At 58.2% G+C, this 115,343-nt stretch carries 105 protein-coding genes, 1 other RNA gene and 1 pseudogene (2 of these 107 only partly in view); 74 read left to right on the top strand and 33 right to left on the bottom strand.

What is annotated here, in order from left to right; genetic code table 11:
* The 3 genes from ACODS3_RS00775 to zapE all read left to right on the top strand — a co-directional run.
* Positions 1-331, top strand: the 3' portion of a protein-coding gene (locus ACODS3_RS00775; protein ID WP_201005739.1) for an alpha/beta hydrolase. 299 nt of this gene lie to the left of the window's left edge; only the last 331 of its 630 coding nucleotides appear in the window; its start codon lies beyond the left edge, outside the window; its stop codon occupies positions 329-331.
* Positions 332-358: 27 nt separating this feature from the next.
* Positions 359-1,705, top strand: coding sequence for a tryptophan--tRNA ligase (locus tag ACODS3_RS00770; RefSeq protein WP_201005737.1), 1,347 nt, complete (start codon positions 359-361; stop codon positions 1,703-1,705).
* Between the two features lie 61 nt (positions 1,706-1,766).
* The gene (zapE, locus tag ACODS3_RS00765; RefSeq protein WP_201005736.1) at positions 1,767-2,861 is read left to right on the top strand and encodes a cell division protein ZapE; all 1,095 of its coding nucleotides are present in this window, start codon (positions 1,767-1,769) and stop codon (positions 2,859-2,861) included.
* A 120-nt stretch (positions 2,862-2,981) separates the two neighbouring features.
* On the opposite strand, the gene ACODS3_RS00760 is transcribed toward zapE, so the two are convergent.
* Entirely contained in the window at positions 2,982-3,878 is an 897-nt protein-coding gene (locus ACODS3_RS00760; RefSeq protein WP_201005881.1) for a GlxA family transcriptional regulator, read from the bottom strand.
* A gap of 461 nt (positions 3,879-4,339) precedes the next feature.
* Here ACODS3_RS00760 and rplM point away from each other — a divergent pair, with 461 nt between their 5' ends.
* The 7 genes from rplM (at position 4,340) to ACODS3_RS00725 (ending at position 9,291) form a co-directional block, all read left to right on the top strand.
* Complete coding sequence (gene rplM, locus ACODS3_RS00755; RefSeq protein ID WP_025261754.1) at positions 4,340-4,768, top strand: 50S ribosomal protein L13; 429 nt, start codon at positions 4,340-4,342, stop codon at positions 4,766-4,768.
* Positions 4,769-4,782: 14 nt separating this feature from the next.
* Positions 4,783-5,175, top strand: coding sequence for a 30S ribosomal protein S9 (rpsI, locus tag ACODS3_RS00750; RefSeq protein ID WP_025261753.1), 393 nt, complete (start codon positions 4,783-4,785; stop codon positions 5,173-5,175).
* Between the two features lie 252 nt (positions 5,176-5,427).
* On the top strand, positions 5,428-6,021 hold the full coding sequence (petA, locus tag ACODS3_RS00745) for a ubiquinol-cytochrome c reductase iron-sulfur subunit (RefSeq protein WP_201020589.1): 594 nt from the start codon (positions 5,428-5,430) through the stop codon (positions 6,019-6,021).
* Positions 6,021-7,232 (top strand): cytochrome b, encoded by a 1,212-nt coding sequence (locus ACODS3_RS00740; RefSeq protein WP_201005734.1) that lies wholly within the window; start codon positions 6,021-6,023, stop codon positions 7,230-7,232. Before petA ends, ACODS3_RS00740 begins: the two co-directional genes overlap by 1 nt.
* Positions 7,232-8,014: a cytochrome c1 gene (locus ACODS3_RS00735; protein WP_201020588.1), complete on the top strand. Its 783-nt coding sequence runs from the start codon at positions 7,232-7,234 to the stop codon at positions 8,012-8,014. The genes ACODS3_RS00740 and ACODS3_RS00735 overlap by 1 nt, the downstream gene beginning before the upstream one ends.
* A gap of 228 nt (positions 8,015-8,242) precedes the next feature.
* Complete coding sequence (locus ACODS3_RS00730; protein WP_201005732.1) at positions 8,243-8,860, top strand: glutathione S-transferase N-terminal domain-containing protein; 618 nt, start codon at positions 8,243-8,245, stop codon at positions 8,858-8,860.
* Positions 8,861-8,877: 17 nt separating this feature from the next.
* Entirely contained in the window at positions 8,878-9,291 is a 414-nt protein-coding gene (locus tag ACODS3_RS00725; RefSeq protein WP_201005731.1) for a ClpXP protease specificity-enhancing factor, read from the top strand.
* A 46-nt stretch (positions 9,292-9,337) separates the two neighbouring features.
* Here ACODS3_RS00725 and ACODS3_RS00720 read toward each other — a convergent pair whose 3' ends face one another.
* From ACODS3_RS00720 to ACODS3_RS00705, 4 genes are all read right to left on the bottom strand, one after another.
* Positions 9,338-9,916 (bottom strand): BON domain-containing protein, encoded by a 579-nt coding sequence (locus tag ACODS3_RS00720; RefSeq protein ID WP_201005730.1) that lies wholly within the window; start codon positions 9,914-9,916, stop codon positions 9,338-9,340.
* A complete protein-coding gene (locus ACODS3_RS00715; RefSeq protein WP_201005729.1) occupies positions 9,913-10,506 on the bottom strand; it encodes a phosphoheptose isomerase in 594 nt (197 codons plus the stop codon). Before ACODS3_RS00715 ends, ACODS3_RS00720 begins: the two co-directional genes overlap by 4 nt.
* Before the next feature lie 159 nt (positions 10,507-10,665).
* Positions 10,666-11,037 carry a YraN family protein gene (locus ACODS3_RS00710; protein ID WP_201005728.1) on the bottom strand — a complete coding sequence of 124 codons (372 nt, stop codon included), beginning with the start codon at positions 11,035-11,037 and terminating at the stop codon, positions 10,666-10,668.
* Positions 11,037-12,851: a penicillin-binding protein activator gene (locus ACODS3_RS00705; protein ID WP_489032830.1), complete on the bottom strand. Its 1,815-nt coding sequence runs from the start codon at positions 12,849-12,851 to the stop codon at positions 11,037-11,039. Before ACODS3_RS00705 ends, ACODS3_RS00710 begins: the two co-directional genes overlap by 1 nt.
* Positions 12,852-13,126: 275 nt before the next feature.
* Here ACODS3_RS00705 and rsmI point away from each other — a divergent pair, with 275 nt between their 5' ends.
* From rsmI to lpxC, 18 genes are all read left to right on the top strand, one after another.
* A complete protein-coding gene (rsmI, locus tag ACODS3_RS00700; RefSeq protein ID WP_201005725.1) occupies positions 13,127-13,999 on the top strand; it encodes a 16S rRNA (cytidine(1402)-2'-O)-methyltransferase in 873 nt (290 codons plus the stop codon).
* 83 nt (positions 14,000-14,082) lie between these two features.
* Positions 14,083-14,440, top strand: an RNA gene (gene rnpB / locus ACODS3_RS00695) — RNase P RNA component class A.
* A gap of 309 nt (positions 14,441-14,749) precedes the next feature.
* Positions 14,750-15,205, top strand: a complete 456-nt coding sequence (gene mraZ / locus ACODS3_RS00690) for a division/cell wall cluster transcriptional repressor MraZ (RefSeq protein ID WP_200995439.1) — start codon at positions 14,750-14,752, stop codon at positions 15,203-15,205.
* A gap of 2 nt (positions 15,206-15,207) precedes the next feature.
* Entirely contained in the window at positions 15,208-16,149 is a 942-nt protein-coding gene (gene rsmH / locus ACODS3_RS00685; protein ID WP_489032828.1) for a 16S rRNA (cytosine(1402)-N(4))-methyltransferase RsmH, read from the top strand.
* Positions 16,146-16,439, top strand: coding sequence for a cell division protein FtsL (gene ftsL / locus ACODS3_RS00680; protein ID WP_201005721.1), 294 nt, complete (start codon positions 16,146-16,148; stop codon positions 16,437-16,439). The genes rsmH and ftsL overlap by 4 nt, the downstream gene beginning before the upstream one ends.
* Positions 16,439-18,169: a peptidoglycan D,D-transpeptidase FtsI family protein gene (locus tag ACODS3_RS00675; RefSeq protein WP_489033135.1), complete on the top strand. Its 1,731-nt coding sequence runs from the start codon at positions 16,439-16,441 to the stop codon at positions 18,167-18,169. Before ftsL ends, ACODS3_RS00675 begins: the two co-directional genes overlap by 1 nt.
* Complete coding sequence (locus ACODS3_RS00670; protein WP_489032826.1) at positions 18,169-19,632, top strand: UDP-N-acetylmuramoyl-L-alanyl-D-glutamate--2,6-diaminopimelate ligase; 1,464 nt, start codon at positions 18,169-18,171, stop codon at positions 19,630-19,632. The genes ACODS3_RS00675 and ACODS3_RS00670 overlap by 1 nt, the downstream gene beginning before the upstream one ends.
* Positions 19,625-20,992, top strand: a complete 1,368-nt coding sequence (locus ACODS3_RS00665) for a UDP-N-acetylmuramoyl-tripeptide--D-alanyl-D-alanine ligase (protein ID WP_201020584.1) — start codon at positions 19,625-19,627, stop codon at positions 20,990-20,992. Before ACODS3_RS00670 ends, ACODS3_RS00665 begins: the two co-directional genes overlap by 8 nt.
* Positions 20,992-22,077 (top strand): phospho-N-acetylmuramoyl-pentapeptide-transferase, encoded by a 1,086-nt coding sequence (gene mraY, locus ACODS3_RS00660; RefSeq protein WP_201005715.1) that lies wholly within the window; start codon positions 20,992-20,994, stop codon positions 22,075-22,077. Before ACODS3_RS00665 ends, mraY begins: the two co-directional genes overlap by 1 nt.
* Positions 22,078-22,082: 5 nt before the next feature.
* On the top strand, positions 22,083-23,429 hold the full coding sequence (gene murD, locus ACODS3_RS00655) for a UDP-N-acetylmuramoyl-L-alanine--D-glutamate ligase (protein ID WP_489032823.1): 1,347 nt from the start codon (positions 22,083-22,085) through the stop codon (positions 23,427-23,429).
* Complete coding sequence (ftsW, locus tag ACODS3_RS00650) at positions 23,426-24,640, top strand: putative lipid II flippase FtsW (protein WP_025261734.1); 1,215 nt, start codon at positions 23,426-23,428, stop codon at positions 24,638-24,640. Before murD ends, ftsW begins: the two co-directional genes overlap by 4 nt.
* The gene (murG, locus tag ACODS3_RS00645; RefSeq protein WP_304575332.1) at positions 24,630-25,700 is read left to right on the top strand and encodes an undecaprenyldiphospho-muramoylpentapeptide beta-N-acetylglucosaminyltransferase; all 1,071 of its coding nucleotides are present in this window, start codon (positions 24,630-24,632) and stop codon (positions 25,698-25,700) included. The genes ftsW and murG overlap by 11 nt, the downstream gene beginning before the upstream one ends.
* The gene (murC, locus tag ACODS3_RS00640) at positions 25,693-27,153 is read left to right on the top strand and encodes a UDP-N-acetylmuramate--L-alanine ligase (RefSeq protein ID WP_304575333.1); all 1,461 of its coding nucleotides are present in this window, start codon (positions 25,693-25,695) and stop codon (positions 27,151-27,153) included. Before murG ends, murC begins: the two co-directional genes overlap by 8 nt.
* A complete protein-coding gene (locus tag ACODS3_RS00635; protein ID WP_489032820.1) occupies positions 27,150-28,109 on the top strand; it encodes a D-alanine--D-alanine ligase in 960 nt (319 codons plus the stop codon). Before murC ends, ACODS3_RS00635 begins: the two co-directional genes overlap by 4 nt.
* A gap of 2 nt (positions 28,110-28,111) precedes the next feature.
* Complete coding sequence (locus ACODS3_RS00630; RefSeq protein ID WP_201005705.1) at positions 28,112-28,978, top strand: cell division protein FtsQ/DivIB; 867 nt, start codon at positions 28,112-28,114, stop codon at positions 28,976-28,978.
* A 14-nt stretch (positions 28,979-28,992) separates the two neighbouring features.
* A complete protein-coding gene (ftsA, locus tag ACODS3_RS00625) occupies positions 28,993-30,249 on the top strand; it encodes a cell division protein FtsA (protein WP_025261729.1) in 1,257 nt (418 codons plus the stop codon).
* Between the two features lie 71 nt (positions 30,250-30,320).
* Complete coding sequence (gene ftsZ, locus ACODS3_RS00620) at positions 30,321-31,511, top strand: cell division protein FtsZ (RefSeq protein ID WP_025261728.1); 1,191 nt, start codon at positions 30,321-30,323, stop codon at positions 31,509-31,511.
* A gap of 111 nt (positions 31,512-31,622) precedes the next feature.
* Entirely contained in the window at positions 31,623-32,534 is a 912-nt protein-coding gene (lpxC, locus tag ACODS3_RS00615) for a UDP-3-O-acyl-N-acetylglucosamine deacetylase (protein ID WP_201005703.1), read from the top strand.
* A gap of 121 nt (positions 32,535-32,655) precedes the next feature.
* Here lpxC and ACODS3_RS00610 read toward each other — a convergent pair whose 3' ends face one another.
* Complete coding sequence (locus ACODS3_RS00610) at positions 32,656-34,755, bottom strand: multicopper oxidase family protein (RefSeq protein ID WP_236249975.1); 2,100 nt, start codon at positions 34,753-34,755, stop codon at positions 32,656-32,658.
* Positions 34,756-34,974: 219 nt separating this feature from the next.
* Positions 34,975-35,502 (bottom strand): BRO-N domain-containing protein, encoded by a 528-nt coding sequence (locus ACODS3_RS00605; RefSeq protein WP_201020581.1) that lies wholly within the window; start codon positions 35,500-35,502, stop codon positions 34,975-34,977.
* A gap of 536 nt (positions 35,503-36,038) precedes the next feature.
* On the opposite strand from ACODS3_RS00605, the gene gspK reads away from it, so the two are divergent.
* Positions 36,039-37,004 carry a type II secretion system minor pseudopilin GspK gene (gspK, locus tag ACODS3_RS00600; RefSeq protein ID WP_489032816.1) on the top strand — a complete coding sequence of 322 codons (966 nt, stop codon included), beginning with the start codon at positions 36,039-36,041 and terminating at the stop codon, positions 37,002-37,004.
* 105 nt (positions 37,005-37,109) lie between these two features.
* Here the strand turns inward: gspK and ACODS3_RS00595 are convergent, their stop codons facing one another.
* Positions 37,110-39,140: a PhoX family protein gene (locus tag ACODS3_RS00595; RefSeq protein WP_489032814.1), complete on the bottom strand. Its 2,031-nt coding sequence runs from the start codon at positions 39,138-39,140 to the stop codon at positions 37,110-37,112.
* Between the two features lie 231 nt (positions 39,141-39,371).
* Between ACODS3_RS00595 and ACODS3_RS00590 the strand changes: the two genes are divergently transcribed.
* From ACODS3_RS00590 to gspN, 12 genes are read left to right on the top strand one after another with little or no spacing between them, the layout of a single operon-like run.
* Positions 39,372-41,024, top strand: coding sequence for a bifunctional UDP-sugar hydrolase/5'-nucleotidase (locus tag ACODS3_RS00590; RefSeq protein ID WP_304575340.1), 1,653 nt, complete (start codon positions 39,372-39,374; stop codon positions 41,022-41,024).
* Positions 41,021-41,449 carry a pilus assembly protein PilZ gene (locus ACODS3_RS00585; protein ID WP_304575341.1) on the top strand — a complete coding sequence of 143 codons (429 nt, stop codon included), beginning with the start codon at positions 41,021-41,023 and terminating at the stop codon, positions 41,447-41,449. The genes ACODS3_RS00590 and ACODS3_RS00585 overlap by 4 nt, the downstream gene beginning before the upstream one ends.
* A 3-nt stretch (positions 41,450-41,452) precedes the next feature.
* On the top strand, positions 41,453-43,396 hold the full coding sequence (gene gspD / locus ACODS3_RS00580; protein ID WP_489032812.1) for a type II secretion system secretin GspD: 1,944 nt from the start codon (positions 41,453-41,455) through the stop codon (positions 43,394-43,396).
* A 5-nt stretch (positions 43,397-43,401) separates the two neighbouring features.
* On the top strand, positions 43,402-44,850 hold the full coding sequence (locus tag ACODS3_RS00575) for a GspE/PulE family protein (RefSeq protein WP_489033133.1): 1,449 nt from the start codon (positions 43,402-43,404) through the stop codon (positions 44,848-44,850).
* Positions 44,851-44,853: 3 nt separating this feature from the next.
* On the top strand, positions 44,854-46,056 hold the full coding sequence (gene gspF, locus ACODS3_RS00570; protein ID WP_489032810.1) for a type II secretion system inner membrane protein GspF: 1,203 nt from the start codon (positions 44,854-44,856) through the stop codon (positions 46,054-46,056).
* A gap of 18 nt (positions 46,057-46,074) precedes the next feature.
* Positions 46,075-46,512: a type II secretion system major pseudopilin GspG gene (gene gspG / locus ACODS3_RS00565; protein ID WP_201020575.1), complete on the top strand. Its 438-nt coding sequence runs from the start codon at positions 46,075-46,077 to the stop codon at positions 46,510-46,512.
* Positions 46,513-46,514: 2 nt separating this feature from the next.
* Positions 46,515-46,952, top strand: a complete 438-nt coding sequence (locus ACODS3_RS00560) for a prepilin-type N-terminal cleavage/methylation domain-containing protein (RefSeq protein ID WP_201005692.1) — start codon at positions 46,515-46,517, stop codon at positions 46,950-46,952.
* Positions 46,949-47,314: a type II secretion system protein gene (locus ACODS3_RS00555; protein ID WP_201020574.1), complete on the top strand. Its 366-nt coding sequence runs from the start codon at positions 46,949-46,951 to the stop codon at positions 47,312-47,314. The genes ACODS3_RS00560 and ACODS3_RS00555 overlap by 4 nt, the downstream gene beginning before the upstream one ends.
* Positions 47,311-47,901 (top strand): PulJ/GspJ family protein, encoded by a 591-nt coding sequence (locus tag ACODS3_RS00550; protein ID WP_201020573.1) that lies wholly within the window; start codon positions 47,311-47,313, stop codon positions 47,899-47,901. The genes ACODS3_RS00555 and ACODS3_RS00550 overlap by 4 nt, the downstream gene beginning before the upstream one ends.
* A complete protein-coding gene (locus ACODS3_RS00545; RefSeq protein ID WP_489032807.1) occupies positions 47,898-49,013 on the top strand; it encodes a type II secretion system protein GspL in 1,116 nt (371 codons plus the stop codon). The genes ACODS3_RS00550 and ACODS3_RS00545 overlap by 4 nt, the downstream gene beginning before the upstream one ends.
* A complete protein-coding gene (gene gspM, locus ACODS3_RS00540; protein ID WP_201020571.1) occupies positions 49,010-49,447 on the top strand; it encodes a type II secretion system protein GspM in 438 nt (145 codons plus the stop codon). The genes ACODS3_RS00545 and gspM overlap by 4 nt, the downstream gene beginning before the upstream one ends.
* On the top strand, positions 49,444-50,118 hold the full coding sequence (gene gspN, locus ACODS3_RS00535) for a type II secretion system protein N (protein ID WP_201020570.1): 675 nt from the start codon (positions 49,444-49,446) through the stop codon (positions 50,116-50,118). Before gspM ends, gspN begins: the two co-directional genes overlap by 4 nt.
* 3 nt (positions 50,119-50,121) lie before the next feature.
* Here gspN and ACODS3_RS00530 read toward each other — a convergent pair whose 3' ends face one another.
* Positions 50,122-50,577: a DUF721 domain-containing protein gene (locus ACODS3_RS00530; protein ID WP_201005683.1), complete on the bottom strand. Its 456-nt coding sequence runs from the start codon at positions 50,575-50,577 to the stop codon at positions 50,122-50,124.
* A gap of 306 nt (positions 50,578-50,883) precedes the next feature.
* Here ACODS3_RS00530 and secA point away from each other — a divergent pair, with 306 nt between their 5' ends.
* From secA to ACODS3_RS00510, 4 genes are all read left to right on the top strand, one after another.
* Complete coding sequence (gene secA, locus ACODS3_RS00525) at positions 50,884-53,619, top strand: preprotein translocase subunit SecA (protein WP_304575350.1); 2,736 nt, start codon at positions 50,884-50,886, stop codon at positions 53,617-53,619.
* Between the two features lie 111 nt (positions 53,620-53,730).
* Complete coding sequence (gene argJ / locus ACODS3_RS00520; protein ID WP_201005681.1) at positions 53,731-54,948, top strand: bifunctional glutamate N-acetyltransferase/amino-acid acetyltransferase ArgJ; 1,218 nt, start codon at positions 53,731-53,733, stop codon at positions 54,946-54,948.
* Positions 54,949-55,126: 178 nt separating this feature from the next.
* Positions 55,127-55,759 (top strand): glutathione S-transferase family protein, encoded by a 633-nt coding sequence (locus ACODS3_RS00515; protein WP_304575351.1) that lies wholly within the window; start codon positions 55,127-55,129, stop codon positions 55,757-55,759.
* Complete coding sequence (locus ACODS3_RS00510; protein WP_304575352.1) at positions 55,756-56,700, top strand: Nudix family hydrolase; 945 nt, start codon at positions 55,756-55,758, stop codon at positions 56,698-56,700. Before ACODS3_RS00515 ends, ACODS3_RS00510 begins: the two co-directional genes overlap by 4 nt.
* A 156-nt stretch (positions 56,701-56,856) precedes the next feature.
* Here the strand turns inward: ACODS3_RS00510 and ACODS3_RS00505 are convergent, their stop codons facing one another.
* The 3 genes from ACODS3_RS00505 to ACODS3_RS00495 are packed head-to-tail and all read right to left on the bottom strand — an operon-like array spanning position 56,857 to position 60,462.
* The gene (locus tag ACODS3_RS00505; RefSeq protein ID WP_201020566.1) at positions 56,857-57,441 is read right to left on the bottom strand and encodes a cob(I)yrinic acid a,c-diamide adenosyltransferase; all 585 of its coding nucleotides are present in this window, start codon (positions 57,439-57,441) and stop codon (positions 56,857-56,859) included.
* Between the two features lie 16 nt (positions 57,442-57,457).
* Positions 57,458-59,497, bottom strand: coding sequence for a sensor histidine kinase (locus ACODS3_RS00500; RefSeq protein WP_201020565.1), 2,040 nt, complete (start codon positions 59,495-59,497; stop codon positions 57,458-57,460).
* A 44-nt stretch (positions 59,498-59,541) separates the two neighbouring features.
* On the bottom strand, positions 59,542-60,462 hold the full coding sequence (locus ACODS3_RS00495; RefSeq protein ID WP_201020564.1) for a putative 2-dehydropantoate 2-reductase: 921 nt from the start codon (positions 60,460-60,462) through the stop codon (positions 59,542-59,544).
* Positions 60,463-60,633: 171 nt separating this feature from the next.
* On the opposite strand from ACODS3_RS00495, the gene ACODS3_RS00490 reads away from it, so the two are divergent.
* From ACODS3_RS00490 to ACODS3_RS00470, 5 genes are all read left to right on the top strand, one after another.
* Positions 60,634-61,113 (top strand): YajQ family cyclic di-GMP-binding protein, encoded by a 480-nt coding sequence (locus tag ACODS3_RS00490; RefSeq protein WP_201020563.1) that lies wholly within the window; start codon positions 60,634-60,636, stop codon positions 61,111-61,113.
* Positions 61,114-61,234: 121 nt separating this feature from the next.
* Positions 61,235-62,065, top strand: coding sequence for a mechanosensitive ion channel family protein (locus ACODS3_RS00485; RefSeq protein WP_201005671.1), 831 nt, complete (start codon positions 61,235-61,237; stop codon positions 62,063-62,065).
* Positions 62,066-62,500: 435 nt separating this feature from the next.
* Complete coding sequence (locus ACODS3_RS00480) at positions 62,501-65,875, top strand: T6SS effector BTH_I2691 family protein (RefSeq protein ID WP_489032801.1); 3,375 nt, start codon at positions 62,501-62,503, stop codon at positions 65,873-65,875.
* 6 nt (positions 65,876-65,881) lie between these two features.
* The gene (locus ACODS3_RS00475) at positions 65,882-66,580 is read left to right on the top strand and encodes a permease (protein WP_489032799.1); all 699 of its coding nucleotides are present in this window, start codon (positions 65,882-65,884) and stop codon (positions 66,578-66,580) included.
* A gap of 224 nt (positions 66,581-66,804) precedes the next feature.
* The gene (locus tag ACODS3_RS00470) at positions 66,805-67,503 is read left to right on the top strand and encodes a permease (protein ID WP_201020655.1); all 699 of its coding nucleotides are present in this window, start codon (positions 66,805-66,807) and stop codon (positions 67,501-67,503) included.
* A gap of 33 nt (positions 67,504-67,536) precedes the next feature.
* Here ACODS3_RS00470 and ACODS3_RS00465 read toward each other — a convergent pair whose 3' ends face one another.
* Positions 67,537-69,090: an AmpG family muropeptide MFS transporter gene (locus tag ACODS3_RS00465; protein ID WP_489032797.1), complete on the bottom strand. Its 1,554-nt coding sequence runs from the start codon at positions 69,088-69,090 to the stop codon at positions 67,537-67,539.
* Positions 69,091-69,144: 54 nt separating this feature from the next.
* Positions 69,145-69,525: an MGMT family protein gene (locus tag ACODS3_RS00460; RefSeq protein ID WP_051427746.1), complete on the bottom strand. Its 381-nt coding sequence runs from the start codon at positions 69,523-69,525 to the stop codon at positions 69,145-69,147.
* A 118-nt stretch (positions 69,526-69,643) separates the two neighbouring features.
* Between ACODS3_RS00460 and ACODS3_RS00455 the strand changes: the two genes are divergently transcribed.
* Positions 69,644-70,651 carry a DUF481 domain-containing protein gene (locus ACODS3_RS00455; RefSeq protein ID WP_025261692.1) on the top strand — a complete coding sequence of 336 codons (1,008 nt, stop codon included), beginning with the start codon at positions 69,644-69,646 and terminating at the stop codon, positions 70,649-70,651.
* A 54-nt stretch (positions 70,652-70,705) separates the two neighbouring features.
* Here the strand turns inward: ACODS3_RS00455 and ACODS3_RS00450 are convergent, their stop codons facing one another.
* Positions 70,706-71,464, bottom strand: a complete 759-nt coding sequence (locus ACODS3_RS00450) for an SDR family oxidoreductase (RefSeq protein ID WP_025261691.1) — start codon at positions 71,462-71,464, stop codon at positions 70,706-70,708.
* A gap of 125 nt (positions 71,465-71,589) precedes the next feature.
* Here ACODS3_RS00450 and ACODS3_RS00445 point away from each other — a divergent pair, with 125 nt between their 5' ends.
* The 6 genes from ACODS3_RS00445 (at position 71,590) to uvsE (ending at position 77,751) form a co-directional block, all read left to right on the top strand.
* The gene (locus ACODS3_RS00445) at positions 71,590-72,321 is read left to right on the top strand and encodes a HugZ family pyridoxamine 5'-phosphate oxidase (RefSeq protein WP_122321383.1); all 732 of its coding nucleotides are present in this window, start codon (positions 71,590-71,592) and stop codon (positions 72,319-72,321) included.
* Positions 72,322-72,388: 67 nt separating this feature from the next.
* On the top strand, positions 72,389-72,880 hold the full coding sequence (locus tag ACODS3_RS00440) for an FxsA family protein (RefSeq protein ID WP_025261689.1): 492 nt from the start codon (positions 72,389-72,391) through the stop codon (positions 72,878-72,880).
* 254 nt (positions 72,881-73,134) lie between these two features.
* Positions 73,135-73,428 carry a co-chaperone GroES gene (locus ACODS3_RS00435; protein WP_004881479.1) on the top strand — a complete coding sequence of 98 codons (294 nt, stop codon included), beginning with the start codon at positions 73,135-73,137 and terminating at the stop codon, positions 73,426-73,428.
* A gap of 48 nt (positions 73,429-73,476) precedes the next feature.
* Positions 73,477-75,120: a chaperonin GroEL gene (groL, locus tag ACODS3_RS00430; protein WP_201007155.1), complete on the top strand. Its 1,644-nt coding sequence runs from the start codon at positions 73,477-73,479 to the stop codon at positions 75,118-75,120.
* Between the two features lie 228 nt (positions 75,121-75,348).
* Positions 75,349-76,632, top strand: coding sequence for an arsenic transporter (locus ACODS3_RS00425; RefSeq protein WP_201020654.1), 1,284 nt, complete (start codon positions 75,349-75,351; stop codon positions 76,630-76,632).
* A 99-nt stretch (positions 76,633-76,731) separates the two neighbouring features.
* Positions 76,732-77,751 (top strand): UV DNA damage repair endonuclease UvsE, encoded by a 1,020-nt coding sequence (gene uvsE, locus ACODS3_RS00420; RefSeq protein WP_201020653.1) that lies wholly within the window; start codon positions 76,732-76,734, stop codon positions 77,749-77,751.
* On the opposite strand, the gene ACODS3_RS00415 is transcribed toward uvsE, so the two are convergent.
* Entirely contained in the window at positions 77,748-78,488 is a 741-nt protein-coding gene (locus tag ACODS3_RS00415) for a phosphatase PAP2 family protein (RefSeq protein ID WP_201020652.1), read from the bottom strand. The genes uvsE and ACODS3_RS00415 overlap by 4 nt on opposite strands.
* Positions 78,489-78,649: 161 nt before the next feature.
* Between ACODS3_RS00415 and colR the strand changes: the two genes are divergently transcribed.
* From colR to ACODS3_RS00390, 5 genes are all read left to right on the top strand, one after another.
* Entirely contained in the window at positions 78,650-79,333 is a 684-nt protein-coding gene (gene colR, locus ACODS3_RS00410) for a two-component system response regulator ColR (protein WP_304575359.1), read from the top strand.
* On the top strand, positions 79,323-80,609 hold the full coding sequence (locus tag ACODS3_RS00405) for a sensor histidine kinase (RefSeq protein WP_201020651.1): 1,287 nt from the start codon (positions 79,323-79,325) through the stop codon (positions 80,607-80,609). Before colR ends, ACODS3_RS00405 begins: the two co-directional genes overlap by 11 nt.
* 132 nt (positions 80,610-80,741) lie before the next feature.
* Entirely contained in the window at positions 80,742-81,422 is a 681-nt protein-coding gene (locus tag ACODS3_RS00400) for a class I SAM-dependent methyltransferase (protein WP_201007173.1), read from the top strand.
* Between the two features lie 33 nt (positions 81,423-81,455).
* Positions 81,456-82,151, top strand: a complete 696-nt coding sequence (locus ACODS3_RS00395; protein WP_374063558.1) for a lipopolysaccharide kinase InaA family protein — start codon at positions 81,456-81,458, stop codon at positions 82,149-82,151.
* Complete coding sequence (locus tag ACODS3_RS00390) at positions 82,151-82,378, top strand: hypothetical protein (protein WP_201020648.1); 228 nt, start codon at positions 82,151-82,153, stop codon at positions 82,376-82,378. Before ACODS3_RS00395 ends, ACODS3_RS00390 begins: the two co-directional genes overlap by 1 nt.
* Positions 82,379-82,417: 39 nt before the next feature.
* On the opposite strand, the gene ACODS3_RS00385 is transcribed toward ACODS3_RS00390, so the two are convergent.
* The 10 genes from ACODS3_RS00385 to ACODS3_RS00340 all read right to left on the bottom strand — a co-directional run bounded on the left by ACODS3_RS00385 (position 82,418) and on the right by ACODS3_RS00340 (position 97,444).
* Positions 82,418-85,489: a multidrug efflux RND transporter permease subunit gene (locus ACODS3_RS00385; protein WP_489032790.1), complete on the bottom strand. Its 3,072-nt coding sequence runs from the start codon at positions 85,487-85,489 to the stop codon at positions 82,418-82,420.
* A 14-nt stretch (positions 85,490-85,503) separates the two neighbouring features.
* Entirely contained in the window at positions 85,504-86,655 is a 1,152-nt protein-coding gene (locus ACODS3_RS00380; RefSeq protein ID WP_201020646.1) for an efflux RND transporter periplasmic adaptor subunit, read from the bottom strand.
* A 177-nt stretch (positions 86,656-86,832) separates the two neighbouring features.
* Positions 86,833-87,930 carry a DUF1513 domain-containing protein gene (locus ACODS3_RS00375; protein ID WP_489033131.1) on the bottom strand — a complete coding sequence of 366 codons (1,098 nt, stop codon included), beginning with the start codon at positions 87,928-87,930 and terminating at the stop codon, positions 86,833-86,835.
* A gap of 17 nt (positions 87,931-87,947) precedes the next feature.
* On the bottom strand, positions 87,948-89,012 hold the full coding sequence (locus tag ACODS3_RS00370) for an imelysin family protein (RefSeq protein ID WP_489032788.1): 1,065 nt from the start codon (positions 89,010-89,012) through the stop codon (positions 87,948-87,950).
* A 30-nt stretch (positions 89,013-89,042) separates the two neighbouring features.
* Complete coding sequence (locus ACODS3_RS00365) at positions 89,043-90,470, bottom strand: di-heme oxidoreductase family protein (RefSeq protein WP_201020644.1); 1,428 nt, start codon at positions 90,468-90,470, stop codon at positions 89,043-89,045.
* A gap of 246 nt (positions 90,471-90,716) precedes the next feature.
* Entirely contained in the window at positions 90,717-92,069 is a 1,353-nt protein-coding gene (locus tag ACODS3_RS00360; protein ID WP_201020643.1) for an imelysin family protein, read from the bottom strand.
* Positions 92,070-92,334: 265 nt separating this feature from the next.
* Positions 92,335-94,386, bottom strand: coding sequence for a putative bifunctional diguanylate cyclase/phosphodiesterase (locus ACODS3_RS00355; protein ID WP_201007187.1), 2,052 nt, complete (start codon positions 94,384-94,386; stop codon positions 92,335-92,337).
* Between the two features lie 331 nt (positions 94,387-94,717).
* Entirely contained in the window at positions 94,718-95,824 is a 1,107-nt protein-coding gene (gene ptaA, locus ACODS3_RS00350; protein ID WP_489032785.1) for a pyoverdine biosynthesis transaminase PtaA, read from the bottom strand.
* A gap of 242 nt (positions 95,825-96,066) precedes the next feature.
* Entirely contained in the window at positions 96,067-96,648 is a 582-nt protein-coding gene (locus tag ACODS3_RS00345; RefSeq protein ID WP_201020641.1) for a superoxide dismutase, read from the bottom strand.
* A 193-nt stretch (positions 96,649-96,841) separates the two neighbouring features.
* A complete protein-coding gene (locus tag ACODS3_RS00340) occupies positions 96,842-97,444 on the bottom strand; it encodes a LysE/ArgO family amino acid transporter (protein ID WP_489032783.1) in 603 nt (200 codons plus the stop codon).
* Positions 97,445-97,540: 96 nt separating this feature from the next.
* Here ACODS3_RS00340 and ACODS3_RS00335 point away from each other — a divergent pair, with 96 nt between their 5' ends.
* The 4 genes from ACODS3_RS00335 to ACODS3_RS00320 all read left to right on the top strand — a co-directional run bounded on the left by ACODS3_RS00335 (position 97,541) and on the right by ACODS3_RS00320 (position 101,410).
* On the top strand, positions 97,541-98,440 hold the full coding sequence (locus ACODS3_RS00335; RefSeq protein ID WP_489032781.1) for a LysR family transcriptional regulator ArgP: 900 nt from the start codon (positions 97,541-97,543) through the stop codon (positions 98,438-98,440).
* 36 nt (positions 98,441-98,476) lie between these two features.
* Positions 98,477-99,475 (top strand): NAD-dependent epimerase/dehydratase family protein, encoded by a 999-nt coding sequence (locus tag ACODS3_RS00330; RefSeq protein WP_201020638.1) that lies wholly within the window; start codon positions 98,477-98,479, stop codon positions 99,473-99,475.
* 67 nt (positions 99,476-99,542) lie between these two features.
* On the top strand, positions 99,543-100,397 hold the full coding sequence (locus ACODS3_RS00325) for an ATPase (protein WP_201020637.1): 855 nt from the start codon (positions 99,543-99,545) through the stop codon (positions 100,395-100,397).
* A 275-nt stretch (positions 100,398-100,672) separates the two neighbouring features.
* Positions 100,673-101,410, top strand: a complete 738-nt coding sequence (locus ACODS3_RS00320) for a hypothetical protein (protein WP_489032778.1) — start codon at positions 100,673-100,675, stop codon at positions 101,408-101,410.
* Between the two features lie 65 nt (positions 101,411-101,475).
* On the opposite strand, the gene ACODS3_RS00315 is transcribed toward ACODS3_RS00320, so the two are convergent.
* Genes ACODS3_RS00315 through ACODS3_RS00305 form a run of 3 tightly spaced genes read right to left on the bottom strand, consistent with a single transcriptional unit; the run spans position 101,476 to position 104,054 of the window.
* The gene (locus ACODS3_RS00315) at positions 101,476-102,525 is read right to left on the bottom strand and encodes an alkene reductase (RefSeq protein WP_201020635.1); all 1,050 of its coding nucleotides are present in this window, start codon (positions 102,523-102,525) and stop codon (positions 101,476-101,478) included.
* 21 nt (positions 102,526-102,546) lie between these two features.
* The gene (locus tag ACODS3_RS00310) at positions 102,547-103,713 is read right to left on the bottom strand and encodes an MFS transporter (RefSeq protein WP_201007200.1); all 1,167 of its coding nucleotides are present in this window, start codon (positions 103,711-103,713) and stop codon (positions 102,547-102,549) included.
* 26 nt (positions 103,714-103,739) lie between these two features.
* Positions 103,740-104,054: an ArsR/SmtB family transcription factor gene (locus ACODS3_RS00305; protein WP_201020634.1), complete on the bottom strand. Its 315-nt coding sequence runs from the start codon at positions 104,052-104,054 to the stop codon at positions 103,740-103,742.
* A gap of 156 nt (positions 104,055-104,210) precedes the next feature.
* Here ACODS3_RS00305 and ACODS3_RS00300 point away from each other — a divergent pair, with 156 nt between their 5' ends.
* On the top strand, positions 104,211-104,810 hold the full coding sequence (locus tag ACODS3_RS00300; protein WP_201020633.1) for an acyl carrier protein phosphodiesterase: 600 nt from the start codon (positions 104,211-104,213) through the stop codon (positions 104,808-104,810).
* Here ACODS3_RS00300 and ACODS3_RS00295 read toward each other — a convergent pair.
* Both ACODS3_RS00295 and olsB read right to left on the bottom strand, forming a co-directional pair.
* The gene (locus ACODS3_RS00295; RefSeq protein WP_201020632.1) at positions 104,768-105,559 is read right to left on the bottom strand and encodes a lysophospholipid acyltransferase family protein; all 792 of its coding nucleotides are present in this window, start codon (positions 105,557-105,559) and stop codon (positions 104,768-104,770) included. The genes ACODS3_RS00300 and ACODS3_RS00295 overlap by 43 nt on opposite strands.
* The gene (gene olsB, locus ACODS3_RS00290) at positions 105,559-106,314 is read right to left on the bottom strand and encodes an L-ornithine N(alpha)-acyltransferase (RefSeq protein WP_201020631.1); all 756 of its coding nucleotides are present in this window, start codon (positions 106,312-106,314) and stop codon (positions 105,559-105,561) included. The genes ACODS3_RS00295 and olsB overlap by 1 nt, the downstream gene beginning before the upstream one ends.
* 355 nt (positions 106,315-106,669) lie before the next feature.
* Between olsB and ACODS3_RS00285 the strand changes: the two genes are divergently transcribed.
* From ACODS3_RS00285 to ACODS3_RS00275, 3 genes are all read left to right on the top strand, one after another.
* Positions 106,670-107,776 carry a serine hydrolase domain-containing protein gene (locus tag ACODS3_RS00285; RefSeq protein ID WP_489032776.1) on the top strand — a complete coding sequence of 369 codons (1,107 nt, stop codon included), beginning with the start codon at positions 106,670-106,672 and terminating at the stop codon, positions 107,774-107,776.
* A complete protein-coding gene (locus ACODS3_RS00280) occupies positions 107,773-108,111 on the top strand; it encodes an amidase (protein WP_201007206.1) in 339 nt (112 codons plus the stop codon). The genes ACODS3_RS00285 and ACODS3_RS00280 overlap by 4 nt, the downstream gene beginning before the upstream one ends.
* Positions 108,112-108,249: 138 nt before the next feature.
* Positions 108,250-109,407 carry a phospholipase D-like domain-containing protein gene (locus ACODS3_RS00275; protein ID WP_304575367.1) on the top strand — a complete coding sequence of 386 codons (1,158 nt, stop codon included), beginning with the start codon at positions 108,250-108,252 and terminating at the stop codon, positions 109,405-109,407.
* A gap of 68 nt (positions 109,408-109,475) precedes the next feature.
* On the opposite strand, the gene ACODS3_RS00270 is transcribed toward ACODS3_RS00275, so the two are convergent.
* Positions 109,476-109,811 carry a hypothetical protein gene (locus tag ACODS3_RS00270; protein ID WP_489032773.1) on the bottom strand — a complete coding sequence of 112 codons (336 nt, stop codon included), beginning with the start codon at positions 109,809-109,811 and terminating at the stop codon, positions 109,476-109,478.
* 656 nt (positions 109,812-110,467) lie between these two features.
* Here ACODS3_RS00270 and ACODS3_RS00265 point away from each other — a divergent pair.
* The 3 genes and pseudogenes from ACODS3_RS00265 to ACODS3_RS00255 form a co-directional block, all read left to right on the top strand.
* A pseudogene (locus ACODS3_RS00265) lies at positions 110,468-110,614 on the top strand (DUF4113 domain-containing protein); the annotation flags it as partial.
* 675 nt (positions 110,615-111,289) lie between these two features.
* Complete coding sequence (locus tag ACODS3_RS00260) at positions 111,290-111,514, top strand: hypothetical protein (RefSeq protein WP_304575369.1); 225 nt, start codon at positions 111,290-111,292, stop codon at positions 111,512-111,514.
* Between the two features lie 1,279 nt (positions 111,515-112,793).
* Positions 112,794-113,024, top strand: a complete 231-nt coding sequence (locus ACODS3_RS00255; RefSeq protein WP_304575370.1) for a DUF6124 family protein — start codon at positions 112,794-112,796, stop codon at positions 113,022-113,024.
* A 127-nt stretch (positions 113,025-113,151) separates the two neighbouring features.
* Here the strand turns inward: ACODS3_RS00255 and ACODS3_RS00250 are convergent, their stop codons facing one another.
* On the bottom strand, positions 113,152-114,675 hold the full coding sequence (locus ACODS3_RS00250; RefSeq protein ID WP_201000249.1) for a fumarate hydratase: 1,524 nt from the start codon (positions 114,673-114,675) through the stop codon (positions 113,152-113,154).
* Between the two features lie 186 nt (positions 114,676-114,861).
* On the opposite strand from ACODS3_RS00250, the gene ACODS3_RS00245 reads away from it, so the two are divergent.
* Positions 114,862-115,343 carry the 5' portion of an iron-sulfur-binding ferredoxin reductase gene (locus ACODS3_RS00245; protein WP_489032771.1) on the top strand. The gene runs 469 nt beyond the window's last position, so only the first 482 of its 951 coding nucleotides appear in the window; it begins with the start codon at positions 114,862-114,864; its stop codon lies off the right edge, out of view.

The raw sequence follows: 115,343 nt of genomic DNA, 5'->3' as shown, positions 1-115,343 counted from the left end.
GCCCATCACGTTGCTGGGTTTTTCCTTTGGGGGTTATGTGGCTGCCACGCTTGGCGGACGCCTCGAAGCGCAAGGCGAGCAACTGAAACACCTGTTTCTGGTGGCCGCTGCCGCATCGCGTTTGAAGGATCAAAGCGTCCTGCCGCAGAACTGTCCGCTGACGGTCATTCAGCCCGAAACCGATGAAGTCGTGGACCCGGAAATGGTCTATGCATGGTCCGCGCTTCTGCAACGTCCCCATGAGCTGCTGAAAGTGGCAGAATGCGGACACTTTTTTCACGGCAAGCTGACCGATCTGAAAGATCTGGTCCTTCCGCGTCTCTCGAACTGATTGCAGCCATAGAATAAGCGACCTGCCATGACTACTCGTATCCTGACCGGTATCACCACCACCGGCACTCCCCATCTGGGCAACTATGCGGGCGCGATCCGCCCGGCCATCGTCGCCAGCCGCCAGAAGGATGTCGACTCGTTCTACTTCCTGGCGGACTACCATGCCTTGATCAAGTGCGATGACCCGCAGCGCATCCAGCGCTCGCGCCTGGAAATCGCGGCGACCTGGCTGGCTGCCGGTCTGGATGTCGATCGAGTGACCTTCTATCGTCAGTCCGATATCCCCGAGATCCCGGAACTGACCTGGCTGCTGACCTGCGTGGCCGGCAAGGGCCTGCTCAACCGCGCCCACGCTTACAAGGCATCTGTAGACAAGAATGTCGAGGCCGGCGAAGACCCGGATGCCGGTATCACCATGGGGCTGTTCAGCTATCCGGTGCTGATGGCGGCCGACATTCTGATGTTCAACGCCCATAAAGTGCCGGTCGGCCGTGACCAGATCCAGCACGTTGAAATGGCTCGCGATATCGGTCAGCGCTTCAACCACCTGTTCGGCAAGGGCAAGGAGTTCTTCGTCATGCCTGAAGCCCTGATCGAGGAAAGCGTTGCGACGCTGCCCGGTCTGGATGGTCGCAAAATGTCGAAGAGCTACGACAACACGATTCCGTTGTTCAGCAGCGCCAAGGACATGAAGGATGCGATCTCGCGCATCGTCACCGACTCGCGTGCTCCCGGCGAAGCCAAGGACCCGGATAACTCTCACCTGTTCACGCTCTATCAGGCATTCTCCAGTGCAGAGCAGTCGGCCGAGTTCCGCTCCGAGCTGTTGCAAGGTCTGGGTTGGGGCGAGGCCAAGAATCGTCTGTTCAAGCTGCTGGATGGCGAACTGAGCGAAGCCCGCGAGAAATACCTGGGCCTGATCGAGCGTCCTGCGGATCTAGAAGACATCCTGCTCGCCGGTGCCCAGAAAGCCCGTCGCGCCGCCACGCCGTTCCTTGAAGAACTGCGCGAGGCGGTTGGCCTGCGCTCGTTCCGCACGGTTGCGCAGAATGTCGAAACCGGCAAGAAAAAAGCCGCCAAGGGCGCACGGGTTGTGAGCTTCCGTGAAGCAGACGGCAGTTTCCGTTTCCGTCTGCTGGCTGCCGATGGTGAAGAGTTGTTGCTGTCGAGCCATTTCGCGGATGGCAAGACGGCAGGCGCTGCCAGCAAAAGTCTGCTTGGCCCCAACGAGCCAATCATCATTCCTGGTGACTTCCACTTTGAAGTGGCTTTTGGCAATGGCAACGCCCAAAGTCCGCAGTTTGAAAGTGCTGAAGCCGTGCAGGCCGGTATAGAGCGCTTGCTGGCTGAGCTCAAAGCCTTGCAGGATTGATTGCCATTCCCCCGGGCCGTCGCTACAGTGACGGCCCGCTTTTGTTGCCTTGTTACCGAATATGACGCCCCTAGAACGATATCAAGCAGATCTGAAACGCCCTGACTTCTTCCACGATGCTGCGCAGGAAAACGCTGTGCGTCACTTGCAGCGTCTTTACGAAGATCTGATCGCTGCGAACAACAGCAAGCCGGGCGTGTTCGGCAAGCTGTTCGGCAAGAAAGAGCCAGCCCTGGTCAAGGGGTTGTACTTCTGGGGTGGTGTAGGCCGGGGCAAGACGTATCTGGTCGATACCTTTTTCGATGCCCTGCCGTTCGAGCAGAAGGTGCGGACTCACTTCCACCGCTTCATGAAGCGCGTGCACGAAGAAATGAGAACCCTCAAGGGCGAGAAAAACCCGCTCACTCTTATCGCCAAGCGCTTTTCCGATGAGGCGCGGGTGATCTGTTTCGACGAGTTCTTCGTTTCCGACATTACCGATGCCATGATCCTTGGCACCCTGATGGAAGAGCTGTTCAAGAATGGCGTGACCCTGGTCGCCACTTCCAACATCGTGCCCGACGGTCTGTACAAGGACGGTTTGCAACGCGCCCGCTTCCTGCCTGCGATTGCCCTGATCAAGCAGAACACCGATATCGTCAACGTCGACAGCGGCGTCGACTATCGCCTGCGCCATCTGGAGCAGGCCGAGCTGTTCCACTTCCCGCTCAATGACGTCGCCGAGGAAAGCCTGCGCAAAAGCTTCAAGGCTTTGACGCCGGAGTGTGCGCAGACCATCGAAAACGATGTGCTGATCATCGAGAATCGCGAAATCCGTGCCCTGCGTACCTGCGACGACGTGGCGTGGTTCGATTTCCGCGAATTGTGCGACGGGCCTCGCAGCCAGAACGACTACATCGAGCTGGGCAAGATCTTTCATGCCGTGCTGCTAAGCGGTGTTGAGCAGATGAGCGTGACCACTGACGACATTGCTCGTCGGTTCATCAACATGGTCGATGAATTCTACGACCGTAACGTCAAGCTGATCATCTCGGCAGAAGTTGAGCTGAAGGACCTGTATACGGGCGGACGTTTGACGTTTGAATTCGCACGTACCTTGAGCCGCTTGCTGGAAATGCAATCCCACGAGTTTTTGGCTCGGGCGCATAAGCCTTAGGAGCAGTTGCAAGCTTCAAGCTGGAAGCTGGAAGCTGCAAGTAAAGGCAGGTTGCGCACTGCTTTTGCTTGCAGCTTGTAACTTACAGCTTGCAGCTTGCAGCTTTTCAGCATGCTGCCCTCAGGCGGCCTGCTGAAACTGCTGCCTATATTGATTGGGCGACAGTTCGGTGTGCTGGCGGAACAGGCGGGCGAAGAAGCTTGCATCGTCGTAGCCAATTTCATAGCTGATGGTCTTGATGCTCTTTCGCGTGCCGGAGAGCAGGCCCTTGGCTGTTTCGATGCGCAGGCGTTGCAGGTAATGCAGCGGCTTGTCGCCGGTTGCGGCCTGGAAGCGGCGCATGAAGTTGCGGATGCTCATGCCGTGGTTGCGGGCCACGTCTTCAAAGCGGAACTTGTCCGCGAAATGTTCTTCGAGCCAGTGCTGGATTTGCAGGATGATCACATCCTGATGAAGCTTCTGGCCGCCAAAACCTATCCTTCCCGGTGAATAACTGCGCCGCACCTCATAGAGGATGTCGCGGGCCACGGCCTGGGCGACGTTCGAGCCGCAGAAGCGTTCGATCAGATAAATGTAGAGATCACAGGCCGATGTGGTGCCGCCTGCGCAATACAGGTTGTCGGCGTCTGTCAGGTGTTTTTCCTGATTGAGCAGGACCTTGGGAAACCTTTCGTTGAACGCATTGAAGAAACGCCAGTAGGTGGTGGCTTCCTTGCCGTCCAGCAGGCCGGCTTCGGCCAGCCAGAAAACCCCGGTGGCTTCACCGCACAGGACGGCGCCGCTGGCGTGCTGTTCGCGCAGCCATGGCAGTATCTGCGGGTATTGCTGCAACTGGCTGTCGAAGTCGTCCCAGAATGCCGGGATGACAATGATGTCGCTTTCGCACAGCGGACCGTCTACCGGCAGGGTGACGTCACTGAAACTGCCGACGGGCTGTCCGTCCGGGCTTACCAGGCGAATTTCAAAGGCGGGTTTGAGGCCGTGACCCAATTGCTTGCTGTACCGCAGGCTGGCCAGATGGAAGAAGTCCTTGGCTTGCATGAGGGTCGAGGCGAATACTTTGTCAGTGGCAAGAATGCTTACGCGCCGCAGCGGGGCGGTGTGTTGAATCGGCATAATCTTTTGTTCTTATATGGAATAGTGGTCAAGCAACGGCTGAATCGTCTTATTTTTTTGCGGGTGTGTCCAGCCTCCGCGGTCGTCTCTTGCTGGCTGGCGGCCTGACGATTTGCTCGCGCAAGCAATAAACAGAACCTGAGCTGAAAATCAGGTTGAGGTTATTTTTTCAGCCTGTATAATCCGGCAGCTCTTTGCAGTGGAAGTGATGCGCCGTCTGCCGAAGAATCTTGCCGTATAACGGACGCGCTGACCCGAGCCCCCGATAGCGTCTGTTTCCGGCTGCCTTTGACTTGTCAAAGTACGCACTATTCAGTAAGATCCGCCGTCTCATTTTCAGGCGGCCCCTGAGGCTATAAAGAATGAAAACTTTTACTGCTAAACCGGAAACAGTTAAGCGCGACTGGTTCGTCGTCGACGCTGCTGGTCAGACCCTGGGTCGTCTGGCCACCGAAATCGCGAGCCGTCTGCGTGGCAAGCACAAACCGGAATACACTCCGCACGTCGATACCGGTGATTACATCGTCGTTATCAACGCTGAGCAAATCCGCGTTACCGGTGCTAAAGCTTCCGACAAGATTTACTACTCTCACTCCGGTTTTCCGGGCGGGATCAAATCGATCAACTTCGAAAAGCTGATCGATAAAGCTCCTGAGCGCGTGATCGAGACCGCGGTCAAAGGCATGCTGCCTAAGAACCCGCTGGGTCGCGACATGTATCGTAAGCTGAAAGTCTATGCGGGCGCTGTACACCCTCATACTGCTCAGCAGCCCCAAGAACTGAAGTTTTAACGGAATAGTTCATTATGTCGGCGACTCAAAATTACGGCACTGGCCGTCGCAAGACCGCAACCGCACGCGTTTTCCTGCGTCCGGGCACTGGTAACATCTCGATCAACAACCGTTCTCTGGACGTGTTCTTCGGCCGCGAAACTGCCCGCATGGTAGTTCGTCAGCCACTGGAACTGACCGAAACAGTTGAAAAGTTCGACATCTACGTCACCGTTATCGGTGGCGGTGTAAGTGGTCAAGCTGGCGCAATCCGCCACGGTATCACTCGCGCTCTGATGCAATACGACGAAACTCTGCGTAGCGCCCTGCGTAAAGCCGGTTACGTTACTCGTGACGCTCGTGAAGTTGAACGTAAGAAAGTCGGTCTGCGTAAAGCGCGTAAGCGTCCGCAGTACTCGAAGCGTTAATTCGCACTTCGTTCAAAAAGAACGCCCAGCCTCTTCGGAGCTGGGCGTTTTTTTATGTCTGTTATTTATGTGTGACAACGTGACACACGGCTGTAAGCCTTGATTTACAACATTTCCTACTTTTCGTACGGTCTTATTACCTTGTTAATTGAAGGGTTTTTATTTACCATCCGGCCAAATCTATAAACAGCTAGATTGATATTAAGTAGACGCCTGATCAAACAGGCCACATAGCTGATGGGAGAGGACGGAATGAGCAATGACGGCGTGAATGCAGGCCGGCGTCGCTTCCTCGTGGCAGCCACATCCGTGGTTGGTGCAGCAGGAGCGGTGGGGGCTGCGGTCCCGTTCGTGGGGTCATGGTTCCCCAGTGCCAAGGCGAAAGCCGCAGGGGCACCGGTCAAGGTGAATATCAGCAAGATTGAAGCAGGACAGCAGATGATTGCTGAATGGCGTGGTCAGCCGGTGTTCATTGTTCGTCGCACCAAAGAGATCCTGGATAACCTTGGCAAGATTACCGGCCAGCTATCCGATCCTGAGTCCAAGGCTTCTGTTCAGCCTGCTTATGTTGACCCTGTCGTTCGTTCGATCAAGCCGGAAATCCTGCTGCTGGTCGGTCTGTGTACGCACCTGGGGTGTTCACCAACCTTCCGTCCTGAAGTCGCACCTGTCGATCTTGGCAAGGATTGGGTGGGGGGCTATTTCTGTCCTTGTCACGGGTCTCATTACGATCTGGCCGGTCGGGTCTACAAGTCGCAACCCGCACCATTGAATCTGCCAGTACCCCCGCATTCCTATGAGTCGGACAGTGTCATTGTCATTGGCGTCGATAAGGAGGGTGCGTGATGAGCAAGTTCATGGATTGGGTCGATGCTCGTTTCCCGGCGACAAAGATGTGGGAAGACCATCTCAGCAAGTATTACGCTCCAAAGAACTTCAACTTCTTCTACTTTTTCGGTTCTCTGGCGCTGCTGGTTCTGGTCAACCAGATCCTGACCGGCGTCTGGCTGACCATGAGCTACACGCCGTCGGCTGAAGAGGCGTTTGCTTCTGTCGAATACATCATGCGCGATGTCGAGTACGGCGCAATCCTGCGTTTGCTGCACTCCACTGGCGCCTCGGCTTTCTTTATCGTGGTCTACCTGCACATGTTCCGTGGCTTGCTTTACGGCTCGTATCAAAAGCCGCGTGAGCTGGTCTGGGTTTTCGGGATGCTGATTTACCTGGCATTGATGGCTGAAGCCTTCATGGGATATCTGCTGCCTTGGGGGCAAATGTCTTACTGGGGTGCCCAGGTGATCATTTCGCTGTTCGGGGCCATTCCGGTCATTGGCGATGACCTGACCCAATGGATTCGCGGTGACTACCTGATTTCCGGCATCACCTTGAACCGTTTCTTCGCCTTGCACGTGGTCGCACTGCCAATCGTGGTGCTGGGGCTGGTGGTTCTGCATATCCTGGCGCTGCATGAAGTGGGCTCCAACAACCCGGATGGCGTGGACATCAAGAAACTCAAGGATGAAAACGGCATCCCTCTGGATGGCATTCCTTTCCATCCTTATTACACCGTGAAAGACATTGTCGGCGTGGTGGTGTTTCTCTTCGTCTTCTGCTCGATTGTGTTCTTCTTCCCTGAAATGGGTGGCTACTTCCTCGAAAAACCTAACTTTGAACCTGCCAACGCCTTCAAGACGCCTGAGCATATTGCGCCTGTCTGGTACTTCACGCCGTTCTACGCAATCTTGCGGGCGATTCCGGACAAGCTCACGGGTGTCATTGCCATGGGGGCCGCAATTGCAGTGTTGTTCGTGCTGCCATGGCTCGACCGCAGCCCGGTCAAGTCGATGCGCTACAAGGGATGGATGAGCAAGATCTGGCTGCTGCTGTTCTGCGTGGCTTTCGTGATCCTGGGCGTGCTGGGCGTTCTGGCGCCAACCCCGGGGCGGACTCTGTTGTCGCAGATCTGCACCTTTCTGTACTTCGCCTACTTCATTTTGATGCCGTTCTATACCCGGCTAGAGAAGACCAAACCGGTTCCAGAAAGGGTGACTGGCTGATGAAAAAGCTATTTGCTGTACTGATTCTCGCGATTCTGCCTGTTTTGTCGTTCGCCGCCGAACATGGCGGCCCAGAGCTGGAAAAGGTTGATATCGACGTTTCCGACAAGGCGGCGATGCAGGATGGCGCACGCACGTTCGCCAACTACTGCATGGGCTGCCATAGCGCCAAATACCAGCGTTATGAGCGCGTGGCTGATGATCTGGGTATTCCCCATGAGTTGATGCTGGAAAAGCTGGTGTTTACCGGTGCCAAGATCGGCGATCACATGAATATCGGCATGCAGCCAAACGATGCCAAGGCCTGGTTTGGTGCTGCGCCGCCTGATCTGACGCTGGTGGCGCGAGTGCGTGGCACGGATTGGCTGTATGGCTATCTGCGTTCGTTCTACGAAGATCCGGCTCGTCCGTGGGGCGTGAACAACAAGGTGTTCCCTAACGTCGGCATGCCCAACGTGTTGGTCGGGCTTCAGGGGCGTCAGGTTGTCGGCTGCAAGCAGGTCCAGGTGATTGAGGATGGCAAGAAGCAATATGATCCGCTGACCGGTGCGCCGCTCACCCATGAGGCTTGCGATCAACTGACCATCGTGCCGAAAACCGGTAGCCTGAACGAAGAGCAGTTCGACGAGAAGATCAAGAATCTGGTGACCTTTCTGGCCTATTCAGCCAATCCGGTTAAACTGCAGCATCAGCGCATAGGCGCTTATGTGTTGCTTTATCTGGCCTTCTTCTTTGTATTCGCCTATCTGCTCAAGCGTGAATACTGGAAGGATGTTCATTGATCGAGCTGTAGCTTCGCCCTGACACAAGCGCTCCAGTGGCGTCTCCATTCGGATAGTGATTGCGAGGCGGGTATAGTAGCGGCGCAAGATTGCAGAATTTACTTCGCGTAAATGAGCTATCTTGTCGCCCGCGACGACGACCTGTCTTTGCGCGGTCATAATCGGAGGCACCACTGGGGCGCGTTCGTTTGTCTGCCTTATAAATTTTAACAAGCGAGGAGGATCGCCATGGGCGTGACCAATCGGTTGGCCTGTTACTCCGACCCCGCCGACCACTATTCCCATCGCGTGCGCATCGTGCTCGCGGAGAAAGGTGTCAGCGCCGAGATCATCGATGTTGTTGCGGGCCGTCATCCGCCTCAGCTCATCGAAGTGAATCCGTATGGCAGCGTTCCAACCCTGGTTGATCGTGACCTGGCGTTGTACGAGTCTACGGTGGTGATGGAATATCTGGATGAGCGTTACCCGCACCCGCCCTTGCTGCCGGTTTACCCTGTGGCGCGTGCCAATAGCCGCCTGTTGATCCATCGGATTCAGCGCGACTGGTGTGGACTTGTGGATCTTATTCTGGATTCGCGTACCAAAGAGTCTGCCCGCGTACAGGCGCGCAAGGAATTGCGTGAAAGTCTGACCGGTGTTTCGCCGTTGTTTGCGGAAAAGCCTTTTTTCCTCAGTGACGAGCAAAGCCTTGTCGATTGCTGTCTACTGCCCATACTCTGGCGTTTGCCTGTATTGGGTATCGAATTGCCACGGCCTGCCAAGCCGTTGCTTGATTACATGGAGCGCCAATTTGCGCGCGAGGCATTTCAGGCGAGCCTGTCTGTAGCCGAACGTGAGATGCGCTAAGGCTTAAGGAGCCGTTGATGAACTCCAGTCGCCCTTATCTGATTCGTGCTCTCTATGAGTGGATCGTCGATAACGATTGCACACCGCATATATTGGTCAATGCGGAGTACCCATCGGTGCAGATCCCTCAGGGTTTTGCCAATGATGGGCAGATTGTCCTGAACGTTTCGCCCAGTGCTGTGCGCCATTTGCACATGGACAACGAAGCGGTCAGTTTTGAAGGCCGCTTCGGCGGTGTGCCGCATACCTTGTATGTTCCTATCGGTGCCATTCTGGGGATCTATGCCCGGGAAAATGGCCAGGGCATGGTCTTCGATCTGGAGCCTCCGGTGGAGGAAGAGGACGAGATCGAGCTGGAAGAGGATGCGCCACCACCGGACAGCGAGCCGCCGCGCCCCAGCGGCAGACCGAGTCTGAAGGTAGTGAAATAAAAAAAGGCGATCCGGATGGATCGCCTTTTTTAATGCCGGCAGCTTATCAATCGATGTACTCGAATAACCTGACGATCTTCTGTACGCCGGATACGCTCTGCACCAGGTTGGTGGCGCGGTTGGCTTCATCCTGAGTGACCAGGCCCAGCATGAAGACGATCCCGTTTTCGGTGACCACCTTGATGCGCGAGCCGGGGATAGAGTTGTCCGCCAGCATCTGGGTCTTGATCTTGGTCGTCAGCCAGGCATCGTTGTTACGCGCCAGCAGGGACGAGGGGGCGATGACCTGAAGTTCGTTATTGACCTTCTTGACCCGCTGCACGGAGCTGGCGGCCTGTTCTGCAATGGCCTTGAGGTCTGCGCGAGGTGTCTGGCCAGCCAGCAGGACGATGCCGTTGAAGCTGGTGACGACAATATGCGAGCCTTCGGCCAGGTCAGGGTGGGCCTTGGAAATGTTGACGGCGGCTTTGGTTTCGATGAGGGAGTCATCGATCTTGCTGCCGAAAGTCCTTGTTCCCCGGTCGTCCTCGATCGGCGTGTCACGTGTTGCTGTCAGAACCGAGCTGCATCCGCTGACGCCGAGGCACAGTGTCAGGACCAGTAGGCTGAGGCGATTAGGGGTCATTCTTCACTCCCGAACAGTTGGCTGTCGATCAGATCGCAAAGGCAATGGATCGCCAGCAGATGGACTTCTTGTATGCGTGCCGTGACGTTGGCCGGTACGCGGATTTCCACGTCCTCCGGCAATAATAGCGATGCCATGTCGCCACCGTCGCGTCCCGTCAATGCTACGACAATCATTTCGCGATCATGTGCGGCCTGGATGGCTTGAATAATGTTCGCCGAATTGCCGCTGGTGGAAATGGCCAGCAGTACATCGCCCGGCTGACCCAGGGCTCTGATCTGTTTGGAAAAGATTTCGTTGTAGCTGTAATCGTTGGCGATCGAGGTGATGGTCGACGTGTCTGTGGTCAGCGCTATGGCTGGCAGGCTCGGTCTTTCGCGCTCGAAACGATTGAGCAGTTCGGAAGAGAAATGCTGCGCATCGCCAGCGGAGCCGCCGTTACCGCAGGCAAGCATTTTGCCTTCGTTGAGCAGGGCGTTGACCATTACCTGGCTGGCCTGCTCGATAAAGGGTGCAAGGACGTCCATCGCCTGTTGCTTGGTGTCGATGCTGGCCTGGAAAAGCCGGCGAATTCGGGATTGCATGTCCATCAATGTGACCTTAATGAGAGCGTACGGCGGCTGGTCGGGTGTGCTGCGGGTATTCCCGGCGGCTCACCACACACTGAATGTGCAGCCCGCAAATCAAATAGCAAAATGGGTGGTAAAGGGTGTTGCTGCTCGTCAGGGTTCTGATTGCCCTTGATCGAATCAACTGTCGAATGCGCTCTTGAGCCAGTTCAGGGGAGCGGCCTTGCCTGGATCTCCATCGACAGCTATCACGTCGAAACGGCATGGATAATCGGCCCACCGGGACTCTTGTTGCAGAAACAGTTGTGCAGCGGTAATAAGTTTTTCCTGTTTGCGAAAGTCGACGCTTTCCATCGCTCCACCCCAGCCTGAATGGCGTCGGTAGCGAACTTCGACGAATACTACTGTATCGCCGTCGAGCATGACTAGATCAAGCTCGCCGCGTTTACATGACCAGTTTTGAGTGATCGGGCGCAGGCCTTGTTGCTGCAGATAGAGCAGGGCGTAGGCTTCTGCCTCGCGCCCTGCCTGTTGCCGGGTGTTGCCTGACATCAATTGATGGTGTCCGGGAGACGCTGGACCTTGCCGTCGATGAACTCTGCCCATGGCAACTGACGCTCGACGCGACGGCTCGGGCTCATGCTCAGGCTGCCCGACAGACCATCGATACGGCTTTCAGGCAGCGTTTTGAGCTGGCCGAGGCGTGGGGCCAGGCGATAGGCGTCGATGCCCATGGCGTAGAGGCGACCCAGGCTGCCGGATGCCTGCGGCCATTGAGCAATCACCTGCTGGCGCAGAGGGTCGTTGGCATTGAGCAGCCAGGGTGTTTCGCAGAAGCGTACGCCGTTCAGGTCCAGATACTGAGCCTGATCGTTGCTGTTGGTGAACAGATGGGACGTTGCATAGACCGGAACGTCGCCCGCGTACTGGAACACCATGGTTGGCTTGATTTGCTGGGCCTGTTGAGGTGTCGCGGCCAGGAACATGAAGTCGATGTCCTGACGGCGTGTCGGCTGGGCTGCAACCTGGGTGCCTACCGTGCTTTGCAGACGCTGGGCGCGGCCTTCGCTGTTACGCAACTGGAACAGGTCAGCGACTTGCTGGGCAAGCGCGACGGGTTGGTCGACATGTTCGGCAGCGATCAGTTTGCCGCCCTTGGCCAGCCAGCTTTTGCGGAAGGCATCCAGTACACGATCACCCCATTCGCCTTTCGGCACCATGGCGACGGCGCTGCGTTTGCCGTCTGCCCAGGCGCGACGGGCCACTTCGCGAGCTTCGTCTTCGGCGGCGAGGCCGAACTGGAACAGTTGCGCCGGGCCTTCGGTGTTGGAGTCGCTGTAGTTCAGGGCCAGCGTGGTGATAGGCAGTTGCTGACGGCTGTTCAGCTGTTTGACCAGATTCTTTTCCAGCGGGCCGACGACCAGTTGCGCACCGGCAGCCTTGGCCTGACGGTAGAACTCGTCCATCGAGGTGACGCGCGAGCTGTCGAAAACCTGGATGGCAGGTGGGTTCTGGCCAGCTTGCTGGGCCTGATAGTGAGCGGCCATGAAGCCTTCACGAAGCGCCTTGGCAACCGAGGCCAACTGGCCATCCTGTGGGAGCAGCAGAGCGATCTTGGTCAGCGGTTCGCTGGTCAGGGCGCGAAGTTGGGCCAGGGTGGTCGGCAGCTTCTGGGCGGCCGGGTGCTGCGGGTTCTGTGCTTTCCAGGCGTCGATGGCTGCCTGTTGTTGCTCCAGCGTGCCGGCGCCCTTGACCGAGCGGGCCAGGCTCAGCCAGCCCCCCATGTCGTCGGCGGTGGTGCTTTGCAACTGGTCGGCAGGCAATGAGGCAACAAGTGCCCAGATTGCATCGTTGTTGGCGCTGGCGTCGTTGCCTTGCAGCAGCGGACCGGCAAATACACGCTCGCGAGCGGCAGCCAGAGCCTGGCCATCGGCTTCAAGTGCGCGGGCCCGGACAGTGTGGGTGCGCACTTGCTGTTCAACCGACAGTTCGCCCAGGCGTTGCAGGCTCGGATGCTCCAGCGCGGTCAATGCCGCTTTTGGCTGGTTGCGACCCATGGCCAGTTCCGCAGACAGGGTGCTGGCGAATACCTGCAAACCGGGCTTCAACTGATCCAGAGGCACCTGGGCCAGAATCTGGGCTGCGCGACCAGGATTATTCTGGCGATTCGCCAGGTCTGCGGCGCTCAGGCGCAATGTGGCGGCCTGATCCGGCGCCTTGGCGGACGCCGCCTGTTCGAGCAGTTGCTCGATGCTGGCGTCGGGGGTGCGAGGCAACTCACCAAGACTGGATGAGGGCGAGCTGGCACAGGCTGCAAGAAGGGCAGCGAGGCAGAGGGCAGAGAACAGCCGCAGGCAGGCGATCATTGATGTGTTCCTGATACTCAAGCAAGTTAGCGGGGAATTGTACCCAAGCACTGGCCGGGGTGCGACTTCGATGGTGTGCAAAGCAGTGATATTGGTCGTGTCATGGCCCTCTATCGGCCAATACACCCGATTCGATAGTGTTTCAGCATCTTGCGGCGGGACAGAATCATGGGTTTCCTTCCTTTTTATACTCATCCCTGAATGTGTTGCACCATTGGTCATGGCCGTAGCCTGTACAATGCGTTTTTTCAAACATCAAAAATGAGGTCTGCGCTTTGACTGCTCCGGTTGTTTCAAATTCCACCCTGGGTTCGCTTTATGTAGTGGCGACCCCTATCGGCAATCTGGACGACATGAGCGTGCGGGCCTTGAAAGTGCTGCGTGAAGTGGCATTGATAGCAGCAGAGGATACTCGGCACTCGGCACGGCTGATGCAGCATTTTGGAATATCCACGCCTCTGGCTGCCTGCCATGAACATAACGAGCGTGACGAGGGTAGCCGTTTTATCACTCGTTTGCTGGCGGGCGACGATGTTGCGTTGATTTCCGATGCCGGTACGCCGCTGATCTCCGATCCCGGTTATCACCTTGTCCGTCAGGCGCGCGCGGCGGGTGTGCAGGTCATTCCGGTGCCCGGTGCCTGTGCATTGATCGCGGCTCTGTCGGCAGCCGGTCTGCCTTCGGACCGTTTTATCTTCGAAGGTTTTTTGCCAGCCAAGGCAGTCGGTCGCAAAAGCCGGCTTGAAGTGCTTCGCGAAGAACCGCGTACGTTGATCTTCTATGAGGCACCGCACAGGATTCTGGAGTGTCTTCAGGATATGGAGCAGGTGTTCGGCCCTGATCGTCCTGCGCTGCTGGCACGAGAGCTGACCAAGACCTTTGAAACGCTCAAGGGTTTGCCGCTGGCGCAGTTGCGCGCCTTTGTCGAAGGCGACAGCAATCAGCAGCGTGGCGAATGTGTGGTTCTGGTGGCGGGCTGGACGCAGCCCGAGGATGAAGATGTCGTGGGGGCCGAGGCGCGCAGGGTGCTTGATCTGTTGCTTGAGGAGATGCCGCTCAAGCGTGCTGCTGCACTGGCCGCTGAAATTACCGGTGTGCGCAAGAACCTGCTTTATCAGGTCGCGTTGGATAAGCAGAAGAACCAATAAGTTCCCGCCTGTGCGACGAATGCGCGTCATTCGGGCTTTTAATGCTTGTTCTTGACGCCTCGTATCGATACCCTTGGCAGCGGAGAGTCGATTGGACAGTCGCTGCCTCTTGTTGTTTCGCAACAAGGGGGGGAGGAAAGTCCGGGCTCCATAGGGCGGAGTGCCAGGTAACGCCTGGGAGGCGTGAGCCTACGGAAAGTGCCACAGAAAATAACCGCCTAAGCACTTCGGTGCCGGTAAGGGTGAAAAGGTGCGGTAAGAGCGCACCGCACGTCTGGCAACAGTTCGTGGCAAGGTAAACCCCACTCGGAGCAAGACCAAATAGGGTTCCTAGGCGTGGCCCGCGCTGGAACCGGGTAGGTTGCTAAAGACGTCCAGTGATGGCCGTCGTAGAGGAATGACTGTCCTCGACAGAACCCGGCTTACAGATCGACTCTCCACCTTTTTTCCTCTCTGCTGTTAAAGCAGCTGTTTTTCTTCTCCGTAATGCCAAAAAATTCTTACACTTAATAAATTACTTTAACTTTTGCTCACAAACATTTGAGAGGCATCGTGTTTGCCTGTCAAAACCCTCGTGAATTTATCTCTCCCCCTCCAATACCACTCCTAAATCTCCGAAATGTAAGGGGTTTCCTTAAGACCGTGCCTTGACGGTGTGGTGGGCGCATTCCTATAGTGTGCGTAAGTGGCAGAAAGTGGCACGAAGTGGGTTTTTTTAGCGCAAAAAGTTAAAATTCGGAGAGTGCGCCTGTGTTTCGTGGTGCCAACGCAATCAATCTCGATGCCAAGGGCCGTCTCGCTATGCCGAGCCGGTACCGTGACGAGCTGGATTCGCGTAGCTCCGGCCAACTTATCGTGACCATTGATGCTGTTGATCCCTGCTTGTGTCTTTATCCGCTGTCCGAGTGGGAACTGATTGAGGCGAAACTTCGTGAGCTGGCTACCTTTCGCGAGGAAAACCGCCGGTTGCAAAGGCTTCTGATTGGTAATGCAGTGGATCTGGAGCTGGACGGCAGTGGGCGTTTTCTGGTGCCACCGCGTCTTCGTGAATACGCCAAGTTGGATAAGCGTGTGATGTTGGTTGGACAGCTTAATAAGTTTCAACTGTGGGACGAGGATGCCTGGAACGCTCTTGCCGATGCCGACCTTGCAGCCATTCAAAAACCTGGCGCGATGCCTGATGAATTACGTGACCTGATCCTGTGACTATGAACAGCAGTTTTACCCACATCACCGTACTGCTCGAAGAAGCCGTCGAGGCTCTCGCTGTGCGCGCCGATGGCTGCTATCTGGACGGCACATTCGGTCGTGGCGGACATAGCCGCCTGATACTGCAGCATCTGGGGCCGGATGGCCGGCTGCTGGGGTTCGACAAGGATCCTCAAGCGATTGCCACAGGGCAAGCGCTGGCGGCCGAAGACGGCCGCTTTGTCATTGTGCAGAGAAGCTTTGCTGAATTGGGCTCGGAGGCTCAAGAACGCGGGTTGGCAGGCAAGGTCAACGGCATTCTGCTGGACCTTGGCGTGTCGTCGCCGCAACTGGATGATCCTGAGCGTGGCTTCAGCTTCATGAACGACGGCCCGCTGGACATGCGCATGGACCCGACTCGCGGTGTGAGTGCGGCCGAGTTCATCGCCACAGCCCCCGCTGAAGAAATTGCCCGGGTTTTCAAAGAATACGGCGAAGAACGTTTCGCCAAGCGCATGGCCAATGCCGTGGTCCAGCGTCGTGAAGTCCAGCCTTTCGAGCGCACTGCCGATCTGGCAGAAGTCCTCAAGGTCGCCAACCCCGCCTGGGAAAAAGGCAAGAATCCGGCCACGCGCGCCTTCCAGGGCCTGCGTATTCACGTCAACAACGAGCTGGGTGATCTGGAAGCCGGTCTTGACGCGGCGCTGGACGCCCTGGAAGTCGGCGGCCGTCTGGTGGTCATCAGCTTCCACTCTCTGGAAGACCGCATCGTCAAGTTGTTCATGCGCAAGCTCGTCAAGGGCGAAGCTGACAACATGCCTCGTAATCTTCCGATCCAGTTCAAGGCCTTCGAGCCGAAAATCAAACTCATCGGCAAGGCGCAGTTCGCCTCGGACGCAGAAACCAGAGCCAATCCACGCTCGCGCAGCGCTGTCATGCGTGTGGCGGAGAAGCTCAGGTGAGTCGTCTGTTCCTCAAGCCATTGCCCGGCGGCAGTTTCATTATGTTGCTGCTGTTCATTGCCGTCCTCATTTCGGCAATCGGCGTGTCCTATAGCGCCCACTGGAACCGGCAATTGCTCAACTCCCTGTACTCGGAGATGAGCGTGCGCGACAAGGCGCAGGCCGAGTGGGGGCGTCTGATTCTTGAGCAAAGTACCTGGACGGCCCACAGCCGCATCGAGAACCTGGCCACCGAACAGTTGAAAATGCGCATCCCCAACGCTGCCGAAGTACGGATGGTGGCGCCATGATGAAGCTTGAGGGTGCCCTGTATCCGTGGCGTTTCCGTGTTGTGGTGGGCTTGCTCGTCGTGCTGGTGCTCGCCATCTGCTGGCGCATTGTCGATCTGCAGGTCATCGATCACACCTTCCTCAAGGAGCAGGGTGATGCTCGTAGCGTCCGTCATATCCCGATTCCGGCTCACCGTGGTCTGATCACCGACCGTAACGGCGAGCCTCTGGCCGTCAGTACTCCTGTGACTACGCTGTGGGCCAACCCGCGTGAAATGCAGCAGGACAAATCCAAGTGGTCCTTGCTGGCGGCTGCGCTTGGCCAGGACCTCAAGGCCCTGACCGAGCGTCTCGATTCCCAGGCAACCAAGGAATTCATCTACCTGGTTCGCGGCCTGACGCCTGAACAAGGGCAGTCGGTGCTGGACCTGAAAGTCCCCGGTGTCTACGGCATCGAGGAGTTCCGGCGTTTCTATCCGGCCGGTGACGTGACCGCCCACATGGTTGGCTTCACCGACCTTGATGACCATGGTCGCGAGGGCGTCGAGCTTGCCTACGACGACTGGCTCGCCGGGGTTCCCGGCAAGCGGCAGGTCATCAAGGACCGCAGGGGACGACTGATCAAGGACGTCCAGGTAACCAAGAACGCCAAGGCCGGCAAGACCTTGGCTTTGTCTATTGATCTGCGCCTGCAATATCTGGCCACCCGCGAGCTGCGCAACGCCATTGTAGAGAACGAAGCCAAGGCCGGTAGCCTGGTAATCATGGACGTCAAGACCGGCGAAGTTCTGGCCATGGTCAACCAGCCGACCTACAACCCGAACAATCGCCGCACCATGGTGCCTGCTGCAATGCGTAACCGGGCAATCATCGACGTGTTCGAGCCGGGTTCGACCATGAAGCCGATTTCCATGACGACCGCGCTGGACAGCGGCCGCTGGAAACCGAGCGACAAGGTCGAGGTCTATCCGGGCACCTTGCAGATCGGCAAGTACACCATTCGTGACGTGACCAAGACCGAAGGGCCGATCCTCGATCTGACCGGGATTCTGATCAACTCCAGTAACGTGGGCATGAGCAAGATCGCCTTCGACGTGGGCGGTGAAGCCATATTCCGTACCATGCAGCGCGTCGGTTTCGGCCAGTACACCGGCCTTGGGTTCCCCGGCGAGCGCGTGGGCAACCTGCCGAACTACCGCGAGTGGCGCAAGGCTGAAACCGCGACCCTGTCCTACGGCTACGGGCTTTCGGTAACTGCTTTGCAACTGGTGCATGCCTACGGCGCGCTGGCCAACAACGGCCGGATCGTGCCGCTGACCATTCTGAAAAGCGACACGCCGCCGACGGCAGTGCAGGCCATTCCAGAAAACACCGCCAAGACCCTGCAAGGCATGTTGCAGCAAGTGATCGAAGACCCGCGTGGCGTCTATCGCGCCCGTGTGCCGTCCTATCACGTCGGCGGCAAGAGTGGTACTGCACGCAAGACTTCCATCGGCACCAAGGGATACGCGGAAAACTCCTACCGTTCCCTGTTCGCCGGTTTTGGCCCGATGAGTAACCCGCGCTATGCAATCGTCGTTGTGATCGATGAGCCGAGCAAGGGTGGTTATTTCGGTGGTCTGGTTTCTGCCCCGGTATTCAGCAAGGTCATGTCCGGTACGTTGCGTCTGATGAACGTGACGCCTGACAACCTCGCCGTACCGCAAGAGCAGGTCAATGTTGCCCCGGTAGTGAAAGGAGGGCGTGGCTGATGGCTTTCAATCTGAGCAAGATTTTCGCTCAAACCGACCGCGATCCTCTGATTCGCGAGTTGACGCTCGACAGTCGTAATGTCCGGCCGGGAGACCTGTTCCTGGCTGTGCCCGGCATCAAGCTTGATGGCCGCGCCCATATCGCCGACGCCTTGCAACGCGGCGCGGCGGCCGTGGCCTATGAAGCAGAAGGTTCGACAGTGTTGCCGATTACCGATGTGCCGTTGATCCCTGTGAAGGGGCTGGCGGCGCAGTTGTCGGCCATTGCTGGCCGCTTCTATGGCGAGCCGAGTCGCGGCCTGAATCTGGTGGGCGTGACCGGCACCAATGGCAAGACCAGTGTCACGCAACTGGTCGCCCAGGCTCTTGACCTTCTCGGTCAGCATTGCGGCATTGTTGGTACTCTGGGTACTGGCTTCTATGGCGCCCTTCAAAGCGGCCGCCACACCACGCCTGATCCTATTTCCGTACAGGCAACCATCGCCGACCTGAAAAAGGCCGGCGCACGCGCCGTTGCGATGGAAGTGTCGTCTCACGGCCTTGACCAAGGTCGTGCGACCGCTCTGGATTTCGATGTCGCCGTGTTGACCAATCTGTCCCGCGATCATCTGGATTACCACGGCACGATGCAGGCCTATGGCGCGGCCAAGGCCAAGCTGTTCGCATGGTCGGATCTGCGCTGCCGGGTCATCAACCTGGACGACGAGTTCGGTCGTGAGCTGGCCGAGATCAAGCATGAGTCGCGTCTCATCACCTACAGCCTCCAGGACAAGAGCGCATCGCTTTATTGCCGCGATGCGAAGTTCGATGACGATGGCGTACGCGCCACGCTGGTGACTGCGCAAGGTGAACACCTGCTGCGCAGTCGCCTGCTGGGTCGCTTCAACCTGAGCAATGTGCTTGCCGCTATCGGCGCCTTGCTGGGGCTGGAGTATGCGCTGGACGAAATTCTCAAGGTCCTGCCGAAGCTGGAAGGCCCGGTTGGGCGCATGCAGCGTCTTGGCGGTGGCGACAAACCTTTGGTGGTGGTTGATTACGCCCATACCCCCGATGCGCTGGAGCAGGTCCTCAACGCATTGCGTCCGCATGCCAAGGGCCGCTTGTTGTGCCTCTTCGGTTGCGGTGGCGATCGTGACAGTGGCAAGCGTCCGCTGATGGCCGAAGTGGTCGAGCGCCTTGCCGATGGCGTCTGGGTCACGGACGACAACCCCCGAACAGAGTCGCCGAGCCGGATCTTCGATGATATCCGCCCAGGCTTCGTGACCCCTGATGCCGTGCATTTCATTGAAGGCCGTGGCCAGGCGATTGCCGAACTGATTGCCAGTGCCGATGCGGCAGATGTCGTGGTCCTGGCTGGCAAGGGCCATGAGGACTATCAGGAAATCAACGGTCAGCGTCATGCGTTCTCCGATCTGGAAGAAGCCGCCAAGGCCTTGGCTGCACGGGAGTCTGCGAATGCTTAAAGCATTGACCTTCAGCGAACTGGTCGCGCCGCTTGATGCCCGTCGTGTGGGCGATTGCAGTTTTACCGGCGTGAGCACCGACAGCCGTGGCATCTTGCCGGGCCAGTTGTTCGTTGCCCTGACCGGCCCGCGTTTCGATGGCCACGAGTATCTGGATCAGGTTGCCGCCAAAGGCGCCGTAGGTGCTCTGGTCGAGCGTGAAGTGGAAGGTGCCGCCTTGCCGCAGCTGGTCGTGCTCGATACCCGCAAGGCCTTGGCGCAATTGGGCGCGATCAATCGCAATGCCTTTGTCGACAGGCCTGTTGCAGCCATTACCGGTTCCAGTGGCAAGACCACGGTCAAGGAAATGCTGGCCAGCATCATGCGTACCCGCGGCCCGGTTCTGGCCACACGTGGCAATCTGAACAACGAACTGGGCGTGCCGCTGACCCTGCTTGAGCTGTCCCCGGAATACTCCTCGGCAGTCATCGAGCTTGGGGCGTCGCGTGTCGGTGAAATCGCTTTCACTGTCAGCCTGACAAAACCTCATGTCGCACTGATTACCAATGCCGGGACCGCCCATGTCGGTGAGTTCGGTGGTCCGGACAGGATCGTGGAAGCCAAAGGCGAAATCCTTGAGGGGCTCGATGCCAGCGGCATTGCGGTCCTGAATCTGGATGACAAGGCATTCCCGACCTGGCGTATCCGTGTCGGTGAGCGAAAGATCGTCAGCTTTGCCCTGAGCAACACCCAGGCCGACCTGCACGCCAGTGACCTGGGGCGCGATGCCCGTGGCTGCCCGAACTTTTTGCTGCACAGCCCGTTGGGTACTGCGCAGGTGCAACTGAATCTGCTGGGTAAACATAACGTGGCCAATGCGCTGGCGGCTGCTGCTGCGGCCTTTGCGCTGGGCGTTACGCTGGAAGGCATTGTCACTGGCTTGAATAATGTTCAGCCGGTCAAGGGGCGTACGGTCGTGCACATTGCCAGCAATGGTGTGCGAGTGATCGATGACACCTACAACGCAAACCCGTCTTCCATAAATGCCGCTGTCGATCTGTTGGCCGATTTCCCCGGACGTACTGTCCTGGTGCTGGGCGATATCGGTGAACTGGGGGACTGGGCCGAACAAGGTCACCACGACGTGGGCGCCTATGCCGCCGGCAAGGTTTCCGCGCTCTATGCCGTTGGTCCGTTGATGGTTCACGCCGTCAACGCCTTCGGCGAGCATGCGCGCCATTTTGCCAGCCAGGCCGACCTGATTGCGGCGCTGGGCGCCGAGCAAGACACAAATACCACTTTATTGATCAAGGGCTCGCGTAGTGCCGCGATGGAAAACGTCGTGGCCGCCTTATGCGGTTCTAGCCTGGAGAAACATTGATGCTGCTGCTGTTGGCCGAGTTTTTACAACAGTTCTACAAAGGCTTTGCGGTCTTCCAATACCTGACCTTGCGCGGGATTCTCGGCGTGCTCACGGCCCTGACCCTTTCGCTGTGGCTGGGCCCGTGGATGATTCGTACCCTGCAGCTTCGCCAGATTGGTCAGGCCGTGCGTAACGATGGTCCGCAATCGCACCTCTCCAAGTCCGGCACCCCGACCATGGGCGGTGCATTGATCCTGTCGTCCATCGGCATCAGCACCTTGCTGTGGGCTGACTTGAGCAACCGTTATGTGTGGGTGGTACTGCTTGTCACGCTGCTGTTCGGCGGCATTGGCTGGGTTGATGACTATCGCAAGGTGATCGAGAAGAACTCCCGTGGTCTGCCAAGTCGCTGGAAATACTTCTGGCAGTCGGTGTTCGGCCTGTGTGCAGCCATCTTCCTTTATACGACTGCGCCGTCGGCGACCGAAACCACGCTGATCGTGCCGATGCTCAAGGATGTGCGCATCCAGTTGGGCATGGTCGGTTTTATCGTATTGACCTATTTCGTCATCGTCGGCTCCAGCAACGCCGTGAACCTGACTGACGGGCTGGACGGGCTGGCAATCATGCCGACCGTCATGGTCGGTGGCGCGCTGGGTATCTTCTGCTACCTGTCGGGTAACGTGAAATTTGCAGAATACCTGCTGATTCCCTATGTGCCGGGAGCGGGTGAGCTGATCGTATTCTCCGGTGCGCTGATTGGTGCCGGGCTCGGATTCCTGTGGTTCAACACTTATCCGGCCCAGGTGTTCATGGGCGACGTCGGTGCCCTGGCTCTGGGCGCGGCACTGGGCACCATGGCAGTGATCGTCCGCCAGGAAATCGTCTTGTTCATCATGGGCGGCGTGTTCGTGATGGAAACCCTTTCAGTGGTCATTCAGGTTGCGTCATTCAAACTGACCGGTCGCCGCGTGTTCCGCATGGCGCCTATCCACCACCACTTCGAACTCAAGGGCTGGCCTGAGCCGCGTGTGATTGTCCGTTTCTGGATCATCACCGTGATTCTGGTACTGATCGGCCTTGCAACGCTGAAACTGAGGTAGAACGAGTGTCTTTGATCGTTTCCGACCGCTTCCGTATCGTTGTCGGTCTTGGCAAAAGTGGCATGTCCCTGGTTCGCTTCCTGGCGAACCGGGGCGTTGCGTTTGCCGTGGCCGATACGCGGGAGAATCCCCCTGAGCTGGCGACCTTGCGTCGCGATTACCCGCAGGTGGAAGTGCGTTGTGGCGAGCTGGACGTAGAGTTTCTCTGCCGTGCCGACGAGCTGTATGTCAGCCCGGGGCTGGCCCTTGCGACACCAGCCTTGCAGCAGGCCCATGCCCGTGGCGTGAAGATGTCCGGCGACATCGACCTGTTCGCGCGTTACGCGAAGGCGCCGATCATTGCAATCACCGGTTCCAATGCGAAAAGCACCGTGACCACGCTGGTGGGCGAGATGGCACAGGCCGCAGGCAAGCGCGTTGCTGTCGGCGGCAATCTCGGCATGCCGGCTCTGGATCTGCTCAGCGATGACGTCGAGCTGTACGTGATGGAACTGTCCAGCTTCCAGCTCGAAACCACTGATGAACTCAACGCCGAAGTCGCGACCGTGCTGAACGTCAGCGAAGATCACATGGATCGCTACAGCGGCCTGCCGGCCTATCACTTGGCCAAGCACCGGATTTTCCGTGGTGCCCGGCAAGTCGTCGTCAATCGTCAGGATGCACTGTCCCGACCACTGATCGGTGAAGGTCTGCCTTGCTGGACCTTCGGCCTGAACAAACCGGATTTCCACGGTTTCGGTCTGCGTGAAGAAAATGGCGAAAAATACCTGGCCTTCCAGTTCGACAACCTGATGCCGGTTCGCGAACTGAAAGTCCGTGGCGCACACAATCAGGCCAATGCCCTGGCAGCGCTGGCACTGGGGCATGCCGTCGGCCTGCCGTTCGATGCCATGTTGAGCAGCCTGCGGACCTTCAGCGGTCTTGAGCATCGCTGCCAGTGGGTGCGCGAGCGGGCGAGTGTTCATTATTACAACGACTCCAAGGCTACCAACGTTGGCGCCGCACTGGCTGCTATCGAAGGCCTGGGTGCTGACATCACCGGCAAGCTGGTGCTGATCGCCGGTGGCGATGGCAAGGGTGCTGACTTCAGCGGCCTGCGTGCTGCCGTTGCCGCTCATTGCCGTGCAGTCGTCCTGCTGGGCCGCGATGCCGAGCTGATCGCTCAGGCGCTGGGCGATGCTGTACCGCTGGTGCGTGTCATCACGCTGGAAGAGTCCGTGCAGCGCAGTGCCGAACTGGCTCAAGAGGGCGATGCGGTATTGCTTTCGCCTGCCTGCGCGAGCCTCGACATGTTCAAGAATTACGAAGAGCGCGGACGCCTGTTCGCCCAGGCAGTGGAGGGCTTGTCATGATCTTTGGCGTGATCAAGCCTTATCCGTCGCCGCTGATCAGTGGCCGTGGCATAGACCTCGACTTCCCGATGCTGGCTGGTTGCCTGGCGCTGCTGGGGCTTGGGCTGGTGATGATCACTTCCGCGTCGTCGGAAGTGGCCGCCGTGCAGTCGGGCAACACGCTGTACATGATGACCCGCCATCTGATCTATCTGTTGATCGGTCTGGGTGCCTGCTGCGCGACCATGATGGTGCCGGTCGCCACGTGGCAGCGCATGGGCTGGCTGATGCTGATCGGTGCCTTCGGTTTGCTGTTGCTGGTGCTGGTGCCGGGTATCGGCCGCGAGGTAAACGGCTCGATGCGCTGGATCGGCTTCGGCGCGTTCAACGTGCAGCCCTCTGAAATCGCCAAGGTCTTTGTGGTGATCTTCCTGGCCGGTTACCTGATTCGTCGTCAGCAGGAGGTTCGTGAAAGCTGGATGGGCTTCTTCAAGCCGTTCATCGTGCTGCTGCCGATGGCGGGCCTGTTGCTGATGGAGCCTGACTTCGGAGCCACGGTCGTGATGATGGGCTCGGCTGCCGCCATGCTGTTTCTCGGTGGTGTCGGGCTGTTCCGTTTCTCCCTGATGGTGGTGCTGGCTGTGGTTTCCGTGGTGGTGCTGGTACAGGCCCAGCCTTACCGGATGGCGCGTCTGACCAACTTCACCGACCCGTGGGCGGACCAGTTCGGTTCCGGCTACCAGTTGACCCAGGCGCTGATCGCATTCGGTCGCGGCGAATGGTTCGGCGTCGGTCTGGGCAACAGTGTCCAGAAACAGTTCTATCTGCCGGAAGCTCATACCGACTTCGTGTTCTCGGTGCTTGCCGAAGAGCTGGGTGTCATAGGGTCTTTGCTCACAGTCGCCTTGTTCCTGTTCGTCAGTATTCGTGGCATGTACATAGGTATGTGGGCAGAAAGGGCCAAACAGTTCTTCGGTGCTTACGTTGCTTATGGTCTTTCTTTCCTGTGGATCGGCCAGTTCCTGATCAACATCGGCGTAAACGTAGGCCTGCTGCCAACCAAAGGCCTGACCTTGCCATTCCTCAGCTATGGCGGCAGTTCGCTTGTGATCTGCTGTGCGAGCCTCGGTCTGCTGCTGCGCATCGAGTGGGAATCGCGCAACAACATGGGCAGTGAAGAAACCGAATTCAAAGAGAGCGACTTCGCCGAGGAGCCGCCCCATGGACGCTAACGTGTTGATCATGGCCGGTGGCACCGGCGGGCATGTATTCCCGGCGCTGGCCTGTGCTCGCGAGTTCCAGTCGCGTGGCTACAAGGTGCATTGGCTGGGTACGCCACGGGGTATCGAAAACGAACTGGTCCCGCAGGCCGGGCTGACCTTGCACCTGATCGATGCCACCGGTTTGCGCGGCAAGGGCAAGCTGTCGCTGCTCAAGGCCCCTTTCATGCTGCTCAAGGCATTGCGTCAGGCCCGCAAGGTCGTGCGCGAGTTGAAACCGGTGTGCGTCGTGGGCTTCGGTGGTTATGTCACAGGCCCAGGTGGCCTGGCCGCGAAGCTGGCGGGCGTGCCGTTGATCATCCATGAGCAGAACGCTGTGGCCGGTACCGCCAACCGCAGCCTGTCGTCCTTCGCCAGCCGTATCTGCGAGGCGTTCCCGGACACCTTCAGCGCAACGGCCAAGCGCCGCACGACCGGCAACCCGGTGCGTGTCGAACTGTTTCTTGAAACACCACGTCAGGCACTGGCCGGTCGCAAGGCTCGCCTGCTGGTTCTGGGCGGCAGCCTTGGAGCGGAGCCCCTGAACAAATTATTGCCCGAAGCCCTGGCTCAGGTGCCTGAAGACATACGCCCCGAGATATTCCATCAGGCAGGCAAGAAACACGATGAAGTCACCGCCGAGCGCTATCGAAGCGCTGGCGTCGAGGCGCAGGTCGCGCCCTTTATCCAGAACATGGCACAGGCCTATGCCTGGGCCGATCTGGTCGTCTGTCGCGCAGGTGCGTTGACCATCAGTGAACTGGCAGCCGCAGGCTTGCCTTCGTTCCTGATACCGCTGCCTCACGCGATCGACGACCACCAGTCTCGTAACGCTGACTATCTGGCTCGCGAAGGCGCAGCCTTCGTCATGCCGCAAGCGACAACTGGCGCCGCCGAAATGGCCACGCGCCTGAAAGAGGTTTTGATGCAGCCCGAACAATTGAACAACATGGCCCGTACCGCCCGCAGGCTGGCCCGGCCCGATGCAACCAACACTGTTGTCGATGTCTGTGTGGAGGTGGCTCATGGTTGAGAGTCAACGCGCCATGCCTCAACCGGAAATGCGCCGTATCCGCCGCATCCACTTCGTCGGTATCGGCGGTGTCGGCATGTGCGGTATCGCCGAAGTATTGCTGAACCTTGGCTATGAAGTGTCCGGCTCGGACCTGAAGAACTCGCCGGTTACCGAACGCCTGAAATCCTTCGGCGCGCACATTTTCATCGGTCATCTGGCCGAGAACGCAGTCGGTGCCGACGTGCTGGTGGTTTCCAGCGCTGTGAACACCTCCAACCCGGAAGTCGCGACTGCCCTTGAGCGCCGCATTCCAGTGGTGCCGCGTGCCGAGATGTTGGCCGAGCTGATGCGCTATCGCCATGGCATCGCGGTTGCCGGTACTCATGGCAAGACCACCACCACCAGCCTGATCGCTTCGGTGTTTGCTGCCGGTGGCCTGGACCCGACGTTCGTGATCGGTGGTCGTCTCAACGCGGCTGGCACCAACGCGCAACTGGGCACCAGCCGTTACCTGATCGCCGAGGCCGACGAAAGCGACGCCAGCTTCCTGCACCTGCAGCCGCTGGTCGCTGTCGTGACCAATATCGACGCCGATCACATGGCCACTTACGAAGGCGACTTCAACAAGCTGAAGAAGACCTTTGTCGAGTTCCTGCACAACCTGCCGTTCTACGGTCTGGCGGTGATGTGCATCGATGATCCGGTAGTGCGTGAAATCCTGCCGCAGGTCAAGCGTCCGACCCTGACCTACGGTTTCAGCGAAACCGCCGATGTGCGTGCGATCAACGTACGCCAGGATGGCATGCTGACGTTCTTCACCGTGTTGCGTCGCGACCGCGAGCCGCTGGATGTATCGGTGAACATGCCGGGCAACCATAACGTGCTCAACTCGCTGGCAACCATCGCCATCGCCACTGACGAAGGCATCAGTGACGAAGCCATCGTTCAGGGCCTGTCGGGCTTCCAGGGCGTGGGTCGTCGCTTCCAGGTCTATGGCGAACTGCCGGTCGAAGGCGGCAACGTGATGCTGGTAGACGATTACGGCCACCACCCGCGTGAAGTGGCTGCGGTCATCAATGCCGTGCGTGGCGGCTGGCCGGACCGTCGTCTGGTCATGGTCTATCAGCCACACCGTTTCAGCCGTACCCGTGACCTGTACGACGATTTCGTACAGGTGCTGGCCGATGCCAACGTGCTGTTGCTGATGGAAGTCTACCCGGCGGGCGAAGAGCCGATTCCCGGTGCCGACAGCCGCAACCTTTGTCACAGCATCCGTCAGCGCGGGCAACTGGACCCTATCTATATCGAGCGTGGTGTCGAACTGGCGCCGCTGGTCAAGCCGTTGCTGCGTGCCGGGGACATCCTGCTGTGTCAGGGCGCTGGTGATATCGGTGGTCTGGCTCCGCAACTGCTCAAGAGCCCGCTGTTTGCCGGCGCCGTCATCGCTTCAACCGAAGGGAAGCTCAAATGACTGTGACTTCGCAATCTTCCCTGCGCTCGACACTTGAGCCGAAAAGCTTCGGCCGCGTTGCCGTGCTCTTCGGTGGCAAGAGCGCTGAGCGGGAGGTTTCGTTGAAGTCCGGGCGTGCGGTGCTCGATGCATTGCTCGGCGCTGGGGTCGAGGCGTTCGGCATCGACGTGGGCGATGACTTCCTGCAACGGCTGGTCAGCGAAAGGATCGACCGGGCCTTTATCGTCCTGCATGGTCGTGGCGGTGAGGACGGCACGATGCAGGGCCTGCTGGAGTGCCTGCAAATCCCTTATACCGGCAGTGGTGTACTGGCTTCTGCACTGGCCATGGACAAGTTGCGCACCAAGCAGGTCTGGCAAAGTCTCGGGCTTGCCACTCCGCTGCACGCGGTTCTGGGCAGCGAGGCCGATTGTATTTCTGCGGCGACGGAACTGGGCTTCCCTTTGATCGTCAAACCGGCCCATGAAGGTTCAAGTATCGGTATGGCGAAGGTGACCGGCGTCGACGAATTGATCGCCGCATGGAAAGCAGCCAGTACCTACGATTCGCAAGTTTTGGTCGAACAATGGATTCAAGGTCCGGAGTTCACGATCGCCTGCCTGCGTGGCGAAATATTGCCGCCTATCGGTCTGGGCACTCCTCACAGTTTCTACGATTACGACGCCAAGTACCTGGCTTCCGATACCCAGTACCGGATTCCGTGCGGGCTCAGTGACGCGAAGGAACAGGAACTCAAACAACTGACAGCACGTGCTTGCGAAGCCATCGGCATTGCAGGCTGGGCGCGCACGGATGTCATGCAGGATGCAGAAGGCAAGTTCTGGCTGCTGGAAGTCAACACCGTGCCAGGCATGACCGATCACAGTCTGGTCCCTATGGCAGCGCGTGCTGCCGGGCTGGACTTCCAGCATCTGGTGTTGGCGATTCTGGCCGACAGCGTTCAGGTGAGAGGTTAAGCATGTACGGCGCGTCGGCACGTCATCAGCCACCTGCTCCTGGTCGCAAGCCAGTGCCGCGTGGTGCCAGTCGGATGGTGGCCAAGGAGCCATTGTCGGCGCGACTGCCCAAGCCGGGTTTCGGTTTCCTGAGGGGGCTGTTCTGGCCGGTGCTGCTGGTGGTTCTGGGGTTCGGTACGTACGAAGGCGCGCAGCGTCTGCTGCCGTATGTCGATCGTCCGATCACCCGGATCAACGTGCAGGGCGACTTGAGTTACATCAGCCAGCAGGCCGTGCAGCAGCGAATCGCGCCTTATGTCGCGGCAAGCTTCTTCACCATCGATCTGGCCGGTATGCGTACCGAACTGGAACAGATGCCCTGGATCGCCCATGCCGAAGTACGGCGTGTATGGCCGGATCAGGTCGTGATTCGACTGGAAGAGCAACTGCCCGTCGCCCGTTGGGGAGATGAAGCGCTGTTGAACAACCAGGGACAGGCTTTCACGCCGCGTGAACTGTCCAACTATGAACATCTTCCCCAGTTGTTCGGCCCGCAGCGGGCTCAGCAACAGGTGATGCAGCAGTACCAGGTGTTGAGTCAGATGTTGCGCCCCATGGGGTTCTCCATCGCACGCCTGGAGTTACGTGAGCGTGGCAGTTGGTTCCTGACCACCGGTGCCGGCAATGCCGGTCCGGGTATCGAGTTGTTGCTGGGACGCGATCATCTTGTGGAAAAAATGCGCCGCTTCATCGCGATTTACGAAAAAACGCTTAAAGAACAAATCACGAATATTGCGCGCATCGACCTGCGTTACTCCAACGGCCTTGCGGTCGGATGGCGTGAACAGGTAGCGCCGACAGCGGACAAGCCCGCTGTCGCGAAGAATTGATAAGAGGCTGGACCATGGCAAATGTGCAAAGCGGCAAAATGATCGTCGGGCTGGATATCGGTACCTCCAAGGTGGTGGCACTGGTAGGCGAAGTCGCGGCCGATGGCTCGCTGGAAATCGTGGGTATCGGTACCCATCCATCCCGTGGCCTGAAAAAGGGCGTGGTGGTGAATATCGAGTCGACCGTGCAATCGATCCAGCGTGCAGTCGAAGAAGCGCAACTGATGGCGGGCTGCCGTATTCACTCGGCGTTCGTCGGGGTAGCGGGCAACCATATTCGCAGCCTGAACTCCCACGGCATCGTGGCGATTCGTGATCGTGAAGTCAGCTCTGCGGATCTGGAGCGCGTGCTCGATGCTGCGCAGGCTGTTGCTATTCCTGCCGACCAGCGTGTTTTGCACACCCTGCCTCAGGACTACGTGATCGATAACCAGGAAGGCGTGCGTGAGCCTCTGGGCATGTCCGGAGTGCGTCTTGAAGCCAAGGTGCATGTGGTGACCTGTGCAGTGAACGCTGCCCAGAACATCGAGAAATGCGTGCGTCGCTGCGGTCTTGAAGTCGACGACATCATTCTTGAGCAACTGGCGTCCGCCTATTCGGTATTGACCGATGACGAAAAAGAGCTGGGCGTGTGCCTGGTGGACATTGGTGGTGGCACCACGGATATCGCAATCTTCACCGAAGGCGCCATCCGTCACACCGCAGTGATCCCGATTGCCGGTGATCAGGTCACCAACGACATCGCCATGGCACTGCGTACACCGACCCAGTACGCCGAAGAAATCAAGATTCGTTACGCCTGTGCTCTGGCCAAGCTGGCCGGTGCCGGTGAAACCATCAAAGTACCGAGCGTGGGCGACCGTCCGCCTCGCGAGCTGTCGCGTCAGGCCCTGGCCGAAGTGGTCGAACCTCGTTATGACGAGCTGTTCACCCTGATCCAGGCCGAACTGCGCCGCAGCGGTTATGAAGATCTGATCCCGGCCGGCATCGTGCTGACCGGTGGTACCTCGAAAATGGAAGGTGCGGTCGAACTGGCCGAGGAAATCTTCCACATGCCGGTGCGCCTTGGCGTGCCGCATAGCGTCAAAGGGCTCGCTGATGTTGTACGCAACCCGATCTACTCCACAGGCGTAGGCCTGTTGTTGTACGGGCTGCAAAAACAGTCGGACGGCATTTCGCTGTCCGGCCTGGGCAACAGCAGCAGTTACGGCGACGAACCCAAGGCCCCAGTGCTTGAGCGCGTCAAGCGCTGGTTCCAGGGCAATTTCTGAGTTTCAAGGCTTCAAAAGTGGTAGCGGCAGGTAGTAGGCAGAAACAACTAGAGAACTGAAGGAGAGGGAAAATGTTCGAACTCGTAGACAACGTCCCGCAGAGCCCGGTAATCAAGGTTATCGGTGTGGGTGGTGGTGGTGGCAACGCTGTCAATCACATGGTCAAGAGCAACATCGAAGGCGTGGAATTCATCTGCGCCAACACTGATGCTCAGGCACTGAAAAACATCGGCGCACGCACCATCCTGCAATTGGGTACTGGCGTGACCAAAGGTCTTGGCGCTGGCGCCAACCCTGAAGTCGGCCGTCAGGCTGCACTGGAAGACCGTGAGCGCATTGCAGAAGTTCTGCAAGGCACCAACATGGTTTTCATCACCACTGGCATGGGCGGCGGTACCGGTACCGGTGCAGCTCCGATCATTGCCGAAGTGGCAAAGGAACTGGGCATTCTCACTGTTGCGGTCGTGACTCGTCCGTTCCCGTTCGAAGGCCGCAAGCGCATGCAGATCGCCGATGAAGGCATCCGTATGCTGTCTGAAAGCGTCGACTCGTTGATCACCATCCCCAACGAGAAGCTGCTGACCATCCTGGGTAAAGACGCCAGCCTGCTGTCGGCTTTCGCCAAGGCTGACGATGTTCTGGCCGGTGCCGTTCGCGGTATCTCCGACATCATCAAACGTCCGGGCATGATCAACGTCGACTTCGCCGACGTCCGTACCGTGATGAGCGAAATGGGTATGGCAATGATGGGCACTGGCTGCGCCAGCGGTCCGAATCGTGCGCGTGAAGCGACCGAAGCGGCCATTCGCAACCCGTTGCTCGAAGACGTGAACCTGCAAGGTGCGCGTGGCATCCTGGTCAACATCACCGCCGGTCCTGACCTGTCTCTGGGTGAGTACTCCGACGTGGGTAGCATCATCGAAGCGTTCGCTTCCGAGCACGCAATGGTCAAGGTCGGTACTGTCATCGATCCGGACATGCGTGACGAGTTGCACGTCACCGTGGTTGCCACTGGTCTGGGCGCGAAAATCGAGAAGCCTGTGAAGGTCATCGACAACACGCTGCAAACCGTCCAGCAGGCCGCTGCTCAACCGGCAGCAGCTCGTCAGGAAGCTCCATCGGTGAACTACCGTGATCTGGACCGTCCGACCGTAATGCGTAATCAGGCTCATGCAAGCGCCACGGCAGCGGCCAAGATGAACCCTAACGATGACCTTGACTATCTGGACATCCCGGCTTTCCTGCGTCGTCAGGCCGATTGATGAAATGTATCAGGGGTATTAGGGTGATTGGTGTTCAGCAAAGGCATGGTCTGCTATTATCGCCAGCCTTTGTTGATACCAGTTCGCAACTTGCGCTGAAGCGGCCATGCCATGATTAAACAACGCACCCTGAAAAATATTATCCGTGCCACAGGTGTTGGCTTGCATTCCGGGGAAAAGGTTTACCTGACCCTGAAGCCTGCGCCTGTGAATACCGGCATCGTGTTTTGCCGAGCCGACCTGGACCCTGTCGTGCATATTGCTGCACGGGCGGAAAATGTCGGAGACACCACACTGTCGACCACTCTGGTCAGCGGTGACGTCAAGGTCGACACGGTAGAACATTTGCTTTCGGCCATGGCTGGCCTTGGCATCGATAACGCCTACGTCGAGCTCTCTGCCTCCGAAGTTCCAATCATGGATGGCAGCGCAGGCCCTTTCGTATTCCTGATTCAATCGGCCGGCCTGGAGGAACAGGACGAGCCGAAGCAGTTCATCCGTATCCTGCGTGAGGTGACAGTGGAAGAGGGCGGTAAACGCGCTACTTTCGTGCCTTTCGAGGGGTTCAAGGTCAGCTTCGAGATCGATTTCGATCACCCTGTCTTCCGTGACCGCACCCAGAGTGCAAGCGTGGACTTTTCCAGTACTTCCTTCGTGAAGGAAGTCAGCCGTGCACGAACCTTCGGGTTCATGAGTGACATCGAGTACCTGCGCAAGCACAACCTCGCACTCGGCGGCAGCGTGGAAAACGCCATCGTGGTCGACAAGGAAGGCGTACTGAACGAAGACGGCCTGCGTTATGAGGACGAATTCGTCAAACATAAAATCCTGGATGCCATCGGCGACCTCTACCTGCTGGGCAATAGCCTGATCGGTGAGTTCCGCGGCTTCAAGTCGGGGCATGCACTGAACAATCGTCTGCTGCGCACGTTGATCGAGCAGCCGGACGCCTGGGAAGTCGTGACCTTCGAGGATGCCAGTACGGCACCTATTTCTTACATGCGTCCTGTCGCGGCCGTGTAAGCAAGCTTTACTCTCTTTCCTTTTGTTCTTTAAAGGCTGCCCTCGGGCGGCCTTTTTTTATGGCTTTTTCGCGGGTAAAAAAAGCGGCTCAGTGTGAGCCGCTTTTTTCAGTCAGAACCCATCAATGATGGCTGCTGCTGCCCAGATTGCCGCCATTGCCGTCGGGAATGCTGATGTTGACGTTCTGCATCATGCCCTGATCTTCATGATCGAGGATGTGGCAGTGCAACACGAATTCACCGATGTAGCGCTGGTAGCGGGTGCGGACGTAGATCTTGTAGAGGCCTTTGGTGTTCGTCACCGGGTCAAAACCCGGTGTCTTTCCGGTAGGGCCTTTGACAAACAGCGTGTCCTTCCAGACGCCTTTCAGGCCTGCATATTGAGCATCGTTGTTGTCGGTTTTATCCACAGCTCCCGGCTCACTGAGGTCAGTGCCATCCGGGCCGATGATCTTCTCGATCTGGAACGGGTTCACGTGGATATGGAACGGATGGCTGACGTAAGCCGATTGCAGAGTCCAGGTTTCCGCTGTCCCCAGTGTCAGCTGACGATTGATGACATCGGGCTTGTAGGGCTCTGCGTTCGCTGCGGTGGTGCCGACAGCAAACTTGACGTTGTTCGGATCGGTAGCGTTGAGCATGAACACCAGATTCTGCTCAAGATTGCCGCTCTTCTTCAGCTCCTCATCGGAGATGCTTGCGTGTGGAATGAACTTGGTCAGTTTCAGGTCCTTCTGAAGGTCGCTGACCACCAGCCTCTGAACCTCTGCTGGCATGTTGCGCTTGGCAGCAGCGACCAGTTCGGTGGTGACTGCGGCCTTGATGTCTTTGATTTTAGGGCCTGCGCCGACTTCAACGAAACCGAGCAGTTGCGTGCTGCCAGTGGTCTGGTTGACGCTTCCCGATGCGGTTTCAGGCTTGTCTACTACGCAATAGCGACCAGGTTCCGGAAACATCACCAGCAGGTCATTGCGATAACCTGGCTGCAAGGTGACCTGGCTGAGTTGCTGAGCCTTGTCCATGGTCAGGCCGTCTGAAGCGATGACCTGGAACGGCACCGGCTCCCCTACGCACTGGTTGGCGATGAAGCTTTCAGAGTCGGCGGTACTGATCCCTTCCTGGCTACGCTGGCGTCCTGTTTCGGCCATTTTGCGAAATTGCGGCACGATGGTGTCGCGAATGCCCGCATGTACCAGCCTCCAGCGCTCGATAGTGCCGCTGTTTGCGAAAAAGATCGGTTGGACCTGGCCGTTGATCGTGGTGTAACGCCCCGAGTTCTGCCAGTCGCTTGGGCCAAACTGCGCCTCATAGTTTTCCACGACCCCTATCTGGCCTTTAGCGCAATTCCAGTTATAGGTCTTGCCGCCATCGTCCGTGCAGGCATAGGGAATCTGTTGCAGGACCAGCAAGCGTTCGGTGAACGGCTTGCCATCAGCGCCTTTGAGCAAGGTATCGATATCGCCATTGCTTTCATGCGTCGGTTTGCGATCGCCATGGATCACCAGAGCGCCCGCCATGCCGCTACCCACTTGCAGGGCGGTAGAGCCGTGGCGATGTGGGTGATACCAGAACGTACCGGCCGGGTGGTCTTCGGGGATGTTGTATTCGTACTGGAAGCTGACACCGGGGTTGATCGACAACAATACGTTATCGCTGTTACCCGTCGGGCTGACCCACAGGCCGTGGGAGTGCAGGTTGGTGCCATTGAAGCAGTGTGGTTTGTCTGTCGCCGCATGAGGGTCGGTGCAGCTCGGATCCTTCGGCAGGTTGTTGTTCAGCGTGACCCGAATGGTATCGCCCGGCGTGGCATTGATCGTAGGGGCAACAAAAGGCCTGCGCGGGTCGACGTCTGTGCCTTTGTAGCTGCGCAGTCTGACCACATCGTCGTTCTTGGTTGTCGGGTTATAGATGCTACTGACGGTATAGCCGATATTCAGCACCAATTGCCGTTCCTTGCCTGCGCGAGGTGTCGGCGCGGGAAGCGGCTTGGTCGCAGCTTTTTCGACGCCCGAACGCATCAGCAAAGTAGTCTGGCCACTAACCGCCTGGCTCGGAGCCTGCTGTTGCAGATCGGGCGGATTGATGAACTGCCGTGATGACTCTTCGGCCATTGCGGGCAATGCCGTGCATCCCACTATCAATGCGGCAATCGCGGCGTGCAGATGGCAACGTTTCATTGCCGGTGCCGTGCCTTTGCTACAAGACTCTTCCAGTCTGGCCATATAAATCTCCCTGATTACAAATGATCCCAAAGGGACAACAAGAGTCGGTGTGCCGTGAAGGCCGCGTAACGATAGCCAATTAGTGGCCACTAGCAAGTCTTGTCGATATTAATTCTTGTTTGCGGCTCTCGGGCGCTGCTAGCTAATAGTGCAGGCCTTAATACTGATCAATTAAGGCGTACACATCACCTTGTGGGAGGGCAGCTTGCTGGCGAAGACTTATGTGAAGTGCGCCCCGATCCTTTGCCAGAAACCACGCTCAGGTGGCGGTGCAATTTCTGGCGCTATATGCGGCATATCCCGCAAGCGAATCCATGACTCATCACGCCATTGCATCACGCTCAATGAGGTGCCCGGCCACTGCAAATGACAGAGCCTCGGGTTATCCAGCGTTTCATTTTGCGGCGCGTGCAGCACCGTCAGCACTTCGTGGGTCAGCCACTGTCGCAGCGCCCGGTTTTCAGGGACGTAGTGATGAACCAGCAATGCAAATGCGCCTGACTCGCTGACCATCAATTGCTTTTGCCACTTGCCATTAGCCTGCAACCAGACAACCCGTCGCTGATCGCCATCGAGCTTGAGTGCTGAGCGTTCACCCAGCGTCTGGCCCATCAAGCGGGCAAGGTCGGCCAGACAAAACCATGCCTGGGCTTCGCTGAAAATGGCGCGCAGCATGCGGTGGTGGCGGGAGAAAAGGGTGGCTTCAAAATGGTCTGTGCAGGGGGGCGTTGGAGCGATATTCCGCATTGGTGGCACTCTACTTGGATCACGGATTGAAGCTGCCATGAATTGTCGCCAAACAATGGGTGGCAGCTATGTGAGGGTTGGCGAACCGGCAAGTAGAAAACCCGGCAGACCCGAAGGTCTCCCGCACACAGCCGCCATAACGCGGTGGCCGACAGAATAAAACGACTGCGCCGCGATGGGGAGTATTTACTTGATCGGATCGCCAAACCCGGTCGCTGATTTGGCAGCGAGTGGAGTGGAGGTTAGCCGTGGTGCTGCTGGTATGTAATCGGGGAATTCACAGGCGGTTGTAGGAAACCGCTATCAGGTGGCGGTGCAATCGCTGGCACGTGTATGGCGAGTCAGTGAGCGGGGATCACATGAGGTGCGCTGAAAATGTGTTGCCTGTAAGCAGGTCGTCGCGGCCAAGGCCCCTCCCACAAGTGATATGTACGCCCTGACTGATCGGCGTATAAGACATTTTCATAAATCTGCCACCAGCCTGAAACATCCCCGCTGTTGACTAGAGGGCTGCCCTCGAAACCCAAGGCTGGACGATGACGAAAAACCGACAACAAGGTGCGGCACTGCTGATGGTGCTGGTTGCCCTCGCCATGCTGGCTGCCGGGCTGGCCTGGATGGTCGAGCAGGGAAGGCAGGAGGTGGACAGCGTCCGTTTGCTTCAGCAGCGGGTTCAGGCTCGATCCATTGAAAAGGCGGCTCTGGCGTTTGCCGAGCAGGCGCTCAAGGACCCGGTGTGGCGCGCCAGCCCTTTATTCTGGCAGGCCTTGCGCGGGCAGCCTTTGAGCTACGACTTCAAGAATGGCAAGGCGAGTATCCGTATTGTCGATTTGCACCGCTGTTTCAACGTCAACAGCCTGATAGGTCCTGAAGCCGAGCGTGCGCAAAAGCAGCTGGTTTATCTGTTGGGCGCGGATATGGCGGCTGAGCGCCTGACCCAAAGCCTGACCGACTGGATAGACGCCGATCATCAGAGCAGCCTGCACGGTGCCGAAAACAACGAATACCTGCGCTCGTCGCCCCCGCGTCTGGCGGCCAATCAGTTGATGGTCGACATCAGCGAGCTGAACCTGCTGTTACCCGCCGACAGCCAGCGCGAACAACGTTATCCACAGTTGTGCGCATTACCGGAAACCACGGGCTGGCGACTGAATGCCAATGCCTTGAACCTCAGTGAATTGCCACTGCTGGAGGCCTTGTTCGAGGGGAAAGTCGAGCGCTCGCAATTGACTCGCCTGATCAGCGGCAGACCGGCCGGTGGCTATCTCGATGCCAGTGCCTTGCGCCAGGCCATGGGTGCCATGGACGATGAAGCCTTCGCCCAACTGAGCGAAGGCTTGCAACTCAACGGCGATCACTTCCTGGTGCAGATTGAAGTGGAGCTGGATGGCCAAACATTTCACAGCCAATACCGTACCGAAGCCCTGGGCATCGTGAAATGGCACAGTCGGGTGCCGGCACAGGAGATGGTGGTGCGGGAGCGGGAAGTGGGACGGCGGTAGTCGTAAGCTGCAAGCCGCAAGCCGCAAGCTACAAGCTACAAGCTACAAGCTACAAGCTACAAGCACTTGCAGCTCCCAACTTGCCGCTTGCAGCTCGCCCCTCAACTACACCGCCAGATCCCCGCCATCAGCCCGCTGGATTACCACGGTTGAAGCGCGTGGCCGAACCGTGCCCACGGTGACGTCGGTGGCGACATCGGTGGATGGCCAGTTCTCGGGGTGCTGGATATTGAGGAACATGGTCTTGTTGTCCGGCGTAAAGGCCAGGCCGGTGACTTCGCTGCCATTGGGGCCAACGAAGAAACGACGCAGGTCGCCCTGGTTCTGGGCATTGACCGGGATCTGCCTGCCTTGTGCATCGAGCATATTGGTCGGGATCACCGCCAGCATCTGGTCGTTGGTGTAGCTGGTAATGGTGGATTCGCCGTTGTCGGTCTGGACCCACAACACGCCACGGCTATCGAAGCTCATGCCGTCCGGGCTGGCGAACTGGTTCAGTTCGGTCAGGCCGGAGCGGTTGATATCCGCCGTGCCGGAAGCATTGGCGCCGAAAACGAAGATGTCCCAGGTGAACGACACCAGATCGTCGGCGTCATGCCAGCGAATGATATGCCCGTGCCTGTTGTTGACCCGTGGGTTGGCAGCGTTCGCCGTCGTGCGGCTGGTGTTGTTGGTCAGGGTCAGATAGACGTCGCCATTGAGCGGGTTGACGGCTGTCCATTCCGGGCGGTCCATCGGGGTTGCGCCCACGGCATCCGCAGCACCACGGGTGTTGAGGATGATGCCTGGCAGGTCGGTGAACTTGGCACCCAGGGTGCTGCTGTCGGTCGTTGCGGTGGCTACGTCGAGCAACAGCCAGTTGCCACTGCCGTCAGCGTTGAAGCGGGCGACATAGAGTTTGCCGCTGTCCATGTACTTGGCACCGGTTGCCAGGCGATCGCTCGGGTTGGCATCGGCCGCGTCCCACAGTGCGGTGGACACGAACTTGTAGAGGTATTCATTCTGCGAGTCGTCGCCCATGTAGAACACCACCGGCTTGCCGGGAGTGGTCAGGCCCGGCCAGCAGCCTTCGTGACGGAAGCGACCAAGTGCGGTGCGTTTCACTGGCAGGGTGCTTGCGCTGTAAGGATCGATTTCAACGATATAGCCATAGGTGCTGGCTTCGTTGCGGTAATCGTCCGTGGCGGTGGCACCGGACGGGGTGATGTTGAAACGGGTGAACTCGCCGTTGACCTCGGAAGCATCGCCTGCTGCGGTTTCCCAGCGATAGTTGCCGTTTGAGGTGGCGATGCCGATACGCACCTGATCTGCCGGGCGGGTACCTCTGTTGACGAAAATCCCTGGCCAGTTTTCTTCACAGGTCAGGTAAGTGCCCCATGGCGTGTAGCCGTTACCGCAGTTGTTGTTGGTGCCACGAGTCTGGCTGCCGTCGGTGGAGAACACGGTCTTGACGTGATCGGTGCCTTTCAGCGGGCCGGACAGGTTCATCACCGAGGCCGTGGTGAAGCGGCGGTTCAGCGGGTCGTTTTCCACCACTTGCCAGCGGTTGCCGACTTTGCTGATACGCACTACGCCAGCGCCATGGGCGTTGATTTCCTTGCGTACTTCTTCGACAGGCCGGACGCCACCCACCAGGGTCGCGCCAGACGGGTGCAAGGCGTCCTGATCGATGTATTCGAAGTTGATCGCCAGCAGGCCGTCGGTGGAACTGCCGTTGATGGGGAAGTAATGCATGCCGTCGTGGTGCATGCCCATCGAGTTGGCCTGGTCGGTGGACGTGTTGCTGCCGTCGCTTTTCCATGGGTTGGCGAGGTTGCTCAGCGGTGTGCCCCACGGTGCGAGTACGTAAGCGGTATAACCGGCGGCAATGGTCACGGCGTCGGTGAGGGAGCCGGGGATCGAGGTGAACCCCAGTTTCAGACCGGCTTCCGGTGTTGGCGTCGGTGCCGGGTCGTCATTTGAGTCGCCGCCGCTGTCAAAGCAACCGGTCAGCCCGGCACCCGCAATCATGGCAATCGCAGCACCCAGTCCGCCACGTACCACACTGCGACGGCTCAGATAGGTGTCCAGCACGGATGACAGCGGTTCGTTGGTACTCAGGTTGCGGTTCAGGTTATCGCCGGTATTACGACTCATTCATCAGGTCCTTTTTATGAAATAGGTTTGGAAAAGGAACCGGGACTGTAGAAGTCGAGTGTGATGATTCATTGGCAGTTTTATTAAGAAAACCTCTAAAAGTCGTCGTAGTTATTTCATTTTGTTACAGAGGGGCAATAAGGGCCCAGGTTAAAAATCTGCCATCAAACTGTCATTTTCCATCGCCAATATGCCGCCCCTGTGAAGGATTCGCCTCAGGACACAAGAACGATGGCTTCAATGGCGCGGCGCGATGTGTTGGGATGGATGACGGCTGGTGCCATGGCGCCGTTGCTGTCGGCCTGCTCAAGCCTTCAGTACACAGGCTCTGTTGCCAGCGGCAGCTACGTCGATCTGCTGTATGTGGCCGACACTCTCGATGCACGTCAGCCGGGCAAGCCCGTGGTTCCCGCCACGCGCCTGGGGCCTGCGACACGTATCGGGCAGGCACCCTGGATTACGGGTGCCAATGCCCGCGTTCACTCTCCCGATCAAAGCTCACTCAACAGCCTGCTCGACGCCAGCCTGAGCCAGCACATCGAAACCGGTGGCTATCCTGTGCTGGGCGCATTGTTGCAGCGTTTTCGCAGCGAAGCGGGCGAGGGCAACAGCCTCACACTGGAAAACGGCCAGTGCTGGAATGGCAGCGGCCTGGCTTATCTGACTCAGGGGAAGTCCGGCGTTCAAGGCAGCGCATTGCTGGGCAGTGAAGTGCGGGTCAGCAGTGATGAACGTCTGCTCTGGCCACAACAATGCACCGGTCTGTATCGCCAGTTCGGCCATCCGGTGCTTGGCGCAGACCTGGCTGCCGACGTCAGCCAGCGGCTGGGGACCGAAGCCGTGGCCTTCTTTCGTCGCGGTGGAATCCGGATCGCGGTGGTGGGCATTACCGACCCTTACGCTCGCGATCAGAAACTGTCTCTCAAACAATGGCACGACAGCCTGCAACCGGCACTTGAGCGCGCCCGTGCCGATGCCGATCTGGTGATCGCGCTGGCGGATGTCGGTACCGGGCCGGGGATCTGGCTGGCAGAGCGCCTGTCGCAGATTGATCTGGTGTTGTGCGCGCGGGGTCAGGATCTCTGGCCGCAACCGGTGGAAGTCATGCAAGCCTCCGGCAAGCGGGTGCCCGTGGTATTGGGTGGAACCCGTGCCAGCGGAGCCTTTCGCATTCGTTGCCAGCAGGTCGCTGGGCAATGGCAATTCACGGCGCGTTTTCATCCTGCCCTGGAAAGCACGTTGACTGCGGCTGATCAGGTTCAGGTCCAGCGTATTCGGCAACTTGCTCAACAACAACGCGCCGCCCATGCCGGTTGGCTCGACGAGCCACTGGCCCGTGCGCCGGAAAATCTCTGGCGTCGGGATGTGCGCGGCGGCAGTTGGGACCGCTTGCTGCATGAGGCATTGGCCGAGCGTGCGGACAGCCCCGTGTTGTTGCCGGGCCTGCGATACGACAGCCCGCTGGCGCAAGGGCAGATGATTACCCGCGAACACCTGATCAGCCTGACCGGCAGCTACCCGGCTCCGGTGGTGAATGTGCCAGCCAAACAAATCCCCAAGGTGCTGGAAAACGTCGCAGAGCAAATGTTTGGCGATATGTTGCTGCTGGACAACAGCCAGGACCTGCCGCGCTGGATGGGCCAGGCGTGGGAGGTCACCTACAGCGCTGGCGGCAAGCGGGTCAGTGGTGTGGGCGACCTCGCCGGACAGTGCCGGACGTTTGGTCTGGGCTTCGATGCGCAGGCCGGTCAGCCGCTCTGGCAGCACCTTGAAGCCTGGCTTCGCGAGCGTCCTGCGGACTGGCGCATCGCGCCTTTGCAATTGCCCCGGATGCGCTACGTGCAAGGTCATCCCGGCTGGCATCCTCGGGAGTCGACTGCATGATTCGTCTGGTCTGGGCGAGCCATGTGTTTCTGGTGATGCTGATCGGCTGGCTGGCGGCGCAGTGTGTGTTGCAGGCCTGGCATGGCTCGGCGCAACCCGCTACCGGCAGCGCGCCGACGGCTCCAGTGGCCGGTCTGTTGAGCAGCCATTGGCGAGCCGGCCCCATCCTCAGTAATGAGCTGCCCCTGACCACGCTGGGCATCGAATACCTGGGCAGCCTCAAGGCCATTCCCCTGAGCGCCACAGTGGTGGTGCTGCGTTTCGAGCAACGCCAGCGCACCCTGGGCCGCGGCCAGAAACTGGCCCCCGGCGTTTCTCTGCATGACATCGATGAGCTGGGCATGGTGTTCGACAACAACGGCAAGCTCGAACGTTTGCCATGGCCTGCGCAACGGCCGTCCTTCGGCTTCAAGCAACAGGGATAAGCAATGACCATCAATCGTTTCAAGCAGCCACTGCGTCTTGCCCTTCTGTTGTGTGCTTTGACCCTGAGCGGTGTCAGCGCAGAAGAGGAGCCGCTGTACGAGGTCAACTTTGTCGATACCGAACTCAGCGAGTTCATCGACAGCGTTTCGCGCATCACCCACACCACGTTCATCATTGATCCACGGGTCAAGGGCAAGGTCACTGTGCGCAGCAGCGAGATGCTGGGCAGTGAAGAAATCTACGATATCTTCCTGGCCCAATTGCGTGCCCAGGGTTTTGCAGCAGTGGACCTGCCGAACGGCAGCGTGAAGATCGTCCCGGATCAGGCCGCTCGCCTGGAGCCTGTGCCGGTGGAGTCGGGGCGCAATGCAGCGCAGGCCAACGACGGCATGGCGACCCGCGTCTTCAATGTGCGCAATGCCGCCAGCGAACAGATGCTCAATATCCTCAAGCCGCTGATCGATCCCCGAGTGGGGGTTATCACGCCGTACCCTTCGGCCAACCTGTTGGTGATTACCGACTGGCGCAGCAACCTGGATCGTATCGACAGCCTTCTGGTGCAACTCGATCAGGTCAGCCAGGAACCTCTGGAAGTGCTGCCGCTGAAAAACGCCAATGCCAATGACACCGCGCAACTGGTCACGCGCCTGCTGGCCCGCGAGCAAGGTGCTGACAGTGCGCAAGTGGTGGCCGACCCGCGCAGCAACGCTTTGCTGGTACGCGGCAGCACCGACAGCCGCGCACGTGTGCGGGCCTTGCTCAAGCAACTGGATAAACCCTACGACCCGCTGCATAACGCCAACACCGTGGTGATCTATCTGCGCCATGCCAATGCGGCGGAAGTGGTCAAGGTTCTGCGCGGGCTCAGTCAGGACGCCGCCGCGCCGACATCTTCAGCCCAAGGGAGCGAGAAGTCCCTGCCGGTGAGTACTTCGGGCATCCGCATGGAATATGAGGAAGGCACCAACGCCGTGGTGATGGTCGGGCCGGACAGCGAATTGACGGCCTATCGCAGCATCGTCGAGCAACTGGATATTCGGCGTGCCCAGGTGGTGGTCGAGGCCATCATCGCCGAAGTCTCGGACACCCGCGCTCAGGAACTGGGCGTGCAATGGTTGTTTCAGGGCGACAATTTTGGTGGCGGCGCGATCAACTTCAGTGGCAATGCCGCGAGCGTCACCAGCGTAGGCGCGCTGGTGCAGTCCGGGGATACGGCAGGCCTGGGACAGTTGTTGTCCGGGGTTCAGGGCGTGACAGCCGGGGTCGGCAACCTGAGCGGTGGCGGGCTGAATTTTCTGGCCTTGCTCAATGCCCTGAAAAGCCAGAGCGGTTTCAACCTCCTGTCGACGCCGACACTGCTGACGCTGGATAACGCCGAGGCGTCGATTCTGGTGGGGCAGGAAGTGCCATTCGTAACCGGCTCGGTGACCCAGGACAACACCAACCCCTATCAGACCATCGAGCGCAAGGAAGTCGGCGTGAAGCTGCGCATCAAGCCGCAGATCAACATCGACAACACCGTGCGCCTGGATATCGTGCAAGAAGTCTCATCAATTGCCGACAGCACCAGCGCCAGCGATGTCATCACCAACAAGCGCGAGATCAAGACCAAGGTCATGGTCGAGGACAACGGCCTTGTGGTGCTGGGCGGCCTGATCGGTGACGAGTCCACCACCAGCGATCAACGGGTGCCGTTGCTGGGTGACATTCCGGTGCTGGGCCGACTGTTTCGTTCCGATGCGACTCAGCGGGTCAAACAGAACCTGATGGTATTCATCCGCCCGCGCATCGTGCGCGACGGCGAGACGCTGGCTCAGCTCAGCAGCGAGAAATACCGAAATCTCAAGGCCAACACGTCGCTGGCGCTTCCCGGTGCAAACGATGGCGATCCGTTGCTGCAATTGTTTCCGGCCAGTCGCGAACGTCTGGACCAGGGCGCATGGTGAACGCGCTGCTGCCGTATCGCATCGCACGCCAGGCCGGCGTCGCCAGAGTGCCGGCCGACACGGGCTGGCAACTGTGGCTGCGCGCCGGGAGCGACACCGACACGCTGCAGGAAGTGATGCGCGTGCATGGTGTGCCGAGCGCGGTGGAGCATCTTTCCACCCAGGATTATGAAACCCGGCTTGGGGCGCTTTATCAGGCCGGCGAGTCGGCGACCGCTGCGTTGATCGATGGCATTGGCGAGCAGGTTGACCTCGACAGCCTGATGAGCGAACTGCCCAAGATCGAAGACCTGCTGGAGAACGATAACGACGCGCCGGTCATTCGCTTGATCAACGGCCTGTTCGGCGAAGCCTTGCGCTTGCGCGCCTCGGATATTCATGTGGAAACCTTCGAGGCCAGCCTGGTGATTCGCCTGCGCATCGATGGCCACATGCGTGAAGTGCTGCGTCCGCCGCGTGCGTTGTCGACGATGCTGGTGTCGCGGATCAAGGTCATGGCCCGGCTGGATATCGCCGAAAAACGCCAGCCTCAGGATGGCCGGATTACCCTGCGTTCTGCCGGGCGTGAAGTGGACATTCGTGTCTCGACCTTGCCGGGCATTCACGGCGAGCGCGTGGTGATGCGGGTGCTGGACAAGCAGGCGAGCCTGTTGGACCTGGGTAACCTCGGCATGCCGTTTGAGGTGGAGCAAGGGCTGCGAGCCTGTCTGCAACGCCCCAATGGAATCGTGCTCAGCACCGGCCCGACCGGCTCGGGCAAGACCACCACGCTCTACGCCAGCCTGAACAGCCTCAACGATGGTTCCTGCAACATTCTGACCGTGGAAGATCCGGTCGAGTACGCCATTACCGGCATCGGTCAGACCGCAATCAATCCCAAGGCCGGAATGACCTTTGCCAATGGCTTGCGGGCCATTCTGCGTCAGGACCCGGACGTCATCATGCTCGGTGAAATCCGCGACCGGGAAACCGCGCAGATCGCTGTGCAGGCCAGTCTCACCGGGCATCTGGTGCTTTCCACCCTGCACACCAACAGCGCGGTGGGCGCGGTGACCCGCTTGCGTGACATGGGCATCGAACCCTTCCTCATCGCCTCGACCCTCAAGGGCGTGCTGGCCCAGCGACTGGTGCGCCGCTTGTGCCATTGCGCGGTCCCGCAACCGTTGCAGGACGCCGAACGTATGTTATGGCCCGAGCTGGCCGGGCTCACCGAAAGCTTTCATCCTCAGGGTTGCGACGCCTGTCAGGGCAGTGGCTATGACGGTCGCATGGGGTTATACGAATTCATCGAGCTGGACGCCGGCCTGATTGCCTTGCTGTACGACGGGGCCAGCGAAGTCGCGATGCATGAATATCTGGCCGACAAGCGACAGAGCCTTGTCGCCATGGCCACCGAATGCCTGCGTCGAGGCGAAACCAGCCTGGCGCAGGTCTTGCGCGCCGTGCGGGGCTGACCGATGCCGACTTATCGCTATCAGGCCCTCGACCCGGCAGGACGCACGCGCAAGGCCAGCCTTCAAGCGGAAAGCGAGCGTCATGCCCGACAGCTCTTGCGCGAGCAAGGCCTGTTCGCCCGCGACTTGCAGATTCAGGATTCGGCTTCACGCAGCCCTCGCGGCCAGCGCCTCAATCACACCCAGCTATGTGAACTGACACGCCAGTTGGCGACGCTGTTGAGCGCCGGTATTCCGCTGGTGGATGCCCTGGGGACACTTGAACGGCAACTGGCCGAGCCTGCGATTCGCAACCTGTTGGTGGCCGTGCGCGGTGCGCTGGGGGAAGGGCATAGTCTGGCTCAGAGCCTGCGTCGGCAAGGTGGCCTGTTCACGGGACTGTATTGCGCGCTGGTGGAGGCGGGCGAACGTTCCGGCAAGCTGGCGCCGGTGCTGGAGCGTCTTGCCGAGCACCTTGAGCAAGTCCAGCGTCAGCACCACAAGGCCCGTACCGCCATGATCTATCCGGCAGTGCTGATGCTGGTTTCTCTGGCCGTGGTCATTGGCCTGATGACTTTCGTGGTGCCCAAGCTCACCGAGCAATTCAGCCACACCGGGCAGAGCCTGCCGTTGATTACCCAACTGCTGATCGGCATCAGCGAAGGGCTGGTGCATATCGGTCCTTGGCTGTTGGTGCTGACGCTGCTTGCCGCCGTGGGCGCGGGGGGTCTGCTGCGCAAGGCGCATTGGCGATTGCGCCTGGACCGCAGCCTGCTGCGCCTGCCCAAGGTTGGTCCCTTGCTGACGGTGCTGGAAAGCGCACGACTGGCCCGCAGTCTGGCAATTCTGGTGGGCAGTGGTGTGCCGTTGCTCGAAGCCTTGCAAGTGGCGACTGCAACAGTGGGCAACCGTGAAGTGCATCGGGCACTGGAAACCGTTCGTGAGCAAGTGGAAGGCGGCGTCAGCCTGCACCGCGCCTTGAACGCTGCCGGCCACTTTCCGCCGCTGCTGCTCAACATGGTCGCCAGTGGCGAGGCGAGTGGAACCTTGCCGGACATGCTCGAACGGGTTGCGGACAACCAGGAGCGCGGCTTCACCCGCCATGTGGACATGCTCATGGCCTTGTTCGAGCCCTTGATGATTCTGGTGATGGGCGGCGTCGTGCTGTTCATCGTCCTGGCTGTGCTGTTGCCGATCATGCAGCTCAACCAGGGGCTTACTTTCTGACTCATGGAGAACCGTCTTATGTCCAAGCCTGCTTCACGCCGCCAGCGCGGCTTCACGCTGATGGAAATCATGGTGGTGATCTTCATCATCGGCCTGTTGATTGCCGTGGTTGCGCCCAGTGTCCTGGGCAATCAGGACAAGGCCATGCGTCAGAAAGTCCTGGCCGACCTGTCCACTCTTGAGCAGGCGCTGGACATGTATCGCCTCGATAACCTGCGTTACCCCAGCACCGAACAAGGCCTTGCCGCGCTGACCAGTGCGCCAACGGTCGAGCCACTGGCGCGTTCATGGCGAGCCGATGGCTACATCCGTCGCCTGCCAGCGGACCCGTGGGGCAACCCGTATCACTATCGTGCTCCCGGTGAGCGCGGACGCATCGATATCTACTCGCTGGGTGCCGACGGAGCGCAGGGCGGTGAAGGTACCGATGGCGATATTGGTAACTGGAACCTCTAGGCGTGAAGGTTTCGCGGGGCTTTTCACTGCTGGAAATTCTGGTGGTCTTGCTGATCATCGGGCTGTTCAGTGCCCTGAGCGTGGCCTGGCTGGATTCGGGCCATGCACCGATGCAGCAGGCCCTGGAGAAACTGGCTGCCGAGGCCCGGACTCAGGCGGCACAAGCCCGGCACAGCGGCCAGGTAATGGGGATGCGCTGGAATGGTCGTCAGCCGGAATTTGTCCGCAAGGATCAAACCCGCTGGGTCGCGGATGCACCGCCCATGAAGTCCTGGCCCGAAGGGTTGCAGGCGGACTGGCCAGTGTCTGACGAGCCCCGCGTGATATTCACGCCATCGGGTGTAAGTGCAGCGGTAAACCTGAACTGGCGATGGCCCGAAGGGCAGCAACGCTGGGAGTGGCGCACCGATAACAGCCTGACTCAGGTAAAGCTGCCATGAAGCGTCAGCGCGGTTTCACCCTGCTGGAAGTGATGGTGGCGCTGGGCATCGCGGCGGTCATGACCATGATGGTCAGCCAGATGTTGCGTCAGCGCATCACCGTGCATCAGGCCGTTCAGCAGCATCGACTCGGTGCCCTGTGTGCCCGTGAGCTGGAGGCGCGATTCGGTGTCGAGCGCTACTGGCCGCAGATCAACAAGGTCAGCGGTGAATTGCAGCAAGGCGCAAGCACTTGTTACTGGCGCATGGACCTGGGCATGACTGGTGTCCAGCACTTGCGTCGTGGTGAACTGGCGCTGTTCGCTGCCCGTGACGAGCGTGAGCCGTTGGGGAATTACACCGTTTTTCTGGTGCGGCCGTGAGCCATGGGCAACGCGGTTTGACCTTGATCGAGTTGCTGGTGGCGATGGCGCTTACGGCTGTGATCGGTGTGGTGCTGGCAGCTCTGGTGAACGGTTGGATCAAGGTTCGCGAGCGTCTGGCCGAACCGGGCAACGAGCCGGTGGTGCTGGAGTTTTGTCTGGCTCTGGAGCGGCGTTTTGATGGGCTGGTGTTGCGTCGTTTGTATGAAAAGCGTTTGCCGTTGCCGGTGAGCTGGCTCGACTGGGACCCGGCAGCCAATCAACTGGGCTGGGTCGCCTTGACGGCCTGGCCCGAAGTGGAAGGCCAGTCGAGATTGCAGCGTCAGCGTTTGGCGTTCAACTCGCGGGAGCGGCGTTTGAGCCTGTGGACCTCGGCGGATCTGTATGCCGTCGGCGCTCCACGCTGGGAGAGTCGCGAGCGTCTGGATGACGTCGACAAAGTCAGTTTCAGTTTTTATCAGGGAACCCGCTGGCTGGCGTTTCCTTCCACCGTCGCACTTCAGCCCGACCGGGGCGTGCGACTTGAGTTCGAGCGTCATGGAGCGCCTTATGTCTGCACCTTCAGCTTGCCCGATAGCCGCCCATGATATTTGAGCGCTGGAGTGCCAGACGCCGGACGGAGCGTCATTGGTTGTTGCTGCGTCCTGCCGTCACGGGCACTTGGCAATGGCAACGCCTGCCGGGCACCGAGCACGGCGACTGGCCGCCGCCTGCGCACTTTCTGCAGGACACCCTCGCATTGATCATGCCCGCCGCGCAGTGCAGCCATTTTCAGGTGCCTGCACCACCGGGTCTCAAACCTCATGAGTGGCCGATGCTGCTGGAGGACCTGCTGCAACAGCCTGCCGAAGAGGTGCAGGTCAGTTGCCTGTCGCGGGTAGCCGGGCATCTGGAGTTGCTGGTTGTGGAGCGCGCACAGGTTCAGCGTTGGTTGAGCGAGTGCGAAGCACTGGGTGTATCGCCGGATTACCTGTGGGCCGAGATGCAGTTGCTGCCTCAGCAGGCGGCGGGTGAGATGCTGCGCTGGTCGCATCCGGGAGGCAGCTGCCTGATACGTGGCGCTGAGCATGGCGTGCAGCACTGGCTGGTATGGCCGGATGTTCTAGGAGAACTGCCCGAGGACTGGCGACAGCCGAACGAGGACGTCATCGGGCCATGGCCCTCCCGATGGGCTTCGTTGAGCCGTCTGCCCAATTTGTTGGTGCGTTCTGGCAATCGTCGTTCAAAGGCTCCGCGACGGGCGTTGCCATTTGGCAGAACCCAGCTTCGTCTGGCAGGTGTTTGTGCAGCGCTGGCTTTCTGTTGGGGCGTGCTGGCGTTGGGGCAATTCTGGCAGCAGGTGCCGGCCTGGAAAGCTCAGGTCGAAGCCTTGACCGGACCAGTCGGCAGCGCTCAACAGGCAGCGCGAGTGTTGTCCCGTCTTCAGGCTGAACAGACCGACTGGCGAAGCCGCCAGCAGCAGATCGTCGAGCTGGAACAGGCCATGACGCTGTGGCTCGACAGCCAAAAGGACTGGGGCGTGTCCGGGACCTATTTCGACGGGCGAACCCTGCGGCTGGTCCTGAGCGGCGATGCTCCACCTCCGTCCCCGACTCACTGGCAGGCCATGGCCAGGGCAGTGGGCGCGAAGGTCAGCATCGAAGCGAACGAAAAGACGTCCCTGCTGACGCTCAATTTCAATCTGGATGGGCAGCCATGAATGCATTGATTCAGCGGGCTTCAAACGCTTTCGTCGCACTGCCGCCTGCCCGGCGTTACATGTTGCTGGCGGGTTGGGTTGTGGTCCTGACGTTATTGCTGGTGCTGATCGGACGTCCTTTGCTGGCCTGGGGCAAGGACCTGCGCCAGTGGCCGGCTCTGGCGCAGCAGGCCCAGACACTGAGCCCCGGTCCAGCCTTTTCCAGCGAATACTGGCAAGCGCTTGCCAGTGCGCGAGGGCTGGTGCTGACGCGGGTCGAACAGCGCGGTGACATCTGGCAACTGCAAGGCGAACTGACTCGGGCTGAACCCCTGACGCAACTGATGCGCAGCATTCAGGAACAGGGCGGGCGACCGCTGCGCTGGAGTCTCGAACAAGGTCATCAGGGTCTGGTATTCAGCCTGGATGTGGGACGTGCCGGGAGACGACCATGAGCCGCAAGCTATGGATGCTCGGCACGCTGGTATTTGCCCTGACGCTTTTGCTCAACATGCCCGCCGCGTTCATGGCTCGCTTTATTGCGTGGGCACCCGGCTGGCAGCCTCAGGGCGTCGCTGGAACCCTGTGGAGCGGGCGAGCCGAACGGCTGGGGAGCGTCGGGCCTTTGAGTTGGCGTCTTCAGCCCTGGATCGGCCAAGGCTTTGTAAGCGCTGGTTTTCAACAGCGGGCCTGGGAACTCAAGATGCAGGGATGGCCCTGGGCATGGAGCGCAGAACTTGCGCCCGCCGCCAGCCTCATCACTCCTGCTGCGGCCTATGCAGTGGATGGCCGCTGGCAGGGGCGTTTGCTGATGCAGGGGCGAGGCGCGAAATGCACGTCCAGCGAAGGAAGCCTTCAGGGCCAGGACCTGGCCTTGTTGTCACCGTGGATGGTGGTGCTGGGCAATGCTCATCTCAAACTTGAGTGTCGAGACGCGATGAAGCTGTTGGCCGATGTGCAGCGCGAGGGGGAACACCGTTTCGAGATATTGCTGGAACCTGCCGCCAGTCGGATGAAGATAAGCGGTCGGGTCGAACCTGCTGCTCTGGTGACGCCGCTGCTGGTTCAGGCCGGTGTGATGAAGACGGGCGCATCGCAGTTCGAAACGGTGCTGGGCAGACGCTGACGCTTACTTCTTGTCCTTGGCATGGCTGGCCAGACGCTCCAGCGCGGCGCGCAGTTTCGGATCGCTGATGCCGTCTGCGGTGGCCTGGATACTTTCTGCTGCCGCGGGCGACAGGTCGATGGTGTGACCGACGGCTCCCCTGGCTACGGTAGGAGGCTGTACCTTGAAAACAATGCGTGTCAGGTTGGCGAATTCGTCGAAAGCGACCAATTGCCGCTGCAAGCGCTTTTGTTGGTAGCGCAGGCGCGTGGCCCAGTGACCGTCGGTCACGATCAACAGCAGGCTGCCCTCGCGCCATGAGGCAACATGACAATGCTCGCGGGCTGCCGGTTGCAACTGGCTTTCAAGCAGGCGCTGAAGGTGGCTCAGGCGCTCTGCATGGCGAAAAATGGCCTTGAGCGGCTTGGCGTCGCGCAGCAGAACTGCGGGTGCTCGAGCATTGAGAGGACGAAAGGCCATGAATGTGATGCCGGGGGTGACAAGGCGCTCATGTTAACAGAAAGCGCTCTTGCAGCTTCGTTCGGCGGGCTTTCCGTGCTTTTATATGCAAATCAACGAGTAACTTCGGCCCTGAGCGGGTTGAAGTGCTGAATAATGGCCCCATTGTAAGACTGCCCCGTAACAGCGCTGTGCCAGCATCGTGGAATAACGCCACTTTCCTCACCATCGTTTCCGGGTAGAATACTCGTTCGCATGCGGCCATAAGGCTGCACGGGCGACTCACGGGGCCGCCCTCCATTCCTATGTGTGGAAGATCCTGTCGATATGTTTGCGCCTTTGTTAAAAAAACTTTTTGGAAGCAAGAACGAGCGTGAAGTCAAACGCATGCTCAAGACGGTACAAGTCGTCAATGCCTTCGAAGAGCAAATGGTGGCCCTTTCGGACGAGCAACTGCGTGCCAAGACCGAAGAGTTCAAGGCCCGCATAGCCAAAGGCGAGACCCTCGATAAGCTCCTTCCTGAAGCTTTCGCGGTTGCGCGTGAAGCGGGCAAGCGCGTCATGGGCATGCGCCACTTCGACGTCCAGTTGATCGGCGGCATGACCCTGCACGAAGGTCAGATCGCTGAAATGCGTACCGGTGAAGGTAAAACCCTGGTAGGTACGCTGGCCGTTTATCTGAACGCACTGGCTGGCAAGGGCGTACACGTTGTAACCGTGAACGACTACCTGGCCCGTCGTGACGCCAACTGGATGCGTCCGCTGTACGAATTCCTCGGCCTGACCGTCGGGATCGTCACGCCATTCCAGCCACCGGAAGAGAAGCGCGCGGCCTACGCTGCCGACATCACTTACGGCACCAACAACGAATTCGGTTTCGATTACCTTCGCGATAACATGGCGTTCAGCATGGAAGACAAGTTCCAGCGCGAACTCAACTTCTGTGTAATCGACGAAGTCGACTCGATTCTCATCGACGAAGCTCGTACACCGCTGATCATTTCCGGTCAGGCTGAAGACAGCTCCCGCCTGTACACCGAAATCAACCGCCTGATTCCGCGTCTTGAGCGTCACATCGAGGAAGTGGAAGGTGAGGTCACCAAGCCGGGCCACTACACCATCGACGAGAAGAGCCGTCAGGTCGAGCTGAACGAAGCCGGTCACCAGTTCATCGAAGAACTGCTGACCGAAGTCGGTCTGCTGGCGGAAGGCGAGAGCCTCTACTCGGCGCATAACCTGGGCCTGCTGACCCACGTGTATGCCGGTCTGCGTGCTCACACGCTGTTCAACCGCAATGTCGAATACATCGTTCAGGACGGCCAGATTCTGCTGGTCGACGAGCACACCGGTCGTACCATGCCGGGCCGCCGCCTGTCCGAAGGCCTGCATCAGGCCATCGAAGCCAAGGAAAACCTGAACATTCAGGCCGAAAGCCAGACCCTGGCTTCGACCACGTTCCAGAACTACTTCCGTCTGTACAACAAACTGTCCGGCATGACCGGTACAGCCGACACCGAAGCGTTCGAGTTCCATCAGATCTACAGCCTGTCGGTCATGGTCATTCCGCCGAACAAGGCGTTGGCGCGCAAGGACTTCAACGACCTCGTCTACCTGACGGCGGAAGAGAAGTACGCGGCAATCGTTACCGACATCAAGGCCTGTCTGGCCGAGAATCGTCCGGTACTGGTGGGTACGGCGACCATCGAAACCTCCGAGCACATGTCCAATCTGCTCAAGAAGGAAGGTATCGATCACAAGGTCCTGAACGCCAAGTTCCACGAGAAGGAAGCGGAAATCATCGCCCAGGCCGGTCGTCCGGGTGCGCTGACCATCGCCACGAACATGGCCGGTCGCGGTACCGACATCCTGTTGGGCGGTAACTGGGAAGTCGAAGTTGCCAACCTCGAGAACCCGACCCCCGAGCAGATCGCTCAGATCAAGGCTGACTGGCAGAAACGCCATCAGCAGGTGATCGAGGCGGGTGGTCTGCACGTCATCGCTTCCGAGCGTCATGAATCGCGCCGTATCGACAACCAGTTGCGTGGTCGTGCCGGTCGTCAGGGCGATACCGGTTCCAGCCGTTTCTACCTGTCGCTTGAAGACAGCCTGATGCGCATCTTTGCCTCTGACCGGGTGAAGAACTTCATGAAAGCTCTGGGCATGCAGTCCGGCGAAGCGATCGAGCACCGCATGGTGACCAACGCTATCGAAAAGGCGCAGCGCAAGGTGGAAGGTCGCAACTTCGACATCCGCAAACAACTGCTCGAGTTCGACGACGTTGCCAACGAGCAGCGTAAAGTGATCTACCACATGCGTAACAGCCTGCTGGCAGCCACCAACATTGGTGACACCATCAGCGACTTCCGCGAAGAAGTGCTCAGTGGCCTGATCAGCCAGCACATTCCGCCACAATCACTGCCAGAGCAGTGGGATGTCGCAGGTCTGGAAGCTTCGCTGAACAGCGATTTCGCTGTAAAACTGCCGATTCAGCAGTGGCTCGACGAAGACGATCACCTGCACGAGGAAACCCTTCGCGAGAAGATTCTGGCAGAGCTGCTGGTCGCTTACACCGAGAAGGAAGATCAGGCCAGCGCCGAGGCTCTGCGTACTTTCGAGAAGCAGATCCTGCTGCGTGTTCTGGATGACCTGTGGAAAGACCACCTGTCGACCATGGACCACCTGCGCCATGGTATCCACCTGCGCGGCTACGCACAGAAGAACCCGAAACAGGAATACAAGCGCGAGTCCTTCACCCTGTTCCAGGAACTGCTGGATTCCATCAAGCGCGACACCATTCGCGTGCTGTCCCATGTTCAGGTTCGTCGTGAAGATCCAGAGGAAGAAGAGGCGCGTCTGCGTCGCGAATCCGAAGAACTCGCCAAGCGCATGCAGTTCCAGCATGCCGAAGCGCCAGGCCTCGATCAGCCAGCACTGGTTGAAGAGGGCGGTGATGTGGCCGTCGCCACCGCGCCGGTTCGCAACGACATGAAACTGGGTCGCAACGAAGTCTGCTGGTGTGGTTCGGGCAAGAAGTTCAAGCACTGTCACGGTCAGATCAGTTAAGGCTCTGACTCTGTAATACACACGCCGCGACCGGCTTACCCGTCGCGGCGTTTTTTCATTGATTGCCGTACCGATGCGGACGGCGCAGATACTGCTCAAGGAGCGCACCCCATGGCTGTTGGTCTTGGTCCTTTGCCTACATTGCACCCGGTTCCCGGTTTTGAACTCGGCATCGCTTCTGCCGGCATCAAGCGCCCGGGGCGCAAGGACGTCGTAGTCATGCGATGCGCCGAAGGTTCCAGTGTTGCCGGCGTGTTCACACTGAATGCGTTCTGCGCCGCACCGGTCATTCTGGCCAAGCAGCGTGTGCAAGGCCCTGTGCGTTACCTGCTGACCAACACCGGCAATGCCAACGCCGGTACCGGTGAGCCTGGTCTGGCGGCCGCGACCCGCACCTGCGCCAGGCTGGCCGAATTGACTGGCGTCGATGCCAGCGCCGTACTGCCTTACTCCACCGGCGTGATCGGCGAGCCGTTGCCTGTGGAAAAGATCGAAGGTGCCTTGCAGGCCGCTCTCGACGACCTGTCTGTGGATAACTGGGCCGCCGCTGCGACCGGCATCATGACCACTGACACCTTGCCAAAAGGCGCCAGCCGTCAGTTCCAGCACGAGGGCGTTACCGTCACCGTGACCGGCATCAGCAAGGGCGCGGGCATGATCCGTCCGAACATGGCGACCATGCTGGGTTACATCGCGACCGACGCCAAAGTGTCTCAGAGCGTGTTGCAGGACCTGATCCGCGACGGCGCCAACAAGTCGTTCAACCGCATCACCATCGATGGCGATACTTCGACCAACGACTGCTGCATGCTGATCGCCACCGGTCAGGCCGACGTACCGGCTGTAACCGAGGCCAAAGGCCCGTTGTTCGAGGCCTTGAAGAAAGCGGTCTTTGAAGTGTGCATGGAAGTGGCCCAGGCCATCGTGCGTGACGGCGAAGGCGCGACCAAGTTCGTGACCGTTGAAGTCAATGGCGGCGGCAATCACCAGGAATGCCTGGATGTCGGCTATGCAGTGGCTCACTCGCCACTGATCAAGACGGCGCTGTTCGCTTCCGACCCTAACTGGGGCCGTATCCTGGCTGCGGTCGGCCGTGCAGGTGTACCGGATCTGGACGTCAGCAAGATCGACGTGTTTCTCGGCTCCGTGTGCATCGCCAGCAAGGGTTGCCGCGCCACGACCTACACTGAGGAGCAGGGTTCGGCAGTCATGGCTCAGGAAGAAATCACCATCCGTATCGAGCTGGGCCGCGGTGATTGCAGCGAAACGATCTGGACTACCGACCTGTCCCACGAATACGTGAAGATCAACGCCGAATACCGCACCTGATCCCCCATCAGTTCAGGTCATCAATCACTTTGTGGGAGGCAGCTTGCTGGCGACTGTAGCGTACAGACGCAGAATATCTGCCGGTTTTCAGGCCTTTTCGCCAGCAAGCTGCCTCCCACACGTTTTGTTTGTGCCTTAACTGATCGGCATTACATTGTCTGACTCTGGAGCCAAGGACATGTCTCTGCACCTCATCATCGGCGACAAACGTTATTCCTCCTGGTCGCTGCGCCCCTGGCTGGTGCTGGCGATGACTGGCCAGCCATACACCGATCAGGTGATTCGCCTGAACAAGCCGGACACCCGCAAACAGATTCTTGAATACTCGCCAACCGGCAAGGTCCCGGCGCTGCAATGCGAACACGGGACCATCATCGATTCGCTGGCGATTTGTGAATACCTGGCCGAACGTTTCCCCGAGGCCAATCTCTGGCCGCGTGATACGGCCGCCCGTGCCCAGGCCCGTTCGGCATGCGCACAAATGCACAGTGCCTTCATGAGCCTGCGCTCCAACATGCCGATGGACCTGCGCCGCGATCAGGCGCTGGAAGTCATTCCGGTCGACACGCAACACGATATCGACCGCATTGTTGCGCTGTGGAGCGAGTGCCGTGCTGCGGCGGTTGAAAGCGGCCCGTTCCTGTTCGGTCAGGCGAGCATTGCCGATGCCTTCTTTGCGCCAGTGGCCATCCGTCTGCGTGGCTACCGCGTAGCCTTGCCTGCCGAAGCGCTGGCCTATATTGAAACCCTTTACCAGTGGCCTGCCTTCCAGAGCTGGCAACAGGCTGCCTTGCAGGAGACCGATGAGTGAAACGTGTTCATGTGGCCGCTGCTGTCATTCGTGGCGCTGACGGCAGGATTCTTATCGCCAAGCGTGCAGATAACCAGCATCAGGGCGGTTTGTGGGAGTTTCCCGGTGGCAAGGTTGAAGCCGGGGAGGCTGTCCAGGCCGCATTGAGCCGTGAACTGCAAGAAGAGTTGGGCATTGGTGTTACAGCGGCGCGTCCGCTGATCAAGATCCAGCACGATTACCCGGACAAACAGGTCTTGCTGGATGTCTGGGAGGTCTCGGCCTTTACCGGCGAGCCTCATGGTGCCGAAGGGCAACCGCTGGTGTGGGCTAGCCATCGGGAACTGGCCGGTTACGAGTTTCCAGCGGCCAACAAACCGATTGTTGCGGCGGCACGTTTGCCCAGCGATTACCTGATCACGCCCGATGGTCTGGAAACCCCCGAGCTTCTGCGCGGCATGCAGAAAGCCATCGCCGGTGGTATCAAACTGATCCAGTTGCGCGCTCCGGGTGGTTATGACCCGCAATATCGTGATCTGGCGGTGGATGCCGTGGGGTTGTGCGCTGGCAAGGCTCAACTGATGCTCAAAGGGCCTCTGGAATGGCTGGGTGATTTCCCGTCCGCCGGATGGCACCTGACGGCGGAGCAGCTACGCAAGTACGCCAGCCGTGGTCGTCCATTCCCTGAGGAACGCTGGTTGGCGGCCTCCTGCCATAACGCCGAAGAGCTGGCCCTGGCCGAACAGATGGGTGTGGACTTTGTCACCCTGTCACCGGTCCAGCCGACCCAGACTCACCCCGACGCGCAGCCGCTGGGTTGGGAGGAAGCCTCCCGCCTGATTGCCGGTTTCACCAGGCCGGTTTTCCTGCTGGGCGGTGTCGGCCCCGACGAGCGTCAGCGCGCCTGGGAAAGCGGCGCACAAGGCGTAGCCGGAATCCGCGCCTTCTGGCCAGGCGCGTAACGGACTTCCCTCTGGATTGATGGTGAGCACAACCTGTGGGAGGGGCCTTGGCCGCGACAGCCAGTTCAGGCGCTGAAAATATGTTGCCTGTAACTTGGGTCGTCGCGGCCAAGGCCCCACCCACAAGTGATAAATGATCGGCATTACACTTGCGGGTCAGGTCTTGTCTGGCTTGGGAGCAGGCTGCCAGAGTATTTCCGCAACTCCTTGCCGCCTGGCAATGATGCGGGCGGCAACGAACAGCAAGTCCGACAGCCGATTGATATACGCCAGCCCGACACCGGCCAGCGGTTCCAGTGCATTGAGGTGCTGACAGCGTCGCTCTGCACTGCGAGCCAGGCTGCGGCAGACATGGGCCTGGGCGATCAGCATCGAGCCTCCTGGCAAGATGAAGTTTTCCAGCGGCCCGACTTCCTCGTTCCATGCATCGATAGCGGCTTCCAGTCGCTCGACTTCAGCAGTATTCAGCGCCTGATAGGCTGGCATCGCCAGTTCTCCGCCGAGGTCGAACAAACGATGCTGACAAGGGCTCAACACCTCGATCACTTCATTGAGTGCAGGAATGCGCTGCGCATGTTCGCCCAGCCCGGCCAGCAGTAGCCCCAACTGGCTGTTGAGCGTATCGACTTCACCGATGGCCTCGACACGCGGATGATCCTTGGGTACTCGACGACCGTCGCCCAGCCCGGTTTCTCCGGCATCGCCGGTGCGTGTGTAAATCTTCGACAAACGAAAGCCCATCTGAATGGCTCCTGGCTTACAGCTTTGAAATGACTTGTTGCTGCACATTCACCTGATTGCCTGCCAGAGGCAGGCGCAGAGTGAAGCAGGTTCCCATGCCGATGGACGATTGCACTTCCATCTGGCCTTTGTGGTTGTTGGTGATGATGAAGTACGACACCGACAGACCCAGCCCGGTGCCCTGACCAATTTCCTTGGTCGTGAAAAAAGGCTCGAAGGTGCGCTTGCGAACGTTCTCCGCCATTCCGATGCCATTGTCCTCGACCTGAATCTCCGCCCATGGCGGGTTGAGGCGGGTGCGCAGGGTAATGCGTCCGGGTTCTGCTTCATTTTCCGCTCGCTGGTGAATGGCTTGCGCGGCGTTCTTCAGCAGGTTGAGCAGCACCTGTTCCAGTTCGTTGGGAATACAGGGGACCGGCCCCAGTTCAGGGTCGAACTGGCGAATGATGTGCTGGCCCTTGAAGTCGAAACCGATCGCCAGGTCAAAGTCGTTACCAGCGATTTCCAGCGCCTGATCGATCAGGGCGGGCAGTTCGCAAGGCGTCAGCTGACGGTTGCTCAGGCGGCTGAAGTTGAGCATGTGGCTGACGATCTTTGCTGCCCGTGCGCCTGCCTGCTGAATGCCATCGAGTAATTGCGGGACGCCGCGACTGGTCAGGTAATGATTGACGGTATTCAGGTCGATACCGTCCGACTCGGCTTGTTCGATGTTCTTCGGCAGTTCCGGCGAGAGGCGGCGACGGATGTTCTGCACGTTATGCAGAATTGCGCCCAGCGGGTTATTGATCTCGTGGGCCATGCCTGCGGCAAGCCCGCCAACGGAGAGCATCTTTTCCGACTGCACCATCATTTCTTCCAGGGAAATACGCTGGGTGATGTCGTCGATACGAATCACTACGCCACGGCCTGCATCGCCTGCAAGCGGGTAGAAGGTCAGGGCATAGCTGCGAGGTTCGTCGTTCTTGATCCACGTCACACGTTCTATCTTGGTGACGCTGTGTTGCTCAACGGTCTGTTTGATCTGTGGCAGAAACGCTCTCATGGGCTCAAAGGCAATGAAAATCGGCTGATTGAGCGCTTCGTCCAGCGTTGTGCCGGACAGGGCGGTCGCCTCCTGATTCCACTGGGTGACATAAAGCTGTTCGTCCAGAGCAATCATCGCTGAGGGCATCGAGTCGATAATGCTGTTGAGGTAGTTCTGAAAACCGGTGAGCTTTTTCTCGATCTTGCTGCGAACCTTGACCTCCAGTTCCAGCTTGCGGTTGGTATGGCGGGTCTCTTCGGCAAGGCCCTGAGCCTGTGCATAGGCTTCCTGCGAGTCGTCGCGGGCCCGCTTGAGTTGCTGCTCGCGAGCTTCGATACGTGACAGCATGGTGTTGAAGGCTTCGGCCAGGTTACCGATCTCGTCTTCGTTGCCGGGGCCGGCGCGCAGGGCATAGTTTTCTTCGCGGGTGACCTGACGCGACAGCTCTTCGAGCTGATAGATCGGTTCGGTAATCAGGCGCCTGATCTGGCGGGCCACGACCAGCCACAGCAGAACGCTGAATATCAGAATGCCCAGGCTTGCCGTCAGCGTACCGGTGTAAAACGCAGTCGGCAGTTCGCTGCTGGCGACCAGCAACAAATGCCCCGGAGCCTGGTCCCCTTTGGGCACGGTAATGATTTGTGTGTTGCGAAACTCGGTCAGGCGCCAGCCTTCGATATCGCCGTAATGGGTGGGCAGGTGAAGCCCTTCGCCCTGTTGCACTTGCGCCAGTCGATTGCCGTCGTTGTCGTAGAGCGCGGCTGCACGCAACGGCCCGTAGCTCTTTAGCTCCTTGAGCAGGGCATGGGCGTTGCGCGGTGAACTCAAGGCCTGCTCGTTTAGATTGGGGCTGCTGATCAGGCGTCCGATGGTCTGTAAGGCCTGTGGGGCCATGGCTTCCTGAGAGATGTAATAAGCGGCGCTGATGAAGGTCAGGTTGGCGACCAGCAGCACCGTGGTCAACAGGACCAGCAGGGCTGCCAGCAGTTTCTGGCCTACGGGCAGGTTTTCTAGGCGCTGGCGCAATGGCATGGGGCGAATCACACGCGAAGGATGAACCAGCAGGGTAGCGTGCGCTAGTCGGTACGCAAACCCTTGCTTGCGAGATGAGTGGTCAGTCGCGTCTGTAGTTGCTGCAGGTGAGGCACGGCACATTGATGACGAAGGGCCGCAGCGCAAGCGTAGCCGAGCAGGTAGCTGATTTCTGTACGTCGGCCATTGGCCACGTCCTGATACATCGACGAGTAATTGGCCGCCGTGGCCTTGATCACCCGTTGCACTTCAGTGTGCAGGTCCTGGGCCGCCACGGGCTGGCCACAACGTTCCAGCAGGTCCGTGAGTTCGACGCACAGCGTCGCCACTTCACAGTGATGGTCCTGCAGGCCGCCATTGCGACAATCATGGAGAACGGTCAGCGGATTGATGGCGCAGTTCAAGGCCAGCTTGCGCCACAGGCGCGTCAGGATATCGGGCGTCCACTCATGGGCAATGCCGCTGTCATGCAGGTCTTGCAGGAACGCAGGTGGCGTTGGCTCACGGGCATCGCCCAGCCATGTATAGCCGTGGCCCGCGAATACCACACGCCAGTCCGACTCGCGAAATGCCCCTTCGGTGCTTGATGCAAAAATGCAGCGGGCATGTGGAATACGTGCCGCCACAGCATCCTGACTGCCCAGGCCGTTCTGCAACAGGACGACTTCTGCATTGGCATGCAGGCGCGAAGCCACCTGAGCCACGGCTTGCTCGGCATCATAGGCCTTGCAGGCCACCAGCAAACGCTCGATGGGCTCATCGCTGTCGAGAGTCTGGGCCGAAATGAAGATCGGTTGGGCAACGCCGTTTTCCACAAGGGTCAGGCAGCTGCCGTTGGCTTGATAGGCTTGCAGCCGTGCAGCATTACGCAGGACCAGCCGCACCGGAACGCCCGCACGGGCCAGTCTTGCGGCCCACAGACTGCCCAGGCTGCCCGCGCCGAGTATGTGCCAGATAGCGCCCATCAGAGAGGGATGTCCAAAAGGTTGAACGGCCTTGCAGCGATAAAATCGAAAGTCGACATGAAAGGCTCGCAGTGAAGGCTGGGAAAGTCTCGTTATAATGAGCGTTCTTTCATACCGTCAAGTCACGCGCGTTCGCTTTTTTCGGGCGCGCCGTTTATCTGGAGAAATTACATGCCATCGTTCGACGTAGTGTCCGAATTGGATAAACACGAAGTCACTAATGCCGTCGATAACGCCATCAAAGAGCTGGACCGTCGCTATGACCTCAAAGGCAAAGGCACTTTCGAGTTCAAGGAGCTGACCGTCACGCTCACCGCCGAGGCGGAGTTTCAGCTTGAAGCGATGATCGAAATCCTCAAGCTTGCCCTGGTCAAGCGCAAGATCGACGTGAAGTGCCTTGAGGTCAAGGACGCCTACGCTTCGGGCAAAGTGATGAAGCAGGAAGCCGTGCTCAGGGAAGGTATCGACAAGGAGCTGGCCAAGAAAATCGTCGCCCATATCAAGGACGCTAAACTGAAGGTGCAGGCCGCCATTCAGGGCGAACAAGTGCGCGTCACGGGTAAAAAGCGCGATGACCTGCAAGATGCCATTGCTTTACTGCGTACATACGACTCGGGGATGCCGCTGCAATTCAACAACTTCCGTGACTAGGTGATTCTGGTTGTCCGGGAACCCTTTATTCCCGGACATGTCCGAACACCCCTGTAAACGCTGAAATGATTGTTTCCGGCAGTCCTTTCAAGATTGGCTCGTGACAGGCAGGAGAAACAAGATGGATTTGAGCGCAGAAGTCGATCAGTTGTGGAAGGTTTCACAAAGCTGGATTCCTATGATCATGCAATACAGCAGCCGTGTGCTGCTGGCGCTGGTAACACTGAGTATTGGCTGGTGGTTGATCAACCGATTGACCGGCAAGCTGGGTGCATTGCTGGCACTGCGTAATGCAGATCTGGCATTGCAGGGTTTTGTCGCCAGCCTGGCGAACATCATTCTCAAGATTCTGCTGGTGGTGAGCGTCGCGTCGATGATCGGTGTGGAAACCACCTCGTTCGTCGCGGCTATCGGTGCTGCGGGCCTGGCCATTGGCCTGGCATTGCAGGGCAGCCTGGCGAATTTTGCGGGTGGCGTGCTGATTCTGCTGTTCCGCCCGTTCCGTATCGGCGACTGGATCGAGGCCCAGGGTGTGGCGGGTACTGTCGACAGTATCCAGATTTTCCATACCGTGCTGCGTACCGGCGACAACCGAACAGTGATCATGCCCAACGGCAATCTGTCCAACGGCATCATCACCAACACCAACCGCCAGCCGACCCGCAAGATCGTGTTCGATATCGGTGTTAGCCCCGATGCCGACCTGAGGAAAGCACTTGAGGTGCTGCTGGAGATGGCTCAGGACCCGCGTGTCCTTCAGGATCCGGCACCGCAGGCTGTCGTCGCGGCGTTGGGCGAAAACGCGATTACCCTGTCGTTGAGGGTATGGACCAAGACCGGCGATATGGGCGATGTGAGTTCGCTCTTCAATATCGAGGCACGTGATCGTCTGAAAGCCGCAGGTATCGATATCCCTTCGCCACAGCGCATGGTGCGTGTGGTTCAGGAGTAAGCGGACAGCTCGCTCAAAAAGCTCGATGCTCCAGGCATCGAGCTTTTTGATGACCGCAGGCATTAAGCCTTGATGCGCAAATATCTGCGCACCCCATCCTTGATAAAACACCCCTGAAATCCCCTCCAACCCTTATGAACAGGGCTCTTCGACCAGCTGCGCAAGATATTGCGCAGGTGCGCATGGGCTTGCGCACTTTTTCGGGATTTTTGTATGAAAAATAACCAGTTTTTAGGAGGTTTAAATTTAAGCTATTGATTGTTATATAGAAAAATTAACAGGCATGACTCTTGATACAGACTGTTCCCACGTCCGAGCGAAGTCGCTCGGCAACCATCAGGGAACAAGGGATGTTCATGCTCGTTTACCAGGCTCCTCGCCTCATCACTCTTCACCTTCAGGTACTCGTTGAAGACGCACGCAACGGTGCGTCCCATGACTAAGAAACACGGCACCCTGCAAGAACGGCGTGGGGCGCGCTTCGACAAGTCTCCGTCTTCTGCCACCTGTGCCTGTTCGCTCAAGACGGCGGATATCGCCATTGTCCCGGTGCGCTATGCCCTTGACCGTTCGCACTACGATGTCGACCCCGCACAGCTCAAGCCCTTGCCCGCCCGTGGCCAGTGGAGCCCACTGCCACGACTCAAGACCCGCAGCTACACCCTGCGCCAGCTCTACGACGGGTATGTCTATGTGTTCGACGAAACGGCAGGGACGTTTCATGAGTACAGCGTTTCGGCGTCCGATGCCTGCCTGACGCGCATCGTCTGGACGGAGGCCCATCTGGGGCGTGACGTTCGCAGCGGCGATGGAGAGGGTAACCCTTACCTGCTTTACCCCCGCAGGAACCGCCTGCATCTGGCTTTTTCCCCGGTGCAATGGACCTGGCGAATCTGCGAACACATGCGCTCACACGCCGACAGCCGCGCCCTGTGGATGAAGCCCCTGGACCTGGCCAACTTCTGCGCCACCCTGAACGAGCCGGGTACGTTGCCACTGATGACGCTCGCCACGGCCGTCGCCGATATCGACAAGAATTACGTGGTCGAGGACAAACGCTTCGCTGACTCGTCCATTCCGACAGCCGAGCCCGATCAAGCGGCGAAATCGGTCTTTACCCCGCTTGGGGCCGATGTGTACTGGCTGGGCAATGTCCCGGACAGATGCCGCTCGCTGCTGGTCGCCCTCGACGATCCGCTGGGCGTGTTCAACGACCTGGGCATGCAACTGGCGGGTGATCAGGCCGCGTATCAGAACTGGCAACAGGAACACGAACATAAGCTGCAAATGGCTCAGACCGTAACCGCGCTTTGCGGGGCCGATGGCGAGCTCAAACACCTGCCCTCGTGGGTACGCGAGGACAGCGCCAGCACCCAGCGCTACCTGCATGAGATGGAGGAGTATTTCGACCAGATGGACCTGGAGAAGATGCTGACCATGCACGGCAATCCTCCGGGTGGCTCGCTGGGCACGATGGACATGTTCAAGAGCGCAGAAATGCGCCAGATGCTGCATACCCGTTATGGCCGATACCCGTCCGAAGACGACCGGCAGGCCTGGAAGGATCGCGAGAAATGGCGCCGTGAAGTCGACCTCAAGGGCGCACGTACCTATCTGCAAGACAACCTGCCCATCAGCGAAGCCCTGCTGCAACAGGTCCGCGACACCCAGGCGGATTTCCAGACATGGGCCGAGCACCTTGGCAGCGACCCGCTCAGGCTGTTCATCGACACAGCCAACCCGAAAACCCTGCTGTACCTGCAAACCGTCATGACCGACTTGCTGATGGTCTATGGCCAGGATCAACAGGCCAGCGTCTGGTTGGCTAAGCAGGAAGCCCGGGGCAGTACGCTGTTCGGGACCATGCGTTATGGATTCTCTCCCGCCCTCAAGGAAGCCCTGCATCAGGAAGCCAACGCCCTGCTCAACGGCATTGGCGACTTCACCAACCTGGCCACCCGCGCTGGCGAACTCAACGCCGCGCTCAACCATCAGGGTTTCGCCGACGCGGCCTGGATGAAAAAGCTGAAACAGCCGGTGCAGGACACCTTCAAGGCCCTGCGCGAACTGGCGAGTGGTGCAGGGAAAACGATTGCTGAAAACATGCTGTTGGCCTGGGTGCCGGTCGACAGCCGTCTGGCGCTGGGCAAGGGCCAGAACCTCGCGGCCTTGGTCCGTAACTTCATGATCGGCCAGATTCTGGCCAATACGCCGGAAATGATCCGCATCAACGAACAAATCGCCTCCCGACTCAAGCAGTGGAAACGCGAATGGTGGCTGCTCACCAAACAGATCGACGACACCCGCTTTAACTGGCTCTACCCGCACCATCCCCGCGAACGCCGAAACCTGGCGCGCCTGCTGCAATCACAACTGGAAGCCTTGCGCCTGCACGAACTGAAAATCCCGGGCCTGCTGGACTTTCAGAACAGCCAGTACGCCCAACTGCTGCAGGACGAAATCCGTGCCTTCTTCAAGTCCGGCCTGGACGTCGCCAGGGACTGGCACACCCGCGCCAAAGCCTGGAGCGAGCGTTTAGGTGGTTTCGGAGCCGGGATCACCTGGGGCGTCATCCTGCTCAACTTCATCAACACTGCATTCCTCTATGAAGACCTGACCCGCGATGGCGAATTCAGCGGCAAGGATATCGTCAAGGTCGGTTACAGCCTGGGTTACAGCTTCAATCTGTTGATGGCTGTTTTTGTCGAAGCGCCGTGGGCGGTGATCAAGAATGCGACGCCGGTGCTGATCGACGGCAAAAGCATAGGCATTCTGGATCGCTCTTCCGCCTACTGGAAAGCTCAGGGAAACAGCGCTTGGGGAGATGCGATTCGCGGGTTCAGGAGCACGATGGTGGCTTTGGGGGCGTTTGCGGTGGCGGCGGCGGTGTTGGAGCTTTGGGATATCTGGGAGGATCAAAAAAATGCCAAGACCGCAGAAGAAAAAGTTGCGCTCTATGTAAAAGGCTTTGCTGTAGCTGTGATGGGTATTGGCGGTTCTCTACAATTGATTGCGGGGTTGAGCCTGTCCAAGACACTCGTAGCTATTGTAATGAGCTCGTGGTTTGCTGTTGCTCTTCTCATCGTCGGATCTATTTATTTAATTGCTACCATGGTCCTGAACTATTTCAAACAGGACAGTGTTGGCTGGTGGTTGCGAAAGTGTTGCTGGTCGCGTTCACCTGAATATCGACATGCTGATACGCCAGAAGGAGAAGTTGAAGAAAAGCGTTCTTTGCTGGAAATCCAGCTGAGTCCGCAAATTCTTATTAAAAGTACGGTTGAGTATAGGCAAAAATACATAGGTTTAGCTGGGTATGTAAATATGCCAGTACAAAACGGTGCCTGGATACAAATGCGTTTGCCTGAGGCATTACGCGGGCAACTGGTTCAGCTTAATGTTATCAGCAGTACGCGACCTTTCGGTTTTCTGCCAACGGAGCAAACGGATACGCCCATTGCAGACAAGTTTGAAGAGCGTGGCAAGTTCACTCCTCTCAAGGAGTTTGGAAAGATCGGTAATGAACGGCCTCCCTATTCACCATCGGATCTGTATTTCCCGATTTTTCCTGCGGGCGAGGATGTCGTCTGGCAAACCTGGGTTCCGCTCAAGGAAGGTGCTACCTACATTGAGTTGCAAATCTGGTATCCGAACTCGGTGAGTGCTTCAGGGCAGAAAGCTCAAAGCTACCTTTATCAGATAGAGCTAAGCCAGGAGGGCGATATGGCAGTAGATGGCTCAAGCCTCACACTTCTAGAAATCAATAAGAAAAGCCGCGCCAACGCACTGATCCTTGTGCTTCCGGAATAAAATTCTATGACTCATATAGCAGCCAGCAGCACAAAGCAGAACGAAACTTTCAGCAGCGATACAGCTGTAATGATATGGAGCATAAAAACAATCGAGTGTTCTCCAAAGGAGCTAAAAAAAGCTTATCTTGCTGTAGTAACGGCCTGTCTTCTCCCTTTTCTTTATTGTCTATGGTTGTTGTGGGATGATTTGCCGGAAGCTCTGGACATGCTTATAGCGTTCGGCTGCGCACCTGTAGTATTCGGGACTTATTTGATTGTGTTCGCAGTCAGGCAGAAGGCTATGTTCAACTACCACATCACACTCCATGGAGGCTCTGTCGAGTACTACGACTACTATCCAAATTTTGCAGGCCCCTTCTTCAAAGGCATCGCCATTTTCACCATCCTGCTATTTCTCGGCGTCGCCCTCGTCACGGGTTCTCTGCTCTTTCTCATCGGCCCCGCCGCCATTTCAATCGGGGCCGCACGCTCTTTGCTGAATTGGGAGAATAAAATCCATCATCGGGAAACTCGTCCATGGGATACCCACAACTTCGTCACGATTGATCGAAAGCGCTCCATCATCGTTATTCATTGCACCGACATCACTACAGGGTTTGTCGCCCGCTTCCCCAACAAGGACCTGTTCGAGCAGTACCTGCAATTCCTGCACTCGGTCCTGCCACCCACGGCCGAGTTCATGGAGAAAGACTGGGAGTGGTGAAAAAACCGGTGCTTGATGCAACGAGCTACTTGCAGGAGGCAGCTTGCTGGCGAAAAAGGCCTGAAAACCGACAGATATTCTGTGTCTGTACGCTGAAGTCGCCAGGCTGCCTCCCACAAAGTGAGTTATGACCTTAACTGTTCGGCATCAGCCTTACAGGGCGCGCTTGTTCACTTCGCGCTGTTTGCAGGTCATGAAGCGCTCTTCTGGAATAAGAGATTATTATGAATAAAATAGCAGCCTGCAGTACAGCGCAGAACACACTTTTCAGCAGCGATACGACTGTAATGGCGTGGAGTATAAAAACAATTGATTGTCCTCCAAAGGAATTAATTAAATTTCAGCTTATCATTATAGGCTCAAGCCTTGCGCTTTTTCTTTATTGCCTATGGATGATGTGGGATACGCTCCCTGAGGATGTGGAGTTACTTATAGGGTTCGGTTGTGCGGCAGTGGTGTCCGCGACTTATATGATTATGCTTGTCGCCAGAAAAAAGACCATATTCAATTACCATATAGATCTCCAGGCAGGCTCTGTCGAATACTACGACTACTATCCAAATTTTGCAGGTCCCTTCTTCAAGGGCATCGCCATCTTCACCATCCTGCTATTTCTCGGCGTCGCCCTTGTCACAGGCTCTCTGCTATTTCTGCTTGGCCCCGCCGCCATTTCACTCGGGGCAGCACGCTCTTTACTGAACTGGGAGAATAAAATCAATAATGAACAAAGCTTGCCCTGGAACGAGTACAACTTTGTCACGGTGGATCGCAAACGCTCCATGATCATCACTCACCGAACTGATATCACGGTGGGGTTTGAATTTCGCTTTCCCAACAAAGAGTTATTCGAGCAATTCCTGCAACTCCTGAACTCGGTCCTGCCACCCACGGCCGAGTTCATGGAGAAAGACTGGGAGTGGTGAAAAGCCCGGTGCTTGATGCACCGGGCATTTTGATTAATGCGCTTTGTCAGCCACGGTCTTGTCGGGCTCATCCTGTTTGTCTGCGGTACGAATTTCCTTGCTCCACTGCAAAATGATCATCAGCAAGGTCGGCACGCCCAGCAGCGCGGTAATGAGGAAGAAGTTGTGGTAGCCGAATTTCTCCACCATGACCCCTGAATAACCGCCGATCAAGCGTGGCAACAGCAGCATGATCGAGCTGAGCAGGGCGTATTGGGTGGCAGAGAACTTGAGGTTGGTCAGGCTCGACAGATAGGCTACGAAGGCGGATGTGGCCAGCCCGGAACTCAGGTTATCCAGGGAAATGGTCAGCACCAGCATCTTCAGGTTCGGCCCCATGTCGGCCAGCAGCAGGAACAGGATATTGGTCGCTGCCGAGCTCATGCCGCCGATGAACAGGATCGGCATGATGCCGAAGCGTACGATCAACAGACCGCCAACGCCCGCGCCCAGCAGCGTCATGATCAGGCCAAAGATCTTGCTGACACTGGCAATCTGGTCCTTGGTAAAGCCCTGATCGATGTAGAACACATTGGCCATCACGCCCATCACCGTGTCTGACATGCGATAGGTCGCGATCAGGCCCAGCAGGATAAAGGCCTGCCAGCGGTAGCGCATGATGAAGTCGTTGACGGGCGTCAGCACGGGAGCGAGGCCACGTCGCCCCATGGAGGACAGGCAGGCTATGGTGAGCACGATATACAGAATGGAGCGCAGGAAGGCCCGGTCTTCCAGCAGCAGGCTCATCCAACTGCTGCCCTCGAACAGAACACTCGCGAAGTCTGTGTTGTAGAGCTGGGTGAACATCGCTGGCACTGAAACCAGCAGCACAATGAGTACGAATACGGAGGCCAGTTGGTGCACAAAAACATAGCGAGCCGCTGACAACTGGGTGCGTAACGGTACTGGCGGTTCACGCATGATGAACGTGGTAACCAGCGCTGGCAGCATCAACAGCCCGAACAGCACATACGTGCCGGTCCATGCCGAGTGCTTGTAAGAGAAGCCCGTCGAGCCAAAACCTTCGGCGAAATACAACGCCCCGGCTGTGGACAGCAGCGCCGCGACCCGATAACCGGACATGTAGCTGGCAGCAAGGGCCGCCTGCTGGGTGTCCTGGGCAATTTCCAGGCGGTAGGCATCGATGGCGATATCCTGCGTCGCAGAGGAAAAGGCCACCACTACCGCAATGGCGATCAACCACGATAGATGCTGCTGCGGGTCGCAAAAGCCCATGCCGATCAGGCCGAGCATCACCAGTGCCTGTGAGAGGACCAGCCAGGAGCGTCTACGCCCCAGTTTTCCGAGCAGTGGCAGACGCCATTGGTCGAGCAGGGGCGACCAGACCCATTTGAAGGCGTAGGCCAGGCCAATGAGGCTGGCATAACCAATGGTCTCGCGAGCGACACCGGCTTCACGCAACCAGACCGACAGCGTTGAGAAGACCAGCATGTAAGGCATGCCCGCGGCGAATCCAAGCAGCAACAGTACTAATGTCGAGGGGCTGGCATAAGCGGCGAGCGCGGCGCGCCAGGTTTTACGGGGCATGGGCTGGAAACTGCCTCAGGTTGCGAAAACAAAGGGCGCACTCTAACCGCTGTGCTACATGGGACGCCAGCCATGGCGCTGCATATCGACCCGATTGTTACGGATGGTAAGGCCTTCTGCACGCAAGCGGGCACGCTGTTCGTCACCTGAAATGCTTCCTGCCGGCAGACTGAGCCTGCCGCCGGCCCCCAATACCCGATGCCAGGGCAGCGAAGTGCCTTCGGGCAACTGGCTCAAGGTTCGCCCGACCCAGCGCGCGGCTCTTCCAAGCCCTGCCAGATCGGCCAATTGCCCATAGCTGACAACTTTGCCTTCCGGTATCTGCTCAAGTGTGAGGTAGAGCGCTGTGCGTCGGGCCTCTGCGGGGGAAAGCCCGCCAGGATCGTCATGTTCTGACGCGGGGTGGGTCACGGTTTTATTCCTGTTTAAAGGCATGTATGTGTTTTGTTACCGGAACTACGGAAAGATCCTACTGTCATTGATACCTGACGTTATCCAGCAGGCTGGCAGGATAATGCCCGATTTTCCGCTTAACAGAGCCTAGTAGTCGCTTATGTTGTCCAGAACCCTGTTGTGCCTTGCAATAACCACTGCCTCCACTCCACTGCTTGCCGATACCGTCTGGTTGAAGAACGGTGACCGGTTGAGCGGCACGATCAAGCTGTTCGATGGCGGTAAATTGCTCATTGAGACGCCATATGGTGGTTCTGTGCCTCTGGACTGGAAGCAGGTCAAGACCCTTGAAAGTGACCAGCCGTTGCTGGTCAAGCAGGATCAGTTCACCGGCGAGGTTGCCAAATCCTTGAAAGCTGCCGATGACGGCAAGGTCGTGCTGGTCAATGGCGAGACTCCGAAGACAGTGGAACTGGCCAGCATTCAGCAGCTTATCAAGCCCAAGCCGGTCATCACCGACATGGTCTGGAAGGGCAATATCGATGCAGCCCTGGATTTCCAGCAGGCCGAGAACGATACCAACGACTACAACGTGGCGTTCAAGACCTCGGCGCGTCATGGTCAGTGGCGTCATAACGCCAAGGGCGACTACAACCGCGAGACGACGGACGATGCAGTCGGCACCGATAACTGGAGCGCCGAATACTCCCTGGACCGCTTCCTGACCGACAAGCTGTTCTGGGATGCGCGCATCACCTACAAGCGCGACAAGATCGAAGACCTGTCCCGTCAGCGCACGGTCGGTACCGGTCCCGGTTATCAGTTCTGGGATGACGAACTGGGTGCATTCAAGGTCGGGGCTCTGCTCAACCGCACCGACTTCGAGTTCTCCAACGGTGACAAGGAGAACTTCTACGCGGTTGCCGGTACCTGGGACTACAACCGTTATCTGGTCGGCAAGAAATTCGAGTTCTTCACAAACGGTGAAGTGGGCAAGCCTCTGAGCGGCGTGGCCGACTACTCGATGGATGTCGAAGCAGGGCTGCGCTACAAGGTCACTGACTGGGCATCGTTGAACCTCAAGGCCGAGAAAAACATCATCAGCGGTTCAGATAATGGCGATGTCGACAAGACTCGCTACACCGCAGGCTTTGGTGTGAGCTGGTAAAAACCGAAAGGCTTCCCCACGGCAATCGTCCAGCGATGCCGTGGGGAGTCCAGACTAGATCCGCATTGCCCCGTCAAGCTCCAGAATCCTGCCGCTGTAGTAATCGTTCTCCAGAATGTAAGCCACCGAATGCGCAATTTCGGCGGGCGTGCCCATGCGTTTGAGCGGGATGGCCGAAGTCATTTTCTCCAGCGCTTCGGGTTTCATGCTGGCGGTCATTTCGGTCTCGATAAAGCCCGGTGCAATGCCTGCGACCCTGATGCCGTAACGCGCCAGTTCCTTGGCCCAGGTCACGGTTGCTGCAGCCACGCCAGCTTTTGCGGCTGAATAGTTGGTTTGCCCGATATTGCCAGCGCGGGATATCGAAGAAATATTGATGATTACGCCCTGGCTCTTCTGCTCGACCATCTTGGCGGCCACTTCGCGGGTGCAGAGAAAGACGCCGGTCAGGTTGACGTCAATGACGGCCTGCCATTGCGCGAGGCTCAGTTTGGTGATTTCACCATCCTTGACCTTGAGCAACAAACCATCGCGCAGGATGCCGGCATTATTGATCAGGCCGTGAATAGCGCCGAAGTCTTCGGCTATTTTTGCAATCGTGTCCGTGACCTGTTCTTCACTGGCAACGTTGGCCAGATAGGCATGTGCTTCTACGCCCAGTGCCTTGCAGGCTGCGACGGTCTGGTCGAGCTTTTCCTGGTTCAGGTCCACCAGCGCCAGATTGACGCCCTTGGTCGCCAGATACTCGGCCATTGCACGACCCAGCCCCTGGCCGCCACCCGTAATAATAATTAACTTGTTTTTCAATTCCATGTGCGTGCCCAATCTGTAAGCCAATGCCGTGGCACCGGTGATCGCTGATGCCATTCGCAACAAGTTATAAGCTGTTTCAGAGCGTTCGTCTTTAACTCGGCGAAAACGTTATAAGGAGCCACACGATGAGCGCGAAAGCCTCTAAAAATGCCCGGGAGTTATTGCTCAAAGAGTATCGCTCTGTGCTATCCACGCATTCCAGGTCCATGCCCGGCTTTCCGTTCGGTTCGGCGGTGCCTTACTGCCTCGATGAGCAGGGCAGGCCGTTGATTCTGATAAGCCGGATTGCCCAGCACACCCACAACCTGACCCTGGACCCCAAGTGTTCCTTGCTGGTGGGCGAGCGCGAAGCCGATGACGTGCAGGCCGTCGGGCGTATCACGGTGCTGGCTGAGGCCGTGAAGTTGAGCGACCCGCAAGCCATCGAAGCGGCCGCCCAGCGTTATTACCGCTATTTCCCAGAGTCGCAGAGTTATCACAGCGCCCATGATTTCGATTTCTGGGTGCTGACTCCGGTGCGCTATCGCTACATTGGCGGTTTTGGCGCCATTCACTGGCTCGATGACGTTGCTCTGGCCAACCCGTTCGCCGGGGAAGTCGAAACCCGCATGGTCGAGCACATGAATGACGACCACGCCAATGCCATTGCGCATTACGTGGCACTGTCCGGCCTGCCGCAGACCGAGCCTGCGCAGATGGTCGGTCTCGACAGTGAAGGCATGCACCTGAGGATCGGCCGTGGCATCCACTGGCTGGCATTCGGTGAGCCTTGCAATACGCCGACACAAGTGCGCGAAGCCTTGGTTCATTTGGCTCGCGTGCAAAAATGGCCTTCATCTGAAGAGCAAAAAGCTTGAATTAACGATCTTCTGACATCACATACGGTCTACTTGGAAGGCATTCTTCCTTAGAGGAACTGATTTGATGCGCGTTTTTCTGCTGCTCTTTTTGCTTTTTCCGGTGCTGGAGCTGTTCGTTCTGGTTCGGGTCGGTATGTCCATCGGCTTCCTGTGGACCTTCCTTCTTGTGCTGAGTACTTCGGTGCTCGGCCTGTTCGTGATGCGTGTGGCCGGTCTGGCCACCGCGTTGCGTGCCCGTGAAAGCCTGTCGCGTGGCGAGCTTCCCGCGCAGCAGATGCTGGAAGGGTTGACGATTGCGGTCGGTGGCGGGCTGCTTCTGCTGCCCGGTTTCATCAGCGACATCCTGGGTGTGATCTGCCTTCTGCCGTTCACTCGCCGCCTGCTGGCCGGCAAGCTTCGCCAGCGTGCCGAAGCTCAGGCCACGCGGCAGCGTGCGTTCTCCGAGGATCTTCACCAGGCCAGTCAGGGGCCGGCAAGCAGCCGTCCTGGCGCGATTCATCAGCCTACCCGCGAACCCGATGTCATCGAAGGTGAATTCGAGCATCGCGACAAGTAATCGGCATGACTCGTCTGCACGGCACCTTCGGGTGCCGTGTTCGTTTCAAGTGCCTGTCTGTGCGAAAAAAAATCCTGGCCAAGACTTGTAATCACCTTGCTCGCCCTTATGTATGGGTCACCGCAAGGTTTCTGGCCCATTTGCCAGACCGTATTCTGCGGTTCGCTCGCCGAACCGTAACCGGCAAGACCGGATTTTTAACCCCCGCCGGTGTGTTCACCGGGCGCTCTAAAACCATAATCAGGAGATCGACAATGAAGCTTCGTCCTCTGCATGACCGCGTCGTAATCCGTCGCAGCGAAGAAGAAACGAAAACTGCCGGCGGTATCGTGCTGCCAGGTTCGGCTGCTGAAAAGCCTAACCGTGGCGAGATCGTCGCTGTAGGTACCGGCCGTGTGCTGGATAACGGTGAAGTACGTGCGCTGGCCGTGAAAGTGGGTGACAAAGTAGTGTTTGGCCCTTACTCCGGTAGCAACACTGTGAAAGTAGACGGCGAAGACCTGCTGGTGATGAGCGAGAACGAAATCCTCGCTGTCATCGAAGGCTGAGAAACCCGCTGATTTCCGTCACTACAAAGTATCGAAGGAATAAAGATCATGGCTGCTAAAGAAGTTAAATTCGGCGACGCTGGCCGTAAGAAAATGCTCGCTGGTGTAAACGTCCTGGCTGACGCAGTAAAAGCGACCCTGGGCCCGAAAGGCCGTAACGTCATCATCGAGAAGAGCTTCGGTGCTCCTCTGATCACTAAAGACGGTGTTTCGGTTGCCAAGGAAATCGAACTGAAAGACCGTTTTGAAAACATGGGCGCGCAACTGGTCAAAGACGTTGCTTCCCGTGCCAACGACGACGCTGGTGACGGTACTACCACCGCTACCGTTCTGGCTCAGGCTATCGTCAACGAAGGCCTGAAAGCCGTCGCTGCCGGCATGAACCCTATGGACCTCAAGCGCGGTATCGACAAGGCGACCATCGCCATCGTTGCCGAGCTGAAGAAGCTGTCCAAGCCATGCACCGACACCAAGGCTATCGCTCAGGTTGGCACCATCTCCGCCAACTCCGATAACTCCATCGGCGACATCATTGCCGAAGCCATGGAAAAAGTGACCAAAGACGGCGTTATCACCGTTGAAGAAGGCACTGGCCTGGAAAACGAACTGTCGGTCGTAGAAGGCATGCAGTTCGATCGTGGCTACCTGTCCCCGTACTTCATCAACAAGCCGGACACCATGGTTGCCGAGCTGGACAGCCCGCTGATCCTGCTGGTCGACAAGAAGATCTCCAACATTCGCGAAATGCTGCCGGTTCTGGAAGCAGTCGCAAAAGCTGGCCGTCCTTTGCTGATCGTTGCCGAAGACGTTGAAGGCGAAGCCCTGGCGACTCTGGTTGTGAACAACATGCGCGGTATCGTGAAAGTTGCAGCCGTCAAGGCTCCAGGTTTCGGCGACCGTCGCAAGGCAATGCTGCAGGACATCGCTGTCCTGACTGGCGGTACCGTCATCTCCGAAGAGATCGGCCTGAGCCTGGAAAGCACTACCCTGGAACACCTGGGTAATGCCAAGCGCGTTGTTCTGAACAAAGAAAACACCACCATCATCGACGGCTCCGGCGTCAAGACCGATATCGACTCGCGCATCGCTCAGATCCGCCAGCAAATCGGTGACACCAGCTCCGACTACGACAAGGAAAAACTGCAAGAGCGTCTGGCCAAGCTGTCTGGCGGCGTTGCAGTGATCAAGGTCGGCGCCGGTTCCGAAGTTGAAATGAAAGAGAAGAAAGCCCGCGTTGAAGACGCCCTGCACGCTACCCGTGCAGCCGTTGAAGAAGGCGTGGTACCTGGCGGTGGCGTTGCTCTGGTTCGTTCCCTGCAGGCAATCGCTGACCTGAAAGGCGACAACGCCGATCAGAACGTCGGTATCGCTCTGCTGCGTCGCGCTGTAGAAGCTCCACTGCGCCAGATCGTTGCCAACTCCGGTGACGAGCCAAGCGTTGTTGTCGACAAGGTCAAGCAGGGCTCGGGTAACTTCGGTTACAACGCTGCTACCGGCGAATACGGCGACATGATCGACCTGGGCATCCTGGACCCGGCCAAAGTGACTCGCTCTGCTCTGCAGGCAGCGTCCTCCATCGCCAGCTTGATGATCACCACCGAAGCGATGATCGCTGACGTGGCTGAAGACAAGCCAGCGGCTGGCGGCATGCCAGACATGGGCGGCATGGGTGGCATGGGCGGCATGATGTAAGCCAGCCTTACCCCAGGCGACACCAGAGGAGCCCTGCCAAGCGTAATGCTGTTTACCTGAGCATTTGAGTCGAGGCAGGGTTTTTCTAGAAAATCCGATGTCAGATACTGGCATCGGATTTTTTTATGCCCATCGTCTTCATCCTGAGTTGCCAGTGTGGGTGATCGGCATGTTTCAAGGTGTCCGAATCATTTGCGATTGATCCAGCCCTGCCATTGAGTTGTCCCCATGCTGATTGCACTGTTGATTTTCGTCGTCACTATCGTTTTGGTCATCTGGCAGCCCAAGGGGTTGGGCGTAGGGTGGAGCGCGACTTTCGGTGCCGTTCTAGCCCTGCTGACCGGAGCGGTAAGCCTGAGTGATATTCCTGCGGTATGGCATATCGTATGGAACGCCACTGGCACCTTCATTGCGGTAATCATCATCAGTCTGTTGCTGGATGAGGCGGGCTTCTTCGAATGGTCTGCTCTACACGTTGCGCGTTGGGGCGGTGGCAGCAGCCGGAAGTTGTTTGCTTTCATCATCCTGCTGGGGGCTGTTGTATCGGCATTATTTGCCAATGACGGTGCAGCGCTGATTCTTACGCCCATCGTGATCGCAATGTTACTGGCGTTGCGATTCTCGCCGGCAGCAACCCTGGCGTTTGTCATGGCGGCCGGGTTTATTGCCGACACCGCAAGCTTGCCGCTGGTGGTCTCGAATCTGGTCAATATCGTTTCGGCCGACTACTTCGATATTGGTTTCAGCCGTTACGCTTCGGTCATGGTGCCAGTCAATTTCGTCAGTATTGCGGCCACGCTGGGCATGCTGTTGTGGTTTTTTCGCAAGGATCTGCCCGCGACCTACGACGTGAACCATCTCCAGCGTCCTAATGAAGCGGTTCGTGATCGTGCGACGTTTATCGCTGGCTGGTGGGTGCTGGTATTGCTGCTGGTGGGCTGCTTTGTGATCGAGCCCCTTGGCATCCCGGTCAGTGCAATCGCCGCTGTCTGTGCCCTTGTGCTCTACGCCATCGCTGCACGGGGGCATGTGATCGAAACCGGCAAGGTGCTCAGGGGCGCGCCATGGCAGGTGGTGGTATTTTCCCTTGGGATGTATCTGGTGGTGTATGGCCTGAAGAACGCAGGCCTGACCGATCATATAGCCAGGATTCTCAACCTGTTCGCCGGGTATGGAGTATGGGGGGCTTCGCTGGGTACCGGGCTGCTCACCGCGCTGTTGTCGTCGGTCATGAACAACATGCCAACCGTACTGGTGGGCGCTCTATCCATTCATGCTGCCGAGGTCGATGGCGTCATTCGTGACTCCATGATCTACGCCAATATCATCGGCTGCGACCTGGGACCCAAGATCACCCCGATCGGCAGTCTCGCGACGCTGCTGTGGTTGCATGTACTGGCCCGTAAAAACATCACCATCACGTGGGGCTACTACTTCAAGACCGGCATCGTGCTGACTCTTCCCATTCTTGTCGTCACCTTGAGCGCTCTGGCTGTTCGCCTGAGCATATGAGCCGGAGTCAAACGCTGGACCATTGATGCAATTACACAATAGCGAACGGTCTATCCGTTAAATAGTCTGATCACCATTCCTTCTGATTTCAGGATTGCCATGTCCACTGCCCGGATCGGTTTTGCATGCCAGTATCGACACCCTCAACGCAACCTGTCCCCTGGCGAGTTGAAAACCATTGAGGCGGCCTTGAATCCGCGCACCACCACTTTGCGCTGGATGGAGAGCGTTTCCACCGAAGTCGCTCATGCCAGACTGGTGGAGATCATCGAGCACAACCTCGAAGCCCAGTTGCGTTTGCTGGCTTATGTGGCGACCTTGCCTGATGCACTGAAAATGTTGCGTCTGAGCAGTGATCTGCTGCCGTTCTACAGCCACCCGAAAGTCAGCGCGTTCTACCGGCAGCCGGTCATTCAGTCGATGCTGATCAAGGGCTTTGCCGCCATTGGTGTGGCGGCGCGTGCTGCCGGAATACGGCTGTCCATGCATCCTGGCCAATATTGCGTGCTGGGTTCCGACAAGCCTGAAGTGGTGGAGAACAGCCTGGCCGAATTCGAGTATCACGCTGACATGATCCGGATGATGGGCTACGGGCGTGAGTTCCAGGATTTCAAATGCAATATCCACATTGCCGGTCGTCTGGGCGCCGAGGGTATTCGCTCTATCTGGTCGCGTCTGTCGAAAGAGGCGCAGAACTGCATCACTTTCGAGAACGACGAAAAAACCTACGGCGTGGACGATTGCCTCGGGTTAGCCGATCTGGCTCCGGTGGTTCTGGACGTACACCATTGCTGGATCCATGAAGATGACTACATGCCTGCGCAGTCGCCTCGCGTCGAGCGGGTTATTGAAAGCTGGCGTGGCGTGCGTCCGACCATGCATTACTCTCAGCCCCAGGAGCGTTTGCAGGAGCTGGGTTTTACCGCTGACCAGAAGCTGGAAATGGACGCGCTGCTGCACGTCCTCTCCAAGCGCGACCTCTATGGCCACAGCGACATGATGTGGAACCGCTGGACCAACGAATACGTGACCGGGTTTCTTGACCGGTTCGACGTCATGTTCGAATCCAAGCACAAGAACGTGGCCACGCTGGAGTATTACCACCAATACATGGTTTAAGGCTTCACGAGCAGACCTTGCTCTGCCTGGACGTTTTTATCCGGTCGGTACAGGATGAAGTAATACGCGCCCAGGCAGATCAACCAGCAGAACACCGCTGTCCAGACGTTGTGCGAGAAGAAGTGAGCGCCTTGCAGCATACGGCCCAGAGAAAATAGGGAGCCCAGGCTGAAAGCGAGTATCAGCCCAGCCTTTGCCAGCCGTGGCTTGCGGTCACGGAACATGAAAAACAGGGCGAGCAGGGAGAAGCCGGTCGCCGCATGACCGCCCGGCCAGCAGCGGCCCGGTTTGTCCGTTTCAGGACGCGAAGCGAGCAGTTCGCTGTAGGTTTCCTTGCCGCCGAACTCGGTAAGGCTCCATGGGCATTGCACTGAAGTGACGACTTTTAGCGGAGTCACGAAACCTGTCGAAAGCGCCATGGAAAGCACCAGGCAACCCAGTTCGCGGCGCCACGGCATCAGGCGCTTGACCTTGAACGAGGCGGCGAAAACAAGCATGGACACGACAGCCAGGCCAATGACGACCTGTTTGGCGCGGTCGTGCAGGATGTCTTCGAGAAAATAGCTGTGCTTGCCGATGAAGTCGCCCGCGATCGGGTCATAAGCCAGGTGGGCGAGGCTCATGTCCAGTGACGTCAGTTCCAGCAGGATAAGGATCAGAGCGGTTACAGCAGGAATACCCAGATATATCCACGGATTTAGCGGGCGTGAGCCGGGCAGGGTTGCGGGTGTCGGCATGTCGAATCCAGTTCTATTACAAAGGCCCCGACGGCTGTTACGGGGGACGCAGCAGTTTCTGCCACCTCTGGTGAAAAAAACGTAAAGCTATGTGGTACTGGCCCTTAGGCTGAGTTCGCCTTAAGCTGCGCCAGCCCAAATTGCATATGAGAGTGTCCCACATGCGAATTCTTCTGGTCGAAGATAACCGTGACATCCTGGCGAACCTGGCTGATTACCTGGGTATGAAAGGCTATACAGTCGATTGCGCACAGGATGGCCTCTCTGGACTGCATCTGGCTGCAACCGAGCATTACGACCTTATCGTGCTCGACATCATGCTGCCCGGCATCGACGGCTACACCCTCTGCAAGCGCCTGCGCGAAGATGCGCGGCGTGACACGCCGGTGATCATGCTCACCGCCCGTGATCAACTGGATGATCGCTTGCAGGGTTTCCGCTCTGGCGCCGACGACTACCTGCTCAAGCCTTTCGCGCTGTCCGAACTGGCGGCGCGTATCGAAGCGGTGTTGCGTCGTGCTCAGGGAGGAGGGCGTCGTACCCTGCAGGTCGCTGACCTGGTCTATGACCTCGATACCCTGGAAGTCACCCGCGACTCTCGCCTGCTCAAGCTCAACCCGGTCGGTTTGAAACTTCTGGCGGTTCTTATGCAGAAGAGCCCGCATGTGCTGCGTCGCGAGGTGCTTGAGGAAGCGTTGTGGGGCGATGATTGCCCTGACAGCGACAGCCTGCGCAGCCATGTGCATCAGTTACGTCAGGTGATCGACAAACCTTTCCCGAAACCTCTGCTGCAAACCGTACATGGTGTTGGCTACCGTCTGGCCGAGGGCAAGGATGGAGTTTAAACAGAGCCTTGCCCAGCGGATCATCATTGCCTTTGCCTTGATGAGTGCCTTGGTCGCTGGCTCTTTTGCCATGGGAATCATTTCCACGGTTCATCTGGTCGAGGAAAAACTGATTTCCGCGGGCTTGGGAGGCGACCTCAATCGTTTGATGCTGATGGACAGTGTCAGTGACTGGAGCCATCGCCCCAAGCCGGACCAACTGTTCTACTTCACCAATGGTCCGGGCGATTTCGACCTGCCCAAGGACTTGCGCCATCTTGAGCCGGGCTTTCATGAAGTGTTTCGCGGGCCCTTGTCCTACCACGCCATGATCGAGGTGGTGGATGGCAGGCATTACGCCTTGCTGCAGGATCAGAGCGACTTCGAAGAGCGCGAGCGTGTTCTGTTCGCCGTTGTACTGGTGGGGTTCGTGCTGGCCCTGGCGCTCGCCGTATTCCTGGGCTGGGTTCTGGCCCGGCGTGTCATGGCTCCCGTGGTACGTCTGGCTCGACAGGTTCGCCATCGTGACCAGCTACTGGGGCTGGCGCCGCCATTGGCCCCTGATTATGCCGCCGACGAAGTCGGTGAGCTGGCCGTCGCGTTCGATGCCACGCTTGGCCGTCTCAGGCAGGCGCTGATACGTGAGCGGATGTTTACCAGCGATGTCAGCCATGAACTGCGTACACCCTTGATGGTGCTCGCCAGCTCCTGCGAACTGCTGCTTGAAAACCCGGCCCTCGACCAGCGTGCCAGAAGGCAGGTAGAGCGTATTGCCCGGGCCTGTGAAGAAATGCGCGATCTGGTGCAGACCTTCCTCATGCTGGCCCGAACCCAGCGCGAAGATCCGGCCATGACGCCACGCGCCACTCTTGGTGCTGTTGCCGAGCAACTGGTTGCCTTGTGGCGTGGCCCGATCGAAGGCAAGGGCCTGCAACTGATCTACAACCCGCCAGAGGCCGACCTGTCGACCGATGTGCGCTACAACGCCACCTTTCTGCATGCGGTGATGGGCAACCTGCTGCGCAATGCGCTGCATTACACCGATCATGGCTTTATCGCCCTGACCCTGCTGGAAGACGGCTTTCTGGTTGAAGACAGCGGCGTGGGCATTCCCGAAGAAAAACGCGAAGCCATGTTCGAGCCTTTTGTGCGAGGCAATGAGCAGCGTGGAGAAGGGCTTGGTCTTGGGCTTTCGCTGGTGCAACGGATCTGTGCGAATCAGGGTTGGAGTGTAGGGCTCACACCGATGGAGCCAAATGGTTGCCGGTTCAAGGTGAGTCTTGTCAGCAAAACCTGAGTCTCCGGAAGTGCCTGTAATATCTTGAAATGTTCTCTGCTCCCAGAGAACATTTTTTTCACATCTGCATGACCGGACGATGACAGCGCCTTGAGTAGGCTGGCCTCAATCAGAATCATGAGATGCCCCCACATGAGCAAGCGCATCGAGCTTGAGTTCTCGCGCAAATACGATAAAGATCACGCCCGGCAGTATCTGGACAAGCATCAGGACGGCCTGTGGCGCAAACTTTCTCATTATCGTGACGAGCAACTTGCCCGAAAGGCCTTGCACCTTGCCGGTGATCCCGGGCTGGTACTGGACCTGCCCTGCGGTGCTGGCCGTTTCTGGTCTTTGTTGGCTGAAAAAGCCAATCGCTCTATCATCGGCGCCGACAATTCCGAGGACATGCTCAAGACCGCTCTGGAGTCCCAGCCTGAAGATGTTGTGAAAAGGGTACAACCTTTGCAGACATCTGCTTTCGCAATCAATCTGCCCGAAAACGCCGTGGACAGTATTTTCTGTATGCGTCTTTTGCACCATGTTGGGCAGGCTGAACATCGAATGTCTCTATTACGGGAGTTTCAGCGTGTCACCCGTGACAGCGTGATTGTTTCGCTCTGGGTCGATGGCAATTTCAAGGCCTGGAAACGCAAGCGCCTTGAGCAACACAGGCAGCAAAAAAGTGGGGCTGAAGGTTACCAGAATCGTTTTGTGTTACCCGTTGAAACTGTCGAGGCCGAGTTTGAACAGGCGGGTTTCCGGATTCAGGAACGCATGGATTTCTTACCGTTTTATGCCATGTGGCGCGTCTATTTACTGCGTAAAAGGTAATTTTGGATGAGTGTTCAGACTTTAGGAAAAGCGATGCGTACCTCCAAAAAAGAGAGCCGCTTCAGCCATTTCTGGAACTTGCGCGGTGAGTGGGTAGAAGAGCCGAATGTTCGTCGTGGTGGTGAAAGCGGTGTTCAGCGGATTTATGGCAACGAAGGTCCGATGCTTTACAGCAAGCGTCAGATTGGCCATACCTATCGTAGTTTTTTGTATCCATTGGGGCGTCCGACCGTTCTGCGTGAGCGCGATGCCATCGAAGGTCTGCGCCAGATCAACGTCGGCGTGCCTGAGATAATGTTCTGCGGTGCCGAGCGAGACGAAAACAATCAATGGCGCGCCTTGCTGGTCACGGAGGCACTTGAGGGTTTCGAGGATCTTGCCCAGTGGTATGCCAATGGTGGGCGTGAGCGTTGCGGTGAGTTGCTGCATGAGCGCATGCTCAAGGAAATAGGTTCCACTCTGGCCCGTATGCATCTTGCGCGCTGGCAGCATAGTTGCTTGTACAGCAAGCACATATTCGTGCGTGTGACTGGCGAAGGCTCGCAGGCTCGGGTGGAAGTTGCGCTGCTTGACCTGGAGAAAGCCCGCCGTCGCTGGACTGCTTATGGCGCTGCCCAGCATGACATGAAACAGTTTCGACGCCATTCGTCACTCGAAGCAGCAGACTGGCAAAAGCTTGTCTACTTTTACCATTCAGTGTTTGGCAGCACTATCAAAGGTTTGGAGTGATGAAACTTGAAATGGCTAGAGGTCTGTTTGTAGTCGGTGCCTTGGCAACTGCAACCGTTGCCGTGGCTGCCTGGGAGCAGCCCTCGACAAAGATACTCAGTGTCCAGAGTGGTGAAGGGCATTGTCCTTTGCCGCGAGTCGTAAAGAGCATGCAGGCAGTCAAGCCTGATCATGATCTGTTGCTATTGATGTACGGTCTTGTTCAGGGCTCCGGCCCCAAAGGTTGAAATGATCTTCAACTTTCCAGAGCCCCTTTTCGGGGCTTTCTAGTGTGTGGGTTTTGCTTCTGCTGTCTGTGAGAGTGCAGCATCAGCCGCTTTGTCCCGTGCAGCCAGAACCGTATACACGCAAGGCAGTACAAACAGGGTAAACAGGGTTCCCACCGACATCCCCGTAGCAATCACTATCCCTATATCGAAACGACTGACGGCTCCGGCCCCTGTCGCGAATATCAGTGGCACCATGCCAAAGACCATTGCAGCCGTTGTCATCAGCACCGGGCGCAGGCGAATCGCAGCGGCTTCCTCTACCGCCTCACGTGCCGACAACCCTTTATGGTGACGTAGCTGATTGGCGAACTCGACGATCAGGATTCCGTGCTTGCTGATCAGACCGATCAGTGTCACCAGCCCTACCTGCGTGTAGATATTCATGCTCGACAGCCCGAGGAACAGCGGGATCAATGCCCCGCAGATCGACAGCGGTACGGTGACCAGAATCACCAGCGGGTCGCGGAAACTCTCGAACTGTGCTGCCAGCACCAGAAAAATGATCGCCAGCGCCAACGCAAAGGTCACCCACAGAGCGCTGCCTTCCTGCACGTATTGGCGTGAAGCGCCCGCATAGTCATAGGCAAACCCGGCAGGCGCTTCTTCGCTGGCGATCTGGCGAACTGTCTCGATGGCCTCGCCCATGCTGACGATGGGGAAACCCTGGATGATTGCCGAGTTGAGCTGCTGAAACTGGTTGAGCTGACGGGGTCTGGCCCGGTCACTGATCGTTATCAGTGTGGACAGAGCCAACAGTTTGCCTTCGCTGTTCTTCACGTAATAGTTGTTCAGCCAGCCAGGATTGTCCCGATAGGCTCGCTCTACCTGGGCAATGACCTTGTAGCTGCGACCTTCGATGGTGAAGCGGTTGATTTCCGCCTCGGCCAGCAGAGTCGCCAGCGTGCTGCCCAGGTCCTGCATGGAAACACCCATCTGGGCTGCCTTGGCCCGGTCGATCTCAACCACCACTTCAGGCTTGTCGAAGGCCAGATCGATATCCATGAATGCGAATTTTCCGGACTCCACAGCACGTTTCTTTATCCGCTCTGCGACCTCCAGCAGCGCGGCATAATCGTTCGGGGTATTGATGACGAACTGGAACGGCAGACCTTCACCGGTACCCGGCAGCGAGGGCAGGTTGAAGCCGAAGATTTGCAGGCCCGGTATCTGCGCCAGCCGTGCCTGAACCTGCGGCAGGATTTCCATCTGGGTACGGCTGCGCTCGTCCCATGGCTTGAGCAGGAAACCACCGATGCCGGTCTGTACACCATTGAAACCGTTGATCTGGAACGAGGAGTAATACTCGGGAAACTCTCGGAATATCTGTACGAACTCATCGGTATAGGTGTTGATGTAATCCAGGTTGGTCGGCTGCGGCGAGGTCGCCATCATGAAAATGATGCCCTGATCTTCGTCCGGCGCCAGGTTCGACTGGGTGAACTTGAGCAGCACGGGAATCAGGAACAGGACGATCAAGGCAAACACCAGCACCACCGGGCGGGTGTCGAGGGTGCCGTGCAACAGGCGCTGATAGCGTACTTTCAGACGCTCGAAAAGCTTGTCGAGCTTGTGGGCCAGACCGCTGGCGTTTTCATCGTGGCGCAGTAACAGGGCGCACATCATTGGCGAGAGTGTCAGAGCCACGATGCCCGAAATGACCACCGCCCCGGCAAGCGTCAGGGCAAACTCCTTGAACAGCGCGCCGGTCAGGCCTTCCAGAAAACCGATAGGCGCATACACCGCGGCCAGTGTGATGGTCATCGAGACCACCGGCATGGCGATCTCCCGCGCCCCTTCAATGGCGGCGTCGAACGGAGTCTTGCCTTCCTCGATATGGCGATGGATGTTTTCCACCACCACAATTGCATCGTCGACCACCAGACCGATGGCCAGCACCATCGCCAGCAATGTCAGCAGGTTGATCGAGTAGCCCATCAACTGCATGAAGAACAACACGCCAATCATCGACAGCGGAATGGTGATGACCGGAATCAGCACCGAACGCAGTGCGCCGAGGAACAGGAACACGATCACTACCACGATCAGTACTGCCTCGATCAGGGTTTTCACGACCTCGTAAATCGAAGCCTGGATGAACAGCGTTGCGTCATAGGCGATGGACACCTTCAGGCTGGGCGGCAACTGGCTTTCCAGCTCCGGCATGATGCGCCGCACTTCCTTGATCACATCCAGCGGGTTGGAACTGGGAGTCCCCTTGATGCCGATATAGACCGAGGGTATGCCATCGAAGGAGCTGACCGCGTTGTAGCTCTCTGCGCCCATTTCCACCCGCGCTACATCCCCCAGCAGCACCCGGCTGTCGCCATCGGTCTTCAGTGGAATCGCGGCAAAGGCTTCGGCGGACTTGAGGTCGGTGGTGGCGTTGATGCTGGTGACCACGTATTCGCCTTTGACCTCACCGGCCGCCGACAGGAAGTTATAGCGGCGTACTGCATTGGTGACATCGGCGGCCGTCAGCCCGAAGCCGGCCAGCCGTACCGGGTCCAGCCAGAGGCGCATGGCGAAGACCTGATTGCCGAGGATTTCTGCTTCGGCCATGCCGGGCAACGTGGCCAGCTTGGGCTGGATGACCCGTGACAGGTAGTCGGTGATCTGTGGATTGCTCAGTTCGGAGCTGTAGAAGCTGATGTACATCAGCGCCGAAGCGTTGGCTGCTTCCTTGCTCAGTACCGGGTCCTCGGCGTCCTGCGGCAGTTTGTTCTTGACCTCGTTGGCCTTGGCCAGCAGCTCGGTGAACAGGCGGTCGCTGTCGGCACCGATGCGTGCATAGATCGTGATCACCGAAAAGTTCTGGCGGCTGACCGACGTCATGTAGTCGATGCCTTCGGCGCTGGCCAGGCTCTGTTGCAGCGGCTGAGTAATGTAGCCCTGAATGGTTTCGGCATTGGCGCCGGGATACGCCGTGGTCACGGTGATCATGGCGTTTTCCATCTGCGGATACTGGCGGATGGTCAGCTTGCTGAACGCCTGGAAACCTAGCAGCACGATCAGCAGGCTGACCACGGTCGCCAGTACCGGGCGGCGAATGAACGGATCTGTAAATGCCATGAGAAATTCCTTGATCAGTCAGCGCGTGGCTGGCTGTTCGGATCGGCCGGCAAGGTCTTGTCGGCGCTGATGGCCACATGGGTTCCGTTGTCGAGCTTGAGCTGCCCGCCGCTGACAACCTGCTCGCCAGCCTTGATCCCTCTGACGATGATGACCATCCCGGCGCGGCGTTCACCGGTTTCGACGAAGTGTCGTTCGACCGCCAGTTGTTGCTGGCCTGCGGCGTCTTTTTCCGGTTCGCCCTTGTCGTTTTTCTTCGGTACGACGACAAACACCGAGTTGCCATAGAGGGTGTAGGTAATTGCACTTTCCGGCACCACGATCTGGCTTGGAGCACTGGGCAATACGACCTGCAGGCTGGCGAACATGCCCGGCAGCAGCCTGCTTTCAGGGTTGGGCAGGGTGGCGCGAATCAGCACGTTGCGGGTGGTCTCATCGACCCTGGGGTTGATGGCGCTGACCCTGGCTTCAAATTGCTGCTCCGGATAGGCCGCGACACTGAGCCGGACTGTCTGGCCAATGGCGATCTTCGGCAGGGCCTGCTCCGGCACGTAGAAGTCGACATAGAGGCTGCTCAGGTCCTGCAGGGTAGCGATGACCGTTCCGCTGGCCAGGTAATCGCCCACATCCACCTGACGAATGCCGATGGTGCCGCTGAATGGCGCGAGTATCTGTTTCTTGGCCAAAGAGGCCTTGAGCTGGGCGACGGTTGCGCCGGCTTTTTTCAGTTGTGCGGCGAGCTTGTCGAAGTCCCCTCTGGAAATCGCCTGATCACCCACCAGCCTGCTGCCGCGACCGTGTTCAACCTGTGCCAGCCCCAGATCCGCCTCGGCAGTGCCCAGCAGGCCCTTTTCGACATCGCTGTCCAGTTGCAGCAAGGGCTGACCAACCCTGACCTTTTGTCCTGACTCGAATTGCACGGCCTTTACCGTGCCGGCGATTTCCAGGCTCAGGTCGACGCCCTGCAAGGCCTTGAGGGTGCCGATGGCGGGTAGAAGGTTTTGCCACGGTTGTTCGCTGGCAGTGGCCACAGCCACGCTGACCGGTGGTTTTGGGGCGCTGAATTGCTGAATCTGCCGATAAATGGAGAGGGCCTTGTAGCCCGCCAGTAAAAGCACTACAAGCAGAACAAAGCCCAGCATGATCAGCATGCGCCGACGCACCATACTGCACTTCCTTTGGAGATATTTAACCTGAGAAGCAGGCTAGCTCCAGCGCCGGATATTGCAAACCGGCAGGGCGTAGGACATTTCTTTATTTATGGTCGTAGGACCGGATTTATCCGAGAAGAGGCCAGTACATTCTCAAAACGCCTTCCCGGATGAATCCGGTCCCACAGACAATCACACCAGATGCAAATGGTTGTCCCAGAGCCCTGCCGGCAGATCCAGAGGTTTAGCCAGCAATTGGGGCTGGCGGCAGTCGTAGAAGCGGCAGCGGCCCTGACCGGAGGTCACGACAAAGCCATCGGCAACCGCACCCACGCCTGCACAGTCAGGCAGAGGCGCGTCGAGTTTCACTGCACCGCTGTCCAGATCCCAGATAAAGAACCGGTTGCCACGGGGCGCTGTCAGTGCAACCAGTCGCAGGTCGCTGTGTACCGCAACGCTGGCGGTGTAATGCCCCATCGCCCGCAATTGCTCTTCGGCTACGGGAAAGGCCTGGAAGGGTTGACCCGGACGCTTGATCGCCAGCAGTTCGGAGGACTCATGGGCATCGCCCATGAATTGCTGCCCGGCGACAATGGTGCCGTCGCTGGCAATTCCCATGTGGCGCACGCTGTTCATCTGTTGCCTGAGGGTTTCCTTGCTCAGCAGTGTGCCGTCGCGTTGCATCAGCACCAGGCTGGGCTCCATGGCATGCAGGTTCATCTCTACCCGGCTTTCGGCCTCGGTGCGAATACCGCCGTTGGCAACTACCAGCGTTTCGCCGTCCGGCATCCACGACACCTGATGCGGGCCGATGCCGTGAGTGGGGATCTCTGCCGAATGCACCAGTCGTTCATCGACAAAACGATAAACGCCCAGCAGGCCTCGACCGGGATCGGTAGTGTCGTTTTCCGTGGCGTACAGCCACTCGCCATCGCCATGGATCACGGCGTGGCCGTAGAAATGCCGGTTCGGCTGCGAAGTGATGGTTTGCAGCAGGCGACCGTCGCGCAGGTCGATCAGGTAGCTTTCAGTGCCGGGCCTGCGGGCGATGAATACTGCCAGCGGCAAGGACGGGTGATTGATGATGTCATGGCAACGCTGGGCGACCTGGGTTGCGAACACCTGCGTGCCGTCGAGCCGGTAGCCCACTGCGTAGTGCCTTGCGTCGCCATCGTCGCGAGCGGAAAGCAGCAGGGGGCTTTTGCCTTTTTGCCGAAACAGAGTCCAGCCGCCCAGCGTACAAGCGCTGAGTAACAGGCTGCCAAGAGCCAGGGCCTGACGTCGCAACATCATCTACAACCTCTCGATCAATCGCCGTCGTTGGCGTTGAAGCCCAACTGAATACCCAGAGCTTTTGCCAGCTCGCCTTCATGGAGGCGGTGAACCACGTTCAGGCTGTCGTAAAACGCATTGAGCTGCTGACGGCCGGCTTCGCTGGCCAGCAGGTCGGCCAGTGGCGGCTTGAGTTCCGACAGCAGTTTGCGGCTGGCAGCGTAGGCTGCGTCGATCTTGTCGGCCAGTGGTTTCTGCTCGGCGGGCAACAGACCCCGCAGCCCTTTGTTATCCACGCCGACCCAGACGGACTGGGCGCTGATCAGGCTGGCTTCCAGGCTGCTGAGCGAAGACTTGCTGCGCCAGGAGTCGGCCTGGAACGGTTGCGGCTGGCCCTTGGTCTGGCGACCCAGTGGTGTGCCCAGTTTTTTCTTCAGGCTGTCCAGCGCGGTGACCTGTACACGCAGCACTTCGGCGATGGCTTCGTGGGAGTCGGCATAGCGCGTGTTCGGGAACTTGCTCAGTTGCGCGAGCATGCCGTCGTTGCTGTTCCAGCGGCTGAGAATTTCCTCGGCCAGGATCTTCTGGCGCTCACCGATTGCCATCAGCAACGGGCAGTAACGGGCTTTCTGTTCGGCGTTGGCCATGTCGATTTCGGCATCGAACAGGATGTATTCATAAGCCGACAGCCCTTGAACCACGACGCTGGCCTTGGACAGTTCTTCGGCACTGATCTGCGGCTGGGCGTTGACCAGTTGTTCGACCTGACGTCCGACCAGATTTTTCTTGTCCGGCCAGAACTGCACCTGCCAGGCACGGTTGCCTTCGGCCAGCGGCCCGATCAGTAATGGTTGCAACTCGGCCCAGGTTTTCTGTGCTTTCAGGAAGTCGGCGCGTGCGCTTTCCAGATCGGTTTTGCCTTGGCAGAAGGCAATTGCGCTGCTGGCCAGCTGGCGATCGGCTTCGACCCAGCGGCTGTAAGTCGGCAGGATCACCTGCTTGGCGATGGCGGCAGAGGTGACGGCTTGTGGGTCCGATGGTGCGCAGGCGCCCAGAGCCAGGGCTGCCAGGCTGGTAAACAACAACTTGGGTCGGAACATGTCCGGCTCCTTATTTTTAAAAGGGAATGCTTATAACGAATTCAGGAACGCCAACAGCGCCGCACGCTGCTCGGCGTCGAAAGCCAATACCTGTCGCTGTGCTGCCTGGGCTTCGCCGCCGTGCCACAGTATCGCCTCCATCACGTTGCGAGCGCGACCATCATGTAGAAATTGTGTGTGCCCGCTGACGGTAGCGGTCAGGCCCAGGCCCCAGAGCGGCGGTGTACGCCATTCGCGGCCAGTGGCCTGGAACTCGGTCCGGTTGTCGGCCAGGCCTTCGCCCATATCGTGCAGCAACAGGTCGCTGTAGGGACGAATCACCTGATTGGCCAGCTCAGGCTCTGCCGCATCGGCGCGGGTGGTGAATTGCGGTGTGTGGCATTGCTGGCAGCCTGCCTTGAAGAACAGGTTCTTGCCCGCCAGTACTTGCGGATCATCCACATTGCGACGTGCCGGAACAGCCAGGTTGCGGGTATAGAACTCCACCAGCCGCAGAATATTGTCGCTGACCTCCGGTTCGCCGTTGGGGCCATTACCGTTTGGTGCATCGCGGCAAACCGTTTGCACCGGGGTACAGTCATCGGAAGTTTTCAGGCTGGTGGTCAAGCCCATATCACCCGAGAATGCGTGGACATTCTGTTGATTGAGCGTGGGTTGCCCGGCCTTCCAGCCGAAGCGCCCCAAGACGACCTTTTGCTGCACATCGTCCCAGACCCAGTTGGCGCGTCCGGAAATACCGTTGCCATTCTTGTCGTCAGGGTCGTCATTGGCCAGGATCGCCGCTTCGGGAATCGCCTCAAGCAGTCCCAGACCGATCATGGGCGGGGCAATGCGCGCCGAAGCGTGGGTGTCGGGGTGCATGGGGCCATAGCCCAGTTGCGTGATACGCAAGGTCGGCTGACGCAACTCGACAGTCATACCATCGCGAAAGCGAATGGTCAGAGGATCGTACTCGACCCGCACCTTGCCTTCCGGCGCGATACCAGGGATCGACATGTCCTGTAGCTGTCCGCCATAACTCGGCTCGGGCACCACACCGTTGCGCTTGATGACCTCGGCATACGCCGGGCTGTTCGGAATCGAAAGCCTTACCAGCATCGACACGGCATTGGTGTCGCCGGGCTCTGGCGGATGGCCGCGACCATCCTTGATATGGCAGTTCTGGCAGGCATTGGTATTGAATAACGGACCCAGCCCGTCACGGGCAGTGGTGGTCGAGGGCGCGATTACCCAGGGGTTGCGGAAGAAACTGTTGCCGACACTGAAGTCCAGCCTGCGCACCGGCGAGAGATTGGCCGACGGCATGGAGAAGGCGTTCTGATCGCTTTTCTTTACCGTAGCAGCACCGCCAGACAGAGCTTCCCCCGGTTCTGCCTGAGTGAAACGCGGCGCGTCATCGCACGCAATCAGGACCAGAGCCGAGAACAAAACAAGGGACAGGCGCAGCGGCATACTCATACGAATTCTGCAACGAGCTGAAAATCAGGGCGAGCAAGCTTATCAGCCTGATGGGTTTGGAATAAGAAAAGTTATCGTTTGCTCGGGCTGAGGCAACGTATTGTTACTAAATCGCGGGCTGGGCGGCTTTTGAAAGGCGACGCGGCTGCTTTGTTTTTTTGCAGGAGAAAGGCATGAAAAATGCCAGTCAGAAGGTCTGACTGGCATTCGGTATTGCAGGCTCTGAGCCTCCGGTTACATCACGGATCAGAACTCGTGATCGGCGTTGTCCGGGTTCAGGTCGGTGATGCCGAGCTTGCCAGCGGCTTGCTCGATGGCGCCGGTCTGTTTGACCAGTGCTGCAATGGCGTCACGTACCACTTGATTGCCTGTGGTGTTGCCCGCAGCGATCAGTTGGTCGAAGTGTTCGCCTTTGTTGGCATGATCGACGATCACTTGCAGCTTGGCCTGGGTGTCGTCCAGGTCGGCGCGCAGTGTGGCGTCGGTGGCCGGGTCAACCTTGGCGACCAGAGACGAGATGCTTGGGCCGGTGATCTTGCTGCCGTCGGTGCGGGTGTATTCGCCCAGGTAGACGTTGCGGATGCCTTTGCCGTTGTAGAAGTGCGAGTTGTGCGTGTTGTCGCTGAAGCAATCGTGTTCGTCTTCGCTGGAGTTGGCCTCCAGAGCCACTTTCATGCGCTCGCCGGCCAGTTCGCCCAGCGACAGGCTGCCCATGCCGAACAGCATTTTGCGCAGGCCGTTTTCGCCGGACTCCGCTTCCAGGGAAGCACGATAGTTATCGGCGACACCGGCTTTCCAGTTGCCCGACATTTCTTCCAGATCGGTTACCAGCAGGTCGGTCACCGCCTTGAGGTAGGCGCGACGACGATCGTTGTGGCCGCCGGTTGCGCCGGCACCTTCCAGATAGTCGCTGGCAGGACGTGCGCCGGCGCCAGGGCCGGTGCCGTTCAGGTCCTGGCCCCAGAGCAGGAATTCGATGGCGTGGTAGCCGGTGGCGACGTTGGCCTCGGAACCGCCCAGCTCATTTAGGCTGGCGAGTTTCTCGGGCGTGATGTCCTTGACGTCGACCTTGTCTTCGCCGACCTGGATTTCAGTGTTGGCAATGATGTTGGCAGTAGCGCCCGGGTTGCCCAGCGCGTGCTGGTAATCCTTGGCCACGTAGTCGATCAGGCCTTCGTCCAGGGGCCAGGCGTTAACCTGACCTTCCCAGTCGTCGATGATGGTATTGCCGAAGCGGAAGACTTCGCTCTGCATGTAAGGCACGCGGGCGGCAACCCAGGCATCACGGGCGGCCTTGAGGGTCTGGTCGCTCGGTGCGGCGAGGAATGCATTGACTGCGGTCTGCAGGTTCTTGGCAGCGGTTTCGGCATCGCTGAACACGGCAAAGACAATATTGGTGTAGTTGGCGACCACGGCCTTGGCGGCGGCGTCATCGGTCTGGGTTGCCGCTGCCGGAGCAGGTGCGGCAGGCGCTGCTGCCGGAGTCACAGGAGCTGCAGCAGGAGCGGGAGCGGCTGCCTTGTCCTTGCCTTCGCCGCAACCGGCGAGGGAGATAGCTATGGCCAGCAGACTAGCTGTTGCCAGAGGCATACGAATCATGACGAATTCCTGCGTCTAGGGGATTTATGGCGCCGAGCGCCCAGAAAAACTGCGACATAATGCGAAAGATTTGCATTCGGTGTAAAGGCATAACGCCCTTAAAGTCGTGAACGAGCATTCGACGACGTGTAACTGTCGGTTTCAAGACAACCGGATATTGATCGTAGGAGCGAATTCATTCGCGAGAGGCTGGCACATGCAATGGAAATGCATCGCCTGCTGCTTTCGCGCATGAATTGGCTCCTGCCTTGTGACGCGCAACTACCTACAGGGCTTCTGCCTGGCTGCGTTGGGCCTGTTTCAGGTAAGGCAGAATTTCACGGCCGGGCAGGGGCTTGCTGTAGAGGTAGCCCTGACCTTCGTGGCAGCCTTCGGAAATGATGTAGGCTTCCTGCTCGCTGGTTTCCACACCTTCGGCAATGACCTGCATGCCCAGGCTTTTACCCAGCTGGATAATGGCGCGCACGATGGTCGCGTCGTCATCGTCGTCGATCAGGTCCTGCACAAAGCTCTTGTCGATCTTGATCTTGTCCAGTGGCAGGCTCTTGAGATAACTCAGGGACGAATAGCCGGTACCGAAGTCGTCAATGGCGATCAGCGCCCCGGAGCGGCGAAGGCTGAGCAAGTGTTGAGCGGCAGTGTTGATATCTTCCATCAGGCCGGTTTCAGTGACTTCCAGCTCCAGGCTGCGTGGCGGCAGGCGGTAGATCTGTAGCAGGTTGTTCACCACTCGCGGCAGTTCCGAGTGGTGCAGTTGCACGGTGGACAGGTTGACCGCCATGCGCAATTCGGTGAAACCCTGATCGTGCCATTCGCGCAGCTGGCGGCAGGCCTGATCGAGCACCCATTCCCCGATGGCGATAATGGTGCCGTTCTGTTCCGCCAGAGGGATGAAGACATCGGGCGGTACCAGACCGTGCTCCGGGTGTTGCCAGCGGATCAGCGCTTCGACGCCCATCACGCGATGGTCGCGATAGCTGATCTGTGGCTGATAGACCAGATAGAACTGGCCACGGGGCAGGGCTTCGCGCAGGTCTTTTTCCAGTTCGCGGCGACGGCGCATTTCGCTGTCGACACTGGCTATATAGAACTGGTAGCGATTGCGCGAGCGCGTCTTGGCCAGGGTCATGGTCTGTTCGGCTTTTTGCAGCAGCTTCTCGGTGCTGTCGCCGTCTTCCGGGAACAGCGTGATGCCGATGGTCGCGCGCAGGCGGATCTCCTGAAGATCCAGCGCGAACGGCGCTTCGAGATCATCAAGAATGTTCTGCGCCAGTTCCGCGGCTTCGTAAGGCTGTTCGATATCGGCCTGAACCAGAGCGAACTGGTCGCCACCCAGTCGCGCCAGAGCGCCGAGCCTGCCGCTGTGGGCGCGCAGCCGGTCCGCCAGAGCCAGAAGCAACTGGTCGCCCGTCTGGTAACTGAATTGTTCGTTGATGCCCTTGAAGTCATCCAGGCCGACACACAGCACCGCAACGCGACGTTGCAAGCGCCCGGCATCCACCAGAATCTTGTCCAGTTGAGTCTGTAATTGCAGGCGGTTGGGCAACCCGGTCAGGAAGTCATATTGGGCCATGCGTTGCAGGCTGTTTTCGGCTTCGTGACGCAGGTGCGTGTTGCGTTCGATAGAGGCCAGCAACTGATTGGCGGTATTGACCCAGATACCCAGTTCGTTCTTTTCATGGCCCTTGAGCAATGGCAATTGATGCTCGCTGGGGCGATCCGGGTTGATGCTGGTCAGATGCTCGATGATTTTGGACAGCGGCTTGGTCAGCAGCCAGTGATAGACCAGATACAGCACCAGCCCCATGGCCAGTGCGCGCAACACCCCGGAGATGAAAATGATCACGGCATTGATGATGAAGCTCTCGCCGTAGTTGGCGGTATCCAGAGTGATGCGCAGATCGCCGTAGTACTCGCTGTAAGGGCTGCGGCCGACCAGTTGGGTCGTGAAACTGCGCTCCTGGCCGAGAATGAGGTCTGTCAGCCAGCGAGTGGAAGAGATTTTCAGAGGGCGCTCTTTTTCCGCGAGCAACGTTTCGTTCGGGTGCCCGATGGACGCCATGCGAACGGAGTTGTCCTGAAACAATCCTTCGATGACCTGCATGCCCATTTCCCGGTCCAGGCTGTACACCGCCTGGGTCGAAGGATCGCGGAACATGTCCAGAATACGTTCGGCATCGCTGGCCACGTTCTGGCGAGTCTTGTAAGCATCGAAGACGATTTGCGCGCAACTCAACACAACGCCTACGAACAGCGCTGACAGTAGTACCACGCGCAGCAACTTAACCGACAAGCTGTGTTTGAGTTCCAGCTTCAAATGGTCATTCCTTAATTCGTGCCGGGAGCGTGCAACCCTACAACCATCGAAAAACCAGCTGTGTCAGCCTCGTGACGAGCGCGCGCTCATCTGGCCGATTTCTGCTTCTCTTGTCCTGCTTACCCGCAAGATTGGATCCGGGGCGATTCTACTATGTCGGACAAGTATGCATGGAACTTGAGCATGACTCTGTAAATACAAGAAGTAATATTAGTCTGCTATTGCTTTCTGGCAACATACAAAACATTAGTGTCAGGTTAACGATTGAATGCCCCCGCTTGCACGAAGCGGGGGAAGATGCCCGTACTAGAGCGTTGCCTGCCAGAGTTAGTCAGGCCAGTTGTTGTACGACTTCGATGAAGGCTTGGCGAAATGCCTGCATTTCTGCCTCTGTGCCGATGCTAACCCGCACCCAGGTCGGCCAGACATCCCACTTCCTGCCAATCAGAATCTTGCGCCTGGCCAACCCCTCAATGACACGCTCGGCCGGGTGGCCCGTATCGATCATGAAGCAATTGGCCTGCGAAGGCGTGCAGGTGAATCCATGGCTGGCGAGAAAGGCCCGGGTCTGTTCGCGCACCCGGGTATTGAGCTGCTTGCGCTGCCTCACCAGATCGGGGTCTTCAAGGCTGGCCATACCCCCCATGGCGGCAGGCAACGAGACAAAATTATTGCCGCCCCATACTTCGATTTTCTCCAGCAGTTCAGGATGCCCCACTGCCAGACCCAGCCTGGCTCCAGCCATGCCGTAGAGCTTGGAGAAGGTTCTCAGAACCAGCACATCCTTGCGCTTGGCTGCCAGCGGAATAAGGCTGCGGGCATCCGAGAAATGAATGTACGCCTCATCGATCAACACCACCGAACCTTCGGGTTTTGCGAGGATGGCTTTCTCTATCTGATGCTGCGCTGTCACGGTTCCGGTGGGATTGTTGGGGTTGCAGATGTAAATCAGGCCTGGCGTCTTGTCGACCTTGAGCATGGCCTCGACATCATGCGAGCCATCGGGCAGCAGGGGCACTTCATGGAACGCGACCTGCTGACTGTTCGCGGCTTCGACAGGCGCATCGTAGGATGGCGTGGCGAGAGCAAGGCTTCGGTTCTCATCGGTGAACGCTGCAATCGCGTACTGCAAGGGTTCACGCGAGCCGCTGTAAGCATGTACGTAATCGCTGGGTATCTGATTCTGTCTGGCGAACAGTTCGATCAGCTTCAATTGCGCGCCATAGTGATAGCGTCCTGTCGAAGCCGCACCGTCCTGCATCTTTTCCAGGGCCAGAGCAGATGGGCCTAAATGGCTTTCATTGAAGTTGAGATGAATCTTGTCATTGCTGGCGGGGTTGTTTGTCCGTGGTGCGGCTGAACTGATTCCTGGCAGCGCCAGGCTCGCAGATGCCAGTGCGGAGAGGGTAACGAAAGAACGACGGCTGACCGATGACATGGAGTAAGTCCCTTGTTGGTTGCGAACGTCTGCACTCGTAATGGCGCATTGATGTGATGCAGGCCTTGAGTGGCGGGGTCTTCGTTGATGAAAACGATAGCAAGCGAAGGATATTTACCGGGAGGCATTCGGGAGGGCAGGAGGGGGTGTCGGCACGGTGCAGGATTTCTTTTTAAATCAAAGGTCTGAACGGCGAGCAATAAAAAACCCGGCATTGCCGGGTTTCTTGTATGAAGCAGGAATCAGGCAGCGTATTGCTTGGCCACGAAGTCCCAGTTCACCAGGTTCCAGAACGCTTCGACGTATTTTGGACGCATGTTGCGATAGTCGATGTAGTAAGCGTGTTCCCAGACGTCGCAGGTCAGCAGCGGAGTGTCGCCGCTGGTCAGCGGGTTGCCTGCACCGATGGTGCTGGCCAGTGCCAGGGAGCCGTCAGCCTTCTTCACCAGCCAGCCCCAGCCAGCGCCGAAAGTGCCGATGGTGGTTTTGCTGAACTCTTCCTTGAACTTCTCGAAAGAGCCGAATGCTGCGGTGATGGCCTCGGCCAGAGCGCCGGTTGGCTCGCCGCCGCCTTTTGGCGACAGGCATTCCCAGTAGAACGTGTGGTTCCAGACCTGAGCGGCGTTGTTGAAGATACCGCCCGAAGAAGTCTTGATGATTTCTTCCAGAGTCTTGCCTTCGAACTCGGTGCCTGGCACTAGGTTGTTCAGGTTCACGACATAGGTGTTGTGGTGCTTGTCGTGGTGATATTCCAGTGTCTCAGCGGAAATGTGCGGCACCAGAGCGTCTTTTTCGTAGGGCAGCGGTGGCAATTCAAAAGCCATGGTTTATCTCCTTATCAGGTCAGTTGCGGTAATCGCAAGGCCGATCACGGGCGGCCAGATACAGCATGCACCGGGAGTTTTACTCTTTTTCGGCGCAGACCCCGGATCATAGCACCGGCCCTGCGCCTTAACCACGCAACAAGTGTGTGGGATAAAGGTTCCAAAGCCTTTTCTCATTAAAAGGGACAAACTCTCAACTCGCCCTGATCAGTTGTGCCGCGACACTGAACATCATGACTGCCACCATCAGATCCAGCAGCCTCCAGGTGGCGGGACGTGCCAGCCATGGAGCGAGCCAGGCCGCGCCGATAGCCAGAGTCGAGAACCACAGCAGTGAAGCGCTGGCGGCACCGGCAACATAGGCGCCGGGTACGCTTTGTTGCGCCCCCAGCGAGCCGATCAGCAAGACCGTGTCGAGATAGACATGCGGGTTGAGCAGCGTGACCGCCAGGGCGCTGAGCAGCACCGCACGACGCGACCTCTGGCCCGCCGTTGCGCTTTGCTCAAGGCTTTGGCGCGAGCAGGCGCGGCGCAGTGCCTGCACGCCATACCAGGTCAGGAAGATCACGCCGCCCCAGCGTGCGACCGCCAGCAAGGCCGGATTCTGTATCAGGATATTGGCCAGGCCGAACACACCAACGGCCACGAGAATTGCATCGCAGACAATACACAGCATCGCCACCGGCACGTGATGTTCGCGCCTCAGGCCTTGGGCCAGGACAAAAGCGTTCTGCGCACCAATGGCCATGATCAGGCCGCCTGCGACCAACAGGCCGTTGAAATAACTGTGCCACATGAAATGAATTCCAGAATGCAGGGGAGAGGTGGCGATTGTCTGAGCTGTGGGTGTATAAGAAAAACAAATATTCCTGATTGCTCATTAGGAAAACTGATGTTCGATTACAAATTACTCTCAGCCCTGGCGGCTGTTGTTGAACAAGCCGGTTTTGAACGTGCGGCACAGGTGCTGGGGTTGTCCCAGTCCGCCGTCTCGCAACGGATCAAGCTGCTTGAAGCCCGGATCGGCCAGCCGGTGCTGATTCGGGCCACGCCCCCCACGCCGACCGATATCGGCAGACGCTTGCTCAACCATGTGCAGCAAGTGCGTCTGCTGGAGCGCGATCTGCAAAGTCAGGTGCCCGCGCTGGACGAAGAAGGCATGCCCGAGCGGCTGCGCATCGCGCTCAACGCCGATAGCCTGGCGACCTGGTGGGCTCCGGCGGTGGGGGCTTTCTGTGCCGAGCAGCGTCTGTTGCTGGATCTGGTGGTCGAGGATCAGGACGTGGGCCTCAAACGTATGCGTGCCGGTGAGGTGGCCGCCTGCCTGTGTGGCAGCGAGCGACCGGTGGCCGGTGCGCGCAGTCAGTTGCTCGGTGCCATGCGTTATCGTGCGTTGGCCAGCCCGGCCTTTATCGAGCGGCATTTTGCCGAGGGCATCAGCCCCGAAAAGCTGATGCACTCTGCTGCGCTGGTATTTGGTCCCGATGACTTTTTGCAGCATCGCTACCTTGCATTGCTTGGGGGCGAGGGCAGTTTCGAGCATCATCTGTGCCCCTCGTCCGACGGGTTTGTGCGGATGATTGAGGCTGGAGTCGGCTGGGGGCTGGTGCCTGAGTTGCAGGTGCAGGCGCAATTACAGCGAGGGTCGTTGCGCGAGCTGGTGCCTGATCGCTACATCGACGTGCCCTTGTATTGGCACCATTGGCGTAATGGCGGGCAATTGCTGACCCGCCTCACGGCGCATCTGGCGCAACAGGCGAGCCAGTGGTTGGTGCCGCTGGACGACAAGTGAGCGTCAGTGAAGACATATGAAATGTGGGAGCGGTAAATGAAGATTCTGGTCACCGGCGCAAGCGGCTTCATCGGCGGACGCTTTGCGCGTTTTGCTCTGGAGCAGGGCATGAGCGTGCGCATCAATGGTCGTCGGGCCACAGGTGTCGAGCATCTGGTACGACGCGGAGCCGAATTCATTCAGGGTGATCTGGCGGACCCGGAACTGGTCAAGGCCTTGTGTCATGACGTGGAAGCCGTGGTGCATTGCGCCGGCGCGGTCGGTGTATGGGGCACTCGGCAGGATTTTGTCCAGGGCAATGTGCAGCTCACCGAGAACATTGTCGAGGCCTGTCTGAAACAAAGAGTGCGCAGGCTTGTCCATCTTTCGTCACCGTCGATCTATTTCGACGGACGTTCGCACCGCGACATCAAGGAAGAGCAAGTGCCAAGGCGCTTGCACAATCACTACGCCAGCACCAAGTATCTGGCTGAACAAAAGGTGTTTGGCGCTGAAGAGTTCGGGCTTGAAGTCATCGCCTTGCGGCCGCGTTTTGTAACGGGCGCGGGCGACACCAGCATTTTCCCGCGCCTGCTGCACATGCAACGCAAGAAACGCCTGGCAATCGTGGGCAATGGCTTGAACGTGGTGGACTTCACCAGTATGCAGAATCTCAACGAGGCCATGGCAAGCAGTTTGCTGGTAACGGGCTCGGCGCTGGGCAAGGCCTACAACATCAGTAATGGCGCGCCGGTTCCGCTGTGGGATGCCATCAACTATGTCATGCGTCAGATGCAGTTGCCGCAGGTCACGCGCTATCGCTCATACCGGCTGGCGTATGCCGCAGCTGCTATCAACGAGGGTGCATGCCTGTTGTGGCCTGGCCGACCTGAACCCACCCTGTCGAGGTTGGGAATGCAGGTCATGAACAAGGACTTCACGCTTGATATAAGCCGTGCCAGGCATTATCTGGATTACCAGCCGAAGGTCAGCCTCTGGGCTGCGCTGGATGAGTTCTGTGGCTGGTGGTCGGCTCAGCAAGGCGGTTCGCGCTGAAACGGCAACAGAGCCCGGTTATACTGCGCAACTTTGGTTTCAACAGTTTCCTTTTAAAGGGTTACCCATGCGTAACGATCCATACGACGACGTCGATGACGTTCCGAACCTCAGCGCCAAGGACGACGATGACGATGATTTCGTCCCGACCAAGGGCGCCCGCGAGCGTACGACGGTCTACTCGCGCAGCACGCCGGTGGCCAAGGTCAAAGGGCCGAGTACCGGGCCGCTCTGGGCTTTGGTGGGCGCCTTGTTCATTGCGTTCTGTGGCCTGGGCTGGTGGAGTTTCCAGCAGGTTTCCCTGATGGAACAGCAACTGGTCGCCACCCAGGAAAGTTTTGCACGCATCAGTGAAGAAGCGGCAGGCCGCCTGCAGGACATTTCCGGCAAGGTGGTTGCGACCGAATCGCTGAGCAGCGATGGCGAGGCGCTCAAGCAGCGCATCAAGCTGCTTGAGGCGCAACTGGAAGATCAGGACAAGCAGCGCGAAGGTGTCGAAGGGCAGCAAAGCAGCCTGGACAAGCGCCTGGAGCAGATATCCTCGCAAGCTGCGCAACAACAGCACGACAACGCGCAGTTGCAGGAGCAGCTCAAGAACGTTGCGATCGAACTGACGGCCCTCAAGACGGCATTGCCGGATCTGAAAGCCGCACAGAGCGATCAGGCCAGACTCGATGCCCAGCTCAAGAGCCTGAGTACCGATGTGGCGACCCTGAAAAAACAGGGTAACCCCTCGGCGGCCATCGAGCGTCTTGAGCAGGATCTGGTGGTGCTCAAGAGCGAGCAGGAAAATCGACCGGCTCCTTCGGCGGCTGGCAATACTGCCGAGTTCGATGCCTTTCGTGCTCAGGTGACCCGCAACATCAACACCCTGACCAGCCAGATCCAGACGTTGTCGCAGCAGATCAACGCCAGTCGGTAAGACGTAAAGCCCGGCCCGCAGCAACTCTGTTGCGGGCTGGCCCATTTTCAGGTTTCTCGCCTTGGTACAGTGATATTCGCCTGGACAGTGCGAAAAGATACTCTGCCATGCACGTTTCTATTGTAATGAGACTGTTTTTTACAGGTGATTGATTTTTTTTTTTAATAAAGCCTGTTCCAGGCTGTTAAATAAAAGTTAACTCGATAAATAAATATACGAAATAGACAGGCGCAGGCATTACTGTGGAGGTGCGGTTTTAAACAGGAGTTTCAATAATGAATGGAATCAAGAATATGAAAGATGTAGAGAATGAAATGTTCAATGCTGTCGAGGACAGTGCCGAAAGTTATGGCGATGTGGCGGATGTACACGCGGATTCCGGCAAGTTTGCGGAGTTGCAACAAAGGCCGCCCGTGGGAGTAAAGCCACCCAAGTCGGTCATACCGCCAACCAAGCCACCCAAGTTTCCCGTCCGGCCGCAGCGGCCTCCAGTCAAGCCTGTGGCACCTCCCAGACCACCGGTCAAACCGGTACTTCCTCCAAAGCCGCCGGTCAAGCCGACACCTGCAAAGCCTGTCCCGCCAAAACCTGTATCCAGTGGCTCTGCACCCACTGTCGGCGCTTCAAGTCTGCCGCCTGTGCCTGCACGCCCATCGCGTCTGGAAACAACATTGAACGTGATCAATACGGCAACGGGCGTTCTGCAATTGGTCCATCCGCTCAATAGCGTATTCAACCCCAACGGGACCGTCACTTATCCCAATGGGAGTGTTGCCGATGCACAAGGGCAATCGGTCACCAGTCCTGACGGCACGGTGCAGAAAGTGGACGGTACTATCGTGCATGCCGATGGAACCACACAATATGCGGATGGTAGCTATCTGTATAAAGATGGCACCTGGTTACTGGCCGATGGTTCTGTGAAGTATCCCGATGGCCGCTGGAAGTTGGCCGATGGCACGATCACGGATGCAGACGGTAATGTGCAGGGCGTGGTTGAAAGTGCAAAGTAAGTAAAGTGTTTCGATGCAAGAAACCCTGGCTCTTTCGAGTCAGGGTCTTGTGATGCTTATTGCTGTTAAAGGCGCGGATAGTCGATATAACCGACCGGGCCTTTACCGTAGAAGGTTTCCGGATTGGCCGGGTTCAGCGGGGCATCCTTTTCCAGGCGTTCCACCAGATCCGGGTTGGCGATATAAGGCACGCCGAAGGCGACGGCATCGGCCTTGCCTTCTGCCAGCCACGCATTACTGCTGGCCTTGGTGAATCTTTCGTTGACGATGTACACGCCACCGAACGCTTTCTTCAGTTTTGGCCCAAGGCTGTCGCCTGCTTCCTTCTCACGTGCGCACAGGAACGCGATGCCACGCTTGCCCAGTTCGGTCGCCACATAGCCAAAGGTTTCGGCCAGGTTGGCATCACCCATGTCATGGGAGTCTGCGCGTGGTGCCAGATGCACACCGACACGGCCAGCGCCCCAGATTTCGATGATTGCGTCGGTCACTTCCAGCAGCAGACGGGCACGGTTCTCCAGAGAGCCACCGTACTGATCGTTGCGCTGATTGGTGCTGCTTTGCAGGAACTGATCGAGCAGGTAACCGTTGGCGGCATGGATCTCCACACCATCGAAACCGGCAGCCTTGGCGTTTTCTGCACCAATACGGTAGGCCTCGATCACATCACCGATTTCCGCCAGCTCCAGTGCGCGTGGTGTCACGAAGTCGGAGATCGGGCGCAGCAGGCTGACATGGCCCGCTGGCTTGATCGCACTCGGCGCAACAGGTGTTTCGCCGTTCAGATACGAAGGGTGGGAAATACGCCCTACGTGCCACAGTTGCAGGACGATACGGCCACCAGCACCATGAACTGCCTTGGTGATATTGCTCCAGCCACGAACCTGATCGTTGGACCAGATACCGGGTGTGTCCGGGTAGCCCACGCCCAGCGGCGTGACGGAAGTGGCTTCACTGATGATCAGGCCTGCCGAGGCGCGTTGTACGTAGTACTCGGCCATCATCGCATTCGGTACCCGGCCTTCGTCGGCACGGCAGCGCGTCAGTGGCGCCATGATGATGCGGTTAGGCAGTTGCAGATCGCCTACGGTGATCGGGTCAAAGATAGTTGTCATGCGTCGAACCCTCTTAAGTGATCAATTGGTAGCAGGAGCCAGATCGGGATTGGCGGTCTGGCGGAAAGTAATCAGGGTGACCAGCAGTGCGAGCACGGCCAGCACAGCGGCGGCCAGTGGCACGCTGGTCAGGCCCAGGCCATGGGCGATGACGCTGCCACCGACCCAGGCGCCCAGCGCATTGCCGACGTTGAAGGCACCGATATTCAGGGTTGAAACCAGATTCGGCGCGGCCTTGCCGAAGGTCACGACATTGATCTGCAGGGCAGGCACCGCAGCAAAGGAGGCAACCGCCCAGAGGAACAGCGTGATCTCGGTCGGGATCAGCGCCACGCTGGTCCAGCTCAGAGCGGTGGACACCACGGCCATGGCAATGAATACGCCGATCAAGGTGGTCGAGACGCGACGGTCGGCCATCTTGCCGCCAATGACGTTGCCCACGGTCAGGCCCAGGCCAATGAGCAGCAAGGTCCAGGTCACGCCTTTGGGCGAGACACCCGTGACATCACCCAGCAACGGTGCGACGTAGGTAAACAGAGTGAACATCGAGGCCGCGAACAGTGCGGTCATGCTCAATGACAACCAGATGCCGGCACCTTTGAGCGCTGCCAGTTCGGCGCGCATGTCGAGCTTTTCTTCATTGCGGTTGGTCGGCAGAAAGCGGATCAGGCCTATGAAAGCCACGATGCCGATAACGGTCACGGCCCAGAAGGTCGAACGCCAGCCGGCGTACTGGCCCAGCGCGGTGCCCAGCGGTACGCCCAGTACGTTGGCGAGAGTCAGGCCAGTGAACATCAAGGCCACGGCAGAGGCGCGGCGGTTGGCCGGGACCAGGCCAGCGGCAACCACCGAACCGATCCCGAAGAATGCGCCATGGCACAGGGCTGTCACGACACGGGCGAACATCAGCACGTTGTAGTCGCTGGCGACAGCGCAAAGCAGGTTGCCGATGATGAAAATTCCCATCAGCGTGACCAGTGCGGCCTTGCGCGGTAGCTTGGCCGTGGCCAGTGCCATGAACGGGGCACCAATGGCGACCCCGAGGGCATAACCGGTCACCAGCCAGCCGGCACCGGGGATCGAAACACCCAGGTCGGCGGCAACATTGGGCAGCAGGCCCATGATGACGAATTCGGTAGTGCCGATGGCAAAGGCGCTCAGGGCCAGAATAAGTAGAGGTAAGGGCACGTAGCTTCTCCTGTTGGGGACGGGCTTCAAGGCTGGTTGTCCAGTTCTTGCACCAGGGCTTTGACGAAGGCTGCGATGACTTCTTCATTACGTCTGAAGAAATGCCATTGGCCGACCTTTTTGCTGCTGATCAGGCCTGCGCGTTGCAGGGTGGCCAAGTGGGCAGAAACCGTGGATTGCGACAGGCCTGCACGCTGATCGATCTGACCGGCGCAGACGCCGTGTTCGATGGAGTACTCCTGAGTCGGGAAGCTGGCTCGTGGATCTTTTAGCCAGGTCAGGATCTCGCGGCGCAAGGGGTGCGCCAGGGCTTTTATTATTTCGTCGAGGTCGATGGTCATGTCGTTCTCACTAACGGTATATCGCGATGGAGCGAACCTTATATCTGTATTTCGCGATATACAAATATGGAATTGCGCTAAGCAAGGATCGAATCGGTATATCGGGTTATAACGATATATGGACCTGCCCCCTGAAAACGGCGTAGGCTTTGCTCCATGAATTACCTCGCGCACCTTCATCTTGGCGGCCAGCGGCCCGCCCAATTGCTCGGCAGCCTGTATGGCGACTTCGTCAAAGGGCCTTTGCCGGGGCGTTTTCCTGCGGAACTTGAAGCCTCGATCCGACTGCATCGCAGCATCGATTCATTCACCGACAACCACCCGCTGATCAAGGACGCGATGGCTCGTTTCCCGGCGCAGCGGCGGCGTTATGCGGGGATCATGCTGGATGTCTTTTTCGACCATTGCCTGGCACGGGACTGGCACCGCTATGCCGACGTTCCTCTGGAAGCCTTCACCCGCAAGGTGTACGGCGCATTGGCCGCCGAGCGCCAATTGCCCGAGCGGCTGGCACTGATTGCGCCTCGCATGGCGGCACAGGACTGGCTGGGCTCATACCGGGATTTCGAAGTGCTGGAACAAGTGCTGGGCGGGATTTCCAGGCGTCTGTCACGGCCTGAAGGGTTGGCGGGCGCCATGCAGGAATTGCAGGCGCTGTACCAACCCTTGAGTGCGGATTTCGACGAGTTCTATCCGCTGTTGCAGGACTTCGCTCAAGCAGCCCTGGCTGGGCGCGATACCACTTCGTTCGGCTGAACGGCCTCACCGAACAACGCCACCTGAACCGCCTGTTGTGCCTTGAAGGCCAGGGCTGCACGTTCCAGGCCGGCAGTGGGGATCGGCTCCAGCAGATGGATATGCACATCACCCTGATCGTTGGCGAACAGGCGACGCAAGTGTGACAGCAGATCGTCATCGCCAATGAACGGCGCAATCGGATCAGGCTTGCCGTTACGCGAGTAAGCAATCGCCACCGGCTGCAAGGCCACACCGGTTTCGATGGCGCTGGACAGCAGGCGACCGTGGAAGGTGCGCAGGGCGCGGCCATCGGTGGTGGTGCCTTCCGGGAAAATCACCAATGGCGTGCCGTGTTGCAGATGGCTGCCCATCTGCCGCTGGATCAGGCGGCTGTCGCCCGAGCCACGACGAATGAACAGGGTTCCCGCCTTGAGCGCCAGCCAGCCTGCAACCGGCCAGGTCCGTACCTCGGCCTTGGACAGAAACGACAGCGGAGCGAGCATGCCCAGCAGCGGAATATCCGTCCATGACACATGATTGCTGACCCACAGCATCGGCTGAGTCGGCAGCTTGCCGCTGACCGTCACCCGAAAGGGCAGGGCGTTGGTCAAGCGTGCCATGAACCAGCGAGTCCAGCGTTGTCGGCGCTCCATGGAGCTGCCGACTTTCAGACGCTCCATCACCGCAAAGGCTGCGGCAATCGTCAGCCCCACAGCAATCACCAGCAACACCCGTGCAACACGCGCATGGCTGCGCAGGCGGCTCATCACACGGCTGCCTTGAAGTGACGGGCATAGCGCGGGCACAACTCGTCGCGCTTGAGCAGGATGAACACATCGGCGACCTGGAAATCTTCATCCCAGCAAGGCTCGCCACAGATCTTCGCACCCAGGCGCATGTACGCCTTGAGCAGTGGTGGCATCTCGCAGATCACGTTACCGGGAATGTCGAGTGTCGGCAGCGGGTTCTTGGGTTCGGCCCGCAGGTTCTCGGTACACAGATAGCGTTCGCGCAAGCGCTGCATGATCGCGTGAGCCTGAATGCCGCCGTCCTGCATCGGAATACTGGCGCAGCCCATCAGGTAGCTGTAACCGCCTTCATTGAGGACTTCTGCCAGTTCGCTCCACAACACGGCGATGGTGCCACCGTTGCGGTAGGCCGGGTCAACGCAGGTGCGGCCCAGCTCCAGGATCGGGCCTTGCAGGTGCAGCAGGCCGTGCAGGCTGAATTCTTCTTCGCTGTAGAAACGGCCCAGAGAGCTTGCGGCCTTGTGATCGAGCAAACGGGTGGTGGCGACCAGGCGACCGGTGTTGAGGTCGCGAACACCGATATGCGAGCAGTGGACATCGTAGTCATCAATATCCAGACCCAGTTCAGCGCCTTTGAGACGGGCGTTGAATTCTTCGCTGAACACGCTGAAACGCAACGCCTGAGCTTCCTGCAGGGCGTGTGTACCGATCAGGCGCTCGGCCTGAAGACGACGGTCAGAAGTGTTGTCACGGATGCGGGCAATCTGGGTCATGCGAAGTCTCCATAAGCCAGCCATGCAAGTGCGGCCGGTTGACTGAATTGTCCAAGCGCTTGCTGTATGTGCAGGCTAGGGAGCCGTCGTGTCATGGAGGTGAAGCTTTGGTGATGGTTGTGTGACGGGTAATGCCGATCAGTTAAGGTCATAAACCACTTTGTGGGAGGCAGCTTGCTGGCGACTTCAGCGTACAGGCGCAGAATTTCCGCACTTCACAGGCCTTTTCGCCAGCAAGCTGCCTCCCACAAGTTTTGTGTATGCCTTAACTGATCAGCATTACTCCTACCGGGTTACCCGGTTCTGTCATGAATCCCTGCTAATGTTGGCCGGTTATCCTCCAGAGACTCTGGCCATGCCCCGCCGTTTTGTTCGCTTGTGCCTGTTGTGTTTGCTGAGCCTGAATATCTTCCCGGCCCTGGCCGAAGACTGGCCGAATGAGCAATGGAGCATTGAGCCAGCCAAGCCGACCAGTGCTCTCAAAGCATTGGAGGATTACGCTTTCCCGCCTCGCGACGATGTGGCCCGCACAGGGATTCGCAGCGATGCCCTGCTGGTGATTCGTGACGGTCGCATCGTCTATGAACGCTATGCCGGAGTTACCACCGCCCAGACGCCGCACCTGACCTGGTCGATCAGCAAAAGCGTGTTGGCCACTGTGCTGGGGGTAGCATTCGGGCAAGGGCGCTTCCAGTTGAATGATCCCGTCGCGAAGTTCTACAGCCCGCTCAAGACGCATCCAGACATTACCGTTCAAGACTTCCTGCACTGGGCATCGGGCCTCGACTGGCAGGAAGACTATGAATACGCGCCGCTCAATTCATCGGTCGTGGCGATGCTCTACACCCGAGGTCGTGACGACATGGCCCGCTTCACGGCTGAGCATGGTGTCGCCAGCACGCCCGGAGCCTCGTATCGATATTCCAGCGGCGACAGCAATGTTCTGTCCGCTGCCTTGAAAAACATGGTGGGTGAACAGGCTTACAAGGACTATCCATGGACCGCGCTGTTCGACCCGCTTGGCATTGGCAGCGCCACATGGGAAGCCGATGGCAGCGGCACTTTTGTCGGCTCTTCCTACACCTACATGACCGCCCGTGATCTGGCGCGTATAGGCCTGTTGATGCAGCGCGGCGGGCGTTGGCAGCAGAAACAGTTGCTGCCAAGCGCCTGGGTGGATTTTGTCCTGACGCCTTTTGCTGGCCAGAACGTGCAAGCGAACGCCGAGGTGCCGGGCGGACACTGGTGGCTCAATCGGACCCATGACGGTAGCAATGGCCCATGGCCGGATGCGCCACCCGATACCTTCGCGGCGCTTGGGCATTGGGGGCAGGCGCTGTATGTGATTCCCGCTGACAGGCTGGTGATCGTGCGCTATGCCGATGACCGCGATGGCAGCTACGATCACAACCGGATGCTCAAACTGTTGCGAGCGGCCTTCGGCAAGGAGGGCGGGCAATGAGCACACGCCGAATGTTTATCCTGCGTCGTCCTTTCAGCAGCCTGCTCTTGCTGGTGCTCTTCATGATCGCGGTACTGGCCTGGCAATACCGTGTTGCCTTGCAGGCGTTCCCCACCATCATCAGTGCCTACACGGCCAAGGAATATTGTTCGTGTCGTTATGTGATGAACAACCCTGCCGATTACTGCCGCAGTTACGTCAAGCAATACATTCCTGCAACCTTTACGGACGACACCCTCAACAAATCGGTCAGTGCCAGCGGGTTGGGACGCAGCAGCGTTGCGACGTGGCAGGGCGCACGTCAGGGCTGTCGTTTATTGCCTGAGGAGCCTTGATGGACGAACGGAGTCGTTTGCCAGCGGTCTGACAGCCGGATAAGGTTGTCCTCGAATGTGCATACGGAGTTTTCATGCCCACGCTGCTGGCCCGCGCCACTCTCGCTATCGCTGTTTTGATCTTCACGGCACGCTGACGTGGCGGGAGCGATCTTTCCATGGCGCCCGGACAATCACTTTCAACTGCTGATTGATGGCCCGACATTTTTCCCGCGCATGATCGCCGCCATCGACCGCGCCGAGCAGCAGGTCGATCTGGAGCTGTATCTGGTCGAAGCAGGCGCCTGTGCGGACGCCATCGTTCGAGCGTTGGCCGAAGCCGCACGACGCGGTGTGATCGTGCGCTGCCTGTTTGACGACTTCGGCTCTCAGGCTTTCAGCACTGGATTACGCAGGCAACTGACCGACGCCGGAGTGATCCTGCGTTTCTACAACCCCATTCGCTGGCGACGGGGTATCCGCAATTTTTACCGCGATCATCGCAAGGTGCTGGTGGTGGACAAGGCATTGGCGGTAGTGGGCGGTACGGGTGTCACGGATGAGTTCTGGGAGCCGAGTCATCCGGTCAGCCAGTGGCATGAAGTGATGGTGGAAATCACCGGCCCGCTGGTGATCGACTGGCAGGCGCTGTTTGATCGCCAGTTCCACGCCAACCTGCGTCGCACGGCATGGCGGCCCATGGAAGACTTTGGCCTCAGGCATCTGCCCAGAGCCCCTGAGTCCGGGCAAGGCCTTGGGCGCGTCGCCTATGCAGATGCGCGTCAGCATCGCGATATCGTGCAGTCTCTGGTTCGTACGCTGAACAGTGGCCAGAAACGTATCTGGCTGGCGACGCCGTATTTCCTGCCCACCTGGAAAGTTCGCCGTTCACTGCGCAAGGCGGCTTTGCGGGGCATTGATGTTCGCTTGCTGCTTACCGGCCCGCGCACCGATCACCCCTCGGTGCGTTACGCCGGGCATCGCTATTACCCGCGTCTGCTCAGGGCCGGGGTGAAAATCTTCGAGTACCGACCGCGCTTCCTGCACCTGAAAATGGTGCTGATCGATGACTGGGTCAGCATTGGCTCCTGCAATTTCGATCACTGGAACCTGCGCTTCAACCTGGAAGCGAACCTTGAAGCCATCGACCCTGCCTTGACCCGTGATGTGGTTGCCAGCTTCGACAAGGATTTCGCCCAGAGCACCGAAATCACTCTGGACGCCTGGAAGGCCCGACCTTTGTGGCGCAGGGTCAAGCAGCGGCTTTGGGGCTGGATTGACCGGTTGGTGGTCAATCTGCTGGATCGGCGCAACTGAGCGATGATGTTGTGCAAACTCATTCGCAAACAGGCCATAAGCTCAAGTCATTAAAGGGCGACTATTTCTCATAGGGATAAACGTCGACGCTCAACCCGCACAGGGGCCTTGGTGATGGCGAGATTCAAGGCCGGGATGCGGGATGATGGTTCATCAAGCACGGTAAGGCTGGCCATCGGACCATTGAATTGTTGATTGATAACCGAAACCGCCAGAGAAATGGAATCGGCGTTTTTCAACATTATCCGGGTGCGCTGCAACGGGTCTTCGCTGAAGGCTGTGCTGTCAAGATTTGCTGCGTCAGGTCCATCCCATATCAGGTTTGCGTAACGTCTCTGAAGCCTTTGTACTTGAGCGAGAATTTCGACTTTTCCCAGCTTCCACCGCTTGCGCAGCAATTGCACCAGGAGTGTTGAAGGCGTTGTAATGGATAGCACTGACCAGCGTCTGCGGTTGTGTGGTACCGGCTAGCGTCAACTCGATGGCTTTCAATTGACCTGCCACAGTCTGTTTGAAGGATTGCGTATTTTCCATGGCATCGGTCTGCCGAAGTGTTTCGCCCGCAGTATTGAACGCCGACTGCGTTTCTTAGCGGTCGCTTTCCAGAAGAGCATTCGCTCGACTTCATCCAGCGGTCAATCCGGTGTTTCCAGACCCAGCAGAAAATGCCGGGCCTCAGTCAGTGCCGAGCCGAGCAAACGGTACTCCGGCAGATGGCGAGTCCCTGCCGTATCGTCATGGCGAATGAGCTGGTTGCACTGTTTGTGCTCGAAACCATCCGCCCCGCCGTAACCAAGCCGCTCGGTTACTTATCTGTCTTCGGTGATCGCCAACGGGCGCACTATAGAATCGTTCTATGCCGGCTCTTTCAAACTCATCTTTGAGAGCGTTCCACTTTCCAGTGTATCCAGATGCTCCCATTTTTCAGGCTGTATATGGTTTTCACTTTGCTGTATTTCGTATGTCAGCTCCGCGAATTCCGTAGCATTTCTTATGACACCGCCGGCCACCGGAGTTTGCCCCAAGTACAGCCCGCAACCTCAGACAAGGTGATGGGAGCCTGGGCCAGATCAACGGGTGCTGGGGGAGAGGGACGTAACGTGCTGCGAGTGTTCCAACTGCTCCAGATAGGGGGATGCGTCGAGAACTGTTGTGTCAGAGCTTCACAACGAATATAAACCAACTGTGGAAAATGAAATTTGAGTGATGAAATGAGGGTTGGAGATCGTTCCGAAACAAGACAAAACCTACAGGGGCGACTACAAATAACATCACTCGCAATGCATCCTGAGATCATAAAGGGCAGAGGGCCTAGGGAGGACGGACCCTCTGCTTACTACATCCAGCCCAGAGACTTAAGGGCTTTACCTGCAGGGAGTGCGACTAACACCGCTTTCAATCCTTCGGAGCACGGCTTCGTCAGTAACACCAAGTAAAGCCCCAGCATCTTTGGGCTGAATATTGAAAATGGAGTCCTATTTTTAGCTCAAAGCGAAGTATAGCCAGATCCAGTCCTGCCCATATTTATAGATAAGATTAGGCATTAGTTCACTTATGCCATTACGGACCTTACACCTAAGGAAATCATCAGCTAACACTTGAAGCTATAACCACCAGCTTTCTCCTGTGTGAGTAAAAATTGAATACGACTCTTGCTTTCCTTTCGAGTCAACCTCTTGTCGATAGCGTGCGTGCGTTTCTGACGGACGGTTGTGCCCGAGCTGGATAAATGCTCTGATTTGGGGGCGGACTGACCAGTGACCGGATAATCTTCACTTTAAACTTGAAGTGACTGCTAAGACGAACTTCAATTTAAAGACTGATTTAATCAGGATGCAGCTAAGAGGAAATTCTGCTGCTGAAGGTTATCAAGGATGCCATTATGCAAAATAGTTCTGAAAAGGTTTACTGCAATTCACTTGTAGCCGTTTTTCATGCAGCATTTCAACTCGGCTTCGACCCTTATGCGCTTGCAGTTCAAGCAAAATTTAACGTGGCGATCTACTTGGATATGTCGCCGCTGATGTTGGCTGAAGGGCCAGAACGGATAATTGATGAATCATTGATTGTCGCAAGGCTTATTAATAAAAATTGGCCGCATCAATAAGAGCCCCCGGGGACTTACCACCAATAGAAGGCAGGGAGGAGCGATGATGGCTTGGAAAGGTAGCGCGAATGAAGGTAGGTTATGCTGCCTTGGCTATGAGTCGCTCGATGTATTCATTATCGACAGGCTAGGTTTTTTCTCATTTGAATGTAGGCAGTGTGGTAGAAGGATAGCGAGTTCTGAGGTTGTGTTACGCGCGCAAGCCTGTGTGGATTTACAGCGCGCTCCAATCTGTAAGTTCGGTTTTTGCATCTTTTAGACTGATGAAAGGCAGTACGAACTTTTAAACTAATTACCTACTAAAAGCTTTATTGGGTCGTGGGGTTGTAGGGGGAATTAATGATAGGTAAAAGTCGGAATTTCTCCATTCATGAGCTTTTGGTGGCACTTTTGCGAGACCAAAATATTCACCAAGGATATTATGGATTGACTGTGCAGTTTGAGGCTCACGGGGCTGCTTTGTCACTCTCAGGCCGCTCTGAAAGCAAACTGCCTGGCCTGACGATAGCAGTATCTGGTATAACGCTGATCTCAGTTGCAAGTAATGAATTAGGTGGCGTTGATGCATCAGTAGTTAATCCGGTTAGATCTGAAGTCCGAGTTAGGAAGCCAAGAGATAGCAAAAAGCTGCAATAGCGCGCAAGGGGGTTGATTAAATCGCAATACTGTTAAGTTTGTTATAGGGTTGTTGCTTGTAATTTAGTAGCCATGATTACGAACCTCAATGCATTTTCAGTAATGTTCTGCAGGGTTTTGTAAATTTCAAGTGCCTCATCAGCTGTTTCAGCAGGCGCTGGTGGCACTGACAAGGCTGTGGCTAGCACGATCGCCTAAACCCGCTCATCATCACTTGCGCTACGGTGCTGTTATTTTGTAACGCCCCATACGCATTGGTCCCCGCAAAGGTGGCCGGAATCTCAAGGCTGACGCGATAGCTCAACTCGCCCAGCTTTGCCCTAAATGGCAGGATATCTCTCTTTCCCTTGAAGGAAGTTTCCGAGAAAATCCCAACCTATTGCGCCTTGTTATTCGGGTCTCTAGGCTGCCACGGTCGCTGCAAAATCAGCGATCAGATTTGGTAGACCTGTGTGATTAGTGCGCAATGCGTCCCTCTTTTGCGAGGAGTATTTTTACGGCCTGCGTTTATTGTGGCCGTGCGCTTGGCGTCTTTGGACGCACCGGCTTGCCTGGTCACCGGTCTACCAACCTGCGTGCGGCCGCTACCCTTCGTTTGGTAGCGATAGTGGCAGTTCCTTATTAATGATCAGGAGTTACACAAGTGCTCGATAAAGTCATACCAGACCCACCCACAGCCCTGTTTATCGTCAACGAATCCGTCAATCAGGAAGAAGCGCTCAATTATGCTTCCGACCTGTTGCGCTGCATCATCACCACAGCCTACGAGTCGGGCGACAGCGCTCAGGGTACAGGCCGCGATCTGGCCTTTTCGGTGCTGCATCTGGCGGAAATGGCCAAGGCCATGGTGGATCGTTCGATAGCCTGTTTGTAGATACCGTCCCTTCGCGAATGAATTCGCTCCTACCGGACCGTGTAGAAGCGAATTCATTCGCGAAAGAGCAAGAACACAAAAAGAAAACCCGGCATTGCGCCGGGTTTCTTGAGTACGCCAACCAGACTTACTGCACTTCCACCGCCAGGCTGTCGCTGATCTTTTTCTGCCAGATCTGCGGGCCGGTGATGTGTACGGATTCGCCTTTGCTGTCGACGGCGACCGTGACTGGCATGTCCTTGACCTCGAACTCGTAGATCGCTTCCATGCCCAGTTCGGCAAAGGCCAGGACCTTGGATTTCTTGATCGCCTGAGCCACGAGGTAAGCAGCGCCACCGACGGCCATCAGGTACACAGCCTTGCTGTCCTTGATCGCGTCGATAGCGGTCGGGCCGCGCTCGGATTTGCCGATCATGCCCAGCAGGCCGGTCTGTTCAAGGATCTGGCGGGTGAACTTGTCCATCCGCGTGGCCGTTGTCGGGCCAGCCGGGCCAACCACTTCTTCGCGTACCGGATCGACCGGGCCGACGTAGTAGATGAAACGGCCCTTGAGGTCTACCGGCAGGGTTTCGCCCTTGTTCAGCATCTCGACCATGCGCTTGTGCGCTGCGTCGCGACCGGTGAGCATCTTGCCGTTGAGCAGAACGGTTTCGCCCGGCTGCCAGCTCTGTACTTCTTCCGGCGTCAGGGTGTCGAGGTTGACGCGGCGGGCCGACGGGCCTGCTTCCCAGACGATTTCCGGGTAAGCGTCCAGTGGCGGCGCTTCCAGGGAAGCCGGGCCGGAGCCGTCCAGAACGAAGTGCGCGTGACGGGTGGCGGCGCAGTTGGGGATCATGCACACCGGCAGCGAAGCGGCGTGGGTCGGGTAGTCCATGATCTTGACGTCAAGCACGGTGGTCAGACCGCCAAGGCCCTGAGCGCCGATGCCCAGTTGGTTGACCTTCTCGAACAGCTCAAGACGCATTTCTTCGATACGGTTTTGCGGGCCACGGGCCTTCAGCTCGTGAATGTCGATGGACTCCATCAACACTTCCTTGGCCATGACCGCCGCCTTCTCGGCAGTGCCGCCGATACCGATGCCCAGCATGCCCGGTGGGCACCAGCCAGCGCCCATGGTCGGAACGGTTTTCAGTACCCAGTCGACGATGGAGTCGGACGGGTTGAGCATCGCCATCTTCGATTTGTTTTCCGAGCCGCCGCCTTTGGCCGCGACGTCCACTTCGACGGTGTTACCCGGCACGATGGAGTAGTGGATGACCGCCGGAGTGTTGTCCTTGGTGTTTTTACGAGCGCCAGCCGGGTCGGCCAGGATCGAAGCGCGCAGGACGTTTTCAGGCAGGTTGTAGGCGCGACGCACGCCCTCGTTGATCATGTCGTCCAGGCCCATGGTGGCGCCATCCCAGCGTACGTCCATGCCGACACGCACGAACACGGTGACGATACCGGTGTCCTGGCAGATCGGACGATGGCCGGTTGCACACATGCGCGAGTTGATCAGGATCTGAGCCATGGAATCGCGGGCAGCAGGGGACTCTTCACGCAGATAGGCCTCATGCATGGCCTGGATGAAATCAACGGGGTGGTAATAGGAAATGAATTGCAGTGCGTCTGCAACGCTCTGAATCAGGTCGTCTTGCTTGATCACGGTCATGCGGCGCGCTCCTCTGTAAGGACGGGAACATTCAATTACGCTATCGGCAGACATCTGGCACAGCGGCACGAGCCAGAGTTGTCAGGGTAGCCGTAGCGGGCGCAAAAAGGCGCTGCAGTATAACCCGCCCAATCGACCAACCTGTACAATCGCGCATATTTTCTGCGCAGGGCCTGGAACTTTCCGATGCCTGAGATACATGTCGGCGACCGGCACTGGCCGGTGGCTGCGGCCAGTAATCTGCTCGATGCCCTTAATCAGGCGGGTATTGCCGTACCTTACAGTTGTCGGGCGGGCAGTTGCCATGCGTGTCTGGTGCGCTGCGTACAGGGCGAACCTGCGGATGACAAACCCGATGCGCTGGCTGCGGACAAGCGTCAGCAGGGTTGGCGTCTGGCGTGCCAGTGCCGTGTGGTTGAAGATCTGACGGTGGAGGTCTTCGACCCGGTTCGCGACGGTTTGCCTGCCAGAGTGTCGGGCTGCGACTGGCTGAGCCCGACGGTGCTGCGTTTGCGTCTGGAGCCGGAGCGCCCGCTGCGTTACCGCGCCGGTCAGCATCAGGTGCTGTGGACGAGCAGCGGGGTTGCGCGTCCTTATTCACTGGCCAGCCTGCCCGGTGAAGACGCTTTTCTGGAGTTTCATCTCGATTGCCGCCGTCCCGGAGCGTT

This window comes from Pseudomonas sp. FG43, assembly GCF_057809175.1.
This window is presented reverse-complemented; position numbering and strand designations above follow the sequence as displayed.

Coding starts and splice junctions, on each gene's coding strand:
- ACODS3_RS00770 (WP_201005737.1), top strand. CDS start 359: ATGACTACTCGTATCCTGACCGGTATCACCACCACCGGCACTCCCCAT.
- zapE (WP_201005736.1), top strand. CDS start 1,767: ATGACGCCCCTAGAACGATATCAAGCAGATCTGAAACGCCCTGACTTC.
- rplM (WP_025261754.1), top strand. CDS start 4,340: ATGAAAACTTTTACTGCTAAACCGGAAACAGTTAAGCGCGACTGGTTC.
- rpsI (WP_025261753.1), top strand. CDS start 4,783: ATGTCGGCGACTCAAAATTACGGCACTGGCCGTCGCAAGACCGCAACC.
- petA (WP_201020589.1), top strand. CDS start 5,428: ATGAGCAATGACGGCGTGAATGCAGGCCGGCGTCGCTTCCTCGTGGCA.
- ACODS3_RS00740 (WP_201005734.1), top strand. CDS start 6,021: ATGAGCAAGTTCATGGATTGGGTCGATGCTCGTTTCCCGGCGACAAAG.
- ACODS3_RS00735 (WP_201020588.1), top strand. CDS start 7,232: ATGAAAAAGCTATTTGCTGTACTGATTCTCGCGATTCTGCCTGTTTTG.
- ACODS3_RS00730 (WP_201005732.1), top strand. CDS start 8,243: ATGGGCGTGACCAATCGGTTGGCCTGTTACTCCGACCCCGCCGACCAC.
- ACODS3_RS00725 (WP_201005731.1), top strand. CDS start 8,878: ATGAACTCCAGTCGCCCTTATCTGATTCGTGCTCTCTATGAGTGGATC.
- ACODS3_RS00720 (WP_201005730.1), bottom strand. CDS start 9,916: ATGACCCCTAATCGCCTCAGCCTACTGGTCCTGACACTGTGCCTCGGC.
- ACODS3_RS00715 (WP_201005729.1), bottom strand. CDS start 10,506: ATGGACATGCAATCCCGAATTCGCCGGCTTTTCCAGGCCAGCATCGAC.
- ACODS3_RS00710 (WP_201005728.1), bottom strand. CDS start 11,037: ATGTCAGGCAACACCCGGCAACAGGCAGGGCGCGAGGCAGAAGCCTAC.
- ACODS3_RS00705 (WP_489032830.1), bottom strand. CDS start 12,851: ATGATCGCCTGCCTGCGGCTGTTCTCTGCCCTCTGCCTCGCTGCCCTT.
- rsmH (WP_489032828.1), top strand. CDS start 15,208: ATGAACAGCAGTTTTACCCACATCACCGTACTGCTCGAAGAAGCCGTC.
- ACODS3_RS00675 (WP_489033135.1), top strand. CDS start 16,439: ATGAAGCTTGAGGGTGCCCTGTATCCGTGGCGTTTCCGTGTTGTGGTG.
- ACODS3_RS00670 (WP_489032826.1), top strand. CDS start 18,169: ATGGCTTTCAATCTGAGCAAGATTTTCGCTCAAACCGACCGCGATCCT.
- ACODS3_RS00665 (WP_201020584.1), top strand. CDS start 19,625: ATGCTTAAAGCATTGACCTTCAGCGAACTGGTCGCGCCGCTTGATGCC.
- mraY (WP_201005715.1), top strand. CDS start 20,992: ATGCTGCTGCTGTTGGCCGAGTTTTTACAACAGTTCTACAAAGGCTTT.
- ftsW (WP_025261734.1), top strand. CDS start 23,426: ATGATCTTTGGCGTGATCAAGCCTTATCCGTCGCCGCTGATCAGTGGC.
- murG (WP_304575332.1), top strand. CDS start 24,630: ATGGACGCTAACGTGTTGATCATGGCCGGTGGCACCGGCGGGCATGTA.
- murC (WP_304575333.1), top strand. CDS start 25,693: ATGGTTGAGAGTCAACGCGCCATGCCTCAACCGGAAATGCGCCGTATC.
- ACODS3_RS00635 (WP_489032820.1), top strand. CDS start 27,150: ATGACTGTGACTTCGCAATCTTCCCTGCGCTCGACACTTGAGCCGAAA.
- ACODS3_RS00630 (WP_201005705.1), top strand. CDS start 28,112: ATGTACGGCGCGTCGGCACGTCATCAGCCACCTGCTCCTGGTCGCAAG.
- ftsA (WP_025261729.1), top strand. CDS start 28,993: ATGGCAAATGTGCAAAGCGGCAAAATGATCGTCGGGCTGGATATCGGT.
- ftsZ (WP_025261728.1), top strand. CDS start 30,321: ATGTTCGAACTCGTAGACAACGTCCCGCAGAGCCCGGTAATCAAGGTT.
- lpxC (WP_201005703.1), top strand. CDS start 31,623: ATGATTAAACAACGCACCCTGAAAAATATTATCCGTGCCACAGGTGTT.
- ACODS3_RS00610 (WP_236249975.1), bottom strand. CDS start 34,755: ATGGCCAGACTGGAAGAGTCTTGTAGCAAAGGCACGGCACCGGCAATG.
- ACODS3_RS00605 (WP_201020581.1), bottom strand. CDS start 35,502: ATGCGGAATATCGCTCCAACGCCCCCCTGCACAGACCATTTTGAAGCC.
- gspK (WP_489032816.1), top strand. CDS start 36,039: ATGACGAAAAACCGACAACAAGGTGCGGCACTGCTGATGGTGCTGGTT.
- ACODS3_RS00595 (WP_489032814.1), bottom strand. CDS start 39,140: ATGAGTCGTAATACCGGCGATAACCTGAACCGCAACCTGAGTACCAAC.
- ACODS3_RS00590 (WP_304575340.1), top strand. CDS start 39,372: ATGGCTTCAATGGCGCGGCGCGATGTGTTGGGATGGATGACGGCTGGT.
- ACODS3_RS00585 (WP_304575341.1), top strand. CDS start 41,021: ATGATTCGTCTGGTCTGGGCGAGCCATGTGTTTCTGGTGATGCTGATC.
- gspD (WP_489032812.1), top strand. CDS start 41,453: ATGACCATCAATCGTTTCAAGCAGCCACTGCGTCTTGCCCTTCTGTTG.
- gspF (WP_489032810.1), top strand. CDS start 44,854: ATGCCGACTTATCGCTATCAGGCCCTCGACCCGGCAGGACGCACGCGC.
- gspG (WP_201020575.1), top strand. CDS start 46,075: ATGTCCAAGCCTGCTTCACGCCGCCAGCGCGGCTTCACGCTGATGGAA.
- ACODS3_RS00555 (WP_201020574.1), top strand. CDS start 46,949: ATGAAGCGTCAGCGCGGTTTCACCCTGCTGGAAGTGATGGTGGCGCTG.
- ACODS3_RS00545 (WP_489032807.1), top strand. CDS start 47,898: ATGATATTTGAGCGCTGGAGTGCCAGACGCCGGACGGAGCGTCATTGG.
- gspM (WP_201020571.1), top strand. CDS start 49,010: ATGAATGCATTGATTCAGCGGGCTTCAAACGCTTTCGTCGCACTGCCG.
- gspN (WP_201020570.1), top strand. CDS start 49,444: ATGAGCCGCAAGCTATGGATGCTCGGCACGCTGGTATTTGCCCTGACG.
- ACODS3_RS00530 (WP_201005683.1), bottom strand. CDS start 50,577: ATGGCCTTTCGTCCTCTCAATGCTCGAGCACCCGCAGTTCTGCTGCGC.
- secA (WP_304575350.1), top strand. CDS start 50,884: ATGTTTGCGCCTTTGTTAAAAAAACTTTTTGGAAGCAAGAACGAGCGT.
- argJ (WP_201005681.1), top strand. CDS start 53,731: ATGGCTGTTGGTCTTGGTCCTTTGCCTACATTGCACCCGGTTCCCGGT.
- ACODS3_RS00515 (WP_304575351.1), top strand. CDS start 55,127: ATGTCTCTGCACCTCATCATCGGCGACAAACGTTATTCCTCCTGGTCG.
- ACODS3_RS00505 (WP_201020566.1), bottom strand. CDS start 57,441: ATGGGCTTTCGTTTGTCGAAGATTTACACACGCACCGGCGATGCCGGA.
- ACODS3_RS00500 (WP_201020565.1), bottom strand. CDS start 59,497: ATGCCATTGCGCCAGCGCCTAGAAAACCTGCCCGTAGGCCAGAAACTG.
- ACODS3_RS00495 (WP_201020564.1), bottom strand. CDS start 60,462: ATGGGCGCTATCTGGCACATACTCGGCGCGGGCAGCCTGGGCAGTCTG.
- ACODS3_RS00490 (WP_201020563.1), top strand. CDS start 60,634: ATGCCATCGTTCGACGTAGTGTCCGAATTGGATAAACACGAAGTCACT.
- ACODS3_RS00485 (WP_201005671.1), top strand. CDS start 61,235: ATGGATTTGAGCGCAGAAGTCGATCAGTTGTGGAAGGTTTCACAAAGC.
- ACODS3_RS00480 (WP_489032801.1), top strand. CDS start 62,501: ATGACTAAGAAACACGGCACCCTGCAAGAACGGCGTGGGGCGCGCTTC.
- ACODS3_RS00475 (WP_489032799.1), top strand. CDS start 65,882: ATGACTCATATAGCAGCCAGCAGCACAAAGCAGAACGAAACTTTCAGC.
- ACODS3_RS00470 (WP_201020655.1), top strand. CDS start 66,805: ATGAATAAAATAGCAGCCTGCAGTACAGCGCAGAACACACTTTTCAGC.
- ACODS3_RS00465 (WP_489032797.1), bottom strand. CDS start 69,090: ATGCCCCGTAAAACCTGGCGCGCCGCGCTCGCCGCTTATGCCAGCCCC.
- ACODS3_RS00460 (WP_051427746.1), bottom strand. CDS start 69,525: ATGCCTTTAAACAGGAATAAAACCGTGACCCACCCCGCGTCAGAACAT.
- ACODS3_RS00455 (WP_025261692.1), top strand. CDS start 69,644: ATGTTGTCCAGAACCCTGTTGTGCCTTGCAATAACCACTGCCTCCACT.
- ACODS3_RS00450 (WP_025261691.1), bottom strand. CDS start 71,464: ATGGAATTGAAAAACAAGTTAATTATTATTACGGGTGGCGGCCAGGGG.
- ACODS3_RS00445 (WP_122321383.1), top strand. CDS start 71,590: ATGAGCGCGAAAGCCTCTAAAAATGCCCGGGAGTTATTGCTCAAAGAG.
- ACODS3_RS00440 (WP_025261689.1), top strand. CDS start 72,389: ATGCGCGTTTTTCTGCTGCTCTTTTTGCTTTTTCCGGTGCTGGAGCTG.
- ACODS3_RS00435 (WP_004881479.1), top strand. CDS start 73,135: ATGAAGCTTCGTCCTCTGCATGACCGCGTCGTAATCCGTCGCAGCGAA.
- groL (WP_201007155.1), top strand. CDS start 73,477: ATGGCTGCTAAAGAAGTTAAATTCGGCGACGCTGGCCGTAAGAAAATG.
- ACODS3_RS00425 (WP_201020654.1), top strand. CDS start 75,349: ATGCTGATTGCACTGTTGATTTTCGTCGTCACTATCGTTTTGGTCATC.
- uvsE (WP_201020653.1), top strand. CDS start 76,732: ATGTCCACTGCCCGGATCGGTTTTGCATGCCAGTATCGACACCCTCAA.
- ACODS3_RS00415 (WP_201020652.1), bottom strand. CDS start 78,488: ATGCCGACACCCGCAACCCTGCCCGGCTCACGCCCGCTAAATCCGTGG.
- colR (WP_304575359.1), top strand. CDS start 78,650: ATGCGAATTCTTCTGGTCGAAGATAACCGTGACATCCTGGCGAACCTG.
- ACODS3_RS00405 (WP_201020651.1), top strand. CDS start 79,323: ATGGAGTTTAAACAGAGCCTTGCCCAGCGGATCATCATTGCCTTTGCC.
- ACODS3_RS00400 (WP_201007173.1), top strand. CDS start 80,742: ATGAGCAAGCGCATCGAGCTTGAGTTCTCGCGCAAATACGATAAAGAT.
- ACODS3_RS00395 (WP_374063558.1), top strand. CDS start 81,456: ATGCGTACCTCCAAAAAAGAGAGCCGCTTCAGCCATTTCTGGAACTTG.
- ACODS3_RS00390 (WP_201020648.1), top strand. CDS start 82,151: ATGAAACTTGAAATGGCTAGAGGTCTGTTTGTAGTCGGTGCCTTGGCA.
- ACODS3_RS00385 (WP_489032790.1), bottom strand. CDS start 85,489: ATGGCATTTACAGATCCGTTCATTCGCCGCCCGGTACTGGCGACCGTG.
- ACODS3_RS00380 (WP_201020646.1), bottom strand. CDS start 86,655: ATGGTGCGTCGGCGCATGCTGATCATGCTGGGCTTTGTTCTGCTTGTA.
- ACODS3_RS00375 (WP_489033131.1), bottom strand. CDS start 87,930: ATGTTGCGACGTCAGGCCCTGGCTCTTGGCAGCCTGTTACTCAGCGCT.
- ACODS3_RS00370 (WP_489032788.1), bottom strand. CDS start 89,012: ATGTTCCGACCCAAGTTGTTGTTTACCAGCCTGGCAGCCCTGGCTCTG.
- ACODS3_RS00365 (WP_201020644.1), bottom strand. CDS start 90,470: ATGAGTATGCCGCTGCGCCTGTCCCTTGTTTTGTTCTCGGCTCTGGTC.
- ACODS3_RS00360 (WP_201020643.1), bottom strand. CDS start 92,069: ATGATTCGTATGCCTCTGGCAACAGCTAGTCTGCTGGCCATAGCTATC.
- ptaA (WP_489032785.1), bottom strand. CDS start 95,824: ATGTCATCGGTCAGCCGTCGTTCTTTCGTTACCCTCTCCGCACTGGCA.
- ACODS3_RS00345 (WP_201020641.1), bottom strand. CDS start 96,648: ATGGCTTTTGAATTGCCACCGCTGCCCTACGAAAAAGACGCTCTGGTG.
- ACODS3_RS00340 (WP_489032783.1), bottom strand. CDS start 97,444: ATGTGGCACAGTTATTTCAACGGCCTGTTGGTCGCAGGCGGCCTGATC.
- ACODS3_RS00335 (WP_489032781.1), top strand. CDS start 97,541: ATGTTCGATTACAAATTACTCTCAGCCCTGGCGGCTGTTGTTGAACAA.
- ACODS3_RS00330 (WP_201020638.1), top strand. CDS start 98,477: ATGAAGATTCTGGTCACCGGCGCAAGCGGCTTCATCGGCGGACGCTTT.
- ACODS3_RS00325 (WP_201020637.1), top strand. CDS start 99,543: ATGCGTAACGATCCATACGACGACGTCGATGACGTTCCGAACCTCAGC.
- ACODS3_RS00320 (WP_489032778.1), top strand. CDS start 100,673: ATGAATGGAATCAAGAATATGAAAGATGTAGAGAATGAAATGTTCAAT.
- ACODS3_RS00315 (WP_201020635.1), bottom strand. CDS start 102,525: ATGACAACTATCTTTGACCCGATCACCGTAGGCGATCTGCAACTGCCT.
- ACODS3_RS00305 (WP_201020634.1), bottom strand. CDS start 104,054: ATGACCATCGACCTCGACGAAATAATAAAAGCCCTGGCGCACCCCTTG.
- ACODS3_RS00300 (WP_201020633.1), top strand. CDS start 104,211: ATGAATTACCTCGCGCACCTTCATCTTGGCGGCCAGCGGCCCGCCCAA.
- ACODS3_RS00295 (WP_201020632.1), bottom strand. CDS start 105,559: ATGAGCCGCCTGCGCAGCCATGCGCGTGTTGCACGGGTGTTGCTGGTG.
- olsB (WP_201020631.1), bottom strand. CDS start 106,314: ATGACCCAGATTGCCCGCATCCGTGACAACACTTCTGACCGTCGTCTT.
- ACODS3_RS00285 (WP_489032776.1), top strand. CDS start 106,670: ATGCCCCGCCGTTTTGTTCGCTTGTGCCTGTTGTGTTTGCTGAGCCTG.
- ACODS3_RS00280 (WP_201007206.1), top strand. CDS start 107,773: ATGAGCACACGCCGAATGTTTATCCTGCGTCGTCCTTTCAGCAGCCTG.
- ACODS3_RS00260 (WP_304575369.1), top strand. CDS start 111,290: ATGCAAAATAGTTCTGAAAAGGTTTACTGCAATTCACTTGTAGCCGTT.
- ACODS3_RS00250 (WP_201000249.1), bottom strand. CDS start 114,675: ATGACCGTGATCAAGCAAGACGACCTGATTCAGAGCGTTGCAGACGCA.